At 33.8% G+C, this 115343-nt stretch carries 102 protein-coding genes (2 of these 102 cut by a window edge); 44 read left to right on the top strand and 58 right to left on the bottom strand.

Features of this window, described 5'->3' with window-relative positions; all coding sequences use genetic code 11:
• Window positions 1–33, bottom strand: the start of a protein-coding gene (pckA, locus tag VP395_RS06255) for a phosphoenolpyruvate carboxykinase (ATP) (protein WP_346240892.1). Its footprint begins 1584 nt before the window's first position; 33 of the gene's 1617 nt are visible here — the first part of the coding sequence; its start codon is at window positions 31–33; the stop codon falls past the left edge of the window.
• Window positions 34–94: 61 nt separating this feature from the next.
• Window positions 95–481 carry a DUF423 domain-containing protein gene (locus tag VP395_RS06260; protein ID WP_346240893.1) on the bottom strand — a complete coding sequence of 129 codons (387 nt, stop codon included), beginning with the start codon at window positions 479–481 and terminating at the stop codon, window positions 95–97.
• A gap of 77 nt (window positions 482–558) precedes the next feature.
• Between VP395_RS06260 and VP395_RS06265 the strand changes: the two genes are divergently transcribed.
• Window positions 559–1923 carry a saccharopine dehydrogenase family protein gene (locus VP395_RS06265; RefSeq protein ID WP_346240894.1) on the top strand — a complete coding sequence of 455 codons (1365 nt, stop codon included), beginning with the start codon at window positions 559–561 and terminating at the stop codon, window positions 1921–1923.
• A gap of 62 nt (window positions 1924–1985) precedes the next feature.
• Here the strand turns inward: VP395_RS06265 and VP395_RS06270 are convergent, their stop codons facing one another.
• Window positions 1986–3527 carry a glycine--tRNA ligase gene (locus VP395_RS06270; protein ID WP_346240895.1) on the bottom strand — a complete coding sequence of 514 codons (1542 nt, stop codon included), beginning with the start codon at window positions 3525–3527 and terminating at the stop codon, window positions 1986–1988.
• Window positions 3528–3718: 191 nt separating this feature from the next.
• On the opposite strand from VP395_RS06270, the gene VP395_RS06275 reads away from it, so the two are divergent.
• Together VP395_RS06275 and VP395_RS06280 are read left to right on the top strand one after the other, a co-directional pair.
• Window positions 3719–4396, top strand: a complete 678-nt coding sequence (locus VP395_RS06275) for a ComF family protein (protein ID WP_346240896.1) — start codon at window positions 3719–3721, stop codon at window positions 4394–4396.
• Between the two features lie 58 nt (window positions 4397–4454).
• Complete coding sequence (locus tag VP395_RS06280; RefSeq protein WP_346240897.1) at window positions 4455–6062, top strand: Ig-like domain-containing protein; 1608 nt, start codon at window positions 4455–4457, stop codon at window positions 6060–6062.
• Here the strand turns inward: VP395_RS06280 and VP395_RS06285 are convergent.
• The 9 genes from VP395_RS06285 to VP395_RS06325 all read right to left on the bottom strand — a co-directional run bounded on the left by VP395_RS06285 (window position 6049) and on the right by VP395_RS06325 (window position 16863).
• Window positions 6049–6828: an amidohydrolase gene (locus VP395_RS06285; protein WP_346240898.1), complete on the bottom strand. Its 780-nt coding sequence runs from the start codon at window positions 6826–6828 to the stop codon at window positions 6049–6051. The two genes, VP395_RS06280 and VP395_RS06285, sit on opposite strands and share 14 nt — an antisense overlap.
• 15 nt (window positions 6829–6843) lie before the next feature.
• Window positions 6844–7311 carry a hypothetical protein gene (locus tag VP395_RS06290; protein WP_346240899.1) on the bottom strand — a complete coding sequence of 156 codons (468 nt, stop codon included), beginning with the start codon at window positions 7309–7311 and terminating at the stop codon, window positions 6844–6846.
• A 57-nt stretch (window positions 7312–7368) separates the two neighbouring features.
• Window positions 7369–8514, bottom strand: coding sequence for a methionine aminotransferase (locus VP395_RS06295; RefSeq protein WP_346240900.1), 1146 nt, complete (start codon window positions 8512–8514; stop codon window positions 7369–7371).
• A gap of 59 nt (window positions 8515–8573) precedes the next feature.
• Window positions 8574–10343: a MutS-related protein gene (locus tag VP395_RS06300; protein ID WP_346240901.1), complete on the bottom strand. Its 1770-nt coding sequence runs from the start codon at window positions 10341–10343 to the stop codon at window positions 8574–8576.
• A gap of 80 nt (window positions 10344–10423) precedes the next feature.
• Window positions 10424–11128 (bottom strand): Bax inhibitor-1/YccA family protein, encoded by a 705-nt coding sequence (locus VP395_RS06305; RefSeq protein WP_346240902.1) that lies wholly within the window; start codon window positions 11126–11128, stop codon window positions 10424–10426.
• A 101-nt stretch (window positions 11129–11229) separates the two neighbouring features.
• Window positions 11230–11928: a zinc metallopeptidase gene (locus VP395_RS06310; protein WP_346240903.1), complete on the bottom strand. Its 699-nt coding sequence runs from the start codon at window positions 11926–11928 to the stop codon at window positions 11230–11232.
• A gap of 142 nt (window positions 11929–12070) precedes the next feature.
• Complete coding sequence (gene ald / locus VP395_RS06315; RefSeq protein ID WP_346240904.1) at window positions 12071–13171, bottom strand: alanine dehydrogenase; 1101 nt, start codon at window positions 13169–13171, stop codon at window positions 12071–12073.
• 200 nt (window positions 13172–13371) lie between these two features.
• On the bottom strand, window positions 13372–13632 hold the full coding sequence (locus VP395_RS06320; RefSeq protein ID WP_346240905.1) for a SemiSWEET family sugar transporter: 261 nt from the start codon (window positions 13630–13632) through the stop codon (window positions 13372–13374).
• A 141-nt stretch (window positions 13633–13773) separates the two neighbouring features.
• Entirely contained in the window at window positions 13774–16863 is a 3090-nt protein-coding gene (locus tag VP395_RS06325) for a leucine--tRNA ligase (protein WP_346240906.1), read from the bottom strand.
• A gap of 247 nt (window positions 16864–17110) precedes the next feature.
• Here VP395_RS06325 and VP395_RS06330 point away from each other — a divergent pair, with 247 nt between their 5' ends.
• The 3 genes from VP395_RS06330 (at window position 17111) to VP395_RS06340 (ending at window position 19393) form a co-directional block, all read left to right on the top strand.
• Window positions 17111–18058, top strand: a complete 948-nt coding sequence (locus VP395_RS06330; RefSeq protein WP_346240907.1) for a DMT family transporter — start codon at window positions 17111–17113, stop codon at window positions 18056–18058.
• A gap of 101 nt (window positions 18059–18159) precedes the next feature.
• Entirely contained in the window at window positions 18160–19038 is an 879-nt protein-coding gene (locus VP395_RS06335) for a cell division protein FtsX (RefSeq protein WP_346240908.1), read from the top strand.
• A 97-nt stretch (window positions 19039–19135) separates the two neighbouring features.
• Window positions 19136–19393, top strand: a complete 258-nt coding sequence (locus tag VP395_RS06340) for a DUF3098 domain-containing protein (protein WP_346240909.1) — start codon at window positions 19136–19138, stop codon at window positions 19391–19393.
• Here the strand turns inward: VP395_RS06340 and VP395_RS06345 are convergent.
• The 6 genes from VP395_RS06345 to VP395_RS06370 form a co-directional block, all read right to left on the bottom strand.
• Window positions 19390–20514, bottom strand: a complete 1125-nt coding sequence (locus tag VP395_RS06345; protein ID WP_346240910.1) for a glycerate kinase — start codon at window positions 20512–20514, stop codon at window positions 19390–19392. The genes VP395_RS06340 and VP395_RS06345 overlap by 4 nt on opposite strands.
• Before the next feature lie 9 nt (window positions 20515–20523).
• Window positions 20524–22218, bottom strand: a complete 1695-nt coding sequence (locus VP395_RS06350; RefSeq protein WP_346240911.1) for an alpha-amylase family glycosyl hydrolase — start codon at window positions 22216–22218, stop codon at window positions 20524–20526.
• A gap of 50 nt (window positions 22219–22268) precedes the next feature.
• Window positions 22269–23882 (bottom strand): sodium:solute symporter family transporter, encoded by a 1614-nt coding sequence (locus VP395_RS06355; RefSeq protein WP_346240912.1) that lies wholly within the window; start codon window positions 23880–23882, stop codon window positions 22269–22271.
• Window positions 23883–23902: 20 nt separating this feature from the next.
• Window positions 23903–25198, bottom strand: a complete 1296-nt coding sequence (locus VP395_RS06360; protein WP_346240913.1) for an MGH1-like glycoside hydrolase domain-containing protein — start codon at window positions 25196–25198, stop codon at window positions 23903–23905.
• Window positions 25188–26540: a glycosyltransferase gene (locus VP395_RS06365; protein WP_346240914.1), complete on the bottom strand. Its 1353-nt coding sequence runs from the start codon at window positions 26538–26540 to the stop codon at window positions 25188–25190. Before VP395_RS06365 ends, VP395_RS06360 begins: the two co-directional genes overlap by 11 nt.
• Before the next feature lie 194 nt (window positions 26541–26734).
• On the bottom strand, window positions 26735–29437 hold the full coding sequence (locus tag VP395_RS06370) for a TonB-dependent receptor domain-containing protein (RefSeq protein WP_346240915.1): 2703 nt from the start codon (window positions 29435–29437) through the stop codon (window positions 26735–26737).
• 140 nt (window positions 29438–29577) lie between these two features.
• On the opposite strand from VP395_RS06370, the gene VP395_RS06375 reads away from it, so the two are divergent.
• Genes VP395_RS06375 through VP395_RS06400 form a run of 6 tightly spaced genes read left to right on the top strand, consistent with a single transcriptional unit; the run spans window position 29578 to window position 33517 of the window.
• On the top strand, window positions 29578–30603 hold the full coding sequence (locus tag VP395_RS06375; RefSeq protein ID WP_346240916.1) for a LacI family DNA-binding transcriptional regulator: 1026 nt from the start codon (window positions 29578–29580) through the stop codon (window positions 30601–30603).
• A gap of 46 nt (window positions 30604–30649) precedes the next feature.
• A complete protein-coding gene (locus VP395_RS06380; protein ID WP_346240917.1) occupies window positions 30650–31435 on the top strand; it encodes an undecaprenyl-diphosphate phosphatase in 786 nt (261 codons plus the stop codon).
• Window positions 31435–32151, top strand: a complete 717-nt coding sequence (gene truB / locus VP395_RS06385) for a tRNA pseudouridine(55) synthase TruB (protein WP_346240918.1) — start codon at window positions 31435–31437, stop codon at window positions 32149–32151. Before VP395_RS06380 ends, truB begins: the two co-directional genes overlap by 1 nt.
• A 37-nt stretch (window positions 32152–32188) precedes the next feature.
• Complete coding sequence (locus VP395_RS06390) at window positions 32189–32581, top strand: hypothetical protein (protein WP_346240919.1); 393 nt, start codon at window positions 32189–32191, stop codon at window positions 32579–32581.
• Between the two features lie 6 nt (window positions 32582–32587).
• Window positions 32588–32737 carry a hypothetical protein gene (locus tag VP395_RS06395; RefSeq protein WP_346240920.1) on the top strand — a complete coding sequence of 50 codons (150 nt, stop codon included), beginning with the start codon at window positions 32588–32590 and terminating at the stop codon, window positions 32735–32737.
• 57 nt (window positions 32738–32794) lie between these two features.
• Window positions 32795–33517, top strand: a complete 723-nt coding sequence (locus tag VP395_RS06400) for an energy transducer TonB (RefSeq protein WP_346240921.1) — start codon at window positions 32795–32797, stop codon at window positions 33515–33517.
• Here the strand turns inward: VP395_RS06400 and VP395_RS06405 are convergent.
• A complete protein-coding gene (locus VP395_RS06405; protein WP_346240922.1) occupies window positions 33501–34118 on the bottom strand; it encodes a thioredoxin family protein in 618 nt (205 codons plus the stop codon). The genes VP395_RS06400 and VP395_RS06405 overlap by 17 nt on opposite strands.
• Before the next feature lie 194 nt (window positions 34119–34312).
• Between VP395_RS06405 and VP395_RS06410 the strand changes: the two genes are divergently transcribed.
• On the top strand, window positions 34313–34879 hold the full coding sequence (locus VP395_RS06410) for a DNA-3-methyladenine glycosylase I (protein ID WP_346241011.1): 567 nt from the start codon (window positions 34313–34315) through the stop codon (window positions 34877–34879).
• A gap of 55 nt (window positions 34880–34934) precedes the next feature.
• Here VP395_RS06410 and VP395_RS06415 read toward each other — a convergent pair whose 3' ends face one another.
• The 4 genes from VP395_RS06415 to VP395_RS06430 all read right to left on the bottom strand — a co-directional run bounded on the left by VP395_RS06415 (window position 34935) and on the right by VP395_RS06430 (window position 37841).
• Window positions 34935–35723: a polysaccharide deacetylase family protein gene (locus VP395_RS06415; RefSeq protein ID WP_346240923.1), complete on the bottom strand. Its 789-nt coding sequence runs from the start codon at window positions 35721–35723 to the stop codon at window positions 34935–34937.
• Window positions 35724–35774: 51 nt separating this feature from the next.
• Complete coding sequence (gene aat / locus VP395_RS06420) at window positions 35775–36401, bottom strand: leucyl/phenylalanyl-tRNA--protein transferase (protein WP_346240924.1); 627 nt, start codon at window positions 36399–36401, stop codon at window positions 35775–35777.
• Window positions 36402–36542: 141 nt separating this feature from the next.
• Complete coding sequence (locus VP395_RS06425) at window positions 36543–36920, bottom strand: DUF3127 domain-containing protein (protein ID WP_346240925.1); 378 nt, start codon at window positions 36918–36920, stop codon at window positions 36543–36545.
• A 51-nt stretch (window positions 36921–36971) separates the two neighbouring features.
• On the bottom strand, window positions 36972–37841 hold the full coding sequence (locus tag VP395_RS06430; RefSeq protein WP_346240926.1) for a flavin reductase family protein: 870 nt from the start codon (window positions 37839–37841) through the stop codon (window positions 36972–36974).
• A gap of 210 nt (window positions 37842–38051) precedes the next feature.
• Here VP395_RS06430 and VP395_RS06435 point away from each other — a divergent pair, with 210 nt between their 5' ends.
• Both VP395_RS06435 and VP395_RS06440 read left to right on the top strand, forming a co-directional pair.
• On the top strand, window positions 38052–39200 hold the full coding sequence (locus VP395_RS06435; RefSeq protein ID WP_346240927.1) for a sensor histidine kinase: 1149 nt from the start codon (window positions 38052–38054) through the stop codon (window positions 39198–39200).
• A gap of 10 nt (window positions 39201–39210) precedes the next feature.
• Window positions 39211–39561 carry a hypothetical protein gene (locus VP395_RS06440; protein WP_346240928.1) on the top strand — a complete coding sequence of 117 codons (351 nt, stop codon included), beginning with the start codon at window positions 39211–39213 and terminating at the stop codon, window positions 39559–39561.
• Here VP395_RS06440 and VP395_RS06445 read toward each other — a convergent pair.
• Together VP395_RS06445 and greA are read right to left on the bottom strand one after the other, a co-directional pair.
• Complete coding sequence (locus VP395_RS06445) at window positions 39556–39945, bottom strand: HIT family protein (protein WP_346240929.1); 390 nt, start codon at window positions 39943–39945, stop codon at window positions 39556–39558. The genes VP395_RS06440 and VP395_RS06445 overlap by 6 nt on opposite strands.
• A gap of 88 nt (window positions 39946–40033) precedes the next feature.
• Entirely contained in the window at window positions 40034–40507 is a 474-nt protein-coding gene (gene greA, locus VP395_RS06450) for a transcription elongation factor GreA (RefSeq protein ID WP_346240930.1), read from the bottom strand.
• Window positions 40508–40651: 144 nt separating this feature from the next.
• Here greA and VP395_RS06455 point away from each other — a divergent pair, with 144 nt between their 5' ends.
• Window positions 40652–41092, top strand: coding sequence for a hypothetical protein (locus VP395_RS06455; protein WP_346240931.1), 441 nt, complete (start codon window positions 40652–40654; stop codon window positions 41090–41092).
• A 52-nt stretch (window positions 41093–41144) separates the two neighbouring features.
• Here the strand turns inward: VP395_RS06455 and VP395_RS06460 are convergent, their stop codons facing one another.
• The 5 genes from VP395_RS06460 to pnuC form a co-directional block, all read right to left on the bottom strand.
• Window positions 41145–43373, bottom strand: coding sequence for a TonB-dependent receptor (locus VP395_RS06460; RefSeq protein ID WP_346240932.1), 2229 nt, complete (start codon window positions 43371–43373; stop codon window positions 41145–41147).
• Between the two features lie 333 nt (window positions 43374–43706).
• Window positions 43707–44114: an alternative ribosome rescue aminoacyl-tRNA hydrolase ArfB gene (arfB, locus tag VP395_RS06465; RefSeq protein WP_346240933.1), complete on the bottom strand. Its 408-nt coding sequence runs from the start codon at window positions 44112–44114 to the stop codon at window positions 43707–43709.
• A gap of 2 nt (window positions 44115–44116) precedes the next feature.
• Window positions 44117–45664: a DUF4301 family protein gene (locus VP395_RS06470; protein WP_346240934.1), complete on the bottom strand. Its 1548-nt coding sequence runs from the start codon at window positions 45662–45664 to the stop codon at window positions 44117–44119.
• Window positions 45664–46233, bottom strand: coding sequence for an AAA family ATPase (locus VP395_RS06475; protein WP_346240935.1), 570 nt, complete (start codon window positions 46231–46233; stop codon window positions 45664–45666). Before VP395_RS06475 ends, VP395_RS06470 begins: the two co-directional genes overlap by 1 nt.
• Window positions 46194–46826, bottom strand: a complete 633-nt coding sequence (pnuC, locus tag VP395_RS06480; RefSeq protein WP_346240937.1) for a nicotinamide riboside transporter PnuC — start codon at window positions 46824–46826, stop codon at window positions 46194–46196. Before pnuC ends, VP395_RS06475 begins: the two co-directional genes overlap by 40 nt.
• Before the next feature lie 298 nt (window positions 46827–47124).
• Here pnuC and VP395_RS06485 point away from each other — a divergent pair, with 298 nt between their 5' ends.
• The 4 genes from VP395_RS06485 to VP395_RS06500 all read left to right on the top strand — a co-directional run bounded on the left by VP395_RS06485 (window position 47125) and on the right by VP395_RS06500 (window position 56941).
• Window positions 47125–49272, top strand: a complete 2148-nt coding sequence (locus VP395_RS06485; RefSeq protein WP_346240938.1) for a rhamnogalacturonan lyase family protein — start codon at window positions 47125–47127, stop codon at window positions 49270–49272.
• A gap of 141 nt (window positions 49273–49413) precedes the next feature.
• Window positions 49414–51258 (top strand): rhamnogalacturonan lyase, encoded by a 1845-nt coding sequence (locus tag VP395_RS06490; protein WP_346240939.1) that lies wholly within the window; start codon window positions 49414–49416, stop codon window positions 51256–51258.
• Window positions 51259–51282: 24 nt separating this feature from the next.
• Window positions 51283–54123 carry a sugar-binding domain-containing protein gene (locus tag VP395_RS06495; protein WP_346240940.1) on the top strand — a complete coding sequence of 947 codons (2841 nt, stop codon included), beginning with the start codon at window positions 51283–51285 and terminating at the stop codon, window positions 54121–54123.
• Window positions 54124–54145: 22 nt separating this feature from the next.
• Window positions 54146–56941: a beta-galactosidase gene (locus tag VP395_RS06500; RefSeq protein WP_346240941.1), complete on the top strand. Its 2796-nt coding sequence runs from the start codon at window positions 54146–54148 to the stop codon at window positions 56939–56941.
• Between the two features lie 6 nt (window positions 56942–56947).
• Here the strand turns inward: VP395_RS06500 and VP395_RS06505 are convergent, their stop codons facing one another.
• Entirely contained in the window at window positions 56948–57670 is a 723-nt protein-coding gene (locus VP395_RS06505; protein WP_346241012.1) for a phosphoglycerol geranylgeranyltransferase, read from the bottom strand.
• Window positions 57671–57713: 43 nt separating this feature from the next.
• A complete protein-coding gene (locus VP395_RS06510; protein ID WP_346240942.1) occupies window positions 57714–58340 on the bottom strand; it encodes a 4'-phosphopantetheinyl transferase family protein in 627 nt (208 codons plus the stop codon).
• 137 nt (window positions 58341–58477) lie between these two features.
• On the opposite strand from VP395_RS06510, the gene ahcY reads away from it, so the two are divergent.
• Window positions 58478–59794, top strand: coding sequence for an adenosylhomocysteinase (gene ahcY, locus VP395_RS06515; RefSeq protein WP_346240943.1), 1317 nt, complete (start codon window positions 58478–58480; stop codon window positions 59792–59794).
• 246 nt (window positions 59795–60040) lie between these two features.
• Here ahcY and VP395_RS06520 read toward each other — a convergent pair whose 3' ends face one another.
• Complete coding sequence (locus tag VP395_RS06520; RefSeq protein ID WP_346240944.1) at window positions 60041–60532, bottom strand: DUF6646 family protein; 492 nt, start codon at window positions 60530–60532, stop codon at window positions 60041–60043.
• 62 nt (window positions 60533–60594) lie between these two features.
• Complete coding sequence (locus VP395_RS06525) at window positions 60595–61455, bottom strand: cupin-like domain-containing protein (protein ID WP_346240945.1); 861 nt, start codon at window positions 61453–61455, stop codon at window positions 60595–60597.
• Between the two features lie 271 nt (window positions 61456–61726).
• Here VP395_RS06525 and VP395_RS06530 point away from each other — a divergent pair, with 271 nt between their 5' ends.
• A complete protein-coding gene (locus VP395_RS06530; RefSeq protein WP_346240946.1) occupies window positions 61727–62833 on the top strand; it encodes a lipid II:glycine glycyltransferase FemX in 1107 nt (368 codons plus the stop codon).
• Between the two features lie 54 nt (window positions 62834–62887).
• Here VP395_RS06530 and VP395_RS06535 read toward each other — a convergent pair whose 3' ends face one another.
• From VP395_RS06535 to VP395_RS06545, 3 genes are all read right to left on the bottom strand, one after another.
• Entirely contained in the window at window positions 62888–63928 is a 1041-nt protein-coding gene (locus tag VP395_RS06535) for an NADP(H)-dependent aldo-keto reductase (RefSeq protein WP_346240947.1), read from the bottom strand.
• A gap of 201 nt (window positions 63929–64129) precedes the next feature.
• Complete coding sequence (locus VP395_RS06540) at window positions 64130–65089, bottom strand: OmpA family protein (protein ID WP_346240948.1); 960 nt, start codon at window positions 65087–65089, stop codon at window positions 64130–64132.
• Window positions 65090–65127: 38 nt separating this feature from the next.
• A complete protein-coding gene (locus VP395_RS06545; protein WP_346240949.1) occupies window positions 65128–65892 on the bottom strand; it encodes an exodeoxyribonuclease III in 765 nt (254 codons plus the stop codon).
• A gap of 120 nt (window positions 65893–66012) precedes the next feature.
• On the opposite strand from VP395_RS06545, the gene VP395_RS06550 reads away from it, so the two are divergent.
• Window positions 66013–69435, top strand: a complete 3423-nt coding sequence (locus VP395_RS06550; protein ID WP_346240950.1) for a hypothetical protein — start codon at window positions 66013–66015, stop codon at window positions 69433–69435.
• Window positions 69436–69483: 48 nt separating this feature from the next.
• Here VP395_RS06550 and VP395_RS06555 read toward each other — a convergent pair whose 3' ends face one another.
• From VP395_RS06555 to VP395_RS06580, 6 genes are all read right to left on the bottom strand, one after another.
• The gene (locus tag VP395_RS06555) at window positions 69484–70407 is read right to left on the bottom strand and encodes a M28 family peptidase (RefSeq protein ID WP_346240951.1); all 924 of its coding nucleotides are present in this window, start codon (window positions 70405–70407) and stop codon (window positions 69484–69486) included.
• Between the two features lie 82 nt (window positions 70408–70489).
• A complete protein-coding gene (locus tag VP395_RS06560; RefSeq protein ID WP_346240952.1) occupies window positions 70490–71233 on the bottom strand; it encodes a succinate dehydrogenase/fumarate reductase iron-sulfur subunit in 744 nt (247 codons plus the stop codon).
• Between the two features lie 42 nt (window positions 71234–71275).
• Window positions 71276–71638: a four helix bundle protein gene (locus VP395_RS06565; RefSeq protein ID WP_346240953.1), complete on the bottom strand. Its 363-nt coding sequence runs from the start codon at window positions 71636–71638 to the stop codon at window positions 71276–71278.
• A 26-nt stretch (window positions 71639–71664) separates the two neighbouring features.
• Window positions 71665–73677: a fumarate reductase/succinate dehydrogenase flavoprotein subunit gene (locus VP395_RS06570; protein ID WP_346240955.1), complete on the bottom strand. Its 2013-nt coding sequence runs from the start codon at window positions 73675–73677 to the stop codon at window positions 71665–71667.
• Between the two features lie 10 nt (window positions 73678–73687).
• Window positions 73688–74368: a succinate dehydrogenase cytochrome b subunit gene (locus VP395_RS06575; protein ID WP_346240956.1), complete on the bottom strand. Its 681-nt coding sequence runs from the start codon at window positions 74366–74368 to the stop codon at window positions 73688–73690.
• Window positions 74369–74638: 270 nt separating this feature from the next.
• Window positions 74639–76453, bottom strand: coding sequence for a T9SS type A sorting domain-containing protein (locus VP395_RS06580; protein ID WP_346240957.1), 1815 nt, complete (start codon window positions 76451–76453; stop codon window positions 74639–74641).
• Between the two features lie 179 nt (window positions 76454–76632).
• Between VP395_RS06580 and VP395_RS06585 the strand changes: the two genes are divergently transcribed.
• On the top strand, window positions 76633–77925 hold the full coding sequence (locus VP395_RS06585; protein ID WP_346240958.1) for an aminopeptidase P N-terminal domain-containing protein: 1293 nt from the start codon (window positions 76633–76635) through the stop codon (window positions 77923–77925).
• A 59-nt stretch (window positions 77926–77984) separates the two neighbouring features.
• On the opposite strand, the gene VP395_RS06590 is transcribed toward VP395_RS06585, so the two are convergent.
• Window positions 77985–79307, bottom strand: coding sequence for an aspartate kinase (locus tag VP395_RS06590; RefSeq protein ID WP_346240959.1), 1323 nt, complete (start codon window positions 79305–79307; stop codon window positions 77985–77987).
• Between the two features lie 139 nt (window positions 79308–79446).
• Here VP395_RS06590 and VP395_RS06595 point away from each other — a divergent pair, with 139 nt between their 5' ends.
• From VP395_RS06595 to VP395_RS06610, 4 genes are all read left to right on the top strand, one after another.
• Window positions 79447–80103, top strand: coding sequence for a hypothetical protein (locus VP395_RS06595; protein ID WP_346240960.1), 657 nt, complete (start codon window positions 79447–79449; stop codon window positions 80101–80103).
• A 23-nt stretch (window positions 80104–80126) separates the two neighbouring features.
• On the top strand, window positions 80127–80903 hold the full coding sequence (locus tag VP395_RS06600; protein ID WP_346240961.1) for an alpha/beta fold hydrolase: 777 nt from the start codon (window positions 80127–80129) through the stop codon (window positions 80901–80903).
• Between the two features lie 60 nt (window positions 80904–80963).
• Window positions 80964–81230 carry a hypothetical protein gene (locus tag VP395_RS06605; protein ID WP_346240962.1) on the top strand — a complete coding sequence of 89 codons (267 nt, stop codon included), beginning with the start codon at window positions 80964–80966 and terminating at the stop codon, window positions 81228–81230.
• Window positions 81231–81301: 71 nt separating this feature from the next.
• Window positions 81302–81559, top strand: a complete 258-nt coding sequence (locus tag VP395_RS06610; protein ID WP_346240963.1) for a hypothetical protein — start codon at window positions 81302–81304, stop codon at window positions 81557–81559.
• On the opposite strand, the gene thiL is transcribed toward VP395_RS06610, so the two are convergent.
• Window positions 81556–82596: a thiamine-phosphate kinase gene (thiL, locus tag VP395_RS06615; protein WP_346240964.1), complete on the bottom strand. Its 1041-nt coding sequence runs from the start codon at window positions 82594–82596 to the stop codon at window positions 81556–81558. The two genes, VP395_RS06610 and thiL, sit on opposite strands and share 4 nt — an antisense overlap.
• Before the next feature lie 256 nt (window positions 82597–82852).
• Between thiL and VP395_RS06620 the strand changes: the two genes are divergently transcribed.
• From VP395_RS06620 to VP395_RS06670, 11 genes are all read left to right on the top strand, one after another.
• The gene (locus tag VP395_RS06620) at window positions 82853–83182 is read left to right on the top strand and encodes a HesB/IscA family protein (RefSeq protein ID WP_346240965.1); all 330 of its coding nucleotides are present in this window, start codon (window positions 82853–82855) and stop codon (window positions 83180–83182) included.
• Between the two features lie 103 nt (window positions 83183–83285).
• Complete coding sequence (locus tag VP395_RS06625) at window positions 83286–83591, top strand: four helix bundle protein (protein WP_428833353.1); 306 nt, start codon at window positions 83286–83288, stop codon at window positions 83589–83591.
• A 29-nt stretch (window positions 83592–83620) separates the two neighbouring features.
• The gene (gene sufB, locus VP395_RS06630; RefSeq protein ID WP_346240966.1) at window positions 83621–85069 is read left to right on the top strand and encodes a Fe-S cluster assembly protein SufB; all 1449 of its coding nucleotides are present in this window, start codon (window positions 83621–83623) and stop codon (window positions 85067–85069) included.
• Window positions 85070–85107: 38 nt separating this feature from the next.
• On the top strand, window positions 85108–85860 hold the full coding sequence (gene sufC, locus VP395_RS06635; RefSeq protein WP_346240967.1) for a Fe-S cluster assembly ATPase SufC: 753 nt from the start codon (window positions 85108–85110) through the stop codon (window positions 85858–85860).
• A 93-nt stretch (window positions 85861–85953) separates the two neighbouring features.
• Window positions 85954–87267, top strand: a complete 1314-nt coding sequence (sufD, locus tag VP395_RS06640; protein ID WP_346240969.1) for a Fe-S cluster assembly protein SufD — start codon at window positions 85954–85956, stop codon at window positions 87265–87267.
• Between the two features lie 143 nt (window positions 87268–87410).
• Window positions 87411–88625, top strand: coding sequence for an aminotransferase class V-fold PLP-dependent enzyme (locus VP395_RS06645; protein WP_346240970.1), 1215 nt, complete (start codon window positions 87411–87413; stop codon window positions 88623–88625).
• A 53-nt stretch (window positions 88626–88678) separates the two neighbouring features.
• Window positions 88679–89107 carry a hypothetical protein gene (locus VP395_RS06650; RefSeq protein ID WP_346240972.1) on the top strand — a complete coding sequence of 143 codons (429 nt, stop codon included), beginning with the start codon at window positions 88679–88681 and terminating at the stop codon, window positions 89105–89107.
• 118 nt (window positions 89108–89225) lie between these two features.
• Entirely contained in the window at window positions 89226–89648 is a 423-nt protein-coding gene (locus VP395_RS06655) for a SufE family protein (RefSeq protein ID WP_346240973.1), read from the top strand.
• A 78-nt stretch (window positions 89649–89726) separates the two neighbouring features.
• Window positions 89727–90050, top strand: a complete 324-nt coding sequence (locus VP395_RS06660) for an SUF system Fe-S cluster assembly protein (protein ID WP_346240975.1) — start codon at window positions 89727–89729, stop codon at window positions 90048–90050.
• A gap of 82 nt (window positions 90051–90132) precedes the next feature.
• Window positions 90133–90639 carry a DUF2480 family protein gene (locus tag VP395_RS06665; protein ID WP_346240976.1) on the top strand — a complete coding sequence of 169 codons (507 nt, stop codon included), beginning with the start codon at window positions 90133–90135 and terminating at the stop codon, window positions 90637–90639.
• A gap of 116 nt (window positions 90640–90755) precedes the next feature.
• Window positions 90756–91682: a DUF3078 domain-containing protein gene (locus VP395_RS06670; protein ID WP_346240977.1), complete on the top strand. Its 927-nt coding sequence runs from the start codon at window positions 90756–90758 to the stop codon at window positions 91680–91682.
• 61 nt (window positions 91683–91743) lie between these two features.
• On the opposite strand, the gene VP395_RS06675 is transcribed toward VP395_RS06670, so the two are convergent.
• Entirely contained in the window at window positions 91744–93993 is a 2250-nt protein-coding gene (locus tag VP395_RS06675; protein WP_346240978.1) for a transglycosylase domain-containing protein, read from the bottom strand.
• Window positions 93994–94007: 14 nt separating this feature from the next.
• Window positions 94008–95222, bottom strand: coding sequence for a GTPase HflX (hflX, locus tag VP395_RS06680; RefSeq protein ID WP_346241014.1), 1215 nt, complete (start codon window positions 95220–95222; stop codon window positions 94008–94010).
• A 75-nt stretch (window positions 95223–95297) separates the two neighbouring features.
• Between hflX and VP395_RS06685 the strand changes: the two genes are divergently transcribed.
• Window positions 95298–96266, top strand: coding sequence for an endonuclease/exonuclease/phosphatase family protein (locus tag VP395_RS06685; RefSeq protein ID WP_346240979.1), 969 nt, complete (start codon window positions 95298–95300; stop codon window positions 96264–96266).
• Between the two features lie 122 nt (window positions 96267–96388).
• On the opposite strand, the gene VP395_RS06690 is transcribed toward VP395_RS06685, so the two are convergent.
• The 4 genes from VP395_RS06690 to VP395_RS06705 all read right to left on the bottom strand — a co-directional run bounded on the left by VP395_RS06690 (window position 96389) and on the right by VP395_RS06705 (window position 101830).
• The gene (locus tag VP395_RS06690; RefSeq protein ID WP_346240980.1) at window positions 96389–96766 is read right to left on the bottom strand and encodes a hypothetical protein; all 378 of its coding nucleotides are present in this window, start codon (window positions 96764–96766) and stop codon (window positions 96389–96391) included.
• A 42-nt stretch (window positions 96767–96808) separates the two neighbouring features.
• A complete protein-coding gene (locus VP395_RS06695) occupies window positions 96809–97465 on the bottom strand; it encodes a DUF6843 domain-containing protein (protein WP_346240981.1) in 657 nt (218 codons plus the stop codon).
• Between the two features lie 90 nt (window positions 97466–97555).
• A complete protein-coding gene (locus VP395_RS06700; protein WP_346240983.1) occupies window positions 97556–98992 on the bottom strand; it encodes a DUF5689 domain-containing protein in 1437 nt (478 codons plus the stop codon).
• A gap of 12 nt (window positions 98993–99004) precedes the next feature.
• Complete coding sequence (locus tag VP395_RS06705) at window positions 99005–101830, bottom strand: carboxypeptidase-like regulatory domain-containing protein (protein ID WP_346240984.1); 2826 nt, start codon at window positions 101828–101830, stop codon at window positions 99005–99007.
• 181 nt (window positions 101831–102011) lie between these two features.
• On the opposite strand from VP395_RS06705, the gene VP395_RS06710 reads away from it, so the two are divergent.
• Complete coding sequence (locus VP395_RS06710) at window positions 102012–103016, top strand: endonuclease/exonuclease/phosphatase family protein (RefSeq protein ID WP_346240985.1); 1005 nt, start codon at window positions 102012–102014, stop codon at window positions 103014–103016.
• A gap of 49 nt (window positions 103017–103065) precedes the next feature.
• On the opposite strand, the gene VP395_RS06715 is transcribed toward VP395_RS06710, so the two are convergent.
• The 7 genes from VP395_RS06715 to VP395_RS06745 all read right to left on the bottom strand — a co-directional run bounded on the left by VP395_RS06715 (window position 103066) and on the right by VP395_RS06745 (window position 113324).
• Window positions 103066–103503 (bottom strand): hypothetical protein, encoded by a 438-nt coding sequence (locus VP395_RS06715; RefSeq protein ID WP_346240986.1) that lies wholly within the window; start codon window positions 103501–103503, stop codon window positions 103066–103068.
• Window positions 103504–103609: 106 nt separating this feature from the next.
• The gene (locus VP395_RS06720) at window positions 103610–103897 is read right to left on the bottom strand and encodes a F0F1 ATP synthase subunit delta/epsilon (RefSeq protein WP_346240987.1); all 288 of its coding nucleotides are present in this window, start codon (window positions 103895–103897) and stop codon (window positions 103610–103612) included.
• A 51-nt stretch (window positions 103898–103948) separates the two neighbouring features.
• Window positions 103949–105457, bottom strand: coding sequence for a F0F1 ATP synthase subunit beta (atpD, locus tag VP395_RS06725; RefSeq protein ID WP_346240988.1), 1509 nt, complete (start codon window positions 105455–105457; stop codon window positions 103949–103951).
• A 298-nt stretch (window positions 105458–105755) separates the two neighbouring features.
• Entirely contained in the window at window positions 105756–108602 is a 2847-nt protein-coding gene (locus VP395_RS06730) for a TonB-dependent receptor (protein WP_346240989.1), read from the bottom strand.
• Window positions 108603–108819: 217 nt separating this feature from the next.
• Complete coding sequence (glmS, locus tag VP395_RS06735; protein WP_346240990.1) at window positions 108820–110667, bottom strand: glutamine--fructose-6-phosphate transaminase (isomerizing); 1848 nt, start codon at window positions 110665–110667, stop codon at window positions 108820–108822.
• A 148-nt stretch (window positions 110668–110815) separates the two neighbouring features.
• The gene (bamH, locus tag VP395_RS06740; protein ID WP_346240991.1) at window positions 110816–112489 is read right to left on the bottom strand and encodes a BamH family beta-barrel-assembly machinery protein; all 1674 of its coding nucleotides are present in this window, start codon (window positions 112487–112489) and stop codon (window positions 110816–110818) included.
• A gap of 25 nt (window positions 112490–112514) precedes the next feature.
• Entirely contained in the window at window positions 112515–113324 is an 810-nt protein-coding gene (locus tag VP395_RS06745) for a glycogen/starch synthase (protein WP_346240992.1), read from the bottom strand.
• Between the two features lie 285 nt (window positions 113325–113609).
• Here VP395_RS06745 and panC point away from each other — a divergent pair, with 285 nt between their 5' ends.
• The 3 genes in view from panC to VP395_RS06760 are tightly spaced (at most 13 nt apart) and all read left to right on the top strand, a layout consistent with a single transcriptional unit that may run on beyond the window.
• Window positions 113610–114461, top strand: coding sequence for a pantoate--beta-alanine ligase (panC, locus tag VP395_RS06750; RefSeq protein WP_346240993.1), 852 nt, complete (start codon window positions 113610–113612; stop codon window positions 114459–114461).
• 13 nt (window positions 114462–114474) lie between these two features.
• Entirely contained in the window at window positions 114475–114825 is a 351-nt protein-coding gene (gene panD, locus VP395_RS06755) for an aspartate 1-decarboxylase (protein WP_346240994.1), read from the top strand.
• A gap of 4 nt (window positions 114826–114829) precedes the next feature.
• Window positions 114830–115343, top strand: partial view of a lysylphosphatidylglycerol synthase transmembrane domain-containing protein gene (locus tag VP395_RS06760; RefSeq protein WP_346240995.1) — the 5' portion only. Its footprint extends 449 nt past the window's final position; 514 of the gene's 963 nt are visible here — the first part of the coding sequence; its start codon is at window positions 114830–114832; its stop codon lies off the right edge, out of view.

Here is a 115343-nt window from a genome sequence, read left to right on the forward strand (position 1 = left end):
AACCGTCTTCGGAATCTGGTCATAGTTCATCATAATAGTAGTGTAAATTATATATTACTCAAAATTAATATATTATTTTTATATTTTTCTTATTTTATTGTTTCATTTTCAAGAAATTAATAAATATAAATATCCAAGACAGTATTAAAAACAAACCTCCAATAGGCGTTATAAACCCAATTAATTTAAAATCGAAGGCAGTTAAAGCATTTGTGGCCAATCCATAAATAGAACCTGAAAACAACAAAACACCTATTAAAGTTAAATAATAGATTTTCTTTTTGTTTTTATATCTAACAAGCATTGTATTACCTAAAAACAACAATAAAATAGCATGATACATTTGGTAGCGTACGCCCGTTTCAAAAGTTTGTTGTGCTTCTACTGAAATCAACTGTTTTAAACCATGCGCACCAAACGCGCCCAAAATAATACCTGTTATTCCTAAAATAGAAGCTGTAATTAATATTGTCTTGTTCATATTAATATATGTTTTATAATAAATGCTTGGTGTATTTACTAAATTAGCTGCTACAAAATTACTTAACAAATATCACTATGCGAAAGATTTTGGTTATTGGTTCTGGAAAATCTACTTCCTATCTGTTAAAATATTTATTAGATAAATCGGTTTCCGAAAATCTGTTTATTACAATAGGTGATTTAAATATTGATGCCGTTAAAAAACTTATTGGCAATCATCAAAACGCCGAAACTATTTTATTGGATATTTTTAATGAAACTTTAAGAAAAAATGCCATAAAAAATGCCGACATAGTAATTTCCATGTTACCCGCAAGTTTACACATTGAAGTTGCTAAAGATTGTGTTTTATTCGGAAAGAACATGGTCACAGCATCATATATTAGTCCCGAAATACAAGTATTGGATGCCGATGTTAAAGCCAAAGGGCTTGTATTTATGAACGAAATTGGGGTAGACCCAGGTATAGACCACATGAGCGCTATGCAGGTTTTAGACCGTATTAGAGACGAAGGCGGGAACGTTGTTTTGTTTGAGTCGTTTACAGGCGGATTAATTTCCCCGGAAAGTGATAACAATCTTTGGAATTACAAATTCACATGGAACCCCAGAAATGTGGTTATTGCAGGGCAAGGTGGCGCTGCAAAATTTTTACAAGAAGGCACCTACAAATACATTCCATACCACCGCTTGTTTAGGCGTACCGAGTTTTTAGATATTGATAATTTTGGTCATTTTGAAGTTTATGCCAATAGAGATTCACTTAAATACCAAAGTGTTTATGGTCTAGATAGGGTAAAAACCTTATTTAGGGGCACCATTAGGCGGGTTGGATTTTGCAGAGCGTGGAATATTTTTGTAACCCTAGGAATGACCGACGACAGCTACACCTTAGACGATAGCGAAAACATGAGCTACCGCGATTTTGTAAACGCCTTTTTACCTTACAGTCCATCCGATTCGGTAGAACTAAAGCTAAGACATCAATTAAAAATTGACCAAGATGATATTGTTTGGGAAAAACTAGTAGAACTCGATATTTTTAATGCCAAAAAACCAATAGGCCTAAAAAGGGCAACCCCAGCACAAATACTTCAAAAAATATTAATGGATAGTTGGACACTTGGCCAAAACGATAAGGACATGATAGTAATGTACCATAAATTTGGCTACGAAAAAGATGGTAAAACATACCAAATTGATGCTAATATGGTTGTTCTTGGCGATGACCAAACCTATACTGCCATGGCAAAAACCGTTGGCTTGCCCGTTGCTATGGCTACACTTGCCATTTTAAATGGAAAAATAATAACCCCGGGCGTACAAATGCCCATTACCAAAGAAGTTTACAACCCTATTTTAAAAGAATTAGAAACTTTTGGGATTCAATTTAAAGAAAAACATGTCTCATACCTTGGCTACAACTCCTTAAATAGTTAATATTTTGTAGTTTGTAGTTACCATCCCGATAGCTATCGGGACAGCACGACAAACTACGTTTGTCACATTTTCATTAGCCAAGTACGCACATCAACTGCTTGCTTAATAATGTTTCTTAAATCTTCAATTTTAACACGCTCCTGTTCCATAGAATCTCTATGACGAATGGTAACAGTATTATTTTCTAAAGTATCATGGTCTACAGTAATACAAAATGGTGTTCCGTTGGCATCTTGCCTTCTATAACGACGCCCTACCGCATCTTTTTCATCGTAATCTACATTAAAATCCCATTTCAAATCATTTACAATTTGTTTTGCTATTTCTGGTAAACCGTCTCTTTTAATCAAAGGTAACACCGCTGCTTTTATGGGCGCTAAAACTGCTGGTAATTTTAAAACGGTACGTGTTGTATTGTTTTCTAATTCTTCTTCAACTAAAGAATTTGAGAAAACGGCTAAAAACATACGGTCTAAACCAATAGATGTTTCTAATACGTATGGTGTGTAACTCGTATTATCTTCATGGTCAAAATACTGTAATTTTTTACCTGAGAATTTTTCGTGCTGACTTAAATCGAAATCGGTGCGTGAGTGGATACCCTCTAATTCTTTAAACCCAAATGGGAATTTAAACTCAATATCGGTGGCAGCATCGGCGTAATGTGCTAATTTTTCATGGTCGTGAAAACGGTAATTATCCGTTCCCATGCCTAAACTTAAATGCCATTTCATTCTGGTTTCTTTCCAGTGTTCAAACCATTCTTTTTGGGTGCCTGGTTTAATAAAAAACTGCATTTCCATTTGTTCAAACTCACGCATTCTAAAAATAAATTGTCTCGCCACAATTTCATTTCTAAACGCCTTTCCCGTTTGTGCAATTCCGAAAGGAATTTTTAATCGGCTTGTTTTCTGAACATTTAAAAAATTTACAAAAATACCTTGAGCTGTTTCTGGACGCAGATATAAATCCATCGCATTTTCAGCAGAAGCACCTAATTTGGTTCCAAACATTAAGTTAAACTGTTTCACATCGGTCCAGTTTCTAGAACCTGTTAATGGGTCGGCAATTTCCAGTTCTTCAATCAACGCTTTTACATCAGCTAAATCTTCATTTTCTAAAGATTTTGCCATACGCGAAAGCGTAATATTTATTTTTTCTTGATATTCTACAACACGGGTATTGGTGGTAACAAATTCTTCTTTATCAAAAGATTCACCAAAACGTTTTGCAGCTTTTTCAACTTCTTTATCAATTTTTGCTTCAATTTTAGCGCAATAGTCTTCAATTAACACATCGGCTCTGTAGCGTTTTTTTGAATCTTTATTGTCAATTAACGGGTCGTTAAACGCATCAACATGTCCTGAAGCTTTCCAAGTGGTTGGGTGCATAAAAATGGCCGCATCAATACCTACAATATTATCGTTCATTTGCACCATGGCTTTCCACCAGTAGTCGCGAATGTTTTTCTTTAGTTCCGCCCCGTTTTGTGCGTAATCGTAAACTGCACTTAATCCATCGTAGATTTCACTACTTTGAAACACGTAACCGTACTCCTTTGCGTGAGAGATTACTTTTTTAAATTGATCTTCGTTATTTGCCATGGTGCAAAAATAAAAAACCGAACCAAACTAAATGCGTTCTTTGTTAAAAATTAAGTGTGAATTTGCTTATTTTTAAATGCGTTAGGGATTGAAGCATTTGTTTGAGCTCTTTTTGCGACGGTAGGAACAAAAAAGCGAGTGCGTAAAGCCCGACCCTTATGGTAACGCCCAAATAATTATGATTGTATTTTATGCTAAAACCCATAGTCAATTTATTCTTCCCAAAAGTATGCTATGCATGCCTAAACTTACTGAATGATAATGAGGACACTATTTGTGTAAATTGCAGGCATGATTTACCCGTGACTAATTTTCATTTTGATGATGATGATTCGGTTAAAAAAGTACTTTATGGACGCGCCAATATTGAAAATGGCACGGCACTTTTTAGATTTGAAAAAAAAGGATTGGTACAGCAACTTATTCATGGTTTGAAGTATAAAGGTTATGAAACTGTTGGATATTCTTTAGGAAACTGGCTTGGTGGTGAATTAAAAACTTTGGATGACTATAAGACGGTTGATGTGGTTATTCCAGTACCATTGCATGAAAAAAAGCTTAAAAAGCGGGGTTATAATCAGGTTACGAAATTCGGACAACAAATTGCCAAAGCTTTGGAAGCCGATTATATAGATGATGTACTTATAAAAGTAACCAATACCCAATCGCAAACCATTAAAAACAGGCTCTCACGTTGGAACAGTACCGATGAATTATTCGCCGTAAAAAATCCTGAACCACTAGAAAATAAACACATTTTGTTGGTAGATGATATTATTACTACCGGAGCTACTTTAGAAGCCTGTATTACCGTTTTGAATCATGCAAAAAACATTAAAATTAGCATTGCTACCATAGCAATAGCATAAAGAGTTAATCGTTATATCTTTAAAATTATGTAGGTTTGTACAAAATTTAAAATTGGCGATGAACAAAACCCTTTCAAGTTTTATTTTATTGATTTTTTTAGGCCTTGTTTTTGTAAACTGTGCCAACAGAGGAACGCCCGACGGTGGCCCAAAAGACGAAACGCCTCCTAAAATCGTGGACGAACTTCCAAAAAATTACAGCACTAGTTTTAAGGGTAAGGTTATTAAAATATATTTTGATGAGTATGTAAAAATTAAAGACATTCAAAAGCAACTTATTATTTCACCGCCAATGAATACCCCGCCCGAAATAACACCACTTGGTGGCGCTAGTAAATACATAACCATTAAAATTTTCGATACGCTACAACCTAATACCACTTATGCGTTTAACTTTGGGAACAGTATCACCGATAACAACGAAGGTAATCCGTATCCATACTACAGATATGTGTTTTCTACAGGAAGTTACATCGATTCGCTTAGTGTTAAAGGAAACATTATTGATGCTTTAAAAAGACAACCTGAAACGTTTGTAAATGTGGCACTTTACGAAGTAGATTCTACGTTTACCGATTCTATTATTTATAAAAAAGCACCTAAATACATTACCAATACGCTAGATAGCTTAACAACTTTTTCTATTGAAAATATTAAAGCCGGAAAGTATATGCTCATAGCTTTAAAAGATGGCAATAGCGATAATAAGTTTCAACAAAAAACCGACCAAATAGCTTTTTATAAAAGTTTTATTACGGTACCAAACGATTCACTTTATACACTTAAATTGTTTAATGAAGAACTCGATTTTAAAGCTAACCGACCACAAATAGCGGCTACACAAAAAATAGCTATTGGGTATGAGGGCGATTACAGCAAAATGAAAGTTAATTTAAAGTCTAAAACTACTGCCGACTTTAAATCCCGCATTACAAAAGACGAGAAAACAGACACCATTTATTATTGGTACAAACCCAAACTTGAAGTAGACTCTCTTATTTTAAATGTATCTCACACTGATTTTGATAAAGATTACACAGTAAAAATTAGAAAACAGGAAAAAGATTCGCTAATCATTAAAACCATTCCTTCTGGAGTTATTGGAGTAGATCAGCCTTTTAGAATTACTGGGAATATCCCATTCGTTCATTTTGATGCTTCTAAAATCAATCTTATTGATAAAGATTCAATAAAAATTAATTTTACATCAGAATTTGATTCCATTAACAATACCTATGCTTTCAACTTTAAAAAGACAGATGAAAACAGTTATAAAATGCTGGTTTTACCTGAAGCTTTTACTGATTTTTTTGACACTAAAAATGATACCTTAAACTTTAATTTAACCACCAGAAAAGCATCCGATTTTGGTTTTGTACGTTTTACGTTGGTAAATGCAAAATACCCCCTTATTGTTCAACTAACAACTGATAAAGGTGAAGTTAAAGCTGAAAAACACACTACCAAACCTGAAACTATCGATTTTTTAAATTTACAACCAAGCACCTATTATATTAGGGTAATCCATGATGCAAATGGCAATGGCAAATATGACACGGGTAGTTATCTTAAAAAAATACAACCAGAACGGGTAAGTCACTTTAAAGAAATAGAAGTGCGTGCCGATTGGGGTTACCCCGAAACTTTGGAATTTACTTCAGAATAAATTCGTCTTTATCATCTAAAAACTTGAGTTTATTACGGTAAAAATTGATATGGTTGCGTTCTAGAGCAACTACTTCAATCTGTTCTTTATTTGGTTTTATAGCTGTTATGGCATTACCCAACACATCATACACGGCCGAGTTTCCAGAGTATTCATTCTGCGCTTCATCTAAACCTACCCGGTTAACGCCCACAACATAACTCATATTTTCAATAGCTCTTGCTTTTAGCAAGGTATCCCAAGCTAAAATTCTAGGCTTTGGCCAATTTGCAACATACAGCAATACGTCATAATTCTCTACATTTCTTGCCCAAACAGGAAAACGTAAATCATAACAAACCAAAGGGCAAAATTTCCACCCTTTATAAGTTATTATTACTTTTTCCTTGCCTGCTGAATATACTTTATCTTCCCCAGCTAAAGTAAAGGTATGCCTTTTATCGTAAGTTGTAATAACTCCTGATGGTTCTACAAAAAGCAGGCGATTATAATAGTTTCCATCTTCAGAAATAATAAGACTCCCAACGATGGCTGCTCCTGTTTTTTCAGCTTGTTTCTTCATCCAAGCAACCGTTTTCCCGTCCATGGTTTCTGCAACAGTTTCGGTTTTCATAGTAAAACCAGTTGCAAACATTTCGGGCAGTACAATAACAGCTACTTCGTTTAAAATACTTTCAATTTTCTCAGAAAAATTTTTCCGATTTTGCTTTGGGTTTTCCCAAACCAAATCAGATTGTATTAAGGCTACTTTAAGTTGGTCTTGCATATATTGGGTTAAGAGCTAAAGCTTTCTTTTTGCTTTATCAATATCTTCTTTTAAATCATTTATTTTTTCTAGCCACTTTGCTTCGTCATTAGGCGATAATTTACCTTTCCTTTTTAGCTTTTCATATTTTTTTATAGCATCGTTGTAATCCTCACTAGCGTCTTCAAATTTAGACTGAGCCTTTTCTCTAGCTTTCAATTCTTTTTCGGCTCTTTTCTGTTTCTTTTCCGCCTTTTTTTGCTCTTTTTCAGCTTTTTTAATAGCCTTTTCAGCTGCTTCGAGTTCTTTGTCTAAAGCATTTTGTTTATTAAATGCTTCCCAAACACCTGTTTGTTCTTCCACAGAAAGCGTTGTTGTTACATCTGCTTCATCTAATAAAATAGTTTTTCCTTTTATTTCATAGGTCGTTCCATTAAAACTAACTTCCTGCGCTTGAACACTAATGGTCAAGCCTAAAAATACTAATACTGCAAATAATTTCATAATCTATAATTTAAAGTGTTCTTTACTTTTTAGACTTCTAAATACTAAAAAAGTCACCTAAATACTGTTCAAAATAGCGGCTGCTTGTTTTAATGTATCATCCGTTTTGGCAAAACAAAATCGAAGCACCTTGTTATCTACATTATTACTATTAAATACGGACAATGGAATTGAGGCAATTCCAGATTCTATGGTTAGTCGTTTCGCAAACTCAACATCGTATTCCTGTGTTATTTCCGAATAATCTAACACTTGAAAATAGGTGCCTTTTGATGGTGTAAATTTAAACTTAGAATCTTTGATTAAATTTAAAAATAAATTCCGTTTTTTCTGATAAAATTCTGATAATTCTAAATAATGTTTTGGTTCTTGCATATAATCAGCAATACCTTTTTGAGTGGGATGATGAATGCAAAACACATTAAACTGATGCAATTTTAAAAATTCCTGCATGAGCTCTTTAGGTGCGCAACAATACCCGATGCGCCAACCTGTATTATGAAAGGTTTTACAAAAGGAAGCCACAACAAAACTTCTGGTTTTCAAATAGGGATACAAACAAGCGCTTTGGTGAGTTTCGCCATCGTAAATCATGTGCTCATAAACCTCATCACTTAACACGATAATGTTTGTGTTTCTTGTTATACTTTCCAATTGAAGCATATCATCTTTTGAAAAAACAGACCCAGTTGGGTTGTGTGGCGAATTAATAATAATCATTTTGGTTTGATTATTAATGCTTTCCTTCACTTCCGTCCAATTCACTTTGAAATTATCAGAAGCTTGAAGTTGAATGGGTATTACCTTTCCGCCATTTAACTCGACATTTGGTTCGTAACTATCATAAGCTGGTTTAAAAACAATAACCTCATCGTTGGGTTTAATAAAAGTTGCAATAATAGTAAAAATGGCCTGAGTTGCCCCAGCAGTTACCGTAATTTCATTTTCTGGATGATAACTTGAATTATAAAGCAACTCCATTTTTTTAGCAATAGCTTCACGTAGTTCTGAATTCCCTTTCATAGGCGCGTAATGGTTATAACCTGAATTCATAGCTTTACTTACCAAATCGATTAATTTTTGGTCGCTTTTAAAATTTGGAAAACCCTGCGATAAATTGATAGCGCCATGCTTAGTTGCCAAAGCACTCATTACCGAAAAAATGGTTGTACCTACATTTGGAAGTTTAGATTGGTGATGCATTTGTGTTGGGTGTTAGATTTAAGTGTTGGGTGTTGGCACGCTCGTCTTCTGCTTCTAAATTATACAATATTCATCTTTTTCAATAAAAAAGAGGCGTTCATATTTTTACAAACTCCTTCTTTTAAGGTGTAATCAAAATAAAGTTCATCGTTAATAATTTCAGCATCAAAATAATAGTTTTTAACATCTTCTAATTCCTTATCAATCTCGCACAAACTTAAATCGTGCGTAGCAATTATACCCGTTGCTTTTGAAGCTACCAATTTTTCAACAAATTTTCTTGAACCGATGGCTTTATCGGTGCTGTTGGTTCCTTTTAAAATTTCATCCAAAACAATAAAATAAGGTTCTTTTACTATCGCTTCAACAATAAATTTTAAACGGGTTAATTCAGAAAAGAAGTACGAACTATCATCGGTCAACGAATCTGTAGTTCGCATGCTTGTAATCAGTTTTACTGGCGAATAGCTACTGGATTTTGCACAAACCGGCAAGCCTACATTTGCCATTACAATATGTAAAGATACCGTTCTTAAAAAAGTACTTTTTCCAGCCATATTCGCGCCCGTTACTATAAAAAATTGCTCGTTTTCTATAGTTAAATCGCTATCTACTCGTTTGTTTTTATTTAATAGGGGATGCCCTAAACTTTCTGCTTTTACAACCACTTTATTTTTTTCAATAGTTGGAAACACAAAATCAGGATGATTAAACACAAAGTTCCCTAAAGAGTTATACGCATCGAAAAACGATACCACTTCAAACCAGTCACTTACTTTGTTGGCATGACGCGCTATCCACTGCTCGATATGATAGCTGTTTTTTATATCCGAAAGAAAAAATCCGTTTCCAAAAATAGCTCCTATCAGGTTGTTTCTGTTGTCTAGAGCATCTAATGTTTTGGAAAGATCATTAAAAATTACAGAGGCTTTTTTTTCCTCCTGTTGAATTTGCTGTTGTTTTTGTTTTAATAATTCCGAAGAAAAAGTCTCGTTTTCAATCAAATCCAAAAGTGATGCGTATTGACGGAAGGTTTCTTTAACTTTATCGCTATTTGAAGATAGCACATTTACCTTTTTCACATACATACCCGAGACACCCAAACCAATAAGCAGCAAATAGCCAATAAAAATTGGAGCTATTACTCCAAAAAATCCCAATCCTATAATTAGCACCGAAATGATTGTAAAGATTAAAGGAAGCCATTTTGCCGTTTTTGGCAAGAATAACTGATAGTTTTGTAACCAATTAATAATTTGTTTTACAGGTGTTTCTACTTTCACCAAACTGGATGTTGCAGAATAATACTGGCGCCATTCTGGTTTTTTGTTTAACTCGTTTATAGCATCTTGTCTTAAAACAATAGTATCAATATTATTAGCTTTTAAGGCATCTGCAAGCTCTTTTTCCCCTTCTTTGGTTGTAGTTCTATTTATAAATTGAAAAAAAGACCCACGACCGAATAAATCGATATCTAAACTATAAAAATGATTCGCATCTTGAAATGGCAAGCCTGTATCCCTATTATGGAAATCGCCCAAAGCTATTTTTATTTCATCTTCATTAATAACAACCAAAGCTTCATTAAACTGCCTTTCAGCTTTAACATCGTTATACTTTGACAGTAAATATAAGAAAGTAGCAATCCCTGCAACCCCTACAAAAATGGCTAATTGCCAGTGTTCAAAAAAGATGTGAATACCTAAACCTGTAAATACAAAAACCAACAAGCGGCTAACACTTAAAGCAGTCATTTTATTATACAACTTATGCGCTTCTGTTTTGTAGCTTCCTAAGTGCTTTTCGTAATATGCTAGCGGATTATTCATTATAAATTAATATTGAAAAAGTAAAGAAACAAAAAAAGCCCTGAAATAGGTCAGAGCTTTAAAGTTATAATTTTTTTGTTTTAGTCTCTAGACATAAAAATACTAAGTATGTACCAAAACAGAAGCATCAATGAGGCAAATAAGCCCAATGCTGCTGGAATATACTGATCATCTGAATAATTGTTCACCAAGTTCGAGGTTTGATACAGGATAGATCCTGCTGCCAATATACACATCCCTACCGAGAACCAAAGTCCTAAATTAAAACCAAATAAAGATCCTGCTAATATTAGTCCAATGGCGATAAAAAAACCAACGGTTAAACCTGCTTTTAAAAATGAAAAGTCCTTTTTAGTTACAAAAACGATGGCCGACAAACCAGTGAATAATGCCAAAGTTACGATTGCTGCTTGATTTAATATTTCCGGACCTGAATCCATATAAAAAGCAGCAATATAAATAAGTGGTACAAAAATGAAGGCTTCTGCCAGAATATAAAGCCCGAAGGCCAAATATTGCTTGTTCCTATCAGGTGTTTTCAAAGTCATTTTTTCAGCGTAGTTGGTTACAAACATAAAACCACCCAGCATAATTAACCAACGCCACCCTTGCGCCATTGATAAAGCAAAATTTACAATAGTTTCGCTTTGCAGCAACAAATATTCAAAAAGAATAAATACTAAAACACCACCCGCAACATGCGAATAGGTTTTTTTATAAAAAGCAACTTTATCAACTTCTGAAAGTTGGCTTACCATTAATTTGTTTTCAACTAAGTTTTCCATAAATTCTTATTTAGTTAAGGTTTCTAAATTAAAGATATAAAAAAGAACCGAATTCTTACATAAAAATTGAGAATTCGGTTCTTTTTTATATTTTTTTAATATTAATCTCTAGAGCCTCCAAATACTTGAAGCGCCCAATATACTAACGATGCCAAAGCACCAATAGCCGCTACCAAATAAGTTCTTGCTGCCCATTTAAGAGCTTCTTCAGAACCTGCATACTCTTGTTGAGACACCATGTTTTTGTTTTTTAACCAAGCCAAAGCACGGTTACTCGCATCATATTCGACAGGCAAAGTTATAAAACTAAATAATGTTGCAAAGCCCATCATCACTAAACCAGCAACGGCCACATAATAACCAATACCTAAACCTGCAGCAGCTCCTAACATTAATCCGCCAATTACCACCCATTGTGACATACCAGAAGTCACACTAACAACAGGCACTAAAGCTGAACGCATTTTTAACCATTCGTAAGCTTGAGCATGTTGTACCGCATGCCCACATTCGTGAGCAGCAACAGCTGCCGCAGCTGCGTTACGTTGGTTGTAAACTGACTCACTTAAATTAACCGTTTTGTTTTTCGGGTTATAATGGTCTGTTAATTGTCCTGGGGTTGAAATCACCTCAACGTCGGTAATACCGTGATCTGCCAACATTTTTTCGGCAATTTCTGCTCCACTCATTCCATTACGCAATTGTACTTTCGAGTACTTTTCAAACTTTTTCTTCAAAGTACTACTTACTAACCAACTAACAAGCGCAATGGCTCCTAATAATATATAATATCCAATCATTGTTTTAAATTTTAAATCACTACTTAAATATAACAAAAATAACGCCAAATTTATGAAAATGATATTCTGTCAGTTAAATTCTGAAACTAAAAAACCCCAAGACAATTTCTTAGGGTTTAATTTATGTATTTTTAATCTATTATTACGCTTCAGCAAACTCTAAATCGAAAGCTTCCGCTATTTCTTTATAAACAATATCGCCTTTTACAATATTTAATCCTTTTGCTAAAGACGCACTGTTTTCACACGCTTTTTCCCAACCTTGATTTGCCAAGTTTATAACATACGGCAAAGTTACATTGGTTAATGCCATAGTAGATGTATAAGGAACAGCTCCAGGCATATTCGCAACACTGTAATGCACTACATCATCAATTATATAGGTAGGGTCTTGGTGCGTTGTTGGTCTTGTGGTTTCAAAACAACCACCTTGATCTACAGCTACATCAACCATAACCGTACCAGGACGCATCTCTTTTAGCATGTCTTTAGTGATTAACTTTGGCGCTTTGGCTCCTTTTATAAGTACGCCGCCTATAATTAAATCGGAATCTTTTATATGTTTTCTAATGTTGTATTCACTTGAAAATTCACTAACCACATTATTTGGCATCGAATCGCTCACATAGCGTAATGCTTTCATATTAATATCCAAAATATGCACGCTTGCACCTAAACCTGCTGCCATTTTTGCGGCCTGATAACCTACAACACCTGCACCTAAAATAAGTACTTTTGCAGGAGGCACTCCCGGAACACCTCCAAGTAAAATACCACGTCCCATAATAGGCTTTTCAAGATATTTAGCCCCTTGTTGAACCGACATTCTACCTGCAACTTCAGACATAGGAATTAATAACGGTAACGTACCATCGGCATCTTCAACCGTTTCATAAGCAATACAAATAGATTTACTTTTAACCATGGCATTGGTAAGCATTTGGCTTGATGCAAAATGAAAATAAGTAAAAACCACTTGGTTTGGTTTTATTAAAGGATACTCTTCTTCAATAGGTTCTTTCACCTTCACAATCATTTCAGCAATACCGTAAACTTCCTCGATAGTATCAAGAATAGTAGCACCAGCACCCAAATAATCTTCATCTAAAAAACCACTGTTGTAGCCTGCATTTTTTTGCACATAAACTTCATGATTTCTTTTAGTAAGCTCAAACACCCCTGACGGGGTCATACCTACTCTATTTTCGTTATTTTTAATTTCTATTGGAACACCTATTTTCATAGTATTATATTTTAAGTTAGTCTAAAACCTATGCAATATTAAAACAATGAATTGAAAAAAATATCAAAAAAGCTATTTTAGATGAATAATTATCATCAAATTTAACTTTTTGTTAGCAATTACATAAATACATAGGTTTAATAGGAAATACAAATCGTGACCAGGAAACAAAAAAGGTTATAAAAGAAGAGAGATTCTAACTATTTTTTACTGTATTTAATTTTGAAGTATAGTAAGAAAAAAGCAGATACAACGGTTATAGCATTTGCCGAAACCATGGATGGACTTTCTTTATAAAAACCATAAACCAGCCATAAAAAAACGCCTATAAAAAACATGAGTAACATAGGCAAAGACAAACCCGAAACATCTTTGGTTTTCCATGTTTTATAAACTTGAGGTAAGAACGCTGCTGTTGTTAAAATAGCTGCTGAAAAACCAATAATTTCTGTAAAATCCATATACAATTTAGGACTATTCTTAAATTAAATAAACGTACTGTCATTTCTAACTTCGTTCGAAATGACATAATAAAAACACCAAGATTTATAATTATGTGATGTCTCAATCGTACCTCATTTCGACATGACAAAGTAATGACGTTAACCTACAATATTTACAATTTTACCAGGAACGATGATGACTTTTTTAGGTGTTCTACCTTGTAACTGTTCTTGGGTTTTTTCGTTTGCCATAACCGCTTCTTCAATTTGTTGCGCGTTAAAATCCATGGGCAGTTCTAGGGTGAAACGCATTTTTCCGTTGAAAGAAATCGGGTAATTTTTACTGCTTTCCACTAAATGTCTTTCATCAAAAGTTGGAAATGGCACTGTTGAAATGGATGCTTTATGCCCTAACTGGCTCCATAATTCTTCAGCAATATGTGGTGCATATGGCGACAATAAAACCAATAAAGGCTCTAAAATTTCTTTAGACGTACATTTTTGAGCAGTCAATTCATTTACAGCAATCATAAACGTAGAAACCGAGGTGTTGAACGAGAAATTCTCGATATCTTCCTGTACTTTTTTAATGGTTTTATGAAGGGTTTTTAAACTGTCTTTTGAAGGTTCTGTATCATTTACAAGCAGTCCGTTTTCACCAACATACAATTTCCAAAGTTTTTTAAGGAAACCATGCACACCTGTAATGCCAGCGGTATTCCAAGGTTTGTATTGTTCTAAGGGGCCTAAAAACATTTCGTAAAGACGTAAACTATCGGCACCATAATCAACACAAATTTGGTCTGGATTAACGACGTTGTATTTGGATTTTGACATTTTTTCGACTTCGCGCTTTACTTTAAACGTACCATCTGATTCTTTTATAACATTGTCCACCTTTGTAAAGTTTAATGCAGACTCCATTTTCTCAAGACGAATCTCATTCTTTGCTTCATCAATCAAACTTATATCAAGTAGAACTGGTCTAATTCTATACGGCAAGCCATAAGAAGGTTCTTTACAGCCAAATTTTTCTGCAAATTCATCAAAACACTTTATTAAATAGGTAAAATTCTCTTTTTCCTCATCAGTTAACGATTTTATTATTGCTTCTTTCTTACTTTCATCATTAAAGTAATTTTGAATTTTTTTACAATTTTTATTGTAAAAATCCGATATTCGTTTACTAATTAAAGTGTCAAATTTATTGCTTGAAAAATAAGCTCCTTCGTTGTCTATAAATTCTAAAGAAATAACATCAACATAAGCACTAGTCCCCAAAATCATGCCTTGGTTAATCAGCTTTTTAGCATATTCATCCACAGGCACCAAGCCTTTATCGAACAAGAATTTTTGCCAAAAACGAGAATACAATAAATGCCCTGTGGCATGCTCGCTTCCACCAATGTATAAATCGACGTCTTTCCAATAGTTCAAAGCTTCTTTGCTTGCGAATGCTTCGGTATTATCGGGATCCATATAGCGGTTAAAATACCACGAACTTCCTGCCCACCCTGGCATGGTGTTAAGTTCTAAAGGATATATGCCGTTATGAGACCCTTCGACTGCGCTCAGGGTGACAAATTCATTTGAAACGACTTTGTTATTTACAGAATCCCACGCCCAAACTGTGGCGTTTCCTAATGGTGGCTCGCCCGTTTCGGTTGGTAAATATTTTTCAACTTCGGGCAAACGTATTGGTAAATGTTTGGCATCAACCATTTGCGGCATGCCGTTTACATAATATACTGGAAATGGTTCGCCCCAATAACGTTGGCGACTAAAAACCGCATCGCGCAAACGGTAATTGGTTTTTCCTTCGCCTTGACCTAATTTTTCTAATTCTTGAATGGCTTTTTTAGTCGCCTCTTTATAGTTTAATCCGTTTAAGAAATCGCTATTCGCAATCACCACATTGTCTTTTGAAGCATAGGCTTCTTTTGAAATATCAACCCCTTCAAAAATATTAGGAATTGGTATATTGAAATGTTTTGCAAAATCGTAATCGCGCTGGTCACCAGATGGCACGGACATCACCGCACCTGTTCCGTAACCTGCCAAAACATAATCGCCAACCCAAACCGGAATGGGTTGTTTGGTTAACGGATGTTCTGCATACGCACCTGTAAAAGCACCTGTAATTGTTTTTACATCGGCCATTCTATCGCGTTCGCTACGTTTTGCGGTTGCTAAAACATAGGCTTCTACCTCGGCTTTTTGTGCTGGAGTCGTAATCTTTGATACTAGTTCGTGTTCTGGAGCTAAGGTCATAAAACTTACTCCGAAAATAGTGTCAGGTCTTGTAGTAAACACATCAATAACATGAGATGCTTCGACATGCTCAGCATGACTTTCGTTTTCATTATTGGCTAAAACCTTGAATGATACAGCTGCACCAACCGATTTTCCTATCCAGTTACGTTGGCTTTCTTTAAGTGAATCTGTCCAATCTATTTTATCCAACCCTTGTAGTAAACGTTCAGCATAAGCCGAAATTCGCATACTCCATTGGGTCATTTTTTTTCTAATAACAGGGTGTCCGCCACGTTCGGAAACACCGTTTACTATTTCATCATTTGCCAAAACGGTTCCCAAAGCAGGACACCAGTTTACTTCGGTTTCAGCTAAATAAGTTAATCTGTATTGTAATAATATTTGTTGTTTCTTTTTGGAATCAAACGCATTCCAATCTTCCGCAGAAAATGAAATTATATCGGCATCACAAACTGCATTTACATTTGAATTTCCTTCTGAAATAAATATTTTTTCTAATGTTGAAATATCTTCCGCTTTATCAGCATCTTTATTATACCAAGAATTGAACAGTTGAATAAAAATCCATTGTGTCCATTTGTAATAACTAGGGTCTGAAGTGCGCACTTCGCGAGACCAATCGAATGAAAACCCAATTTGGTCTAATTGGCGACGGTATGTTTTTATGTTTTCAGCAGTTGTTATAGCAGGATGTTGTCCCGTTTGAATAGCATACTGCTCAGCAGGTAAACCAAAACTATCATAACCTTGTGGATGCAATACATTGAACCCTTTGTGGCGTTTGTAACGTGCATAAATATCAGAAGCAATGTAGCCTAACGGATGCCCAACGTGTAAGCCCGCACCGCTTGGATACGGGAACATATCCAACACATAAAATTTAGGTTTTACTGAATTGTTTTCAGCTTTAAACGTTTGGTTTTTTGCCCAATATTTTTGCCATTTGGCTTCTATTTCGTTGAAATTGTATGTCATCCTTTTAATTGTAAATATTAACGTCATTGCGAAGGTTATTGAGATTAAAATATACTTTAATCGAAAATACCTAAGCGGAGCTTGCGACTGTGGCAATCTTTTAATATGAAACTATAATTAAACAGATTCCCACGCTTCGCTCGGAATGACGAATTTGAAAGCGCAAATTTACGCTTTCTACAGAAAACTGAAAGCGTTTCCCTTTTTATATCGCTAAATATAACAGCCATTTAAGGTTTTGTTTAAAATGCAATTTGTAATTTCGCCGCTTAAACATCATTTGGATTTGATAAAAGATACTACCAAAGCCCATTTGGCTCTGTTAGGCGCCAACGTAATTTATGGTGCCAACTACATCATTGCAAAAGGCATTATGCCTAATAAAATTAACCCAACTGCCTTTGTTTTTATTAGACTTTCTTGTTGCATGCTACTTTTTTGGGCCATCAAACTACTATTTGTTAAAGAAAAAGTTGAAAAGAAAGATTTTTTAATGTTGGCACTTTGTGGTTTGTTTGGAGGTGCCGCAAACCAACTCTTGTTTTTTCACGGTATTAATTTAACATCACCAATTGATGCATCCATCATTCAAACGGCAACACCTGTTTTGGTTTTAATTTTTAGCTTCATTATTTTAAAAGAACGTGTTACCAAAAACAAAGTAATCGGAATTATTTTGGCTGGTATTGGCGCCATATTTTTAATTTTATATGGTAATAAAACCATTGGAACAAGTTCATTTTTAGGCAATTTGTTTGTTTTATTAAATGCTTGCAGCTACGGGTTGTATCTTGTATTGGCAAAAACTTTAATGAAAAAATATCATGCCATTACTGTGGCCAGTTGGATATTTTTATTTGGGTTTCTTTACGTATTTCCTTTTGGAATTTCAGAGTTTTTAAACACCGATTTTGAAGCTTTTACCGCTAGTACGTATTTAACTATTGGCTATGTAGTTTTGTTTACCACCTTTTTTGCTTACTTATTTAATATTTATTCTCTAAACCACGTTTCCCCTTCTGTAACAAGTAGTTATGTGTATTTGCAACCCGTGGTTAGTTTTATTTTGGTTAGTGTACTGGCTTATGTTTTTATGCAAAGCCAATACGGGCAAGATATTAACTTAATTAAAATACTATGCTGCATATTAGTAGCTGCTGGTGTTTATATAATAAGTAAACCACAAAAAAATTAAGTATTATAAACTTAAATAAAACAATCTTGAAACTTTAAACGTTGTAATACTTAGCATAATAGAATACTTTACTATTTTTACACCGTTAATCCTATACTTCTATGAGTTCATCTTTTGAAAAAGACCAAAAACGCCGACTTATCTCCTCATACTTTTCAGTAGTACTGAGCATTGCATTGGTGTTATTTTTATTGGGTTTATTGGGCATGCTGGTTTTAAATGCTAAAAAAGTATCCGACCATTTTAAAGAACAAGTGGTGGTTACTATCTACCTAAAAGAAACAGCCAAAGAAGTTGAAATTAAACAACTTGAAAAAAGTTTAGCAATGGCCGATTATGTAAAAAGCATTGAATACGTTTCAAAAGAACAAGCTGCCGAATTTTTAAAAGCTGAAAACGGTGAAGATTTTATGGATTTTGTAGGCTACAACCCATTACAAAACTCGATAGATGTACACTTAAAAGCCGATTTTGTAACTTCAGAGCACCTAGAAAAAATATCAGAAGAAGCCACCTCAAAAAACTTTGTAGACGAGGTAACCTACGATAACGATTTGGTAAACTTGATGAACGAAAACGTTAAAAAAATAAGTTTTTGGGTATTGGTTATAAGCGGTATTTTCACTCTAATTGCCGTTTTACTAATAAACAGTTCTATCCGATTAGCCGTTTACTCAAAACGCTTCACAATAAAAACCATGCAAATGGTAGGTGCCACTAAACAATTTATTCGTCGCCCGTTTGTTTGGAAAAGCATTCGTTTAGGCATTGTTGGTGCCATAATAGCCCTAATAGGTATGGCAATTGTGTTGTATTACATCAACAAAACATTCCCAGAACTTGGGCTGCTTAACACACCAATTTTAATTGTGCTGCTTTTCGCCATTGTATTTGCATTGGGCATTATAATTACATGGATAAGCACACACATTGCCACACAACGCTTTTTAAATTTAAAAACCGATGCATTGTATTATTAGGTATTGGGTTTTTGAAATTATAAATTACAGTTTCATTAACTCTATTGTTTTAAATAAAACTGTTATTTTGCATAAAACTAATCTACGAAAGAAAATCATGGGAGAACAAAAACAAAAAGAAGCTTCGAAATCAGTTTTTATATTCGGAAAGAAAAACTATAAATTCATGTTTATTGGTTTAGCGTGTATTGCATTAGGCTTTATTTTAATGTCTGGCGGTGGTAGTGACGACCCGAATGTTTTCAACCCTGAAATATTTAGTTGGAGACGCATCAGGTTAGCTCCTATGCTTGTGCTTGTAGGTTTTGGCATTCAAGTGTACGCTATTTTATTAAATCCGGATAAGAAATCTTAAGCTATTGTTTTAGCAAATTTTTCAGCCATTATTTTCACATAGTTATAGCTGTTTTTCATGGCGTCATTTAAGTCTTTGGAATAATTTAAAACAGCATCTGCGTAATTAATTCCAAAGTTGTTAATGTCACTTTCCTCTAAATCTATCATACCACAAAAAGCTGCTACTTTTATTTGTTTCGTTTTCGCAGAAGTCATCACACCCTTAATGGTTTTACCAGAAAACGTTTGAACATCCAACTTACCTTCGCCAGTAATAATCCAGTCTGCATTATCAAGTTTAGAATCAAACTGTGCTAAATTTTTAACGAGTTGGATACCCTGTTCTAATTTGCCATTTAGAAATACCTTTGAGGCAATTCCCATACCGCCTGCTGCACCAGCACCTTGTACGGATTGCGCATCTACATTAAAAACAACATTCAAGATTTTAGAAAAATCCTGAAGACCTTTGTCAAGTAATTTTACATCGGCTTCTGTTGCTCCTTTTTGTGGTCCATAAACATATGCTGCTCCTTCTTTGCCATATAACGGATTGGTAACATCGCAAGCTATTTCAAAAGACACTTCAGCAAGTTTAGGATTTACATTTGTTACATCAATCTCCGAAATGTTAGATAAATTGGCGCCAATGGGTTTTACCTCCTTACCGTTTTTATCTAAAAACCTATATCCTAATGCTGTTGCCATTCCTATACCACAATCGTTGGTGGCACTACCACCAATTCCTAAAATAATTTTTGAAGCACCCTTATTAATCGCGTCAACAATCATTTCTCCAGTCCCTAATGTTGTGGCGTTTTTACAATCAAACTGCTCCAAATTAAGCAATTTTACTCCAGACGCTTCAGCCATTTCAATAAATGCTGTTTTTGAATCTTCTGAATATAAATAGGAAGCTTTTACAGGTAGAAAGAAAGGATTGTTCACTTCAACATATATTGTTTTTCCTTTCAGATAAAAATCTACTACTTCAATAGTACCATCACCACCATCTGCCAACGGTAATTTTACAATTTCAACATTAAAGATAACAGACTTAATGCCTTCTTCAACAGCATTACAAAACGCCATGCCTGTTAACGAGTTTTTAAATTTATCGGGTGATAATACAATTTTCATGTGTCTATCTTATTTAACTTTAAGCCAATAAAAACTTAATGGTTTAAGCTTCCATGTATCTTCCTTAATATCTTTGTTAGCAAACAAATCGAACACGGTATTTGAAAGTGACTTTATGTTTTGAGAAGCAGAGCTAAAGTTATAAATTGCATAAATGGTATCGTTTTCATATACACGTTTTATCACAAACACTTTATCATTAGCTAGTTTCGCATAAGTTGCTTCTCCAAATGGATTAAACGCCTTTTGATTGGAACGAACACTTAATATTTTTTTATAAGATGAATAAATACGATTTCTTAAAGAATCTTTTTCATTTAGTTCCTTTTCTAAACTATTGAAATTAAGTTTTTCTCTATTAATTCTTCGTTTAATACCCGATTCTTCAACACCTTTATAATAATTTCTAGAGCCTACTAACGAATGAAAATAGATTCCGGGAACACCAGGAAAGGCAACCATTAAAGATTGTGTTATCATCATTTTTGCCACACGGTTGTCGTCACTTTCATTGGAATCACTTAATAAATCCAAGTAGTTACAATTTAATTCGTACGGCGATTGCGAACCATCTTCATTGTTTTTATAACCTACTTGTCCGCCATGTTTTTCTGCACGTTTAGCCAAATCCAGAATTTCACTATCTGGAATAATGCCCTGTAAAGGTCGCATTCCTAAACCATCGTGACTTGCGGTGAAATTAAAAAAACAAACCTTGTTGCTTGGCATTTGTAAAGACGATGCCCAATTGGTTAAAATGGCTACATCTTCTTTCATTACAGAATACACCAACAACGGGGCCAGTGTAAAGTTGTAAACTAAATCTGCTTCATCTTCCCCATTTCCAAAATACGATATATTCTCTTTATGAGGTACGTTGGTTTCTGTAATTAAATATAAGTTTGAAGTAAGCGTTTGAATCACTTCTTTATACAATTTTATTATAGTATGCGTTTGTTCTAAATGGATACAATTGGTGCCAATTTCCTTCCATAAAAAAGCGATGGCATCTAATCGAATAAACTTAGCGCCTTTTGCGGTATAATGCAGCAATACGTCAAGAATGGCCAAAAACACCTTAGGTGATTCAAAATTCAAATCTACTTGGTCTTCACTAAACGTGGTCCAAATATGTTTTTCTTCACCATTTTTTAATTTGAAAGGTGATAAAAGTGGCAATGCACGAGGCCTAACAACTTTTGATAAATCTATTTCGGGATTAACAGCAATAAAATAATCTTTATAATCTTCTTCTTGTGCTAAATACGACTGAAACCATTGTGATGATTTCGACATATGATTAACCACAGCATCAAACATTAAACTGCTGGTTTCTGCCAGTTCTCCAATTTCTTTCCAAGTCCCTAAATCCGGGTCTATTTCATAATAATCAGTCACCGAAAATCCATCATCACTGGTATATGGAAAACAAGGTAATATATGTGTAGAATTAATTTCGGGTAAACAATAGGTGTCTACAAATTTCTTCAAAGTTTTTAAGTGAGGAACACCTTCTTGTTGCACATTGTCACCATACGTTATTAAGATGGCGTCTTTTTCATTTAATGGCTGAACCTCATTTTTAATTTTTGATTGATATTTTTCAATTAGATTCTCTATACCCAAGTAAATTCCGTTAGCTTCATCTCCATACAGACCTTTTAATGTGTCTATTGTTTTGTTTTTATCTAATTTTTTATTCATAATTATTGGATTTCGAAATTAATAATGACTTTCTACGCAAACATTTAAATTTAAGATAACATACCAGGAAGCGCTAAACTGAACAACACAATGGCCACGAAAAACCCTGCCAATATGTACACTTCTTTTGAGAAAATATCTTTTCGTTGCACATTAAATTCTAAGTTAAAAGTTTCTCTTGGTTTGGTTTTGATAAACTCACTTACCACAAGTGCAATTACTAAGGTTAAAATGAAGCCTGTAAGGTTAAACCAAATCCAAAATATATTATCAAAATTTATTTTAATTAATATGTTGATGATGACACCTCCAATAAGTCCCGCATTCATTCCTATATGGTTAACACGTTTAATTAAAATAGCAATTACAAAAGTTGCCAAAATAGGACCATTAAATTGCGATGAAATGATATTGATTAATTCGATTACAGTGCCTTCGCTATTCCCAAATAAATAAGCCGCTCCTATACAAACTACTCCCCAAAAAATAATTGACAGTTTTGAGTATTTCATGTAAGTCTGGTCGTCTAATTTTTTAGTGCCTCTATTAAAAATATCTTCAACGGTTACGGCTCCTAACGAATTAATTGTAGAACTTAATGATGACATGGCTGCCGATAATATACCAACAATTAAAATCCCTATTAATCCATGAGGTAAATATTTGATGATAAATACCGGAATCATTAAATCTGGTTTAACACCACTTGCAGCATAAAACTCTGGGTAATGTGTTTGTGTCATGGCAGCAATTTCTGTTGAAAACTCTGGAACAACTGCTACCAACCCTCCAATAATTAGTCCCATTATACAATACACTAAAACTACTGGAAAACGCAATAATCCATTTGCCATTAATAATTTTTTAATAGTACTTTCATTTTTAGCAGAAAGTAAACGTTGCGCTTGTGTTTGATCTGTGCCGTAATATGATAAATACAAAAACAAACCACCTAAAACCATTGGCCAAAAGCCGTACTCATCTCCAGAAACACCAAGATTAGGAAAATCAATAATCTGCAATCTACCCGCATCAAAGCCAGTAAATTCCGGATGGCTCCCTAATGCTTGCCACCCATATATAAGACATATTAAAAGGCCTAAAAATAAAATTATCATTTGTATGGCATCACCCCATACAACCGCTTTCATACCACCCATATAAGAATACGCAATGGTTATCACAATTATTAAAGCAATGGTATAATGAAAACTAATATTTAAAATCGCCTGTAAAATCATGGCGATGGCAAAAACAGCGACTCCGGTAGATAACGAACGTGCTATTTGAAAAACGATGCTTAAAATTATACGTGTTGACACTGAAAATCGTCGCTCTGCAAATTCATAAACACTCACAATATTAGCTCTATACAGCGGTGGAATTATTAATACCATAATCCCAATCATCGCTAAAGGCACTGCTAACTCGAAGGTTAACCATTTCATACCACCATTTTGGGCTAACCCTACAAACGCTGGAGCTGAAATAAAACTAATGGCCGATAATTGCGTTGCCATTGTAGATAAACTTAATGGAAACCAACCCATACTTTGTCCACCTAGAAAATAATCCTTAGCATTTTTGTTTTCTTTAAAAAAGTAGCCTAAGCCTAAAAAGCCAACTAAGTATACTATAACAATTGTAAAATCTAACCAGTTCATATTGTGTTTTTAAAAGATTATTAATTATTTATCAAATCGAGGTATAAAGCGGCACTCCAAGAAAAATCGCCACCACCATAGCCTTTACTGTCTTTTTTGTATTCAGATTTTCTTGCGTCGAAATATTCGTAGAACCCTACTTTATCTAATATTTCAATGCTGTCTGATTTTATCTGTTGTGCTAAATCATTATAGCCATAATCCTGTAAGCCATAATAAAGTATCCAGTTTAAATTTATCCAAACAGGACCTCTCCAATATTTTTTAGGATTGAATTTTTCGCTGGTTGGGTCGAACGATGCCAATAAATACATAGAATCGCCTCCAAATTTTGAAGTCATGGTTTCAATTAACTCTGCAGCTTGTTCTTTCGTTGGAATTCCTGCGTATAATGGTGAAAATGAAGACGAACTTACCAATTTAATTGGCCTTTCATTTCTTAAATCGTAATGTACATAGGCTTTTAATTTCTTGTTGTACAATTTAGAATTAAAGGATGCGATACTTTTTGCATTCCAACTTTTTAATTGCTCTATTTTAGATTCATTACCACCTATTAATTGGTACAAATTAATTAATGCTTTGTTCGATTTTATTAACATCGCATTAAATAACGGGTCTTGAACTAAAAAAGGTGAATGTTCAGCAATTTTAGCGTCATCATAATTATAACTTTTCGCTATATCTATAATGTGCAAATAGTGATCGTATTCTCTTTGCGTTGGGCGTTCTTCTGGGTTTACATGCGAAGTATCTCTTCTTTCAAAAGTGTAAACCGGCGGATTCATGGTTTCAAAAATACTATCCCATAAAGGCGAATTGTCTGTGCCAGATTCCCAATTATGATAAATATAAACCAGTCCTTCATTTTTAGGGTCTCTGTTATAATAGAAATACTCGTGGTTTTTGAAAACTTTATCTATAGTTCGTTTAATGAAATTTAGAGACGCTTTTTTGTCTTTTGAAATTTCATAAATTTTTTCAATTGTAAAACCCGTTACAGGAGGTTGTGTCATCCCCGTTGATGGATATTTTTTATTTGATAATGGGTGTAAATCTGCCCTATGAAAATTTGGTCCGGGAAAATAACTATCGCTAATTTTATGGAATACAATGTGCGGAATAAATCCGTTTTCCCATTGTGCGTCTAAGAGCGTTTCTATCTCCTTTTCGGCTTTATCCATGTCATAATAAGCAAACCCGATGGCAATAAAACCCGAATCCCAAAGCCATTGATATGGATATAAATTTTTGCTAGGAACCGAATAACCGTCTCTCCAGTTATCATTTAGTATTTGTATTGCCTTACTTTTCATTTTTCAATATTGATTTTAATAAAACCTCAAGGGCATCTAAGGATAAATTTTGTTTCCCAATCGTATAATTTTCATTTACTACTTGAGCGTATTTTGATTGGTCGGTTATTAAATCGATGGTCTTATTTGATGCATTGGCTATGATTTCTGGTGAAACAGCTGCTAATCCATCCTTTTTTAATGTATGAGTATCTCCTAAATCGACTGTGTTAAATTTAAGTTGCAAAATATCTTGCACAAAAACAGGGTATTGATAGCTAATCACTATTTTTTTGGCTACCAGAGCTTCAATAAACTGGTTACCCCAACCTTCTAAAAGACTGGTGTATGTAACAATGTCGCAATTGGCATAACAATCCCATAAGGAGTATATTTTCTTAGCATTGGTTTGATGCCTTTCGTGATCCACAAATTGATTCACCCATTTAATATTAATTTGTTTTGATTGGGCATATTTCATGATTTTTTCGAAATACGGGTCGTCTTCATTTAAGCCAACCATTAAAAAAACGATGCTGCTATCGGCTTCAAAAACTTGATTGTTGTATAACTTCTTTCCAATTAATTTTTGTTTATTGGCATTTAATTCTGCAACAAAATCCAGCGCTAATTCTATACCTTTTCTTGCTACAATTCTGGTTGCCTGTAAAATGATTAAATCGTTCTTTTTAATACCGAATGACGCTCTAAAATCCTGATTATAATCGTCTACAACCCAGTTGTTATCGAACTCAAAAACGTTAGGAACAACCGTACTTTCAATCCCTCTGCGTTTAAATAATTCGTTTTTAGCAATGTTATTAATTACAACATGTTTAATTCTTGGATGAACCGGAGGAAATATAGTATTCAAATGATCTTGAACAAAAGAACAGGTTGGGTGGCTGTATTTTTCTCTTTCCCAATGAAAATCGTGATGATGACATAAACATTTCACATCAGAATTTTTTATGGCGTTTGAAAAACCTAAACCAGCAGACAAGTTCCAGCCTAAAGAAAACATATTATTAACCATTAACAGGTCAATTTTTTTGTCTTTAATGATTTCAATTAGTTTTGTTTCAATTGATTTTGCTTCCCTTTCTATTTCCTTTTTAAATTCCTCTTCGTTTTTATACGAATGAAATTTAACATAGGCATTTTCTACCACCTTATTATTAGTGGCATCATTATAATGTAATTCTTTAATAATTTCAACATTCTTTAAAACACCTGTAGATCCTGCAATGTAAAAAACGGTATGACCAAGTTTTTCAAGTACCAGTTTCCATTTATCCATTTCTAAAGAAACACCATCGGTTTCTCCTACTCTAAAGTGACAAAGTGCTATAGTAAGTTTCATGTTGTTTTGTTTTTTAATGTATTGTTTTCAATTTAAAATAAACTCACCACTTACACTTAACAGTAAGTGATGAGCTGCTATTAATCAATTTCTTGATTATATATTAGAGTATAATTAGGTTTAAAAAACCCATCACCTACACTTAGCGGTAAGTGATGAGCTCTCAAACTAAACTAAACTAAACTTATTAATGCTTAAAAAGTAAATGTTGCATTAAAAAATGCACGTCTTGGTAATATAGGACGACCAACAAAATAATCTGTAGTTGTTGATTGCGTAAAAGCTCTTGGATCTCCTTCTGACAAACCTTGACTGTCACCTAAATTGTAAATAGAGAATCCTAGTCTTAAATTTTTACTATCCTCAAAACCTATTGTATAACCAGCTCCTATTCTTAGAACTGTAAATCCATCAAGCTCCACTAAATTTGCATCATCATTAAATTGAGCTCCTCTAATATTTGCTGATGCAAAAGCATCAAACTTTTTATTATCGTAATCTAAACGCAACGTTGATAAAGTTGTAGGCTGTCTTCTTAATTGTTTTCCTACATTAGCTCCGTTAGTTACGGTACCTTCCACTAATACATTACCATCAACAGTACCTGATTGCAGTACAGTTCTTTCGTCAGATGTAAGCTCATGACCTTGATAAGTGAAATTTCCGTTGAAAGATAAATTATCAGCAAATTCCCAATCCCATGAAGCTTCCATACCAATAGTACGTGTGTTTTGAACCGTTTTAATTCCGTCAACAGTTCCTATACTTCCTCCATAATTTAACCTTTGAATAGCAACTCTATCAACAAGCGTTGTATAGTAACCAGCAAAAGTTCCAGAGAATTTACTATTTGCATATTTTAAACCAGTTTCAACTTGATAGATGTTTTCTGGTTTATAATCTCCAGCAATTACACCATTACTAATAACATTAATACTTCTAGCTAAAGGAAAGAAATACCCTTTAGATGCATTGGCGTAAGCATTCAATTTATCGTTAATTTTATAAAGCGCAGCTAATGACGCAGCAAAACCGGTAGTACTAACTTCTGCTCTTCTATAAGCACCAGTTGCATATCCAACATTTTGTAAGGCAGGAGTTAAGCCTGCGTCTGTATATACTTGTTTAGTTGCAGTAGATCCAATTTCTCTACTAGCTTTTTGATTTTCAATTCTAAAACCAACATCAATACGCCATTTATCCAGAATCATCTCATCTGTAAAATAAAATGCTGTTCTATCTTGGGTAAGAAAAGTAGCAGCTGTTTGCCCAATTCTTCTGGTCAATCCGTTTTGTGATAAAATCACGTTATTACCTCCTGCATCAGTAAACGAAAGATTTACCAATTGTGGCGCATTATTAAATGCTGATAATGTTGAAAATTGCCAGTTATTATCTTCTCCTTCAGAAGACGTTAAATAGGTTCCTGCAGTAATGTTATGTTCTACTTTATCTCCAGCTAATTTTTTAGTAACACTAAACTCTCCGGTTAAATCTGTAATAGGTCTGTTTCTATCTACATTTAAATTGTCGATAATTCTATCATTTGCTCCAAGGGCAGTACCGCCCATATAAGAAGCATTTATATTAGTAGCACCTGCATAACCATACTTAGCTAAATAATCGCTTAACGAAGCCGGCGCATTCACTGTACCATTAGCTGCTACATACAATCCAAAATCATTTACATAATCAGAAACCTTAACTTTCGATTTAATTTTCCAGTCATTTCCTAAATCATAATTAAAATCCCCCTGAACATAGAAACCTTTTGTATGTACTCCATCCCCAATTGGGCTTCGGTATTCTCCAGCAGGTGTTAAAAAACTAATATTTCTTACATGTGAAGAGTTTAATTGATAAACTGTTTTACCATCATTTCCTGTAATACGCTCTCTTGAATCTCCATCTAATGGAAGACCTAAAAGGAATTGCGCTTTATCATCAATAAATTGAGTATATAATGTAAATGACCCGTTATCAAATTTCTTTTTCAAGTTACCTCTAAATTGAAATCCTTTAGAAGGAAGTCCAAAATCTAAAGGCCCATCATCTTTACGAACCCAACCTGACAAAGCATAATACGTATTAGAATCGTCGCTTCCAACTTTACCTCCAGTATAAAACTCTGTTTTTACTCTTCCTTTATCGGCTACTTCCAGGTTTATGATATTTTCATCATTAGTATCACCCGTTTTTGAAATGTAGTTCATTACACCCGCAGTAGAACCTGCACCATATAAAATTGATGAACCACCACGCACAAACTCCACGCCTTTTACACCTTGGTCAACCTTTGCATAAACATCTCCAGCTGTAGAACTTAATCCGTAACCAGCTAAAGTTAATCCATCATATTGAATAGGCGAAAAGTCGTTTTGACCACCAGAAGGCAATCCCCTAACAAAAATGTTAGTCGCGGCTTCTCCACCACCACCATCGGCAACAATACCTGGAATGGAAGCAACAATATCTGCTTGACTATTCGCATTCAAACGTGTTAATTCTTGTGCTTTTAAAGACGAAATCGAATTTGGTGATTCCTTTTGCGATCTAAACGTAGATGTTGCAGTAAGCACCACCTCATCTAAAGCATTTCCACCTTCTTGTAAAACAATCTGTACTTTAATTGCAGATCCACTTACGTTTACAGCTTGCACTTTGGTTTCGTACCCTAAATAGGAGATTTGCAATTTTTGCGCTCCAGAAAGATTCGCTGTAAAACTAAAATTTCCATCAAAATCTGATGTAGCTCCAGAAGTACTTCCTATTAATAGGACGTTGGCTCCTGTAATCGGGACACCTGAATTGTCTTTAACGGTTCCTGATATTTCCGTTTGCGAAAATATTGCAGTAAAGCTAAACAGGCATAAAAATGTTAAAATAGTTTTTTTCATTTTATTTAGAATTAGTTAATTATTTGTCAAATTTATTCCAATATACATAAAATATATGACTTTTTTTTGTGATATTTGCATGCAAACGTTTGCGAAAACGTTTGCGATGTTATTTATTTTAACATAAAATCTAAAAACCGATGAAAAAAGGGGTTACTACATTAAAAAAATTAGCCAAAATTCTAAATGTTTCTGTATCAACCGTTTCCAGAGCTCTAAATGATCATCCTGATATAAGTACTGAAACTAAGGATAGCGTAAAAAAATTAGCGCAGTCTATGAACTACGTTCCTAATATTTTCGCAAAAGGGTTTAGAAAAAGCAAATCAAATATTTTAGGGGTCCTTGTACCCAACATCACCCACTATTTTCATAGCACTATTTTAAAGGGTATTTTAGAAGAAGCCTCACTTAGAGGCTACAGAGTTATTATTTCAGAATCTAATAACGATGTTTTAAAACAAACCGAAATGTTAAATACCCTGACTCAATTTGGTGTTGACGGCATTTTAGCCTCGCTTACAAAAATGACAAAAAATGTTGATAGTATTTTACCTGTTTTTAACAAACTACCCATAATTCTTTTTGATAAAGTCTCCAATAAAGTTCCATGTACTCAAATAATTACTAATGATGAAGAAGCTGCATTTAATGTTGTAGAGCACCTTATTAATATTGGTAAAAAAAGAATTGCGATTATAAAAGAACGGGAGTTCTCTTATAATTCTGAAAAAAGATACACGGGTTATTTAAAAGCACTAAAAGAGCACAATATAGAAGTAGACGAAAAAATTATTATTAGTGTTGATGATATTTCGCAACAGCAAGGTAAACGTATGACCAATTTATTATTAAGTCTTAAAAACAGACCAGATGCCATATTTGCCATTACTGATTATGCCGCTATTGGAGTGATTCAAACATTAAAAAAATTTAACATTAAAATACCTGAAGAAATTGCTGTTGTTGGTTTTAGTAACAATTTAAATTCAACTATTATTGAGCCTTCATTAACAACCGTAGACCAACCTGGAGAAACGCTAGGCAAAACTGCTGTTAAGTATTTAATAGAAGAAATAGAAAGTGACACAGACATCGTCATGCATAAAACCATAGAAATAAAAGGGTCACTTATAATTAGAGAATCAACATTTAAAGTAAAATAAACGCAGGTTTTGTAAATTAAAATATCGTTTTTAATACATTTGCCCCATGAATTTATTTGAAGCCATTATTTTAGCCATTATTGAAGGTATTACCGAGTTCTTGCCGGTATCTTCAACAGGACACATGATTGTGGCCTCGTCTTTTTTCGGAATTGCACACGAAGACTTTACAAAACTGTTTACCATAGTAATTCAACTTGGAACTATTATGTCGGTTATTGTATTGTATTTCAAGCGCTTTTTTCAAAGTTTAGATTTCTATTTCAAACTATTTGTTGCTTTTATTCCTGCCGTAATTTTAGGCTTGTTATTTAGCGACTCCATTGATTCTTTATTGGAAAACCCTATCACAGTGGCAGTTTCCTTAATTATCGGTGGCTTTTTACTTTTAAAAGTTGATGATTGGTTTGGTGATGAAGACGGCACAGAGATTTCATACCTCACCGCTTTAAAAATTGGATTTTTCCAATGTTTGGCTATGATTCCTGGTGTTTCAAGAAGTGGCGCAAGTATCGTTGGTGGTATGACACAAAAATTATCCCGTACGGTAGCTGCCGAGTTTTCATTTTTTTTAGCCATTCCAACCATGTTGGGCGCAACAGTTAAAAAAAGTTACGATTATTATAAAGCAGGTTTTGAGTTAACATCAGACCAAGTGAACCTTTTAATTATTGGAAATGTGGTTGGTTTTATAGTGGCTTTAATAGCTATAAAATCGTTTATAACCTATTTAAGCAAACATGGTTTTAAAATTTTCGGCTATTACAGAATTGTTGCCGGAGCTCTTATATTGTTTATTCACTTCTTCATTCAAAAATTAACTATAATTTAATGACTGTTGAAGACTATCAATCCGGTCAAGTATTATTAATTGACAAACCACTGCATTGGACCTCCTTTCAGGTAGTAAACAAACTTCGCTGGGAGATTAGGCAGGCATTCCATATTAAAAAAATAAAGGTTGGCCACGCTGGTACTTTAGACCCATTGGCTACAGGCTTATTGGTGCTTTGTACTGGGAAAATGACCAAGCAGATAGACACATTTCAAGCACAAATAAAGGAATATACCGGCACCATTGTTTTAGGAAGCACCACGCCATCTTTTGATTTGGAAACAGAAATTAATGAAACCTTCCCAACGGCCCATTTTACCAACGAATTAATACACGAAACAACGAAAGGCTTTATTGGAGAGATTCAACAGTTTCCTCCAGTGTTTTCTGCCATAAAAAAAGACGGGAAACGATTATACGAATTTGCCAGAGCTGGTGAAGAGGTAGAAATTAAACCTAGAACCGTAAACATTTCAGAATTTGAAATCACCAATATTAATACTTCGACCGCGCTCAGTACAAGTTCATTAAATGTTGATTTTAGAGTGGTTTGTAGTAAAGGCACTTACATACGCTCTTTGGCTAACGATTTTGGAAAAGCGCTACATTCTGGCGGACATTTATCGGCTTTGAGAAGGACTAAAATTGGCGACTTTCATGTAGATAACGGTGTTTCAATAAAAACTTTTATAAAAAACCTTCCTTTGGAATAATATTTCATACTATATTTATCTCACTAACTACAACATTATGAGGCAAATAAAATTTCTTCCATGTTTATTTTTGCTTTCATATTATGTTGCTATTTCTCAAGAACAAACAGATAAAAATAATGGTATATTTTATAAAATATCGTTAGCGACAACATTAACCGTTAATGAAGATTATGTTGCTTTTGATGATTCTGATGATAGCACGCTTTTTGAGCCAAGTGCACTTTTTGTAAACAACTCCATTGGTTATCAATTTGACAAGCGATCTTTAGTTGGCTTAAACCTTGAATACGATTGGCATTCTAAACAAGGGTTACATTTTTTTCCTGCTTATTTAAGCTTACAATACAATATAATCGCAGATGATGACAACTTGTTTATTCGTGGTGGTTATGGAACGCTATTAGGCATGGGAAAATCATTTGAATAGGGTAATATGTATAAACTAGGTTTAGGCTATCAAGGTATTCTAGAAAACTATAATTCATTATTAATAGGATTAGATTTTACCAGAAAACGCTTCGGCTATAGAACCCTGGAAGGTTTATCAAGTCTATCCATTTTCTTAGAATTTATGCTTTTTTAATCTTTTTACCTTACTTTGTCGTATATATTATTACCATTATAATTTTTAAAATCGTATTTGAACCTCTCAAACAAACATAAATCTCTATTAATCACGATCTTATTATCAGGAACGGTGATTCTTTCTGTTTTTAATTTAAGCATAAAAACGCAGGATGAATTGGTTACCGAAAGCTATTATGAAATGGAGCCTGAAAAAGAATTAACCCCTGAGGAAGCAAAAATACTTGAAGCTTTAGAAAAAATAAACGCCAATAAAGCAGAAACAAACAACGCATTTAACGAAGCCGATAAAACCAAACATTTTGCACAGGCATATCAGCAAATTGCACCACCTGAAGATTATGTGCCTTCATCGAGTGAAGAAAGTGATGGCGAAGGTGACGAATCAAATAGTTTAGGTGAAAACAAGCCTATAAAACCTGCGGTAAACAAAGAAGAATTATCTTCTTACAGCAAGGTAAACGATTTATTGAAACAACAACAAAATACAGGTGTTAATACTAAAAGTACGGTTAGTTTTTCGTTGGTAGATAGAAAAAAAGTATTCATACCTATACCAGTTTATTTGTGCGAAGTTGATGGGAAAATTGTTATTAATATTACGGTTAATGCCAATGGTAGTGTAATAGATGCGTACGTAAACAACTCTTCAAACTCTAAAAACGAATGTTTAATTGAACATGCTTTAGAGTATGCGAAAAGTTCTAAATTTAGTGCAGATGCTTCTAAAAAAACACAATTAGGCTCTATTACATTTAGCTTTATAGGCAAACATTAGGTTGTAATTCGCAAAGCATATTTGTTATATCATCAATAACATTTTGTCCTTTATCACCATTGTACCAATGTTGCAAATCCTCTTTAAATTCTGGTGTTAAAAACCCATACTTCATTTTGTAACGACTTACAAGACTTGTTGCTTCACTTGGTCTGGGTCCGTAGGTGTTTAAAACATCGCCGGTTTCTGCATCAATCATAATTAATTTAGGTATCGAGCGCCTTTTATTGGTTAAAAACAAATCCATAAGTTCTGGGTTTTCATCACGAAGTACAATTTTTAAATTAATATGATTATTTAATTCCGCAATTTTATTTAATACTGGCAGTACATGAGCCCCATCTCCACACCAACTTTCAATAACAACCAACCAAGTAACATTCTGTTCAAATTCACTAATTTTTTTTTGAGATTCATGTGAAATTTTCAACGTTTTATCCCATCGGTTCATACGTCTATCATTAAGCTTTGTGTAATTTGCCAAAGCTTCCGTTTCTTCATTTCCTGTTGTAGAATTTTGTTCAGATAATTGCTTTACAAGTTCTCTATAAGCTTGATAGGTAATCCCTAGTTTCAAACTATTGGATATAATTGATTTCATTTGTTTATTAATATTTATTCTTTATTGGTCAGGCGCAATTCACCATTAAGTATCTTATATGACATAAGATAATAACTATGGGTCATTGCATACTGATTTTGCATTTATTGGATTAGCACAAAATTAGTATCTGGTTATTTTAAATTAGATGATAATTGTCATACTTTTACTTTAATACTTACAAATAAAACATGATGGCTGAAAAACACAGATGTGGTTGGTGTGTTGGCGATGCTTTATACGAAGCATACCATGACCAAGAATGGGGCGTCCCGGTTTATGACGATGCCACTATTTTTGAATTTTTAATTTTAGAAACTTTTCAAGCAGGTTTAAGTTGGATTACTATTTTGCGTAAACGCGAAAATTTTAGAGCAGCTTTTGATAATTTTGATTATAAAAAAATAGCAAACTATCAGCAAGTTAAAATTGATACTTTATTGCAAGATGCTGGTATTATACGAAATAAGTTAAAAGTAAACGCTACTGTTACAAACGCTCAATTATTTATGAAAATACAAGAAGAATTTGGCAGTTTCAGTAACTATATTTGGGGTTTTGTTGATGGTAAACCTATAAAAAACAAAGTGAAAACCTATAAAGAAATTCCTCCTACTACCGCCATTAGCGATGCTTTAAGTAAAGACTTAAAAAAGCGCGGTTTTAAGTTTGTTGGCAGCACTGTAATGTATGCCCATATGCAAGCAACTGGCATGGTAAACGACCATGAAACTGACTGTTTTAGGTATGATAAAGTTTAGTAAATATTTTAATAATACTTGTAAAAATTAAATTCACTTAAAAACACTTTCTAATTTAACCTTTAAGTTTCTTATTCAAATCCGGAACAATAGTTTTTAGAGCAATATCCGTATTAATATAGTTGTCTAAATCTTTTATTGAAATGACATTAAAATCATTATCATTCAAATACTGTAGATATGCTTCAAATAATTCGGGCGGCGTATTAACCCAAGGATGCTCAATATCTGGCACACCATGAATGGTAATTACCACAATGTTTCCGTTTTTAGCTTCGTTAAAGGCTTCTATAATTTGATTTTTATTATCCGATTTCATCGCCCAACTAGGCAATAGAAAAGGATGGTCTTCTAAAGGATTGTAAGCCCTACTACCACCTGCACGAGCAAATTTATAATCTGTTTCCATTAGGATTTGGAGCGCAGACGCATTTAAATCGTAAGCAGGATATGCGAAAGACGTTGGTTTTGAAATACCGATAGAATCGCATTTAATTTCAATAGCTTGTACTTGTTCTTTATATTCTTGATTTGTGATTTTATTTATTTTAGCATGAGAAAGTGTATGGTTTCCCACTTCAAACCCCATATCTGAGAGTCCTTTAACCTGACTCCAAGTCATATATTTTGTGCTGTCCTTATAATTTGGAGGGAATTCACACATAAAAAAAGTAGCATTGAAATTATATTTTTTCAGCAATGGCGCTACAAAAGTATAATGGCTAACACAGCCATCATCAAAAGTAAGCACAACCAATTTATCTGGTATTGCTTTTTTTAAAATTTGAGAATACCCAAAAAAGGAAACAAAAATTAATTGTATAAGGATGAAACGTTTTCTCATAATTTTCAAAATAATCTTTAAACTATTTCAAGATAATCATTTTTAAAACCACTACATTAAATATTTCAAAAAGACTTCTCTAGATATCTCCTCAGCGCCTAAACTTTCTAAATGATTGGTATAAACTTGGCAATCTATAAGTTTGTAGTTATTATTTTGAATAAAGGTGATAAATGCAATTTTACTGGCATTGCTTTTTTTACTAAACATACTTTCGCCACAAAACACACCATTTTCTAAATCTACACCATACAAACCACCAACTAATTCATCATGCTCCCAAACCTCAACAGATTTTGCATAACCTAAATCATGAAGTTTTATGTAAGCCTCAATCATGTCGTTAGTAATCCAAGTTCCGGGTTGTCCGGCTCGTTTCATTTTAGAACATTGTGTAATTACTGCTCTAAAATCTTTATTTACAGTAACAACATAGTCTTTATTCTTTAATACTTGTTTCATACTTTTTGAAACTTTCAGTTTTTTTGGGAAGAGTACGAAACGAGGATTTGGAGACCACCATAAAATAGGTTCTCCCTCACTAAACCATGGAAAAACACCCTGTTTATAAGCATGCAATAAACGTGCTACCGATAAATCGCCACCAATAGCCAACAAACCATCTTCAGTGGTCTTGGCAACATCTGGAAATTTTATGTCTTGGGTTAATAGTTCCATAAACAATTTAAAATACCGTAAAAATAAAAAACCTCAACATTTTTATAGAATATTGAGGCTGTATTAATTTGACCCTACCGTCTTTTGATTCTATGGAATCAAAATCCACCTTCCCTTAAAAATGGAAGGAATCAATGGGTTTTAAAACGGTAAATCGTCGTGATCATCTTCATTTAAATCACCTGCTGGCTCAAAAGCATCCATAGGTGGTACTGGTGGCAAATTACCATCAGAACTTGCTGCTTGTAAAGCCTCAATTCTCCAACCTTGAATTGAGTTGAAATATTTGGTTTCCCCTTGTGGGTTTACCCATTCGCGTCCACGTAAATTAATGCTGATTTTTACTTGCTGACCTTCTTTATAGTTATTAAGTAAATCGCATTTATCTTGAACAAACTCCACCATAATGTGTTGTGGATACTGTTCTTCCGTAGTTACTACAATTTCTCTTTTTCTAAAACCATTACCTCCAAAAGATTGGGTTTCGCCTACCATTTTAATTCTTCCTTGAACTTCCATTTAATCTGTATTTATTCTTATTATTTATTCTCTATCTATACTGCCTAAAAATTAAGACAACAATATTTTCCAAGCACTTTCAACATCTCCAAAACTTAAATAATTACGTGCTAGCTTATGTTTTTGCCTGTGGGTTGATGTTTTAATTTTCGGATACCTTTCACTTATATCTTTAATAAAAGCATCAACATCGGTTTGGGTTGGTAAGACCTCTACGTTGCCCAACATACCTAAATCGTTTCCCGTTAGCACCATACTATTCTTAACGTCTTCAGGAAAATTATCAACCCCAATACCTAATGTGGTTAAAGGTTTTGGTATTTCAAAAAAACCTTTTTTGGCACGACTGTAATAACTTCCTCCTGCTCTGGCAACCAAATCTAATTTTACTTGGTTTATAGAGCCGTCTTTATCAAGAACATCTTCGTCTATATGAAGCTTTACTACTTCACAAATAATTAAATTTCCTGCACCACCCTCAGTTCCTAATTCTATAATATCATTCACCTTACACTCTATTTGGACAGGCGACTCAGCCACACGAAATGGTTTCACTAAATCAGATTTCAACATAGTAAACCCTGACTTTTCAAACTCATTGACTCCCTCGGGATATTCGGTACTACTTAACGATGTTTGATGAACCATATCAAAACTCACCACATTTATAACCACTTCTCTTGTCTCCAACACATTTTTAAGTGTATGTTTAACAGTATTATCTTTTACACGACGTGAAGGCGAAAAAATTAATATGGGTGGATTCGCACTAAATACATTAAAAAAACTAAATGGCGATAAATTAGCATGCCCATTAACATCAACAGTACTTGCAAAAGCTATAGGTCTTGGTGCCACAGCACTTAACAAGTAACTATGTAATTTACTGGTTGATAGTGTTTTTGGATCTATTGAAAGCATTAAACTTTTTTAATTTCAACAAAACTAACAATTTATTTTCATTAATAACTTAACAAAATATTTATGTTAGTTTCGCTTAGTCATTAATATTGAATTTTAACTATCTAAGCAAATGTAACTAATCTAATGTATAACAAAAAACCATTTTACTAACAACTTGGACAATAATATTAACAGATTTACATTATATTACCAGTTATTTAATAGAGAATGATTTTTACAAAATATAGCAACACATTACGTTGGGTAATAATAGTAGCATCGTTTGCTATTGTATCACTTATTTTATGGAAAACCTATGAGTTTTTTCAGCATTTCAAAGAAGAAGAGCGTACCAAGATGGAAAATTGGTCGTTTGCTCAAACCGATTTTATAAACTTTGAAACCAATGCCAATTTAGATTTAACCCTTAAAATACTTAACAGTAATAAAACTACACCCATGTTGGTTATTAATGAGGATGGTAGCTTAGGCAGTTACAACAATATAAACGACTCCAAAATATCTGACACTTTATACCTTAAAAAACTAATAGTACGGTTCGAAGAAGAGAACAAACCCATTCCCGTAAAATTAGGAGATAGCATTGTCGGCACTATTTACTACGGAAATTCCGAATTATTAAACAAACTAAAATACTATCCGCTGGCTTTATTGCTTATTGTGTTTCTTTTTGGCGCGGTTATTTTCTTTTTTTACAGAAGCAATAAGAATGCCACCCAAAACAAACTATGGTCTGGGATGGCCAAAGAAACGGCACACCAGATAGGCACGCCTTTATCGTCTTTAATTGGTTGGACCGAAATTTTAAAATCTGAAAATACTAACCCCGATTATATTGTTGAAATTGAAAAAGATATAGACAGGCTACAAACCATTACCGAGCGCTTTAGTAAAATAGGATCTGTACCTACTTTAGAGGTTGCCGACATTGTTAAAGAAACTATTGATTCTTACGATTATTTAAAAGCCCGATCTTCAAACCTTATTGAATTTGATATCAAGATCCCAGATGGTGAAATTCAAGTAAATCTAAACAAACAACTATACAGTTGGTGTATAGAAAACCTAGTTAAAAACGCCATTGATGCTATGAAAGGTCGCGGCAAAATTTCTTTAGAAATTTCTCAATTAGAAAACACCATCATGGTAACCGTTACCGATACAGGCAAAGGCCTATCTAAAAAAGATTTTAATAAAATATTCGAGCCTGGATTTACTACTAAAAAACGTGGCTGGGGGTTGGGTCTATCACTAACAAGGCGCATTATTGAAGATTTTCATGATGGCAAAATAAAGGTTTTGCAATCTGAAAAAGATAAAGGAACCACGTTTAAAATAACACTTAAACGTGCATAAACTATAAATTATGGTCGAAAAATTTATTTTTATAAAGGAAGTTGATTTAAATAATAACTGCCCCATTTGTTACAATAACGATGGTTTATATTTAACAATTAAACAAAAAACCATAGAAACCAGTTTTTATAAAGCCATTACTCCTGAAATTAAATATGATATGGCTTGTAAAACGTGCAAGAGCACTATTTATCCTGTAAATTGGACCGATGATATTGAGCTTGTTTTTGAATATCACAAAAAGGCTGCTATCCCCAGAAAGCCTTCAACACACCTAAAAAAAGCATCATGGTTGGCTATTTTTTCGGGCATAATCATAACCATTTGTGTCGTGGCTATTCTTGTTTATACCAACCTATAATTGCGCTTTAATACTATTTGCAACTTCTTGAAATTCTTCTGGAGATAATTTGGTTTTTTGAATAAAACGTGCATCTTCCATAGTATGTAACGGAATTAAATGTACATGGGCATGAGGCACTTCCAGCCCAATAACGGTAACACCTACGCGTTTGCATGGTATGGCTTTTTCAATGGCTTTAGCAACCCGTCTTGAAAACTGCATTAATCCTGTATATGAAGCTTCGTCTAAATCGAAAATTTTATCGACTTCCTTTTTAGGAATGCACAACGTATGCCCTTTTGCATTGGGGTTTACATCTAAAAACGCTAAAAAGTCATCAGTTTCTGCTATTTTATAACAAGGAATTTCTCCGTTAACTATTTTGGTGAAAATTGAAGCCATATTGTTGAAAATTAATGTAAACAGTTGTAAATATAAAAAGATTCCTAATTTAATTAACTAGGAATCTTTTATAAATGTTTTTTTGGAATTATCTGGAAATTTCGATAATATCAAATTTCATTATGCCATTAGGCACTTGTATTTCGGCAACATCTCCAACCGATTTTCCTAACAAGCCTTTACCTATTGGTGAATTTACCGATATTTTACCCGAAGCTAAATCCGCTTCACCATCGGCAACCAATGTATAGTTCATTTCCATACCGTTGGTTTGGTTCTTTATTTTCACTTTAGATAATACCAATATTTTAGAATTATCTAATTGCGACTCATCAATAATACGTGCTCCTGCCAACGCATCTTCTAATTTAGAAATACGCATTTCCAACATGCCTTGTGCTTCTTTGGCGGCATCATACTCAGCATTTTCACTTAAATCGCCTTTATCTCTAGCTTCAGCAATGGCTCTAGATGCCTTTACACGTTCCACATCTTTTAATTGCTTTAGCTCGTCTCTTAATTTTTTTAACCCTTCTGGTGTATAGTATGATACTTTACTCATAACTTCATCGTTTTATTAATAATAAAATGCTGAACGAGTTCAGCATAAAAAAAATCTCGTTCAAACGAGATTATACACAAATATACAAAATATTTAGCTCATTTTGCTTAATGTTGTAAACTGAAAATTATATTATACTTAAATATGAAGCCCTTTTTATATGTAACCTGTTTTGTTTTATTGGCCACTTGTAGTGCCGATAACATGATTACTAAAAATCCTTATTTACCAAACTACCAATTTAATACTGGCAGTTTAATCAATACCAATTTACCAGAATTTAGCCAATTAAAATTTCCAGGAAATTTTGTGATTCTAAACAGTCCTTATGGCATAAACGGAGTTGTGCTATATTATGCAGGTGGTACTAATTATAATGCTTTTGAGATAACAGACCCAAACCACCAAATAAGCACCTGTTCAAAACTAAGTGTTGCAGGCATTATTGCGACGTGCAATTGCGATGATGGTAATTCGTATGATATTTTAAATGGCATTAAAAGAGAAGGCACCACAGGTTCTTACACCTTAATTCGGTACAGGGTTGAAGTTTCAGGTTCCATTATTAGAGTTTATAACAACTAAAAAAGCGACCCTTAAAGAGCCGCTTTTTCCAAATCAAATTTTGAGGCAAAAATTAAAATTTTAAAGTAACACCTACTAAAAAGTTTGTGGTTGCTTGCGGATAATAACCAGCACCTTCAATAGTTATTGTTGCATTTGGATCTGACCACGTATCATCATACGTGTAATAATATCCATTAGATATATATTTCTCTCCAAAAATATTATTTACCAATCCTGAAAATAAAATGGATTTGAATATTGAATTAGGTTTCAACTCGTAAGTAATATTGAAATCATTCACAAAATAACTTTCTAATTTTGAAGCGTCAGAATCTGAATTCCCCATAAACTGTTCCCCTACATATTTACTTAAAAAAGACATCTGGAAATTATTTGCTGGCTGAAACACTAAAGCATTTGCAGCAACAAGTTCGGGTGAAAACGAAATATTGGTTTTTCCCAAATTCACCAAATCTCCATCTTTTGAAATAACAGTTTCTTTATTTTTATTCGAACTTATAGTAACATTTGGCTGAACGGCAAACTGCTTAGATACTTGAATAGCCGCATCAACTTCTAAACCTAAACGGTAACTTGCACCACTATTTTCTCGAATAGGCGCTCCCACATCATCAATAGCTCCTGTTAAAGTTAACTGCTCATTATACAGCATATAGTATGTATTGGCACTCACTCTAAAAGATTTATTAGTATGTCTCCAACCCAACTCGAAGTCGTTTAATTGCTCTGGTTTAATCTCTGGGTTGTTTTCAAAATCATTACGACTTGGTTCGCGATTTGCTCTGGCATACGAAAAATACACATTGTTATTTGTATTAAATTCGTAAGTTACTCCTGCTTTTGGGTTGAAAAAATTAAAAGTCTCGTCTACTAACAAACTCACTCTATCGGAGGTTAAACCCGATGTTTTATAATCTACAACACGCGTTTGTAAATCACCATACAAACTCACCTTATCATTTAACCTATAAGTCGCTTTAATAAATGAGCTGAAGTCTTTCTTATCTCCTTTACCATCATAATAATGGTCGCCAAATTCAGAATTACTAGCGTAACGCGCCCAAATAATTTCACCAAAATGTTTTCCAACATAACTACTATAAGACATACCAAAAGACATATCTAAATCTTCGTTTTTGTAATTAGCACTTCCATTAACCACATAAAAATCGTTATCTAACCAACGTCTACGAATTAAATCGGTGCTATTAATGGTTTCTCCGCCCATGGTAATTTCTTCTAAATCATAATCGGCAAAGTCTTCATCTACTTTGTATTGCTCAAAATACCCACGACCATATGTATAATTTAATCCTAAATTAGTTGACCAATTACTATTAAAGCGCTCGTTCCAATGCAATTGGTAATGGTCTTGTTTATAGTTATCAACCTCATTTTCATAAGTATAATAATTATACCTTCTGTCTGAATTTCTAAGATTTTCAGCTTCAGCATCTGATAGATAATTTTCTAAAATATAAGCTTCAATACCTGCTGCATCGCCATTAATTCTAGCCAAAGGTGTTCCGTACCAAGCTTGATATGTTAGTTCGTGCCCACCAAACACTAAAGCTTTTATTAAGGTATTATCATCTTTATAAACACCTTGAAGGAAATAGGATTTTAAATCGGAAGACGCTCTATCAATATAGCCATCAGAATTAATTTGCGATAAGCGCCCTGACAATTCAAAATGATTATTGATTAATCCTGTACTGAATTTAACATTATGCTTTCTCGTATTATAACTACCAAAAGCATTTGAAATTTCAGCATTCGGTTCATACGAAACAGCATCGGTTAAGATGTTGATACTTGCTCCAAAAGCACTCGAACCGTTGGTAGATGTACCAACACCACGTTGCAGTTGTAAACTTTCAACCGAAGATGAAAAATCGGGTAAATCTACCCAATACGAACCCAACGACTCACTATCGTTATACGGAATACCGTTGATAGTCACATTGGTTGATTGCCCACTAACACCACGAACACGAATACTTGTGTAGCCCACACCTGCACCAGCATCGGAGGTTGTTACAACGGATGGTAAATAATTTAACAAAATTGGTAAATCTTGACCTAAATTACGTTTTTCTAAATCTTTTTTGGTAATGTTTGAATGTGTAATAGGTGATGTAGCATTTACACGAACGGCATTCACCAAAACTTCATCTAGCTTTTGGGTTTTAGTTGAATCTTGTTGAACTTGATTGTTTTGTGCGTTTGCACTGACTGATAACACCAATAGTGTTAAAAAAAGAAATAAATTTTTCATATCGATTAAATAATAATCGAATAAAAAGAGGTAATTATTCTTTATGGTTTATAATTATTGTTTTATTGAATTTGCAAAGCATTACCACGTTCGTAATACATTGAAGTTTCAATTTAAATCCCTAAACAGCATTACCTGTTCTAGGTTCATTGGGTATGATCTCAGCCAAATGGATTTCCGATTTTTGATTTACGCTTTTTGATTTTTTGAATGTTTCATTCATCAATCGTTAATCGTTAATCTTCAATCATCAATCAATCGAGCACCCCTTTATGAGAACGCTGCAAAGATAGTAACAATTGATAATTGACAATTGACAATTGATAATTATTTTTAATCAATGTCTGGTTTTTGTCTATTTGCTTTTTTATCAGATAGTTTGCGCTTGCTCTTTAACCGTTTTTTAATAACAGCTCTTGGTATTTTTGTTGGGATTCGTTTTTTGGGAATGGTTAATCCGCTTTCAATGATTTCAAAAAAACGCTTTATTACGAGTTCTTTGTTTTTATGCTGACTTCTACTTTCATCGCATTGAAGCACTAAAACACCTTCTGTGGTTAATCTGTTTTGAAGTTTATTAATTAGTCGCTCTTTTAGCACATCACTAAAAACCAAAGATTCCAATAAATTAAAAATAAGTTCAACCTTAGAAGATACTTTATTTACATGTTGCCCACCAGCACCCGAACTTCTAACAGCTTTAAAAGTCAATTCTCGATACAGGGCATCTTTATCAAACATTATTAAACTTGATGTGCAGGTTTCAATAAATCGTTAACTATTTTTACAGGGTTGAAGGTTAATAGTGGAATTTCAACAAAAATAGAATTCCAATGTGCCATACTGCCGTTCCATAATCCGGGTCGCTCTAATGCTTTGATATCGGTACCGTTTTGCGATTTAATAGTTATAAAAGCAGCGTTTGTGTCAATATATTTTGTTAAATCGAATTTATTTCCTTTATAATCTTTTACTGCACAAACCAAATCGGTTGGGTTGAAATGGGTTGCATTATCCACAATATTTCTTTGCGATTGGTTTTCAATATCAATTTGAGCAAACTCGACAATTTGTAGTGAAATAACGCCATTTTCATCCTTTACCCAAAATGGACCGCCACCAGGTTCTCCTTCATTTTTAACCATACCACAAACTCTAATTGGTCTGTTTAGTTTGTTGTGTAAATAGGCTCTTTTTTCTTTTAAAGTGAAGTTTTGGTAAGCGTCTTCAATTTCTACGTTGATACGATTAATCACAAATAACTCGATATTATTTACCTCATCTTCCGATATTTCGTTATCATCTAAATTATTCAAATATTTAAAAGCTTGTTTTTGTATTTGTAACAAGATTCCAGCCAACATTTTTTTATAGTTTGAAATCTCAATATTTTGTTCTAACACAACAATATTATCGATATTTTTTATAAAAATAAGATCGAAATCGAGTGCATTAAGATTTTCTATTAAAGCGCCGTGACCCGATGGTCGGAACAGTAATTCATTATCTTCTGTTCTATAAAGTTCATCTTTTGATGTGATAGCAATAGTATCTGTAGATTTACTTTGGCATGAAAAAGACACATCAAACTGCGTGTTATTTTCTTTTTCAAGTTTATCTTTTATAAGATTCAATTCATCCTGAAACATGGTTTTGTGCGCATCAGAAATGGTAAAGTGTAAAGAGGTGACATTTCCTGAAGTCACGTACATGGTTGCTTCCAATAAATGCTCTTGAAATGCAGTTGAAACGTGATTTTCGTATTTATGAAACGGCAACAACCCTTTTGGAAAAAAACTATAGTTTAACCGATTGGCATGTAACATGGTTTGAACAAACAAAATATATTGTTCGCCTAATGGCAAACTATCAACATTAGGGTTTGTTTGCTCCATTTTCTTCTTAACTATTTCATAATAAGGAAAGTTTTCTAAGCCTTTTATAAATGTCGAAATGTCTTTGTTTTTTTCTTGTTCTTGATAAGATTCAAAACTTTCTTCGTTTGGTTTAAATTCATTTAAAAACTGAAACAAAAATTTAAACATACGCGTTGCTGCACCCGAAGCTGGCACAAATTTCACCATAGATAATTCGCTGCGTTTGCTTTCAAAAAAATCGATAGAACTCTGTTGTTGCTCATCATTTTTTCTTAAAACACCGTTACCAATTGTTGCAGCATCTACAAGATTTGAATAACTCATTCCAGATTTAATACGTTCTATTTGAGCATTCACTTTTTCAACCGTTAACCCGTGATTTTTTATTTGCTGAATATCTTGTTCTGTAAACATTACTCGCTTTTCTTTAATAATTCATCAATATATTTAACTGCTGTTTCTAGCCGTTCTTTTTTATCGCCTTTTAGTATTACGTATGGTCTTTTATTTAGAATTAACGCATTTTCAAACGCTTTAAACATGGCTTCTCTTTCTTCTGGCTTATCCCTTAAATCGTCAACTTCCCAAGGGGTGTCAATATAAGTCAAAAAATACAAATCGTATGTGTTTTCTAAAGCATATTTTTCAAGAATTGGGTCGCAATAGCCTAAATAATACGCCTCGGAATATACTTTGGTTTCAAGTAAATCGGTATCGCAAATTAGAACAGTATCAGTTTTTTGGGCTAATTTGTTTTCTAATTTAATTTGTCCTTTAGCAATAGGTAATAAATCATCAGGTTCACAGGTTTTACGTTCGTTATTCCATTTATTTTGAAGATACTCACGCGCATATTCTGGCACCCAAACCGAATTGTAATATCTTGCCAATTGTCCTGAAAGAGTGGTTTTTCCGGTAGATTCTGGTCCGAATAACACTACTTTTATGCAGTTTGAAGGTTGTTGTTTATACTTTTCTTCCATAAAAAATAAGCCTGTACAGCCAAAATTGTAAATATAAGGTATTGAAACGACAGCATCCCCAAACCTCTATAGGCATAAAGCGGAATGGTTACGATATCAGCTATAATCCAAAGTGTCCAATTTTCGATTTTCTTTTTAGCCATGTACCACATAGCCGTAAAAAACATACCTGAAGTAAACATATCAACATAATTTGACATCGTTATTTCATCTCCAAAAATCCTATAAACGATATATGTGAATGCTATTGTTAAAAGAAATAAGCCAAAGCCAATTATTTTTTCATTAGTGTTTGTTCTAGAAATTTTAACCACTTTTTGATTGTTTTTGGTTCTAGACCAATTCCACCAACCGTAAATACTCATTATCGAAAAATAAAAATTTATCATCATATCACCATATAGCTTGTCATTTAACAAAAGATAAACTGAAATGATTGTCGCTATTAATCCCGTAGGATACACTAAAATGTTTTCTTTTTTAGCATACCAAACACTTGCAATGCCGGTTACTAAAACAATCGCTTCTAAAATAACTACAAAAGTATCTTTATCTTTATAAGTGTTTAAGAAAAAATCAAAAAACTGATCCATTATTGTATCTATCCGATTTTACTATTTTCATGTTATTACGACCCTAAATATACTGTCTTTTCTCTCAAGATATAAATATACGTTTCTTCCCGAACAACTAATCAATGTTGCTGCAACTATAGCTTTCAAAGTCACACCTATTAAAACCTTTGTTTTCAACATATTACACTATACTAACAGACTATAACAGGATAGTGCAGGATAGCCTCTTTAAATGTAAATTCTAAATTTGTTTATAAGCAATCAACTAAAACAACCAAACTAAACCATTTTTATGACAAAAAAACTACTTAATATTATGAAAACAAAAAGAAGCTTAAAGGCATATTTAAAAAATAGCCTACTTGTTCTAGCTTTTATACTGGCAGTAACGCCTGTTATAGCCCAAAAGCAAATGGAAAACTTAGATCGTGGCGTATTGGCCGTACGTACTGGTTCCAATCAAGTATTGGTAAGTTGGCGTATTTTTGGCACAGAATTTACAAATGCATCTTATAACGTTTACAGAGGCACAACACTATTAAATACAACACCTATAACCGGAGCAAGTAATTACGTAGATAATACATCTACTAATGCCACTTATAGTGTATCTGCCATAATTGATGGCATTGAGCAAGAAGTTTCTCAACCCATAAATGTTTGGAATAAAATATACAAAAAAATACCTATAACTGCTCCTGCTGGAGGAACAACCCCAGACAATGTAAGCTACACCTATGAAGCCAATGATGCTTCTGTTGGCGATTTAGATGGCGATGGCGAATATGAAATAATTTTAAAATGGTACCCTACAAATTCTAAAGACAATGCACAAAGTGGCTATACAGGGAATACTATTTTACAAGCATTAAAAATGGATGGTACCGTTTTTTGGACTATTGATTTAGGAAAAAACATCCGTTCTGGCGCACATTACACACAATTTATGGTGTACGACTTAGATGGTGATGGAAAAGCTGAAATAGCATGTAAAACGGCCGATGGAACCGTTGATGGTGTTGGAACCGTTTTAGGCGATGCCAATGCAGATTACCGAACTTCAAACGGCTATATTTTAACTGGTCCAGAATATCTGAGTCTTTTTAATGGTGAAACAGGAGCTTTTATTACCACACAAAACTACATTCCTGCTAGAGGTTCCGTTTCTAGTTGGGGTGATAATTATGGTAATAGAGTCGACCGGTTTTTAGCATGTGTAGCTTATCTTGATGGCGCTAGACCTAGCTTAGTTTTCTGTAGAGGCTATTACACACGTACGGTATTAGCAGCTTATGATTATAGAGATGGACAATTAACAAATCGTTGGGTATTTGACTCTAATAATAGCGGCAACGGTGCCTATGCAGGACAAGGCAATCACAATCTTTCGGTAGGTGATTTAGATGGCGATGGAAAAGATGAAATTCAATATGGGTCTTGTGCAATAGATGATAATGGCACTGGATTATATACTACTGGCTTTGGGCATGGTGATGCTGCTCATTTAGGTGATTTTGACCCTAATAAAGAAGGTTTAGAATATTTTATGGTGCACGAAGAAGCTAATAGGCCCGAAGTGCCACAAATAGATTTTAGAAACCCTAAAACAGGTCAAGTATTTTGGAGTGTGCCAGGAAGTGGAGATATTGGTAGAGGTGTTACTGCCGACATTGACCCTAACCATCTTGGAGCAGAAAGTTGGGCCTCAAATGGATCGGGAATACATAATGTTAACGGAGATGTGATTTCAACAACATACCCAACAACTGCAGGTAATGGAACTACTTATAATATGCTTGCCTGGTACGATGGCGACTTATTAAGGGAGCTAGTAGACAGAACGGTTATTACCAAATGGAATGCAGCTAAGGGAGGCACAGACAGAATTTTAACAGCTTATAATTATGATAATGTTTCCATTTCAGACAACAATGGGTCAAAATCAAGTCCATGTTTAATTGCAGATATATTAGGTGATTGGAGAGAAGAAATTATTTGGAGAAAATTTGACAATACAGAACTTGTTATTTTTTCAACACCTAACCCCACAACCGAACGTATTTTTACCTTAATGCACGACCCTGTTTATCGCACCAGTATTGCATGGCAAAATGTGGCATACAACCAACCAGCACATACTGGTTTTTATTTAGGCGTTGGCATGCAAACACCTGCTTCTCCTAATATTTATTTAGCTAATGGAGGCACCCTTTCTGTTAAAGATAGTGGTATAAAAAACAGTTCGTCAATAAAAATATATCCAAATCCAACCACTGATGAATTATATATTTCTGGAGTCCATAGTGGCACTATTGAAGTGTATGATACCATGGGTAAATTTTTAGTCAAAAAAAATGCCAATGCTACTAAAAGGTTAGACTTAAGTAATTATCCTAAAGGATTGTATTTAATAAAAATAACACAGGAAACTGAAGTTAATGTATTTAAAGCTATTTTAAAATAATTTTTTAACTAAACCACAAACGTCATTATTTTGAATGAAAAACAGTTAGTAGTTAAATTTCCAAATATTAAAACCTCAAAAAGAGATTGTTTTTCCTATTTGAAAATAATCCTTTTTGGCTTGGTCTTTACATTAGCATTTATGCCTGTATCAGCCCAAAAACAAATGGAAGATTTAGATAGAAGTGTATTGGCTGTTAGGAAAAACAGTAACGAGGTTTTAGTAAGTTGGCGAATTTTTGCTTCTGAGTTTGAAAATGCTTCATACAATGTATATCGAGGTAAAATCTTATTGAATAAAACACCAATCACAGGTGCTAGTAACTATACAGATTCCATAGTCTCAAACGAAACATATAGTGTATCGGCAATTATAAATGGAAAAGAACAAAAACCGTCAAAACCAACAGACGTTTGGAATAATATCTATAAAACAATTCCTGTTTCAGCTCCTGAAGGCGGAACAACTCCTGATGGCAGAGATTTTATTTATGAAGCCAATGATGCTTCTGTTGGCGATTTAGATGGTGATGGCGAATATGAATTGATTTTGAAATGGATGCCTTCAAATTCACACGATAATTCACATAGAGGTTATACAGGTAACACCATCCTGCAAGGGATAAAATTGGATGGCACTGTGCTATGGACTATAGATTTAGGTAGAAACATTCGTTCGGGGGCACACTATACACAGTTCTTAGTTTATGATTTAGATGGTGATGGGAAAGCAGAAATAGCATGCAAAACTGCCGATGGCACTGTTGATGGAGCAGGAACTATTTTAGGTGATGTTACAGCAGACTACAGAGCTCCGAATGGTTATATTTTATCAGGCCCCGAATATTTGAGTCTTTTTAATGGTAAAACTGGCGCTTTTATAGATACACAAAATTACATTCCAGCCAGAGGAAATGTGTCTGATTGGGGTGATAGTTATGGAAATAGAGTGGATCGATTTTTAGCTTGTGTGGCTTATCTTGATGGCAAACACCCTAGTTTAGTATTTGCCAGAGGTTATTACACACGTGCCGTACTGGCTGCTTTTGATTATAGAAATGGAAAATTAACAAATCGATGGATATTTGACACAAACGATGGAGGTGGCAAAGAAGCGGTTTATGGACAAGGTAACCATAGTATAACTGTAGGTGATGTAGATGGTGATGGAAAAGACGAAATTCAATACGGTTCTGCGGCCATAGATGATGATGGCACTGTTTTATACTCCACAGGTTTTGGTCATGGAGATGCTAGCCATTTAGGTGATTTTGATCCTAATAGAGAAGGTTTGGAATATTTTATGGTACATGAAGTGGCTAATGGAACTACTATTCCAGCTATAGATTTTAGAGATCCAAAAACAGGTAATGTTATTTGGAGTGTTACTGGAAGTGGAGATATAGGCAGAGGTGTTACAGCCGATGTAGACCCTAACCATATTGGCACTGAAAGTTGGGCATCTAACGGCTCTGGAGTACATAACGTTAAAGGCGAAGTTATCTCTACAACATACCCTTCAACGGGTACAAGAGGCGCCAGTTTTAATATGTTTGGATGGTGGGATGGCGATTTACTACGAGAAATAGTAGATAAAACAGTGATTGCAAAATGGAATCCCGAAACTAAAAGTTCTGATATTCTTCTAAAAGCTTATGATTACGATGGCATGAGCTTAAAAAGTAATAATGGCACAAAATCAAACCCCTGTTTAATTGCCGATATTTTGGGAGATTGGAGAGAAGAAATTATCTGGCGAAATTCAGAAAACACCGAATTGGTAATATTTTCAACGCCACATAGTACCTCAGAGCGCATATTTACCTTAATGCACGATCCTTTATACCGCACCAGTATCGCTTGGCAAAATGTAGCATATAACCAACCCGCTCATACTGGTTTTTATTTAGGACATGGTATGAAAAAACCTAAAACTCCCAATATTTATTTAGCAAAAAAGACAACAAGCTTTAAGCCAAAAAAGTAGTGTCATTACAAATAGCATTAGAGTATGTCAATAAAATTCTGGTTTGCCTTATTTTCAATGGTTGTGCTCTTTCAATGTGCCAATCAACCTGAAAAAATAAATCTTAAAGGAAATTGGGCCTATAAATTAGACCCAACCAATATAGGCGTAAAAGAAAATTGGCAAGCTCTTAAGTTTGAAGATAGTATTCAATTACCATCTTCTTTAAGAGACCAAGGTATTGGCAACAACCCTACATTAATTACAGAATGGACGGGAAGTATTTACGATAGTACATGGTATTTCAATCCTGCCATGGAAAAATACAGAAAAAAAGATAGTTTAAAATTTCCGTTTTGGTTAACCCCAAACAAACATTATGTGGGGGCTGCATGGTATCAAAAAGAAATTATTATACCTGAAAACTGGACAAATAAAACCATCTCTTTAGAACTGGAAAGACCTCATTGGCAAACTCAAGTTTGGATAGATACTATGTATGCTGGGACACAAAACAGTCTATCCGTTCCGCACAGTTTTACAATTCAGAAGAATATAAAACCAGGAAAACATACTTTAACCATTCGTGTAGACAATGCTATTAGAGATTTAGATGTTGGCATAAATTCGCATAGTATTTCAGACCATACACAAGGCAACTGGAATGGTATTATTGGTGAAATAATGTTATTTCAAAAAAAAGAATATAATATTAATCAAGTTAAAATAACGCCAAATATTTCGGCTAAAAATATTGAAATCAAAATAATTCTGAATAAAAAAGCAACGCAAAAGCTAGAAGTTGACATTAAAATAAATGGACTAAACCATGAGCACCATTTAAACCCTTTATCGTTTAAATTCAATAATGACTCTAGCGAATTAGTTGCAGAAATTCCAATGGGTGACAATTTTAAAACATGGAATGAATTTACACCAAACATATACCAAATAGAAACTGTTTTAAAAACCAATGAAGATATTCTAGACGCTAAAAAAGAAGTTTTTGGAATGCGGGAATTCACCATTGAAGACAAACATTTTAAAATAAACAACATCCCCATTTCTTTAAGAGGAACTACAGAATGCAGTGTTTTTCCATTAACTGGATATCCCCCAACAGACGAAGCTTCTTGGGAGCGCATTTATAAAATATGTAAATCTTTTGGATTAAACCACGTTCGTTTTCATTCATATTGTCCACCGGAAGCCGCTTTTATTGCAGCTGACAAAGCTGGCATTTATTTACAGATTGAAGGCCCTAGTTGGGCAAAATATTCTGTGAGTTTGGGTAATGGAAAACCAATTGATGCGTATTTAATGGACGAAACCAAAAGGATTATTGACACCTACGGAAATCACCCATCGTTTTGTATGATGGCTTATGGGAATGAACCTTCAGGAAATTATGTGCCATATTTAGAGAATTGGGTCGCTCGTTTTAAAGCATACGATTCGCAACGTGTTTTTACAGGCGCATCAACAGGAAGAAGCTGGTCTATTATTGAAAATAGCGATTTTATTGTACGATCGCCTCCTAGAGGATTGGAATGGAACGACAAACAACCAGAAAGCGTATTTGATTACCGAGATAAAACCGAAAACCAAGATAAACCCTATGTAACTTTCGAAATGGGACAATGGTGTGCCTATCCCAATTTTGATGAAATTAAAAAATACACAGGTGTCCTAAAAGCCAAAAATTTTGAGTTGTTTCAGGAAGATTTAAAGGATCACCATATGGTAGATCAAGCTCATGATTTTTTAATGGCTTCAGGAAAATCACAAGCATCCTGCTACAAACAAGAAATTGAAGCAACTTTACGAACCCCAAATTTGGCTGGATTTCAACTATTAAGCTTAAATGATTTTTCTGGTCAAGGCACAGCATTGGTTGGTGTTCTAGATGCTTTTTGGGATGAGAAAGGCTATATTTCGGCATCTGAATTTAAATCATTTTGTAACGATGTTGTGCCATTAGCTCGGTTACCAAAATATACATTTTACAATGATGAAACTTTAATTTCTAGTATAGAAGTTGCTAATTTTATTGGAAAAGCTTTAGAAAACACATATCCTAAATGGGAGCTGTTTGATGAAAACAATACCATTGTTAAATCAGGTGATTTCGAAAATAAAATCATTCCGTTAGGCAAAGGAAATAAGTTAGGAAACATTCAAGTCCCACTCAGTTTTGTAACTAAAGCTTCAAAATGTACGTTAAAAATTCATGTAGGTAGTTACACAAACCAATGGGATATTTGGGTATACCCAAAAACTACTGGAGAGATTAAAACTAATAAAATTTATGTTACCAAAATTTTAGATATTAAAGCAAGTCAAGTATTAAAACAAGGTGGCAATGTTTTATTGTTAGCTGCAGGCACTGTTGAAAATGGTAAAGATGTTGTACAATATCAAACGCCCGTTTTTTGGAATACCTCTTGGTTTAAAATGCGACCTCCACACACTACAGGTATTCTAATAAAAGATAAACATCCTGTTTTTAATGATTTCCCAACGGATTATTATGCTGATTTACAATGGTGGGATATTGCCAACAAACAACAGATTATGAATTTGGAAAATTTTCCACCACATTTTAGACCCATCATTCAGCCTGTAGACACGTGGTTTTTAAACCGCCGATTAGGAATGCTTTTTGAAGCAAACGTAAATAGTGGAAAATTAATGGTTTGCAGTATTAATATTAACAAAAATGATGGTAATAGCCCTGTAGCCAATCAGCTTTATAGAAGTATTATAACATATATGCAGTCTGATAAATTTATGCCAAAAGAAAAAATTTCATTGGATATTATCTCTGAATTATTTGAAAAGAAAGAGCGAACAGTATGGAATTCTTACGTAAAAGAAAATCCATGATATCAATTTAAAAATCAAACTAATGGCATTATATTTTAGATTAATTATAACTGCTTTACTTCTCACATCAACATCTTCGTATTGTCAAAAAATAAAGATTGATGCCCGTATTAATGTTCCAAAACCCATTGAAGGCACTTTAAAAATGGGGCATTCGGGGTCAAAAGGAAAAGAAATTACTATTAATAATAAATTTTTATCGTTAGCAGGCAAACCGATTTTACCAGTTATGGGCGAAATCCATTTTTCACGTTGCAACCCAGATAAATGGGAAGATTTAATTTTGAAAATGAAAGCCAATGGCATTACAATTATTTCTACTTATGTCTTTTGGATTCACCATGAAGAGGAACAAGGTGTTTTCGACTGGAGCGGCAATAAAAACTTAAGAAGGTTTATAGAACTTTGCAAAAAACATGATGTATGGGCGTATCCACGTATTGGACCTTGGTGCCATGGAGAAGTTAGAAATGGTGGCTTACCCGATTGGATTGTAAACCAAAACGATTTTAAAATACGAACCAATGACATCAAATATTTAGAATATGTTGATAAATTATATCGTGAAATTGCAGAGCAGTTAAACGGTCTATATTATAAAAACAACGGTCCTGTTATTGGCATTCAGCTAGAAAATGAATATTGGCGAGGGAAAAGTGGAGAACAGCACATCATGGAACTAAAAAACACAGCCCTTAAATATGGCATTGATGTCCCTATGTATACCATTACAGGGTGGCGAAACGCATCGACTCCAGAAAACGAGGTTATTCCGCTTTGGGGCGGTTATCCTGCAGCACCTTGGAATACCGATATCAAGAAAATTACAACTAACGAAAGTTATCTTTTCAATAAACCCATAAACGACCAAAGTATTGGACATAAAGAATTGTCAGACAAATACCAACCCGACTATGTGTTGTACCCCTATTTTACCTGCGAATTAGGTATTGGAAACCAAATATCAGAACATCGACGCCCGATTTTAGACCCTATAGACGGTGTTACCATTGCCACCTCAAGCGTAGCTTCGGGCAGTAATTTACCAGGCTATTATGTGTTTGCAGGCGGTTTAAATCCTGTTGGAAAATACACAACACTTGAAGAAGATCGATATGAATCTGGTTATTGGAATGAATATCCCAACATTTCATACGATTTTCAAGCTGCCTTACGCGAAACAGGTGAAATTTCAGAAGCCTATCAAAAGTTAAAACCCCTGCATTATTTCTTAGCAGAATTTGGTGAAGATTTAGCTCCAATGGCACCTATTATTCCTGAAAACAATACCAATACAGACCTATTACAATATGCTTTTAGGGTAAAAAACGATAGTGGGTTTTTATTTGCTTCAAATTATTATCGAGGATATACAAAATCAACCAAAAAAGAGGTGCAGTTCAATATTCAGTTAAATAATGAAACTATAAAAATTCCTTCTATCCCCATAAATATTGAAGACAAAACAGTTTTTATATGGCCTGTAAATATGGCTATAGGACAAAATATTCTCAAATATGCAACGGTTCAACCTATATGCAATGTAAAATCCGAAAACACCAAAGACTGGTATTTTAAGGAAACTAATGCTATTGATGCTGAATTTCTCTTTGCTTCAAAAAAAATTAAAAGCATACATGTTAATGGTAAAAACATAAGTAAAAGTGGTGATGAGTTTCTATTGAAAAACATCGAATTAGGACTAAAAAATCCAATAATAATTAAAAACACGGACGCTACTATTCAACGTATTTTTGTGCTTTCAGAAAACCAAGTTGATAATTTTTGGCACTTCAAAAGCAAAAATCAAACACATGCGTTTTTATCTAGTGCCAATTTAATTATGGATGAGAACAACCAGTTACATGCTTTTTCAATTCATAAAACGGATACTGTTGTTTCGTTAAATAATAGCCAATTAAATACAACAAAAAAAACGAAAGAGAAAACTATAAACGGCTTTAAACATTATAGCCTTCAAAATATTGAAAAAAAAATGGTTTATACTGTTGAAAAAGCGGATTTAATTAATGAAGCCAAGTGGTTGCAAATTTCAGCAGACAACTATCAAGAAAAAAATGAACTGTACCACAAACAGTTTTTTAAGACTTTTAATCTTGAAAATACAGCCGATATAAAAAAGGCCGTTTTTCATTTTCTAACTGATGAAACCTGTATTATTAGAATTAATGGAAAGTGGTTGAATCAAAACATAATAGCTGAAAAAACAAACACTTTAGATTTTACGGGTTATGTTCAAAAGGGTAAAAACACAATAATACTGGATTTCCCTTATTTAAGAAACAAAAAAGCCTGTATTGGAATTTTAGAAGTTGAATTTTACAACGCCGATAAAGTTTATATCCCAACCGATATAAGTTGGGAAACGGTAGAGCAATATAAAATTCCAGCTCCTTGGGATGTTGTTGGCAATACAACCGAGCCTATTATTTTGCCACAAAAACCAAAACAGTATGAGAAGGTACTTTTTTCGCCAAATAGATATGCACTTAAGTTTGATAAAAATCAGATTAAAGTATCTAAAAATGTTTATTTACGCATAGATTATTCTGGAGATAAGTTACAATGCTATTCTGGCAAAAACTTAGTTGCCGACAATTTTAATAATGACACCACTTGGTCTATAAACCTTACCGACATAAAATTGGAAAAAGAAGTACCTTTAATTTTTGAAATTGAACCTTTTAAAAAAGACTTTAAAATTTATTTTGATAAGCAACCCAATTTAGATAAAACTGCCATTAACTCCATTAAAATAGAACCAGAATATTTACAAGTGTTTGAAATAAAAAAATAAGTTGTTTTACTTCAATGTTTCAAAAAAACTCTCATTATTTTCAAAAGCAGTACCAATAACTACTAAATCGGCACCTGCATTATAGGCATCAAATAATTGCTGCTGGCTTTTAATACCACCACCAACAATTAATGGAATTTGTAATTCCTGTTTAACCGCATTAATAATAGCTGTAGTTACGGGATGTTTTGCACCACTTCCAGCTTCTAAATATATCCATTTCATTCCCAGCAACTCACCTGCTTTGGCGGTATCAATTATATTTTGAATAGCAGCTCTATTCATTGGCTGTGTATGTGTAACCCGTTGCACAGCGGTTTTTTTTCCGTTTTCAACAAGGATGTAACCTGTTGATATAATCTCTAATTTTGTCTTTCTAAGAATGGAAATCGACTCAACATGTTTCCCAATTAAATAATCAGGATTTCTACCTGAAATTAAACTTAAAAATAACAAACCGTCGGCATGATTTGTAATTTGAGTAACATCTCCCGGAAATAGTATGACCGGAAGCTTGGTTTGCTTTTTTATTTTGGCTACTAAAATATTGGTAACGCCCGTTTCAACAGTGCTACCTCCAACAAAAATATGGGTTATTATAGAAGCGTTAACTCTTGCTATAAAATTCTTGGTGTTTTTAATAGAAAACTTATCAGGATCTATTAAAACAGCTAAAAGCCTTTCTTTAGCAGAAATAGATTTTAATATGTTTTGGTATATGTTTTTAATTTCTGCCACGAATACACAAATATTTTTTTTTAAAATTGTTAATCTATTTTATGGCATATGCACATGTAAAACCTTCAAACTCTAAAAATTGAACTTGATAACGGTATTTTTTATCTTCATAATCTATCCAAGCGATGGTTTCATGTTCATTATCAGAAATAGGAATTACTAAACAATGTTGTTTAAAGCTTAACCCTGGAGTTGCAAATAATTTATATAGTGATTCTTTTACACACCAAATAACGGTAAGTTTATTAACATAATCTATTGTGTTTTCGTTAAGATAGCTAAACTCGTAATCGATAAATTTATGAGCAATCACTCCAATTTTATCGCGTTGTTTTTCTATGTCAATTCCAGTAATAGCATCGCTAATTATTACTGCCGAAAAATTAAAGGAATGGGTAATGGAAATGTATTTGCCATCTTTTAAATACGGCTTTCCGTTTTCATCATAAGATAAATCGACATCTTCATAGCCATATGCTTTTAATAAACAGCGTACACTTAAAAACCCACGCTGGTGCATTTCACTTTTCATACCCAGAACACGCTCTAAACTTTTTGGTTTTAAGTTTACTGATTGCATTAAATCATCAAAAGATTCTGAAATCTTCCAGATTTTAACAACAGTTTGTGAATCAGGAGTAATAGTTTTATAAAGAGGCATTTAATTTTCTAAAAGTTATTAGTTATCTTTGCACTGCCTAAGGCAGAAAAAACATTTTTGTTGAGCAATTTAACTATTTTAAATACGATTCCAAAAATGTTTTCCTTTTATAAAACAAAGAAAAACAAAAAGTTGATATGAGTACAAAAACAATTCCTTACGTAGCCAATAAAGTAAAAGATATTTCACTTGCCGCTTGGGGACGAAAAGAAATAGAATTAGCCGAGGCCGAAATGCCAGGACTTATGAGTTTGCGTGAAGAATACGGAAATTCGCAACCACTTAAAGGAGCGCGTATTGCAGGATGTTTACACATGACCATCCAAACAGCGGTGTTAATTGAAACCTTACAGGCTTTAGGCGCCGAGGTTACTTGGAGTTCTTGTAACATTTTCTCAACACAAGATCAAGCTGCTGCTGCTATTGCTGCTGTAGGAACATCAGTGTATGCTTGGAAAGACATGACCGAAGAAGAATTTGATTGGTGTATTGAGCAAACGCTTTTCTTTGGAGAAGACCGTAAACCACTTAACATGATTCTTGATGATGGTGGTGATTTAACCAATATGGTTTTAGACCGTTACCCAGAATTAGTTGCCGATATTAAAGGCTTAAGTGAAGAAACCACTACAGGTGTTCACAGACTATACGAGCGTGTTAAAAAAGGGACACTCCCAATGCCTGCTATTAATGTAAACGATTCGGTTACAAAATCGAAATTCGATAACAAATATGGTTGTAAAGAATCTGCCGTAGATGCTATTCGTCGTGCTACCGATATCATGCTTGCTGGAAAACGCGTAGTTGTTTGTGGGTATGGTGATGTTGGCAAAGGTACTGCCGCCTCTTTTAAAGGTGCAGGAAGTATTGTAACAGTTACCGAAATCGACCCAATTTGCGCATTACAAGCTGCTATGGACGGTTTTGAAGTTAAAAAACTAGAAACCATTGCTCCAAATGCAGACATAATTATCACAACAACAGGGAATAAAGATATTGTACGTGGCGAACATTTTGAAGCTGTAAAAGACAAAACTATCATCTGTAACATTGGGCATTTTGATAATGAAATTGATATGGCTTGGTTAAAGAAAAACCACGGTCACACAAAAAACACTATCAAACCACAAGTAGATAAATACACCGTAAACGGTAAAGATATCATCATACTTGCAGAAGGACGTTTGGTAAACTTAGGTTGCGCTACTGGTCACCCAAGTTTTGTAATGAGTAATTCGTTTACAAACCAAACGTTAGCTCAAATTGAGCTTTGGACTAATAGCGAAGCTTATGGAAACGATGTGTACATGTTACCTAAACATCTTGATGAAAAAGTAGCAAAATTACACTTGGCAAAAATTGGCGTTGAACTTACCGAGTTAAAACCAGACCAAGCAGATTATATTGGTGTAGCTGTAGAAGGGCCATTTAAGCCAGAATATTACAGATATTAAGAATTTCTGCGAAAGCAGGAATCTCAAATTCCAAAAACAAAATCCCAAGCATCTCTGTTTGGGATTTTTTTGTCCATTAAATCCCCTTCAATTTATAAATAAAAAATTCTCAATATTGAGTATTAAAACGAAACCAAATGTTACTTAATTCAATCTTAAAAGTCAATTACTTTTATTAAAATAACTATAAAAAAAAAAAGCGAAAAACTAAATTTTTCACTTTTTTAAATATTTGTAAAAGTGCTTTTATAAATTAAAAGAAGCTCCTAAGTTAAGAGTAAATTGGTTGTGTAATTTTTCACCAGCATCTAAAATATCGGTATTGTATTTTGCTAAAGGCACATTAAACTCTGTATAAACACCAAAACCGTTGGTAAAAAAGTAACGCATCCCTAAATGCCCACCAAAGTTTTTAAGGCTAAGGTTTAAACCTGGGTAGATGTCAAAATTATCGTCTATATTAACTACGTTTCCTAAGTTAGCATTAAAACGTCCCTTAACATCAAAACGGTCGCCAAAACTAGCAGAAATGTTATCATTAAGACTCAAAGAGTATGATGACGACACACCAACCGATATATTTTCGCCTAACCCATAATCATAACTTATGTTAACACCGGTTGCATTGTTTTGTAAATTGGTTCCTAACTGAAGTTTGTTATCGTTAGTGCCAATAAAAGCTTGTGAATTACTAAGAGTTACGGTAAAAATGGCTACTAAAAAGATTATTTTTCGCATGATATAAGTTTAAATTTTAAGTGAAACAAATATATTATAAGTTATTGTAAAAACCGCTTTATTTATAAGTTCTTATGGGTTTTGGCAATAGCCCGTTGGTTTTTCCAATCAATCCATTTTTGCCCCTTTATACGGCGCATGGCGTTATCAAAATTCCGCATGATAACAATGTTGTAAACCGCTTTACTAAAATTTATAGGGTTATGGGCAATGGCACGTAAACTCATAGAAAACCCAGGCGTTATGTATCGCATATAGTGCCAATAGCCTTCTGGCATATACAATACTTCACCATGAGCTAGTGTGGTTTGGTAACCTTTTGCTTCTTTTAGCAAGGGCCATTTTTCAAAATCAGGGTTGGAAAAATCGATGTCTTCTCTAGTAATTAGTGCATGTGGTACTTTGTACAAATATTTGTTCTGGTTTTGGTCGAACAAAACAACTTGTTTTATACCTTCAAAATGAAAATGGAAAATATTAGCTAAATCTATGTCGTAATGCATAAAGGTGTATGAATCGCGTCCGCCAAAAAACAGCATTGGGATACCTTTCATGAGGCGCAAACCAAAATCGGGAAACGAAAAATCGTTTTGCAATAGTGGTATTTCCTTAATGGCATTCCATAAAAAAATACGGTATTTAGTAGGTTCGCTTTTTAACAAATCTATATAATCGGCTAATTTCATTTTGGTATGTGGTTCGTTAAAACCATCTTTATAATCAACCGGTCTATCGTCGTATAACGGAACAATAATCTCGCCCCCAACAGTTTTCATGTAATCTAAATTCCACTTGCTGAAAGCAGGCCAATGGTCTATAAAACGCTCAATAACCACAGGCTTTTGTGGTTTAAAATAGTGTTTTAAAAATTCCTCTTTCGTAATAGTCTTTACACGAGGAATATCTTGTAAGTTCAACGACAAGGCTTATTTAATTTAGTGTGCCAAAGTTAAGAAAACGTAACGAAACAAGAAATAGTATTTTGGGCGTTATTAAACCCTTATATTAAGTTAATGGCAATTGCTAAAAACACTGTGCTACTATCCATGGTTTAATATTTTAAAATATAAACTCACGAATTAAACATTTCTCAGTATAATTTTTTACATTTTAAGACCACTCTTATAAAGATGAAATCAAATTACAAATGATTTTAAATTAAGTATATGATTTCTTAATTTTGCTGCCAAAAAAATGATTTGTGAGTTAGAGCAAAAAGATATTGAAGAATTTAAAACAACAAACATATTACCTCAAACACCTTTTTGGGGTCGAGTAAAAAGTAACCAAGGATTTATAGCACAAGGATTTGAATTAACTATTTCTAAAAATTTATTAATCAGCAATGCTAGTTCTTTAGAAAAAGTAGTTGAAGATTTATTAATTCTAATTAAGTACATAAATAATGACACTTGTATTGCTTACGTTCCATACGGACCGAAATTAGAACCAACATTTGAAAACCAAGGTTTATTTTTAGAACAGCTATCCGAATCCATAAAGTCACACTTACCTCCCAATTGCATCTTTATCCGCTACGATTTAATTTGGGAAAATCAATGGGCGAGTGAAAAAGAATATTTCGACAATTCAGGAAATTGGATTGGTCCGCCACCTCACCAAACGCAAGAATTTAGAGTAAATTTTGGTACCACCAATTGGAATTTAAAAAAAAGCGTGCAAGACAACCTTCCCAAAAATACTTTTTTCCTTGATTTAAGTTTAGAAGAACAAGACTTGCTTTATAACATGAGATATAATACAAGATACAATGTAAGAAAAGCGAATAAAAAAGGTATTAGAGTTCGTGAATACGGCATTGAACATATAGATTCTTGGTACAAATTATATCTTGACACAGCTATTCGACATGGCATGCCTTTACAAAATCAAGAGTTTTTTTCTACCATTTTAAAAAACCAAGATAATAACAAAAATGGCGTTACAGTTAAGATGCTTATGGCGGATATAGATGACAAGTTCCTATCTTCCATGTTTTTAGTTTTATCAAAAAAAAGAGGCACGTATTTATATGGCGCATCTAAATCTTCTAAAAACAACTCCATGGCAAGTTATGCGCTGCAATGGGAATCTATACGCATGGCAAAAGCATGGGGTTGTACAGAATATGATATGTTCGGGTCCGCACCAAATTTAAATAGAGCCCATCCACTACATGGCATACATATTTACAAAAAAGGATTTGGTGGAAACCTTTATCATAGAATGGGATGCTGGGATTACCCATACAATAAAAAACTGTACGATTTTTATAAGTTACAAGAAGTACAAAAAAACTAAAGGTTAATACAAAAAGTTTAGTATGTCTAAACTTTTTGTATTATAAGCATGAAATCAAGTCGCTGGATTAGGAATTACGTTATGCACTTCATTAATTAGCTTTAAAATATCATCATTCAACTTAACATTTACAGAATCGATATTTTCTTTAAGTTGCTCTAAACTGGTAGCACCAATAATATTGCTGGTCACAAAAGGTTGTTGAGTTACAAAAGCTAAACTCATTTGCGCTAAGGTCATGCCATTATCTTCGGCTATTTTCAGGTAACATTTGGTGGCTTCTGTACTTTGTTCACTACTATAGCGTGCAAATCTTGGAAACAATTTAAGTCTAGCATTATCCGCTGCTGTTCCTTTTATGTATTTACCAGAAAGCACTCCAAATGCCATAGGTGAATAAGCTAACAGCCCTAAATTTTCCCGCATGGAAATTTCAGCCATATCGCCTTCAAAACCTCTGTTTATTAATGAGTATGCGTTTTGAACGGTTTTCATTCGAGGTAAACTATGGTTTTTAGATTCTTCTAAATAACGCATCGCTCCCCAAGCTTTTTCGTTAGACATTCCAACATGCCTGATTTTACCTGCTTTAATTTGCTCATTTAGTGCTTGAAGTACTTCATTAAAATTATCGGTCCAACTATCGTTTGGGTTGTGCTTATAGTCGCGTGTGCTAAACGTATTAGTTTCACGCTCCGGCCAATGTATTTGATATAAATCGATATAATCGGTTTGCAGGCGTTTCAACTCATTATCTATAGCTTCTTGTATAGAATTAGCGTTTAATCCAGTTGTTCTAATGTGTGCTGTATAATCGCTTGGGCGGCCTACAATTTTACTTGCCAAAACAACTTTATCTCGGTTGCCTGTTTTTGCTAACCATGTACCAATAATTTTACTGGTTTTTCCTTGTGTTTCTGTACTTGCAGGCACAGGGTACATTTCGGCAGTGTCTATAAAATTAACGCCATTTTCTAATGCGTAATCTAGTTGTTTATGTCCTTCGGATTCAGTATTTTGGTTACCCCAGGTCATGGTGCCAAGGCAAATTTTACTAACTTTTATATCGGTTTTTGGTATGGTGGTATATTTCATTTTTGATTACTGGACTGTTTTGTCCCTTCGATTTTTATATAAGGTGTTAAAGATAAAAAACCTTTCAGTTACAAATGAACTGAAAGGTTTAAAACTATGTTAAGGTTTTTATTGCGTTAGGGGTTGAAACGACATCCTTTTTTGCAAGTAAAAGCAAAAAAGGTATAGTGAAAAACCCAACCCTTGGGTAACGCTCAACTTTTAATTATCGTTTAACAATTTCGAAAGCTCGTCTAACTTAGGTGTTAAAATAACTTCGATGCGTCTGTTTTTTGCTTTTCCTTCCGGTGTGTCGTTGGTGGCGATAGGTGCAAACTCACCACGACCTGCAGCGGTTAAATTTTCGGCATTTATAGAGACGTTTTCGCGTAAAATGTTAACGATGGCGGTGGCGCGTTTGGTTGACAAATCCCAGTTACCCACTATTTGCCCACCACCTTGATATGGTACGTTATCGGTATGACCTTCAATTAAAATAGCGATGTCTGGGTTGTTTGCTAAAACGGAACCTAATTGTTGTACGGCTCTGCGTCCTTCAACACCAACTGCCCAACTTCCCGAACTGAATAACAATTTGTTTTCCATAGACACATATACTTTGCCGTCGCGTTGTACTACGGTTAAACCTTTGCCTTCAAAATCGGTTAAGGCTCTAGAAATAGCATCTTTTAAAGCAGTCATTGCAGCATCTTTATCTGAAATTACTTTTTCCAATTCTGCTACACGGTTTGAGCGATCTTGTAGTTGTTTTTTTAGGTTTTCCAAACGTTGGTTTTCGTCTGCCAAAGCTTGTTCCTTTGCTTCCAATTGCGCTAATAATTCTCTGTTCTTTTCTGAATTTGCGGCTATAGAGGCTGAACTGTTTTTTTCTAAAGCATCGTAAGAAGATTTTAGCGCATCTAGATTTGCTTTGGTAGCGTCGTAATCACTTTGTAATTTATTACGCTGTGCAAGAACTTCTGAATAATCTGACCGAAGTTGTTTCAACTCATTTTCAGCCTTTGTTTTATCGAAAAGCAAATCTTCATTTTCATCGGAAAGCTTTCTGTTTGCTTGTTTTAAATTTGCGTATTTGGCTTCTAAATCTTTGTAAATTTTGGGTGATACACACGAAGATATAAAAACTAGTGTTAAGGCAACTAAGAAAATTTTTCTAATCATTTTAATTTCTTTATGGGTTTGGTTATAATAAATTGGGTTTAATTATCAATTTCTAATAATATAGGACAATGGTCGCTATGCACCGCATCCGATAGTATAACGGCTCTTTTTATCTTTTCTTGTATGGCATTTGAAACCATGGCATAATCTAATCGCCAACCTTTGTTATTGGCACGTGAATTGGCGCGGTAACTCCACCATGTATAATTGTTTGGTTCTTTATTTAAATGACGGAAAGAATCGGTAAATCCATTATTTATAAATGCGCCTATCCATTTGCGTTCGGCTGGTAAAAACCCTGAAGTATTACTCAAACCTTTTGGATTGTGAATGTCAATTTCTTCGTGGCATATGTTATAATCGCCACAAATAATTAAATTCGGAATGTCAGTTTTTAATTTGTTGATATAGTCTTGAAACATATCCATGTACTCAAATTTGTGGTCTAACCTCGCGTCGTTGGTTCCCGAAGGCAAATACAAACTCATTACCGAAACACCATCAAAATCAGCCCTAAGATTTCTACCTTCAAAATCCATGGAAGCAATTCCTGTGCCATATTCTATATGGTTTGGTTTTATTTTACTTAAAATGGCAACACCACTATAACCTTTCTTTTGGGCACTGAACCAATAGTTGTATTTGTAACCAGCTTCAACAAAAACATCTAAATCCAGTTGTTCTTTTAAGGCTTTAATTTCTTGTAAACAAATAACATCGGGGTTGGCACTTTTTAACCAATCTATAAAACCTTTATTTAATGCTGCGCGAATACCGTTTACGTTGTATGAGATAATTTTCATGAAATAAATAAGAATTTCAGCTAAAATAAATAATGCGTTACTTTTACACTATTATTTTATAGCACTTTTAACGAAATCTATTAACAAAATATTTTAAACGATTTGAAGTTTAAATATCTAATGAAGTTTATAACCTGCCTTTTTATTTTTTTTATTTGGTTTTGTGGTGTTTCGCAGAATCCGGTTTCAAACTATAGAACTAAAAAAGTTGCTGTAAGCGGTTCTATTGTTATTGATAGTGTAAGTATTAATTCAAACTACTTTTCAATAAAAACGAAAAATAATACGGTTATTGATACTTCGTTCTATTTGGTTGATTTTGGAAAAGCCATTTTAAAGTTTTTAAAACCTGTTGAAACCGACTCCATCATCATCAATTATTTGAAATACCCAGAATTTTTAACGAAAACCTACCAGCAATTAGACGATTCTATTATAGTTGAAAACACCGAAAATCTTCAAAAACTATATCAACTTTCACAACCTAACGATTCTAAAAATTACATTCCTTTTGATGGTTTAACAACATCGGGGAGTATTTCTCGTGGTGTTACTGTTGGGAATAATCAAAATTCGGTTTTAAATAGCGAATTGGATTTACAGATTTCAGGAAAACTGAGTGAAAAGGTATCGCTTCGAGCTTCCATTCAAGACGCCAATATTCCGTTACAGGAAAGTGGTTATAGCCAACGACTGGATGAATTCGACCAAGTTTTTATAGAGTTATATAGTGATAAATGGAATATTCGAGCGGGCGATATCGACTTGCAAAATACCTATTCTTATTTCGCTAATTTTTCAAAACGGGTTCAAGGACTGTCTATAAACACAAAATTAGGCGATGAAGATGCTCAAACCAATGTGTTTTCTGCCGGTGCTTTGGTACGTGGACAATTTACCAGAAGCACGTTTAAAGCCCAAGAGGGCAATCAAGGCGCTTATAAATTGCAAGGACAAAATGGTGAATTGTATGTACTTATCGTTTCAGGAAGTGAAATCGTATATGTGAATGGTATTGTAGCCCAACGTGGTGAAGACAAAGATTATATCATCGATTATAATGCTGGTGAAATTATTTTCAATTCCACTTTTCCCATTACGTCCGAAATGCGAATTACGGTCGATTACCAATACAGTGAACGCAACTATTCGCGGTTGGTGGCTTATGGAGGAGGCCAATTTGAAAGTCAAAAATTGAATATTGGCGTTTCGGTATATTCTGAAAATGATGCTAAAAATCAACCGTTGCAACAAAATTTATCGGAAGCGCAGGTTCAAATACTTTCAGGCGCTGGCGATGATAAAACACAAATGGTAGCACCATCAGATGTTTTAGAATCGTATAGCGATAATAGAATTCAGTATAAAAAAGAATTGATTGACGGCGTTGAAGCTTTTGTGTTTTCCAACAATCCAGATGATACGTTGTATCGTGTTACGTTTTCGCAAGTGGGCGTCAACCAAGGCGACTACGTTTTACAAAGCACCAATGCTATTAATAATATTTACGAATATGCTGGCAATTTACAAGGAAACTATGCACCCATCGTTCAATTAATTGCACCAACTAAACTTCAAATAGCAGTAATAAACGGAAACTATACCCCAACTGAAAAAACCGATATAGGTTTTGAAATAGCCGCCAGTAAAAACGACTTAAACCTATTTTCAAGTTTAGACGACAGTAACAATAATGGATTTGCGGGGAAACTTAAAATATCTCAAAATATTATAAAAAATGATAGTTTATGGAATTTAAAAGTGTTTGCCGATGGAGATTTTATAAATGAAAATTTTAAAACCATTGAACGTTTATATAATGCCGAATTTAATAGGGATTGGAATTTAGGTGATCCATCAACAACCAATTCAACTATAAATTTTGGAAATCAAACCTTATTGACTTCTGGATTACATTTGACTCACGTTGAAAAAGGATTTGCCTCCTATCGATTTGAACATTTGGGATATGCTGAAAATTTTAATGGAAACCGACATGTTTTCAATACCCACTTGATGCTTAATAAATTTAGAATTGCATCGTATTCCAGTTTTTTAAATGCTACTTCAAACACAAATACCTCTACGTTTTTAAGATCTTCAAATACTGTTGTGTATAGCATGAATAAAAGTTGGTTAGGCACAAAATTAGCTATTGAAGATAATCAACAAAAAACTATTTCAACCCAAGAATTAACCGATTTAAGTCAGAAATTCAAATCCTATGAAATATTTTTTGGAGTTGGAGACAGCACGAAAATTTTCACTGAAATTGGTTATAAAAATCGTATAAACGATAGCATTAGAAACAACCAATTACAAAAAGTAAATACCTCAAACACCTTTTATTTAGACACACGCCTTATTCAAAATATCAATACCAATTTAGCACTTTTCGCAAATTACAGAACGTTAAAGAATGAAGAAAATGGTTTTGATGACGAACAATCCATCAATTCCAGATTACAATTCAATCAAAAACTATTCAAACAAATAGTGCAATGGAACACGCTTTTTGAAACCAATTCGGGCAGCTTGCCACAACAAGATTTTACTTATGTAGAAGTGGAGCCTGGACAGGGCACTTACACGTGGATAGATTACAATGAAAACGGCATACAAGAATTGGAAGAATTTGAAATAGCCCAATTTCAAGACCAAGGGAAATACATTCGGGTGCTTTTGCCCAATCAGGTTTATATAAAAACACATCAAAATAGATTGAGCCAAACGTTAACTATCAATCCGTCGCAATGGTCGGTAAGCGAAAATAAAACTCAAAAATTCTGGTCGCATTTTTACAATCAAACCAGTTATTTGGTTGATAGAAAACTAAAACGTGACGGTGGTAGTTTTAATTTGAATCCCTTTGAAAGTAGTGAAGAAAACCAATTAGGACTTCAACTTAATTTTCGAAATGTACTGTTTTTTAATCGAGGAAAGCAGCATTACACCACATCGTACACATTTCTTTCAAATAGAAGTCGGAATATATTATCCATTGGATTTATTGAAAACGGACTGCGTAGCCATCAATTTAATTTCAACCATAAATTTGCCGAAAGTTGGTTGCTAACGCTACAATCTGATTTTGAAAACAATGAAAGTTTAAGTCAAAATTTTATTAGCAAAAATTACAATTTTGATGAAACGCGCTTCAACCCTAAACTATCTTATTTGTTTAATGACAATTCACGTTTCGATATCTTCTACCAACATGCCAGTAAAGCGAATACTATTGGGAGTTTAGAAACGCTAAAACAGCAAAAATACGGCACGTCGTTTACGTTTGCAGGCAGTCCAAAAAACTCTATTATAGGTGAGTTTAACTATTTCTCCAATAAATTTGAAGGCAGTGCCAATACGCCTGTTTCCTACCAAATGTTGGAAGGCTTACAACCTGGAAAAAACTTTACTTGGAGTTTGTTGGCACAGAAAAAACTAACCGATTTTTTAGACTTAAACCTAAGCTATTTTGGTAGAAAAACTGAAACCAGCAGAACCATACACACTGGAACGGTTCAATTGAAGGCTTATTTTTAAAATTAGATATATCTAAGGTTTTGAAAACCTTGCAGGATTTTAAAACTTTTAAAAGTTTAATAAATCTATTTTTTCAAAAACGGATATGATAACCTTTACTGCTTCTATATAAAATTCAGGTTGGATATTTTCGTAATCATCGGTTGGTTTGTGGTAATCTTCATGATCGTCAACTCCAAAATATAAAAATGGAATTCCTTTTTTATGAAAGTTTGCATGATCGGAAGCATAGGTCCAATTATCTTTCCAGTTACCTTCATCATGACCTGCTAAAAAGTTTATTTTTTTGGAATAGGTATGATTTGTAACGACTTGTTTCAAAGTTTCATTATGAATAGTACCAACTGCAAACAATTCGTTCTTATCGCTTCGGCTAATCATATCCATATTGAGGTTTACCATGATTTGCTTCAAAGGAACAATCGAATGATTTACAAAGTATTTAGACCCTTGAAGCCCCAATTCCTCCGCATCAAAAGCCGCCAAAATAACCGAATGTTTTGGGGGATGGATTCTAAAATATTCAGCAAAACTAAGCAGGGCACTGGTACCAGAAGCATTATCATCTGTTCCATTATAAACGTTTCCATTTTTAACACCTTCATGGTCGTAATGTGCACTAATTACAATATATTTTTCAGGGTATGTTGTCCCTTTTATATACCCTAAAACATTTTTACTTTCATAACGCCTGCCTGCTTCCGTAAACAAAAATGGCTGTAAATAGTCATTTCCTAAAGGTAAAACCTCAAACAACATAAACTGGTTGACGATGTACTTTTCAGCCTTTAAAGCACCTTTTGTTCCTGTTCTTCTGCCTTCAAAAACATCAGATGATAATGTTTTTATATGTTGAAGCAACATGGTTTCGGAAAAGAATGATCTGTTTGAAATATCATGAGTTATTGTTTGCGCATCACACAGCATGCTCATAAAACACATCAACCCTAAAAGGCAAACATTTTTTTTCATTTTAACAAATTAAGAAGCCAAATCTAAATAAAAAACCCAAGCAAAAGCCTGGGTTCTATTTATTATCGATAAAAGGTAGTCTTTAAGACAAACTCGCTTTCATTAACTCTCTATTCATTCTTGCAATATTGTCTAATGAAATGCCTTTAGGACATTCAATTTCGCAAGCACCGGTGTTGGTACAGTTTCCAAAACCTTCTAAATCCATTTGTGCTACCATGTTACGTACACGGTCTGCTGCTTCAACTTGACCTTGAGGTAACAAAGCATATTGCGACACTTTTGCGCCCACAAATAACATAGCAGATGAATTTTTACACGTTGCTACACAGGCTCCACAACCAATACAAGTGGCGGCGTCCATAGCTTCATCGGCAGCATGTTTAGAAATTGGAATAGAGTTAGCATCTTGCGTATTTCCAGACGTATTTACTGAAATGTAACCTCCAGCTTGTTGAATACGCTCAAAAGATGTTCTATCAACCACTAAATCTTTAATTACTGGAAAAGCAGCTGCTCTAAATGGTTCAATGGTAATAGTGTCGCCATCTTTAAACATACGCATGTGTAATTGGCAAGTGGTTACACCTCTATCTGGTCCGTGGGCTTCACCATTAATGTACATAGAACACATTCCGCAAATACCTTCACGACAATCGTGATCAAAAGCCACAGGTTCTTCACCAGTATTTACTAATTGTTCGTTCAAAACATCCATCATTTCTAAAAAAGACATATGTTCTGAAATATCAGTTACTTTATAATCGACCATTTGACCCTTTGATTTTGAGTCTTTCTGTCTCCAAATTTTAAGTGTTAGATTCATTTTATAGTTTATTAGCCAAAAGTCAAAAGTAATTAGTAAAAACTACTTATCAATTGATTTTATAAAGGCATTTAACATTTTACTTTCTTCGCTTATTAAATCTTGAATTTTATTAAAACTTTCTGTTGAAATAAAATTTAATTCTTTTGCTATTATAATTTGAGTTTCTAATTCTAATAAAGACCCTCTTGAATATTTTAAAAATTGCAAATAATTCTTAGTGTAATTCCTTCCCCAACCTTCTGCAATATTAGATGGAATCGAAATGGAAGATCGTTTGATTTGACTTTGCAATCCAAATAATTCATCATTTGGAATTTCCTTGCATAACAAATAGGTTTCTTTTACTATTTCAATTCCTTTTTGCCAAATCAATAAATCTTTATATGTCTTGATTTCACTCATCTATTTCCTGATGGCTAGTGACTAAATTACTTATAAGAACGTTGTTTTAGTTCAATATCTTTAAACTCTAATATTTCTTTATGTAAAACCGCATCGGCTGGTTCACCTTTGTACTCCCAAGCAGCTACGTAAGCATAATCTTTATCATTACGTTTTGCTTCGCCTTTTTGTTCGCCATCTAATTCAACCGATTCTTCTCTAAAGTGACCACCACAAGATTCGTTTCTATTAAGTGCATCTTTAGCGAATAATTCACCTAACTCAAGAAAATCTGCTACACGACCTGCTTTTTCCAGTTCAGGATTCATTTCGCTTGCAGAACCAGGCACTTTTACGTTTTTCCAGAAATCTTCGCGTAATGCTTTAATTTCAACCATGGCTTCTTTTAAACCTTGCTCGTTACGAGACATGCCGCATTTATCCCACATAATTTTTCCTAATTTTTTGTGGTAATAATCTACTGAATGCTCTCCTTTATTATTAATGAAGAAATTGATTCTATCAGTTACTTCTTTTTCAGCTTCGTCAAACTCTGGCGTGTTGGTTGGAATTTTACCGGTTCTAATTTCATTAGACAAGTAATCGCCAATAGTATAAGGCAATACAAAATAACCATCGGCCAAACCTTGCATTAATGCTGAAGCACCTAATCGGTTAGCTCCATGTTCAGAGAAATTAGCTTCACCAATACAATATAACCCATCAACGGTAGTCATTAAATTATAATCTACCCAAACACCTCCCATAGTATAATGGGTTGCAGGGTAAATCATCATCGGTGTTTCGTATGGATTCTCGTCAACGATTTTCTCATACATTTGAAATAAGTTTCCGTATTTCTCTTCAACAATGGCTTGACCTAATTCGTATATTTTAGCATCGGAAGGATTTTCTATATTCTGAATTTTAGCTTGTGTTTTTCCGTAGCGTGTAATTGCAGAAGCAAAATCTAAAAATACCGCTTCGCCAGTTGCATTTACACCAAAACCAGCATCACAACGTTCTTTAGCAGCACGAGATGCCACATCACGAGGTACTAAGTTACCAAATGCAGGGTAACGACGCTCTAAGAAATAATCTCTGTTTTCTTCAGCAATATCTGTTGGCTTTATTTTACGTTGTTGTAATGCTTTAGAATCTTCAATATTTTTTGGCACCCAAATACGTCCGTCGTTACGTAACGATTCAGACATCAATGTTAATTTGGACTGATAATCGCCCGAACGTGGAATACATGTTGGGTGTATTTGTGTATAACAAGGATTTGCAAAATACGCCCCTTTTTTATGAATTTTCCAAGCAGCGGTTGCATTAGAACCCATCGCGTTTGTTGATAAGAAATATACATTTCCGTATCCCCCCGAAGCAATAACAACTGCATGAGCCGAATGACGTTCTATTTCACCAGTAATTAAATTACGGGCAATAATACCTCTCGCTTTACCATCAACTTTAACAACATCTAGCATTTCGTGGCGGTTGAACATTTCAATTTTACCACGTGCAATTTGACGGTTCATTGCTGAATAGGCGCCTAATAATAATTGCTGCCCTGTTTGTCCTTTAGCATAAAAAGTTCTTGAAACCAATACACCACCAAACGAACGGTTGTCTAACAATCCACCATAATCACGAGCAAAAGGAACACCTTGAGCCACACATTGGTCGATAATATTAGCTGAAACCTCAGCCAAACGATACACGTTTGCTTCACGAGAACGGTAATCGCCCCCTTTTACGGTATCATAAAATAATCTATATGTTGAATCACCATCACCTTGATAGTTTTTTGCAGCATTAATACCTCCCTGAGCAGCAATTGAGTGTGCACGACGAGGTGAATCTTGATAAGCAAATGCTTTTACATTATAACCTAATTCCGCCAAAGTAGCTGCGGCAGAACCACCAGCTAAACCTGTTCCTACAACAATAACATCAATATGACGCTTATTTGCAGGATTTACTAGGTTGATATGATTTTTATAATCTGTCCATTTATCTTTTAAAGGACCGTGTGGTATTTTTGAATCTAATGCCATATATCTGAGATTAATGGTGATTTAAATGATGAAATAGCGCAATAACTATAAATCCTAAAGGAATTATAATTGAATAGGCCTTTCCTATGTTTTGTAACGTTTTCTTTCTGCTTGCAGTAGCTCCCATAGATTGGAAAGCAGAGGTGAAACCATGCAATAAATGCAATGCCAAAAACACAAAAGCCAAAACATAAGCCCCTACTCTAATAGGGCTTACAAACTTTTCCTGTAACTCATGGAAATAGCGGTAACCATCAACACCTTCGTGTATTCCAGACCAATCGCCTTGTATAAATTTTGTGTTAATTTCTGGAAACCAAAAATCGATAAAATGTAAAATGATAAATGCTAAAATAGCAACACCACTGTAAATCATGTTTCTACTCATCCACGTTGAATTTGCAGCACCATTGTTTTTTACATAAGCAATATTTCTTGCTTTTTTGTTCTTTATCTCTAGGATAAAACCCATAACAAAGTGAAAAACAACACCAAAAATTAATATGGGTTGCATTACAAATTGAATTAACCAATTGGTTCCCATAAAGTGAGATACCTCGTTAAAAAGGTCGCCACTAAAAACAGATAAAAGGTTAATTGCAAAATGTTGAAGTAAGAAAAACATGAGGAAGAAAGCTGAAAGCGCCATGGCTACTTTTCTTCCAATTGAAGATTTTAAAAATCCGCTCATTAGTTAATTTATTAAGTATAGTTTGCAAAGGTAATTTACAATAAATTCATAGACAAAAAGTTGGGCAGTAAAATTATAATTTAGAACAATTATAAGTAATAATACTTAGTTTTTAAAATATGTAAATTATTCTTGGTTTTTAACATAAAATATGATTAATACGCACAAAAATCAACGATTAATTTAAACTATTATCAAACAAATTGGGTTGCAAAATAAAAAAGACACTTAAAAAAGTGCCTTTTTATTAAAATTTTAATCACAATTGATTTACTCTATAAGTATTTTTTTTGTGATTTCTGCTCTTTCAGATAGAATCTTAACAAAATATAAGCCTTTTGAAACCCCCATTAAATTAATTGTTTTTGTTCGTGATGCATTAGATGCATCAAGTTGAGAAATTAGTCTTCCTCGAACATCGTAAACAACAATTTTATCTAAATTAATAAGTGAGTTGTTTTTTATATAAAACTGACCACTTGTTGGATTCGGGTAAATGCCAATTGCTGCATCTAACTCTTCTTCTTCAACACTTAAATAACAAGGATGATTAGTCATTAAAGGTTGCGCACACACCATAGAACCTGTGCTTCTTCCTTGAATAGCACTCGCAGCTGTAATATTTCTAGCCCCTAAAACTCTTTGCTCTTCAGAATTTGAAAGTGCATAATGCATAACATCATTAGTATCGTTAACATGAGCTAGTTGGTGCCCATGTCCTAATTCATGAAGTGCAACACTTTCAAAATCATATTGAGAAATCCCTGTTGAGTTGATAGCAGAACTATAATTCCAGTTAGTCGCATCATCAAAGAGCATATCTAATTCATAAACAAACCAGTTAAATGTTGAACCCGCAGAACAGCCATTATAATACGATATGCATTGACCTAAAACATCAGTTTCCAACTCATCTCCATTATCAAACCGAATAACATTTACATTATCCTGTGAAGCAACATCAACCGTAGTAACGGCTCCAGCTACTATCCAATTAATACCTGTTGTACATCTCCAAGTCTCAAACGCCCTTAAAAACGCAGCTTTAGCATTTGCATTGGCATTAAAGTCTGTAAACATTTCCCATGTATAACCTCCAGAAGAATTATCCTTAATATGCTGTGCCCTGTAAGCATAAAGGGGAAGTGGCCCATTACTCCCACCTGTACTTGTCATATCATCTGCATCATAATAAACATTCGATTCAGAATAGGTTATTATTAAATCACTAGTTGAAGTTGCCGAAGCTCCTCCACTATCCGTTATCCTAATTCGTCCTGTTCCAGCTTCTGAAGGAATTTGAACTGTAATTTGAGTATCAGACCAAGCTAGCACTTGTGTCCCTAATGCTTCAATAAAAGTGGATCCACCATCATCTGCATTACTAAACAGCACTTTACCTTTGGCTGTACCAAAACCAGTACCATTAACTGTAAGCTCTGTTTTAGTCCCCGCAGTTGTTGTAGTTGGCGTAAAAGTTATTGAACCCGGAGCAGCCAATGTACTTTTACTCAAATTAGTTTGTTTACTAGCTCTGTGAAAGCTATTAACTTCAACATAGCTAATATTGGTATACCCCATAATTTCTTTATAAAAAGAAGTTACCCCTTTCTTTTTATTGAATGGGTTTATAGCCTCGTCATTATATAAATTATATTTATAAAAACCCTGCAGTGAGCCATAGGGTTTGAATTGCTTTTTTGAAGATTTACTAAGAGCACTAAGCCTAATATTATTATCATACAACATAAACACTCCTATGTCTTCCGTGTTTAATTTTAAACTAGGCGTAACAACTTCTGCTGATAAACCAATCGTACCTCCCCTTGTAATGACTTCTATGGTTTCAACAAGATCACCTTTAAAAACCTTATAAACCTTAACCGTATTGGATGTATAAATATTTTTATTATCGGCATCCCAAAAGGACTGTTTCGAAATAACCTCACCTTCCACAACCAAACTTGAGTTTTCAATCTGCTTTTTTAATGAAGCTTCTTTAAGTAGGATTTGTGCATGTAAATTTGATGAACTTATTAGGCTTCCTAATAAGATAAATACTATTTGTAAAATAATTCTTTTCATAATATTCAATATTTTTACAATAATTAGAATTGAGGCAGTATCAAATATAGCAAATTATTACATATGATTTGTTTAGTTTTGCTACTTTTAGCATACTTTACACTTACATAACACAAATTTAAATACGTTAAAAACCGCAGATTACATTATTGATTTATAGCGGATTTAAAAACAAACACATGAAATATCTACCAATAAATTCCTCTCTTTTTATTAGCAACAGAAAAAACTTTACTGCTAAGATGAAACCTTGCAGTTTGGCTGTTTTTAACTCAAATGATATCTATCCAATAAGCGCAGATAGCACAATGCCTTTTCAACAACATCGCGATATTTTTTATCTAAGTGGTGTAGACCAAGAAGAAAGCATTTTGGTATTGTTTCCCGACTGCCCAAAAGAAAAACATCGTGAAATTTTATTTTTAAAAGAAACCAATGCACACATTGCTGTTTGGGAAGGCGAAAAACTTAACAAAGAAAAAGCCTTTGAAACCAGTGGTATTAAAACGGTATATTGGCTTCAAGACATGGAAAAAATAATGTTTGAATTAATGACACAATGTGACACCGTTTATATAAACACCAACGAACATTACAGAGCGAATGTTGAAACCGAAACCCGCGAAGACCGTTACACCAAATGGTTAAAAGAAAAATACCCCGCACACAGGGTTGCAAAAAGCGCACCAATATTACAACGCCTTCGCTCGGTTAAAGACCCTATTGAAATTGACTTAATTCAACAAGCCTGTAACATTACCGAAAAAGGATTTCGTAGAATATTAAATTTTGTAAAACCTGAGGTTTGGGAATATGAAATTGAAGCGGAATTAATGCACGAATTTTTACGCAACCGCTCTAAAGGGTTTGCATACACACCCATCATCGCTTCAGGAAACAATGCCAACGTTTTGCATTATATTGAAAACAACAAACAATGTAAAGCGGGCGATTTAATATTATTTGATACGGCTGCCGAATATGCTAATTATTCTAGCGACTTAAGTAGAACCATTCCAGTTTCCGGAACATATTCCAATCGACAAAAAGCAGTTTACAATGCGGTTTTAAGAGTAAAAAATGAAGCCACAAAACTACTAGTTCCAGGAACTATTTGGACTGATTACCATGTAGAAGTTGGGAAACTAATGACATCAGAATTATTAGGGTTAGGGTTATTAGACAAAGCCGATGTTCAAAACGAAAACCCCGATTGGCCTGCTTACAAAAAATACTTTATGCACGGAACCAGTCACCACATGGGCTTAGACACACATGATTATGGCATTTTAACTGAGCCTATGCAAGCTAATATGGTTTTTACCGTAGAACCTGGAATTTATATGCCTGAAGAAGGTTTTGGCATTCGATTGGAAGATGATGTAGTGATTCAAAAAACTGGAGAACCATTTAACTTAATGCGAAACATCCCAATTGAAGCTGAAGAAATTGAGGATTTAATGAATTCATAAAATAATAAAAGGGTCGTTTTTCAACGACCCTTTTTGCTAACATTACTAAATATTGTAATTTATAGAGTGACTAATTCAAATAAATAATCGTTTAGTTTTTGCAGCGTATTAATTTTATTTTTAGTGTCCACTAAAAGTGAAATATTGTTGTTACTTCCTCCATAGGAAATCATTCTAATTTTCACATCTTGTAATATTTGGAATAACTTATATGTTTCTGAATGATTCACCACAGAATGACCCACCAAGCAAATAATACTTTGGTTTTTATCTACTTCAATAATTGCGAATTTTTCTAGTTCAGCTAAAATTTTATTTAAGTTTCTATCGTCATCAATAGTTAAAGAAACAGCTACTTCCGAAGTTGTTATCATATCAATTGAAGTTTCGTAAACTTCAAAAATCTCAAATACTTTTCTTAAAAACCCGTGTGCTTGAAGCATTCTGCCAGATTTAATCTTAATAGCAGTAATACCATCTTTAGCAGCCATAGCTTTCACGCCATTTTCAGAATGGTCGTTATTTATTAAAGTACCATAAGCTTCTGGGTTCATGGTATTTTTTAATCGCACTGGAATATTAAGTGACCTAACAGGTGTTACTGTTTGAGGGTGTAATATTTTTGCTCCAAAGTATGCCAATTCAGCTGCCTCATCAAATGATAAATTTGAAATTGGCCTGGTATTCTCAACATATCTTGGGTCGTTGTTATGCATACCGTCAATGTCTGTCCAAATTTGAACCTCCTCTGCATTAATAGCGGCCCCAATAATAGTTGCCGTATAATCACTTCCACCACGTTGAAGATTCGAAATCTTCCCTTTATCATCTAAACAGATGAACCCTTGTGTGATGTAAATTTGAGCGTCTTCAGCTTTATCAAAAGCTGTTTTAAAATGTGCTTTTATATAATTGACATCCGGATCTTTATCCGAATCAATCTTCATGAAAGTTAAAGCTGGCAATAAACTTGAACTTACTCCTTCTTGCTTTAAATAACTATTCACCATATATGTTGAAAGCAACTCACCTTGAGCAACAATTTCATTTTCCAAATCAATTGAAAAAGGCTTAGCAGTACATTCAACCAACAAATTAAAAATACTAGAAACGTATGTTTTAACTTCTTTATTCAATGAGGCATTCGCAAGAAGATTGTCTATTACCGTAATATATGTTTGGTGAAGTTTATTGATTTTATCAACACTTTCATTACTTTCATTATCAGCAATGTGTTTTGCAATAGCAACTAACTGATTTGTTGTACCAGACATAGCCGACAAAACAACAACCTTTTTTTCGCCGTCGTTTATAATATTCTTAACATTACATATATTTTCAACCGATCCAACCGAAGTTCCACCAAATTTTAATACTCTCATACGTTATGCTTGTTTCTTTAATTCCTTTAAAATCAATTTGATTTCATTAATTTAGACGGCGAAAGTATAACTCCTTAGCTTAAAAAAGATATTTATTAAAAAATATGTTTATTTTTACACATATTGTTAAATAATTAACATGAAGACTGTATCAAACTGTGTTGAAGACATATTAATCACACAACCTTACCTAGAAGAAGCGCTTTCAAGAAACATAATAAACTTTAGCGCTTTGGCCATAGAACTTACCGAACCAATAAGCAAGATGCTAAAAAAAGACGTGAAGCCTGGTGCTATTATGATGGCTTTACGACGATACAATCCACCACCAGCTTTGTCAAATTCTTTAAAAATGAAAAAATTCATGCAGAATTTGGGCGATATAACGGTGCGTTCAAACCTAACCGATTTCACTATAAAGAATTCTGAAACCATAATTGATAACCACGCTAAAATTTTAGAACGTATCAACCAAGAGTCTAAATTATTTTACACCTTTACAAGAGGCATTCACGAAAGCAATATTATTATTTCGAGCAGTTTAAACGATTTTATAAAAGAGAATTTAAAAAGCGAAAGTTTTATTGCCATTCAAGACGGGCTTTCTGCCATTAGTGTTAACCTGCCACAAGACAACTCTAAAATTGCAGGATTATATTATCAGTTTTTTAAGCGTTTAGCTTGGGAAGGCATTGTACTTTATGAAGTTATTTCTACTACCAACGAGTTTACCATTTTAGTTGAGGATGAATTTGTTGATAAAGCTTTTACAGCTATTAAGAAAGTAAAACCTTAAACTACTTAATTCATTTAATCAAAATGAAACTACCTTACAAAGGCATAAATGTTTTTTACACCGACCAAGGCGAAGGAAACCCTGTAGTTTTGCTTCACGGATTTTTAGAAAACGCTACCATGTGGAATGCTTTCATTCCAGAACTGAGAAAAAAAAACCGCGTTATTTGTATTGATTTATTGGGTCATGGGAAAACCGAATGCTTAGGTTACCTGCACACTATGGAACTTATGGCAGAAACTGTTGAAGCGGTTTTAAACCATTTAAAAATAAACAAACCAACACTTATTGGGCATTCTATGGGTGGGTATGTAGCACTCGCTTTCGCGGAACAAAACCCAAACAATTTAAAAGGTTTATGTTTAATGAATTCTACAGCTTTCCCTGATACAGAAGAAAAAAAGCAAAACAGAGACCGCGCTATTCTTGCTGTTAAACAAAATCACAAAACCTTTGTTAGAATTGCGATAAACAATTTATTTAGACCAAAAAACAGAATTATTTTCGCCGATAAAATTAAAGAAGTTATTAATAGTGCTTTAGAAACTCCATTACAAGGTATTGTTGCTGCGTTGGAAGGTATGAAAATTAGAAAAAACAGAACACACATACTTCAATTATCTAATTTCAAAAAAATGATGATTATAAGCAAAAAAGATCCTGTTTTAGACTATGAAACACTCATTAATCAAACCAAGAACAACACCATTAAAGTAGTTGAATTTCCAGACGGACACATGAGTCATATTGAAAATGAAAGTGATTTCTTAATAAATATCATGCATTTCATCGAAAAATAATATAGTTTTGTCGTTTATTTCTGTTTTTTTATTATGTTTACTCCTCAAACAAAGCAACTTATGAAAAAACCAACCACAAAGCCTGCTTTAATGCCAAAAATGTATTGCAATTTTTTTGGGCATGATTATCAAGTATCTAAAAAAGTGACCTACCATGTTAAAGAGTACACATGTTCACACTGCAAAAAACAGTTAACTACAAACAGCAATGGAAGTTTAATAGAATTAACTCCAAAATTTAAAGAGATTAATGCCATCTTAGAGCGCATTCACAATTCAAGAATGGAACGTTTAAAGGAAAAAGCAATCCTTTCGTCGATTTATTAACAGATTATTAACCACTTATAAATGTTTTTTATAGTTTAATGGTCTCTAATTAAACTAATTAAGGCAATTAAATGAAAAACATTCATTGCATGGTCTTTGGGCATGATTTCAAAGTAACTAGAAATGTTACCTATCATGTTAAAGAATACGCTTGCAAAACCTGTAAAAAACAACTTACTACCAGCGGTAACGGCAACCTTATTGAACTAACACCAAAGTTTAAAGAAATAAATGATGTTTTAGAACGTATACATCACAAACGTATTTTGCGCATTAAAAAACTTAAAGAAAATCAAATTGAACAAAAAGCTAAATTACAAATAGCTTAATCACCAAAGTTTTTCCACCCTTGTGCCTTTATTGGTATTCTTGATTCACCTCTAGTTACTAAATGCATCCCTTCGCTTACTTCTTTCATATAACCAATCACGCTAAAGTTAGGGTTTGCTTTTATTTTTGGAAAATCTGTTTGAGATATTGTAAACAACAATTCATAATCTTCACCACCATTCAAAGCAACTGTTGTACTATCCAAATTAAATTCTTCACAAGTAGAAATAACTTGTGGGTCTAACGGAATTTTATCCTCATATAAATCACAACCTGCATTACTTTGTTTACATAAATGTATAATTTCAGAAGATAAACCATCACTTATATCTATCATCGAAGTTGGCTTCACATCCAAATCTTTCAACAATTTTACAATATCTTTTCTAGCCTCTGGTTTTAATTGACGCTCAATTATATAAGAATACGGCGTTAAATCTGGTTGACTATTTGGGTTCACTTTATATACTTCCTTTTCACGCTCCAACACTTGCAGCCCCATATATGCACCTCCTAAATCGCCAGAAACAACCAACAAATCACTTGGCTTTGCACCAGACCTATAAACCTCTTGATCTACCTCGCCAATGGCTGTAACCGAAATTAACAATCCCGTATTAGACGATGTGGTATCGCCACCAACAACATCAATATTATAAATTTTAGCAGCCGTTTCAACACCTGCATACAAATCTTCAAGTGCCTCTAAAGGAAACCTATTGGATACAGCTATAGATATAGTAATTTGGGTTGGATTGGCATTCATTGCATACACATCCGATAAATTAACCATAACCGCTTTATAACCCAAATGTTTTAAGGGCATATAGCTTAAATCGAAATGCACACCTTCAACCAACAAATCGGTAGTCAATACAATCTTCTTATTGTTAAACTCTAAAACGGCTGCATCATCCCCCACACCTTTTATGGTTGATTTGTGATTGATTTTAAAGTTTTTAGTTAAGTGGTCTATAAGTCCGAATTCACCTAACTCACTTAATGATGTACGTTGTTGATTTTTATCTTCTATCATGCTGCAAAAATAAGAAGCTTATTTATATAAACGTATAAGCTATCGCTAATAAAAATTCAAATTTTTCAACTTAAACCCATAAATCTATAACAAAGTTGCTGCTTTTTTAATCAATAGGGAAAACCTATAAAACTATATGCTAATATAATGTTAGGTTACATGGTAATACGTGACTTATATTGTATATTTGTACCCTATTTAGAAATCGTCTTAATAAAAAATGATTTAAGACTTATCTAAATCTAATTAAAAACATATGATAAAAGTTTCTGAAACAGCTAAGAAAAAAGTTATCGAACTTATGCAAGAAGATGGCTTTAACCCTACTACCGACTTTGTACGAGTAGGCGTTAAAAGCGGTGGTTGTTCTGGGCTATCTTACGATTTAAAGTTTGATAAAGAAAATGCAGAAGATGATAAAGTGTTTGTGGATAATGATGTGAAAATTATTGTAGACAAAAAAAGTTTCTTGTACCTAGTAGGAACTACTTTAGAATACTCTGGAGGATTAAACGGCACCGGATTTGTGTTTAACAACCCAAATGCAAATCGCACATGTGGTTGCGGTGAATCGTTTTCACTGTAAGTTTATAAAGTAGAAAGTTAAAAAGTTTTAAGGTAAACGGCGAAATTTAATTCTTTTTGAAGAAATTATTTCAAGGCAGAAAGCCCGAGAATTAAACAAGGACATTTACAATTTAACTAAAGAAAATAAATACTTTAATGTTGATTTTGGTTTAAGAGACCAAATAAGACGTTCAAGTATTTCAATTTCTTCAAACATAGCTGAAGGATTTGAAAGAGAAACAACAAAGGAGTTCATTCGCTTTTTATACATTGCCAAAGCATTATCAGGGGAGTTTCGCTCGCAATTATATTTAGCTTATGATATAAATTATTTAAGTTCAGAAGAATTTGAAAAATTAAAGTTAAAAGTAAACGAAGTTTCGAAGTTAATTAGTGGTTTAATAAAATACTTAAACTCAACTTTATAACTTTTTACTTTACAACATTAATACTAATTATGAATAAATATACTGAAGACGATTTAAGGGAAGAACTTAAAACCAAGGAATACGAATACGGATTTTATACCGATATAGAATCTGACACGTTTCCTGTGGGTTTAAACGAAGATATTGTTCGTGCAATTTCTCTTAAAAAAGAAGAACCAGAATGGATGACCGAATGGCGCTTAGAAGCGTTTCGTGCTTGGGAAAAAATGGTTGAACCAGAATGGGCAAATGTGCATTACACCAAACCAGATTTTCAAGCTATTTCATACTATTCAGCACCAAATAGCAAACCTAAATACAATAGTTTAGATGAAGTAGATCCTGAGTTATTAGCAACATTTGCTAAACTTGGTATTTCATTGGATGAACAAAAAAAACTATCTGGTGTAGCCATGGATGTTGTGGTAGATTCCGTTTCGGTAGCAACAACATTTAAAAAGACTTTAGGAGAGAAAGGGATTATATTTTGCTCAATTTCTGAAGCTTTACGCGAACATCCAGACTTAGTTAAAAAATATATCGGTACGGTTGTTCCTCAAAAAGATAATTTCTATGCTGCTTTAAACTCTGCTGTTTTTAGTGATGGAAGTTTCTGCTACATTCCAAAAGGCGTAAAATGTCCTATGGAATTGTCTACCTATTTTAGAATCAATCAAGCAGGAACGGGTCAGTTTGAAAGAACTTTGGTTATTGCAGATGAAGGCAGTTACGTTTCTTATTTAGAAGGTTGTACCGCACCAAGTCGTGATGAAAATCAATTACACGCAGCTGTTGTTGAGCTTATTGCTTTAGATGACGCTGAAATAAAATATTCAACTGTACAAAACTGGTACCCTGGAAATGCCGAAGGCAAAGGGGGTGTTTTCAATTTTGTAACCAAACGTGGTTTATGCGAAAAGAACGCTAAAATTTCTTGGACGCAAGTGGAAACCGGTAGTGCCGTAACTTGGAAATACCCATCATGTGTTTTAAAAGGAGATAATTCGGTTGGAGAGTTTTACTCCATCGCCGTTACCAACAATTTCCAACAAGCTGATACGGGTACGAAAATGGTTCATTTAGGAAAAAACACTAAATCGACTATCATTTCGAAAGGTATCTCAGCAGGAAAATCACAAAATAGTTACCGCGGATTGGTAAAAATAAGTCCGAATGCCGATAACGCCCGTAACTTTTCACAATGCGATAGTTTACTTATGGGTAACGAATGCGGTGCACACACGTTTCCATATATAGAAGCTAAAAACAAGTCAGCAAAAATAGAACACGAAGCAACCACTAGTAAAATTGGTGAAGACCAAATTTTCTATTGCAACCAACGTGGAATAGATACTGAAAAAGCCATTGCACTTATTGTAAACGGATTTAGTAAAGAGGTATTAAATAAGCTTCCTATGGAGTTTGCTGTGGAAGCTCAAAAACTATTGGAAATTAGTTTAGAAGGCTCTGTAGGATAAATTATTATAAAGTATAAAAATAGAATCAAATTAACAACATGTTAAAAATTGAAAATTTACACGCAAGTGTTGAAGATAAAGCCATTTTAAGAGGCATAAATTTAGAAGTTAAAGCTGGAGAGGTTCACGCGATTATGGGACCAAACGGTTCAGGAAAAAGCACACTAGCTTCTGTTATTGCAGGAAAAGAAGAATATGAAGTTACCGAAGGGGATATCATATTCAATAATGAAGACATCAATGAATTAGCTGCTGAAGAACGCGCTCATAAAGGGGTGTTTTTGTCATTTCAATATCCTGTTGAAATTCCGGGAGTTTCGGTAACAAACTTCATGAAAACTGCTATTAACGAAACACGTAAAGCGCAAGGTTTAGAAGAAATGCCTGCTAAAGACATGTTGAAATTAATCCGTGAGAAATCGGAGTTATTAGAAATCGATAGAAAATTTTTATCCCGTTCATTAAATGAAGGTTTTTCAGGTGGCGAGAAGAAACGTAACGAAATTTTCCAAATGGCAATGCTTGAACCTAAATTGGCCATTCTTGATGAAACCGATTCTGGCTTAGACATTGACGCCCTTCGTATTGTTGCAAACGGCGTTAACAAACTAAAAAGCAAAGACAATGCGGTTATAGTTATTACACATTATCAACGTTTGTTAGACCATATCGTTCCAGATTTTGTACACGTACTTTATAACGGTCGTATTGTAAAATCGGGCGGAAAAGAATTAGCCCATGAACTTGAAGAAAAAGGATACGACTGGATTAAAGAAGAAGTGAACGCTTAAAAATCAGTTAAAAGTAAAAAGTTTTTAAAGTTTAAAAGTTACATGTAGTCCAACTTTTTACTTTCAAACTTTTAAACATTTCAACTCAACAAAATGGATTTAAAAGAAAAATTAATATCATCCTTTTTAGCATTCGAAGAACGCGTAGATGTAGATGCATACGTACACGATGTTAGAAGCGAAGCTATCAAAATATTTGAAGAAAAAGGCTTCCCTACCAAAAAGGAAGAAGCATGGAAATACACTTCTTTAAACAGTATTCTAAAAGAAGATTACAGTGTTTTCCCTAAAAATGAAAATGCTATAGAATATAACGATGTAAAAAAATATTTTATTCATGATATAGACACTTTTAATGTAGTGTTTATTGATGGAAAGTATTCTTCACACCTATCGCAAACCACACACGACGGATTGGATGTTTGCTTAATGTCTTCTGCATTAACAAAACCAAAATACCGTTTAATCATTGAAAACTATTTTAATAAAGCAGCTACAAAAGATAGCCTTACTTCATTAAACACTGCATTTTCAAGTGAAGGAGCCTATATTCACATTCCGAAAAATAAATTGGTTCAAAAGCCAATTCAAATCATCTATTTTTCAACAGGAAATGAATCGGCAACCATGTTGCAGCCTCGTAATTTGATTGTGGTTGATGAGAATTCACATGTACAAATTATAGAACGCCATCAAAGCTTAACGGATAATGCTGTTTTAACAAATAGCGTAACCGAAATTTTTGCCAACAAACGCGCCATTGTTGATTATTACAAAATTCAAAACGACAACCAAAACGCAACGCTTATAGACAACACATTTATTAAGCAAAAGCAAGAAAGTGTTGCATCGGTACATACGTTTGCTTTTGGCGGGAAATTGGTGCGCAACAATTTGAATTTCTACCAAACGGGAGAACGCATCGAATCTACCCTAAAGGGCGTGACCATTATTGGCGACAAACAACATGTAGACCACAACACCTTGGTGCATCATATCGAACCAAATTGTGAGAGTCATCAAGATTACAAAGGTATTTTCGGCGAAAACTCAACAGGCGTTTTTAATGGGAAAATTGTAGTTGAAAAAGAGGCTCAAAAAACTAATGCGTTTCAAGCCAACAACAACATTTTAATAAGCGATAAAGCAACCATAAACACCAAACCTCAGCTGGAAATCTTTGCTGATGATGTAAAATGCTCACACGGTTGTACCATCGGACAACTAGACGAAAGTGCCATGTTTTACATGCGTTCGCGCGGAATTCCAGAAAAAGAAGCCAAGGCACTTTTAATGTACGCCTTTAGTAATAACGTGTTAAGTTCTGTTAAAATTCCAGAAATCAAACAGCGCATTACTAAAATTATCGCCAACAAATTAGGTGTAAATCTTGGGTTTGATTTATAAAATTATTTGAAGCTATTCCCGCTATCCGCTATATCTTTTTTTAGGTCACCCTGAGCTCAATCGAAGGGTCTTTCACAAAAGGAGGATTTCAAGTTTATCTTGAGCGGAGTCGAAAGACTACTATCGGGGCTAAACATAAAGCCATGTTCAACGTAGAAACCATCCGAAAAGACTTCCCCATTCTTTCTCGCAAAGTAAATGGCAAACCATTGATGTATTTTGATAATGCTGCAACATCACAAACCCCAAAACAAGTTATCGATGTTATTGTGGATTATTACTCAAATTACAACGCCAACATTCATCGTGGTGTACATAGCTTAAGTCAGGAAGCTACCGATAAATACGAACAAGCAAGGCACAAAATTCAAAAACATTTCAACGCCAAATTTGCACACGAAATTATATTCACATCGGGCACTACGCACGGTATAAATTTAGTTGCAAACGGCTTTTCTTCCATCTTAAAAAAAGGAGATGAGATTATTGTTTCAGCTTTAGAACACCATAGTAACATTGTGCCTTGGCAAATGTTGTGCGAACGTACTGGAGCTCTTTTAAAAGTCATTCCTATGAACCAAGAAGGTGAATTGGTAATGACCGAATACAATAAATTACTTTCAAAAAACACGAAACTAGTTTTTGTAAATCATATTTCAAACGCTTTAGGAACTATCAACCCTATTGAATATATTATTGAAAAAGCCCACCAAGTTGGTGCTGCAGTTTTAATTGATGGTGCACAATCGTGCCCTCACATAAAGCCCGATGTTCAGGCTTTAGATGTCGATTTTTATGTTGCTTCAGCTCACAAAATGTGTGGGCCAACGGGCGAAGGCATGCTTTACGGAAAAGAAAGTTGGTTGAAAAAATTACCCCCTTACCAAGGTGGTGGTGAAATGATAGCCGAAGTTACTTTTGAAAAAACAACTTACGCCGATTTACCACATAAATTCGAAGCAGGAACCCCAAACATTTGTGGTGGCATCGCTTTTGGAGCAGCCATCGATTATATGAACAGTATTGGTTTTGATGTTATTTCTAAATACGAACACGAACTTCTAGAATACGCCACATCACAATTATCGCAGATTGATGGTTTAAAATTCTACGGAACTTCAAAAAATAAAGCTTCAGTTGTTTCATTTAACCTAGAAGGAATTCATCCCTATGATGTTGGTACCATTTTAGACAAATTAGGAATCGCTGTTCGAACTGGTCACCATTGTGCACAACCTATAATGGATTATTTTAAAATTCCAGGAACGGTGCGAGCTTCTTTCGCATTTTATAACACCAAAGAAGAAATAGACGCTTTAGTTACTGGTGTTAAAAAAGCAAAAATGATGTTGTCTTAATTTTTGGCTTCTTTTTTGTTATATTATAAAAAGAAACTAAACCTTACATCATCATGAAATTTCTAATAGTTCTTTTATCACTATTGTTTGTAGACAATGGTTGTTCACAAGCCAATATAAAACAAGACACTATTTCTATTGACTATTCTACACATTCCAGAAGAACTTTCAAACACATTTCCATCAGTAAAAAAAGTATTTCCGTACTAAACAAAAGAGGTGAAACGCGCTTAATAAAACCCTGTTCCAAACCTAATTGGAAAAGTATTTTAAAAGCCCTAAAGCCCATTGATATTGAGAATATCCCAAACCTAAAAGCACCTTCAGAAAATCGCTTTTTTGATGGTGCTGCCATAGCCAACTTAAAAATAACTTATGATGGCAAAACCTATGAAAGCCAAAGCTTCGATCATGGGAATCCGCCCAAAGAAATAGCAGAACTTGTTAAAGAAATGCTATCTATTTCAGAAAACATTGAATAGCAACATTTCTTATTGTATTTTTGCGTAGAATTATACTGTTAGGTCGAGTGCAGTCGAGACCTATAAATATGTTAACCTCTCGACTGCGCTCGAGGTGACAAAAATTAAATTTACAATTGTGAGTATTCAAGACATACAAAATGAAATAATAGACGAATTCTCAATGTTTGAAGATTGGGAAGAGCGTTACCAATATATGATTGATTTGGGTAAAGATTTACCTCTAATTGACGACCAATATAAAACTAACAGCAACATCATAAAAGGTTGCCAAAGTAAAGTTTGGGTTCATGCCGAAATGAAAAACGATAAAATAGAATTTACCGCCGATAGTGACGCTATTATTACTAAAGGTATTATTGCAATTTTAATACGCGTATTTTCAAATCAGCATCCAAAAGACATTATTAATGCCGATACCGATTTTATTGATAAAATTGGATTAAAAGAACATTTATCACCAACCAGAGCGAACGGTTTGGTGAGTATGATAAAACAACTTAAAATGTATGCCATTGCATACCAAACACAGTTAAAATAAGTTTATTCGTTGAATCGTTTATCTGTTGATTTATTTCGAATAAACGTCTCAACAAATAAACACATAAACATTAAAAAAATGAGCGAAGCAATAGATACCACTGAATTAGGTGAAAAAATAGTAAACGTACTAAAAACCATTTACGATCCAGAAATACCTGTAGATATTTATGAATTAGGTTTGATTTATGATGTTTTTGTAAATGAAGATTACGATGTTAAAATATTAATGACCTTAACAACACCAAACTGCCCAGTAGCAGAAACATTGCCATTGGAGGTTGAAGAAAAAGTAAAATCATTAAACGATGTGAAATCTGCTGAAGTAGAAATTACGTTCGACCCTCCTTGGACACAAGATTTAATGAGTGAGGAAGCTAAGTTGGAATTGGGAATGCTGTAAAATAGTTTACAGTTACAGTATACAGTAAAGTTAATTTAAAACCTAAATATCACCTTGAGCTCAGTCAAAAGGTCTCAATAATATGTCAGACGAAATAATAAATCGCGTAGCGAATAGCAAATTAGCAACTATTAACCTTGAGGATTATTATCCAAAAGGCCAGAGAGTTCTTTTTGATATAAAAGATTGGCTTTGGGAAGGCTTGGTTTTACGTGAAAAAGATTTTAGAAATCAAGTATCTGAATTTGACTGGTCGGAATATCAAGATAGCTATATAGCTTTAACTTGCAGTACAGATGCTATTGTTCCAGGTTGGGCATTTATGCTTATTAGTATTCATTTAGAGCCTTATGCTAAAAAGGTTATTATTGGGAATCTGGAAGCTTTAGAAACATCCATTTATCAAGATGTAATTGGAAATCTTGATGTTTCGGAATATAAAAACACCCCAACTATCATCAAAGGCTGTTCAAAAAAACCTGTTCCTCAAAATGCTTACATCATGTTAGCAAATAAGCTAAAACCTATTGCCAAATCTATCATGTATGGGGAAGCATGTTCTTCTGTTCCTCTTTTCAAAAACAAATAATATTTTTGTGACATTTCAACACAACCTATGCCTTAACATGTGTTGATTTTATGATATTTCTTGTGAATTACTAAATTAAAAATTATATTTAAACCTACCTCACAAACACTTCATAAATGAAAAAAACACTTTTATTTTTAGCATTGTGCATCGGTATTGCAACCGTAAACGCACAAACAAAAGAAGAACTTGAAGCTCAAAAATCCGAAAAACAAGCTGCTGCAAATGCTTTACAAGGCGAAGCAAATGCTTTACAAGCCAAAATAGATGCTTTATCAGGTTGGAGAGTTGGGGCTTTTGGTACTATTGGTGGTAGTTTATCAAACTTTAGTAAATGGTATGCCCAAGGTGCACCAAACAACTCGTCTGGTAACATTGGATTCACTCTTAATGGTCACGCTAACTTGATTCAAGAAAAATTCTTTTGGAGAAATGCCTTAACTACCAATTTAAATTGGGTTAAATTGAATAATAAAGACAATCCTGCGGATGATGATAGCTTCAAACCAACCACAGATGTTTTTAATATGTCATCGTTATACGGAAGAAACATTACAAAAACATTAGCTGCTTCGGGATTGATGGAATACAGAACGACGCTTTTAGACAACTTTAACGACCCAGGTTATTTAGATTTAGGTGTTGGTGCTACTTGGACACCTATTGATAATTTAATTGTTGTAATTCACCCATTAAACTACAACTTTGTATTTAGCGATGGTGATACTGTTTTTGAATCATCTCTTGGTTCTAAAATTGTAACTGATTATACAAGACAAATTGGTGCTATAAACTTTAAAACAAACTTATCTATGTTCCAAAGTTACAAAAGTGGCGACTACTCTAACTGGACTTGGAGTAATTCGTTTAGCTACACACTTTGGAAGATGATTGGTGTTGGTTTTGATTTTGGCTTAAGAAGCAATAAACAAGAAGCACTTAATTATGCATTAGCCCAAACACCCCCTAGTGCGACAGGTTTTGATGATGTAAATAACGATTTACAATCGTATTACACCATAGGTTTGAGTTATAAATTTTAAAAAACCAATCTTTATATAATAAAAATGCACATCAAGAGATGTGCATTTTTATTAATTATTTTTAACTGCCTTTAAATTTCCGTTGCTTCTTCTTCCTAGTAAAAAGCCTTTTAAAAAAGCCATCTCGTTTGGATTCTTCGCAGTTTAAATCAGAAACAACTTCATCTGAAGGCATTTCAAAATGACTTTTTGTAATGTTGTTATATCTATCATCAGCATTTAATTTCTTATAAAATTTTGCGAAAATTGGCAATGCAGAATTGGCACCCTGACCAATTCCTGTGGTCTTAAAACCTATGCTGTGATTATCATTGCCTACCCAAGTAAGCATTACTAAATTCGGAGTAATGCCTACAAACCAACCGTCTTTGTTATTTTGCGTTGTTCCTGTTTTTCCTGCAATATCGTTAGTTAAATTGTATGTGGTTCTTAATCTTGCTGCAGTTCCTTGGTTAACCGTCGATTTCATCATTTCAAGCATCACTTGCCTTGTATAATCATTAAAAGCAGGCTCTGATTCCTTTGGTTTAAACGACGCTATAACCTTACCATTCCTATCGGTTATTTTCGTAATGCAAAAAGGTTTAACAGACTTACTTTTATTTACATAACTGGCATAAGCACCTGTGAGTTCTTTTAAATTAATCTCTGTAACCCCTAAAGCTATAGAAGGCAATTTTGGTAATTCTTTTTTTATTCCCATTTTATTTGCCTGCTCTAAAACCTTATCAATTCCCACTTCATTTAACACTTTCACAGCAATGGTGTTTACTGAATTGCTCAAAGCCATTTCAAGATTATAATTGATATACGGGTCTTCACTCTCTGTGCCAGAATTAGTCGGTGTCCAATCATCATAATTACTATAAGTTACTTCTGCTAAGGAAAAATACGTGCAAGGTTTCATGCCATTTTCAATAGCTGCGGTATAAACAAAAGGTTTAAATGTTGACCCAACTTGTCTTTCACTTTGTGATACGTGGTCGTACTTAAAATAACGATAATCAATTCCTCCAATATAAGTTCTTATGGCACCCGTTTTAGGGTCGATGCCTAACATACCTGTATTTAAAAACTTTAGATAATGTTGCAAACTATCCAAAACACTCATGTTTTTAATGGTATCTCCTTTCCATTCAAACAATTCTATCTTATGCTTAACAGAAAGGGAATCTTGTATTTGAGCGTTGGTTAAACCTGCTTTTTTATATGACTTATACTTCGGAAGTACTTTAAAAGATGTTTCAATAACTTTTTTATTGGTTTTCCACGGCGCATATTTACCGTAAGAAATCTCAAAGTCTTTTTGCAAAACCGTTAAATGTTCTTTCACTGCATCTTCTGCCAATTGTTGCATCCCAACATCTAGCGTAGTATGTACTATGAGTCCATCACGGTACAAATCATAAGGTTCTCCATTTGGATTTTTAATAGTATCCAATATAGCTGCCAACTCTTTTTTAACTTGTTCTCTAAAATAAGGTGCTATGCCTACATCATGATTGAATGATTTATAATCTAATCCCAATGCTTGATTAACATAAAAATTAGCAGAATCTTGAGGTATGTTGCCATATTTGACCATTTGATTGAGCACTACATTACGCCTTTCTAAACTTCTTTCAGGATACAATCTAGGATTATAATAATTGTTTGCTTTTAACGTACCTATTAAAGTTGCAGCTTCTACTTCAGTAAGCTGAATGGCAGGTTTATTAAAAAATTTACGCGCAGCACTTTCAACCCCGTAAGTGTTATCAGAAAATGGGACCGTATTAAAATACATAGTAAGAATGTCTTCCTTTGAATAAATTGACTCAATTCGTTTCGCAATAATTGATTCTCGGAATTTATTTATCACCATGCTAAAGAACCTATAATTACTTCTGCCATATAAATTCTTTGCTAGTTGAAGCGTTATGGTGCTTCCTCCACCAGCAGATTTATCACGTAGAAGAATACTTTTTACAAACACACGCATCAAACTAACATTGTCGATACCATCATGTTCAAAAAAACGAATATCTTCAGTTGCTACTAAAGCATCAATGAGGTGTTTAGGAAAATCTTCAAACTGCAAAGGCTGTCTATCATAAATATAATATTTGCCTATTAATTGCCCATCTTTGTCTAGAACCTGAGTCGCTTCTTCTTGTTTTATGGAACTTAGCTCTGCGGCAGTTGGTACTTTACCAAAAAAACCTAAATAAATACTAATATAAAGTGCTAAAAAGAATAAAATAATTGAAGCAAAAACGATTAGCAACCACTTTATCAATTTCTTTTTAAGTATGCTTTTAATCAGCTTCATATTATCAGCACTTGCTATTTCATGTCCTCGTAGTCGGGGTACAAAAATTTATTATAAGGAAAACGGGTGATATGAATTTCACGAACCTCATCGTAAACCCGCTTTTTAAAATCTTCTAAATTCTCTTTATTTATTGCTGAAATAAACAACGCATTATTTCGTCCAACTTTACTCATCCAAGTGCTTTTCCATTCACTTAGCGTGTTGTGTTTTGAAGTTCTTTCAGTTTCTAAATCATCGGCATCTAATGGTTCTGGCTTATAGGCATCAATTTTATTAAACACCATAATAATAGGCTTATCGGCACTTTTAATTTCACCTAAAATCTTATTTACAGACTCGATGTGTTCTTCAAAATTAGGGTGCGAAATATCAACTACATGCAATAATAAATCGGCTTCTCTAACCTCATCAAGCGTCCCCTTAAAACTTTCAACTAATTGGGTTGGTAATTTTCTAATGAATCCAACCGTATCACTTAATAAAAATGGTAAATTTTGAATCACCACTTTTCTAACGGTCGTATCTAAAGTTGCAAACAATTTATTTTCGGCAAACACATCGCTTTTACTTATTACATTCATTAACGTCGATTTCCCAACATTAGTATAACCAACCAAAGCCACACGAACCATAGCACCACGATTACCACGTTGTACAGACATTTGCCTATCGATGGTTTTTAACTTCTCTTTAAGTAACGAAATTTTATCGCGAACAATACGTCTATCAGTTTCAATCTCTGTTTCACCAGGACCACGCATACCAATACCACCTTTTTGACGCTCAAGATGCGTCCACATACCTCTTAATCGAGGCAATAAATATTCGCATTGTGCCAACTCCACTTGCGTTCTAGCATAACTGGTTTGGGCACGTTGCGCAAAAATATCGAGTATTAAATTGGTTCTATCTAATACTTTACAATTTAAAATTTTGCTGATGTTGCGTTCTTGGGCAGATGATAATTCATCATCAAAAATAGCTGTACCCACTTCATGTTCTTCAATATACTTACGTACATCTTCTATTTTACCAGTTCCAATAAATGTTCTAGGGTCTGGTCTTTCCATTTTTTGGGTAAAACGTTTCACTACCTCGCCACCTGCTGTGTAGGTTAAAAACTCTAACTCATCTAAATATTCACGAGATTTAACTTCGTCTTGTTCCTTTGTAATAACCCCTATTAAAACGGCTTTTTCTAAAGTAATATCTTTCTTTTCTAACATAAAATAATCGTAATATGCAAAGTTACATAAATGCATCCACTTTAATTTTTATATTTTTAGTGTTTATTTTGACTTATGACCGACTTTCTTGAAGATATCCCTATTAGACACGATTTACAAACCGTCGCTTTTTATAATCTTGAAAACTTATTCGATATTTATGATGATTCGCGAACAAATGATAATGATTTTTTACCCATTAATGTTAAAAAATGGACGCCTAAACGCTATGACAATAAGCTTCGTAAATTAAGCTTTGCCATTTCTAACATTGGTAAAAAAGAAACGGGCAAACACCCTGCCATTGTAGGATTAGCAGAAGTTGAAAATGCCAAAGCAATTCAAGATTTAATAAACTATAAGCATTTAGAAACCTGCCATTACAACTATGTGCATTATGATTCTTTAGATGAACGTGGCATTGATGTGGCTTTAATTTATGACACCGCTGCTTTTGATGTTACACATTCGGAGGTTTTTAGAATACATTTAATTGATGAACAAGGCATGCCTGATTATACCAGAGATATTTTATTGGTTTCTGGCTTATTAGATGGTGAAACTATTCATGTAATTGTAAACCATTGGTCTTCTAGACGCGAAGGCGAAAAAGAAACCGAGCCCAAACGTATGGCTTCATCAAATAAAGTGGCTGAAATTATTAGCAATTTACGTTTGGAAAATGCTGAGGCTAAAATTATTGTTATGGGTGATTTTAACGACGACCCTTCTAGCAAGAGTATTAAAAATTTAGTTGAAGTAGCAAACCTTTTCAACCCTATGAATACGTTGCGTTCTTTTAGCAGAGGCACCACCATGCACAACCGCCAGTGGAATTTATTTGACCAAATTATAGTCTCCACTAACTTTTTTGAAAGTACGCCAAATAAGTTTGAATTTGACACTGCCAATATTTTTGACGAAGACTTTTTAAAACTTTTTAAAGGCAAGTTTAAAGGGACTCCATTTAGAACCTATATTGGTAAAAAATACCAGGGAGGTTATAGCGACCACTTTCCGGTATATGCTATTTTTAAGAAGTGATGGTTACGTCATTGCGAGGCACGAAGCCATCTGTTGTTCTGTAAAGAAATGAAATAATTTCAATTAATAAGATTACTTCAGTCGTACCTCCTTCGTAATGACGAATAGGTACATGGAACAGTTTATACTGCTTGAAAAAGTATAAAAGTTAACCCTAAAGCAACAACTGGCAACAATAAAAGCAACCAAATATTATACATTGGTTTTGTTTTTTTATTCATTTTAGTATTTATCATCATACGCCTTTTGCCAGTGTACTGCATCCAGTTTTTAAAAAACAGAAACCCTGTAACCAAAATAAAAAGCGTCCATGCTTTTTCCTTACTCATGGTAGTCATGTTCATCTGATTAAAAAATTTTGCAAAGAAAACGCCTAAAAGCAATAATAACGCACATTGCAACACAGACACATAAGCTATGGCAATGCTGATAGATTTTTGTTTGTATTTGGGCTTGAAATAGGTAAAAATATTGTAGAATAGGATGTCGAAGGTGTTCATTTTTTGAAGTGGTTACAACTCAGTTTTTATTGAGTACAGTTTTTATTTACATTTTTCAATTCTACTGCGAACAATTGAGTCGAATTTCAAAATCGTATCTCGCAAAACTTGAAATTCCGAAAAATGAACTGTTAAAGGTGATTCAGATGAAAAACCACCGTTTGGCATTTCACCAGGGAAATTACCAGAAGCACTAAATCCAATTCCGGGAACATTTTTAGTTCCGTTTTTATAGTTTTCGAATTGTTCAAATTTTATTCTTTTGCCATTTCTGTCAACTGAATAGTATTCGTGATCAATTATACCGCTTTCAAATTTGTATTTTACAAAGAGAATTCCATCATTAGGAATTTCCAAAATCTTTCTTCCATTTTCAATTTTCGGTTCTATCCCACAATCCAGTCCATAAATTATTTTAACTTTTCCAGTGTAATTTTCTGAAATTAAATAGGTTTCTGGTTCTATCGTATTAATTTTTGTCCAAATTGGCCAAAATATTATTATTGATACTATAGTTCCTAAAATCCAAAAAAGTTTGATTTTGAGTCTTCTCTTAACAACCAATATTAAAATAATTCCTATTATATAAACCGGCAATCCAATAATTACAAAGAATGCCATAAAGGTCAATCCGAATGCTCCAATTAGTAAAAGTGCAATTCCAATGTAGAAAAGTATATAGTTAGTTCTTTGGTTCATTAAAATGGCACACAACTTCTAGTATGTGGATAAATATACTCATTATCACCTAAATATTCCGATATAATAAAAATGATGATTCCCTAAATCTTACGGCCCATAATCCACACTAACCTCATCCAATTCATAAACCCCATCAAAGGCTTCTTGCCCACTTCCTGTGTATTTAAACGCAATGTGCATGGTTCCGGTAGCGCAGGATAAATCTACATTACCTGAATTAAACCATGGCACAAACGAATCGGAATCTTTTACTACGTACGCCGCAGATAATATGCCCCAAGTGGCCGATTTAATATTTGCCAGTGTACCATCCCAATTTAAAGAATACAATACTTCCATAAAACTACTATCGGCTAAACTGTTGGATGTTTTAAACCTTAGCGTTACGCCATTTTTCCCATTTAAATTAATGGTTGGTGTAATTAACCAAGCAATATTGCTTACATCTCCAGAGCTGGCAGTTTGTACCCTTGCCGAACGCCCTAAAGACGCATTGGATGATGTAGAAGAAAATGCTTCCCAACCTTCGGTTCCTGCTTCAATATAATTGGTCCATCCGTTGCCGGTTATTAGTCTATTATTCACTTGAGTTTCAAAATTTTCATAAAACAGATTGGTGGTTCCAAAGTTGGCTGCTAGTCCACAATTCAGTTCTAACGGGTCGCAACGTTGCGGGTTGTCAAAATTAATATCTATGGTACTATTAATCATCAGCACATTAAAATCATCACCAAAATCTCTACCAAAAATGCCCTGGATTGTGCCTTTCCCTTGCGGAACGGGCAGCGATTTAAAATCGGAAAACGTACTGGTTTGCATCAAAATAGACACTCTGTTATCGCAACTTTCTAAAATGCGAAATCCATCAAACTCATCGGTACTTTCGCCTGCATAGGTGGAAGCCAAATCAAACCGATTCACTTGCATATTATTTAATTGAATCAGGGTATTTTCGTCTTTATCAGTCAAATCCTGAATATTGGCAATTTTAGGAGTTAGTGTTACTACTTCGGTGCCTCTTTTAATAATATTACGATATTCGGATGCCTGAATTTGTTTCACCCTATTAGAATCTCCTTTACCAACAGCTATCACACCGTTAGATAAGCCTATAGTTAAGCCATTCATTTTTACATACACCTTTCTACCAACTTCAAATGTGTTATACAAACTACTTGCGTTTATTTCTATTTTAAGTCCTAATCGTGGGTCGTTATCGGGATTACTGTCATCCATTTTGTTTTGAATGATTAATTCTTCAAAAAAATTACCGCCTTTGTCACTAGAAACAACATAGCCTTCAATGTATAAATTTTGTTCATCTCTAATTAAAACCGTGGCATTTCCACCATTAACGGCTTGTTCATAGCGCTCTACAATAGCTTTAAAAGTGGTGATGCTACTTGCTGGAATATTAGGCTCTTTGATAGTTGTATCTGGAACCGAATAGTCATCATCTTGTACACAAGCCGTAAAGCTGATGGCTATTGAAACACCTATTAGAAATTTACTTATGTTATTCATACTACCGTTATTTTAAAATCTATAATTCACATTTACAAAATAGGTAGCGCCTCTGCCATACCAGTATTTTGAACCAAAAACAGGTTTGTTCAATGCTTTATCGTCTCTTAACTCTCTAAAATTGGCGTTTCTGGATTGCTCAAATCCGCCCGTTTTATACACTTCATCCAATAGATTATTTACGCTTACAAACGACCCTATATACTTATCTTTTATACGCCACGATTTACCACCCGTAAGGTTTATAACCATATAATCATCAAAACGTTCTTGTTTTAATAATGCTTTAGCAAGTGTTTGATCATAATCATTAAAAGACTGCCCATCAACATCCGTATTAAAATTTGAACTTCTGGTTAACGGACTGATATCTATATAGGTATTACTAAAAAAGTTGGCCGTGGCACCAAACCACCAATAATCGGGATCGCGGTATTCAAAACCCAAAGAATACGCTGTATGCGGACCAGCAGCCAATTTGTAATTTTTTAAATTAGATTTTCCTAAATATACATTGGTAAAATCCTCGGACGACAAATACAAATTAGGGTTGTTATCATAGGTAAATTGTCCCATAGCCAAAGCGCCTTTTAATTTAATGGTAGTTGTAACTTGTGCCTCAATACCCAATTCTGCACCAAAATGTTTCTTTTCAACACCTTGTAGAATCTCTTGTACAAAATTTGCATCTTCTTTAAACTCGTTTTCAGCAAACGCATTGATGGCACCTATACCATCGGCAAAGAAAAATGAGATTTCGTTTGCATCTTTTATTTTGGTGTAATATCCTGTAAGTTTAGCATTTACAATTGATGACCTAAAAATATAACTGGCGTCTATACTTGTAATTTTTTCTTCGGAAATATTCGGGACTATATTGTGATTCTCTCTGGAATTGGAATAGGTATTTTGAATAGATGGCGCTTTTGAAATATATCCCACATTAACATCAAACACATGTTTACCCGAAATTTTATAAGTAGTGCCTGCTTTAGCTCCAGAACCTAGAAAGTTTATTTTTTTACCTTTTCCGAATGATTGATTTCCCGGAAACGAGCCATTTTCATAAATACCTTCACGTTGAGAACTCGTGCTCGTTATACTTCCTGCCACATAAAAATCAATCTTATTGTATTTGAATTGCAATTGAGCATACCCGATAATAACTTCTGCATTAAAATTGTAATTGTATTTAAAGGTATCGCCTACACCAACAATTCTGTTTGGGTTTAATAAATCGTTTTGAATCGCTTCGGGATTATTCTCGAAATCATTAGCATATCCATCAACATCTAAATATCCTGTGGCTCCGAGTAAATCAAGTACCTTTGCATAATTTTCAGACTTTAACGATTTATAATTTATAGAGCCATTAAATAAAACATGTTCATTAATTTGGGAATTCATTGTAGAATTAAACGTTACTTGTTTATCATCCACTCTATCTTCATACAACGCATAAACAGCATTGCCACCGTTTACTGTATTGCTAATATTGGCACTATACAAATCGTTCCAATTAATCTGCCCTTTATTTAAAAACTCTTGTTGTGCTATATAAGCAAAACCCAAATCGTTTGGAAAATTGCGCTCAAAATAACTGGGCAATTTTTGATAATAGGTGGCGCTTGGATTAGAGCCTCCACCTTCAGGAAATCCATTTACTAAATCGGTGCCATTATAATCGAGTCGACTATTTCCTTGTTTTCCGAATTGGTAAGCTACTGTATTATTTAGTGATGTTTTTTTTGTAACATCCCAAAAATGACTCAAAATAAGAATAGGTTCATCAACGTCTTTTATTCTAGAATTACGTTTTTTACCTTCTTGCCAACCCCAATATTCATTGTACTTAATCCCTTTTAAATCGTAAACTTCTTGGGTATTTGGTGATGACTTTCCACGTCTGTTTGGTGCATAAATCCCAGTAAAATTGAAACTGTGTTTATCGTTTAATTTTTTTTCTACGGAAGTAAAAAAAGAATTGGATTCATAAATTGTGGCATCCTGATAGCCTTCGTTACCCCAGCGTCTGCCCAAAGAAATAGCGAATGCCCAATCGTTTTTCAATAGCCCAGACGCATAACTTGCCATCAATCTGTTTGTATAACTTCGATTGGACGATGAATAGGTAATACGACCGCCGCTTCTATAATCAGAAGCTCTAGTATTTATATTTGTTGAACCTAAAACACCACCAAAATTATAATTTGAAGGTGTTAACCCTGAAGTGAGCTCTTGGTTTCGAAACACATCGTTTAGTCCGCCCCAATTACTCCATTGTGGTCGCCCATTAAACAGTTTGTTCATCTCAATACCATTTATTAAAACAGAACCGTTATCGGAATCTAACCCGCGCATTCTAAAAAAAGACGAACTAAACTCGAAAGCTGCGGTGCGTTGAAACACATCGAGCGACGATTGCAGTATCCCAGAAATATTATCGATACCCCCAATATCATCATCCAATTCATCATCCGAGAGCATAATGGTAAATAAGTCATGAGATTCTGAAAGGTCTTCTTCCAAAGTCATATCCGAAATATCGACTATCTTAAACTCATTTACTACAATTGGAAATCTTTTGGTAATAAAGCCTTCTTTTGAAATTCTTAAAATTTGTTCACCCAATGGAACATCTTCTTTAAATATAAACGCCCCATCTGTATTTGTTTGAGTAGATTGATTGGTTTCTTCAATAGTTATAATAACATTAGCAATAGGCTGAAAATTAACCCCATCATTTACACTTCCTTTAATAATGGTTTGTTGCGCCGATGCAATTAAAACAGTGCATATACCGAAGATAAAAAACAACAACTTTTTAATTCGCTTCATTTAAATATGTTACTTTATTGATGCTTAATATATTATTCGATAAACTAATTTACATTTTTTTCCAATTAATATTTATTTTTGGACTAACTTTTGTAAGAAAATAATTTACACCTTAATTTATTTATAAATGAACCCCTTAAAGTTTTTAATCTTAATGCTATTTTCATGTTCCTGGTTGAACATGAATGCACAAGAAAAAAAATTGTATAAAATACATACTATTGCTTTTTACAACTTAGAAAACTTGTTTGACACCATTAACGACCCAACTAAATTTGATGAGTCGAGCCCTATAATGGAATTGAAAACAAACAGAGCTGAAGTTTATAAAAGAAAGGTAAAAAACATGGCACGTGTTATGGCAGATATTGGATTGGAAGTAACAAACAATTCGCCTGCCATACTTGGCATCTGTGAAGTTGAAAACCGCGAAGTAATTGAAGATGTAATAAATGATTCTCTATTGCGAGATAAAAACTATGGTATTATTCACTACCCGTCACCCGACATCAGAGGGATTGATGTTGCTTTATTATATCAAAAAAAATTATTTAAACCCATTAGTACTAGTAGCCATGAATTAAAAATTTATGATGTAAATTCCAGAAACCGAATTTACACCAGAGATCAATTGCTAGTGAGTGGAGAGTTGGAAGGAGATTTAATCCACATTATTGTCAATCACTGGCCTTCAAGAAGCGGTGGCGATGAGAAAAGTGCACCCAACCGAAAAGCGGCTGCCAAATTAAGTAAACGCTTGGTAGATTCTCTACAAGTGATAAATCCCTACGCCAAAATTTTTATAATGGGTGATTTGAATGATAACCCAACAGACCCAAGTATTAAAGATGGTTTAAAAACTGAAAAGAATAAAAACAAAGTAGGCTTAAAAGGTATTTACAATCCTTATGAGAATTACTTTAAAGATGGTTTGGGCACAACAGCCTATAGAGATGCTTGGAGTTTATTTGATCAAATAATGATAACAAAACCATTACTTGAAAAAGATTTTACGTCGTTTCGATATTATAAGGCTAATATTTACAACAAAAATTATTTAATAGATAAATCTAGCACCTATAAAGGGTATCCGAAACGCAGCTTTTCGTATAGCGGATTTACGGATGGTTTTAGCGACCATTTTCCGGTTTATATATATGTAATTAAAGAAGTAAATACAGAATAAAAATTTTATCGTAAATAAAAAATGCGACTTTAAAAGTCGCATTTTTTATTTACGATAACCAGATACTCCAAGGAATTCTTGATAAAAACAATACTAAAGCAATGGTATAAAAAATAGCTATTGGTTTTAATTTTGCTTTTGAAGTCAACTTCTTTTTATGTTTAGAATAACCAATAGTAATTAAAGCAACAGCTATAATATTTACTAACGGATGTTCCACCAAATACAATCGTGTAAGTGAATTTTTCATAACCTCAGCACCTAACTGGCTCCATAATTCAAATTTAGGAGACACAAAATACAATATCAATCCAATTAATAATTGAATATGTGATACTATTAAAGTAAATAACGATATTCTAAAATCTTTAGCTTGGTATTCTTTATCACCAAATACTTTTATTAAGGCATTTACAACAGCAATAATTAAAATTAAAAGTACAATATAAGCCCAATAAGAATGGAGTGTTAATACAACATCAGACATGAATTAAATAATTTAAAATTTATAATAACAAATGTAGCAATTTAAAATATAAAAAAACCGCCTCAATTGAAGCGGTTTAATATTATATAAATAATTAAGATAGTGTTTAGTCTACTAAAACAATTACTTTATTATCTTTCATTTCAATAGTTCCAGAATTGATTTTTAGGGTCAATACTTTGGCATCACCTTTACTTGGTAATATTTCTGGGTGAAGGCCATTTAAAACTAAATCGTTTTGTGTATGAATTTTAATGATTCCATCTTTTAAAAGCGACACAATAGAAGCGTGGTCTTTTAAAATTTGAAATTCACCATTTACGCCAGGAAGTACAACAGATTCAATTTCTGAACTAAATAAAGTAGCTTCTGGTGATACAATTTCTAAATACATAATTTTTATAATTGATAATTGATAATTGTCAATTGATAATTATCAATTGAATTATGCTTCCGCTAACATTTTTTCTCCAGCTTCCATAGCTTCTTCAATGGTACCTTTAAGGTTGAACGCTGCTTCTGGTAAGTGATCTAATTCACCATCCATAATCATGTTAAATCCTTTAATAGTTTCTTTAATGTCAACTAAAACACCAGGGATACCAGTAAATTGCTCAGCTACGTGGAATGGTTGAGATAAGAAACGTTGAACACGTCTTGCTCTACCTACAGCCATTTTATCTTCTTCAGACAACTCTTCCATACCAAGAATGGCAATAATATCTTGTAATTCTTTATAACGTTGTAATAACTCTTTTACTCTTTGAGCACAAGCATAATGATCTTTACCTAAAATATCGGCAGTTAAAATTCTAGAAGTAGAATCTAACGGATCTACCGCAGGATAAATACCTAACTCAGCAATTTTACGAGATAATACCGTAGTTGCATCTAAGTGGGCAAACGTTGTTGCAGGCGCAGGATCTGTTAAATCATCCGCAGGTACGTAAACCGCTTGTACCGATGTAATAGAACCTCTTTTTGTTGATGTGATACGCTCTTGCATCGCACCCATCTCAGTTGCTAAAGTTGGTTGGTAACCTACCGCAGAAGGCATACGACCTAAAAGTGCAGATACCTCAGAACCAGCTTGTGTAAAACGGAAAATGTTATCTACGAAGAAAAGTACATCTTTTCCTTGTCCCTCACCAGCACCATCACGAAAATATTCAGCAATAGTTAAACCAGATAAAGCAACACGTGCACGTGCTCCTGGTGGCTCGTTCATTTGTCCGAATACGAAAGTAGCTTTAGATTCTTTCATCTTAGCTTTATCAACTTTAGATAAATCCCATCCGCCATCTTCCATAGAATGCATGAAATCATCACCATAACGGATAATTCCAGACTCTAACATCTCTCTTAAAAGGTCATTTCCTTCACGAGTTCTTTCTCCTACACCAGCAAATACTGATAATCCACCGTGACCTTTTGCTATATTGTTAATCAACTCTTGGATTAATACTGTTTTACCTACACCAGCACCACCAAATAAACCAATTTTACCACCTTTTGCATAAGGCTCAATCAAATCGATTACTTTAATACCTGTAAATAAAACTTCAGTAGAAGTTGATAAATCTTCAAATTTAGGAGCTTGACGGTGAATTGGTAACCCAGCTTCTCCAGCTTTAGGCAAATCTCCAAGACCATCAATAGCATCACCAATTACATTAAACAAACGTCCGTAAACAGCATCACCAATAGGCATTTGTATAGGCGCTCCAGTTGCAACAACCTCAGTACCTCTGCTTAAACCATCTGAGGAGTCCATAGCAATAGTACGCACGGTATCTTCACCAATGTGAGACTGTACTTCTAGTACTAATAAAGAACCATCTGGTCTTTTAATTTCTAATGAATCATAAATTTTTGGAAGTTCAGAACCAGCACCGAATTCAACATCGATAACCGGACCTACTATTTGTGCAACCTTACCTGTAACTTTAGCCATTACTTATGTGTTTAATATTATGCGTTTTAATTGAATGAAAACACTTTTAGTTTCCGCGTGCAAAGATAATTTTTTTAATTTAAAATGAAAGTTGTTTTTTAAGCTTTTTTATAATAATAAAACGCCTTGAATTTCAAGGCGTTTATACTGTTCTTTAAATTAATTTAATGATGGACAATAATTTATTTGGCAACCTCCTGCTTTTGAAACATTTCCAGAAGCTGTAAATTAAAACCAAATGCTTCGATAGCTTCAAATGTGGTAGTTGCAAATAAGCCGGTATTCATTAAATATTATTTTATAAGTTATTAATTGTCCATGACAAATAGTACATAGAACCGATAAGTCCAGTACCAAAGGCTGTGGCGTAGTCATCTCCTAAAAGATTGGTTGCACCTACTTTAAAAGATGATTTTAAACTTGGTATCCTATAATTCATTTGAGCATCAATAACGTGGTATGCAGGAATTTGTCCGTCGCCAAAGCTTGATTCCCATAAATATGTATCACTCCATCTCCAAGCTATATTAAATCCAAAATTTTTGAATAATTCGGTATGTCCAAAAGTAGCTTTTACCTTATGCTCTGCGGTATTAAAGCTTGGTCTAAAATTAGGATTTGCTATTTTATCAAATTCAAAGTTTGAATAAGTATAATTTGTTCCTAAATCAAAATTACCAAGTACTTTTGTGTTAATGGCAATAGCCCCTCCATAAGAGTTAACATTTGTTTCTGAATTTGTATAGGTTTGATATCTGGCAAAATCATTGTTTCTAAGTGCCGCAAGTATTAATTGTGTATCTTGGTTTAGTCCCGCAACCGAAGCTGGGTTTTGAGGGTTGAATCCTGTTAAATCAAAATTGGCATTGTTACCATAATGCGTTGCAACTACCGATTCATTCGCAATAAAATCTTTATAGGTATTATAGTAAGCACTAAAGTCCAAAATGACCTTATTTAGTTTTCCCCTGTAGCCGACCTCGAAAGAAGTTACCTGTTCAGGTTTTACGTAATTAGGGTTTCCAATAAATTCACTTCCATTATTACTAGGATTGTGAGTGGCAAGACCTGTTGCAATAGAAGCTGCCATAGAATTAGTATAGGCGGCAGATCCTGCTTGATTAAGTGTAGCTGGTTGACCTAAAAAGTTTTGAGCAAATTGGCTATTTGAATAAGGTCTAACAAATCGATCACCAATATCATTGGCACCTCCAATTAAAGTACCTAACCCTGTTACTAAACCTATATATAAATCCTGTGTATTGGGGTTTCTAAATCCTGTTTGGTATGACGCTCTAATATTATGGTTTTCTTTTTCACCTAGCGTGTAGCCTGCAGAAATTCTTGGAGAAAAGAATCCGTCAAATAATTCAGATTTATCATAGCGTATAGAGCCTGTCAATTTTAGATGCTCCATTATTGTTTTTTGTACCTGAGTATAAACACCAATTTCAGAATATGGTATAGCGCCATCGGCGTCTGCGTAAATAGTCCCAAAAGAATTTAATTTATATGTTCTATAAGAACCACCAATTTGAATATCGGCAACATCAGTTAAATGACTAAAATTGTAATTGGCATCAGCATGATATATTTTAGAATTATCTTTTATTTTAGATCCAGTTAAAAAACTTGTGTCATTAGTCACAGTGTCGAATGCGTTTTGGAATTCCGGAGTTCCTGGTTCTAATCTCCCAGTTTCTGCAAACTGTCTGCTTATAGCATGTGCCTGTGCATCGGTGGCTCCAACAGATTTAGATTGCACATAAGCGCCTGCATATTCTCCAAACCAAGTTTGATGAGGTTTCCATGCTGCAAGTAAATTTGGCCCAGCAACATCCATAACATAGGTATCTCCTGCTTTGTCTGATGTAATGTAACCTCGCAAAAAGAAATTCTTGTTCTTAATTTCTAATTTGTGCTGTTGCATAGAAAAATTGTCTATTCTGTAACGTTGGGCCCCTTGATAAATTGTTGACCCTGTACCTACTTTACCTACATAAGCAATTTCAAAATTGTCTGCCCATGGTCTAAAATATAATCCCCAATCCGCTTTTACGCTTTCTGCATTATAATCGGTTAAATCGCGTTCAGCATATCCTGTTCTACTAACAAAAGTAGATGGAACTAAAGCACTAGCTCCCAAAGGTATTCTACCTAAAGCCTCCAATCCCAAAGCCGCATCTTTTATATTAAATCTAACATTATCGCCATATATGTTAACACCATCATAATCAACATTAGAAGCTCTAGTAGCACCTGGCATATTTTTGTCACTATAATCGGTTGCATACCAATCGGTTCCTTTTAAGTAACCAAAATTAACTTTTGCAGCAAAGGTATTGCTGAATTTATGGGCGGCCCTAATACCAAAATCGGTGTAAGCATTATTTCCAGCCGCTTCTTGTGAAGTAATTCCTCGTTTCACATATCCACTTAAACCAGGAAAGTCAAATGGATTTTTACTCTGCATGAATAAAATGCCATTAAAGGCATTTGCGCCATATAAAGCAGATGCTGCTCCTGGCAATAATTCAATATTTTGCACATCAGTTTCAGTCATACCAAGTAAATTTCCTAATGGGAAATTAAGCGCTGGAGCAGAATTATCCATACCGTCAACCAATTGCATAAATCGATTGTTTCCAAAAGCAGCAAAACCTCTTGTATTAATAGATTTAAAGGTTAAACTGTTTGTATTTACATCTACGCCTTTCATGGTTTCTAATCCGCCATAAAAATCGGCAGAAGCCGTGTTTTTGATTTCTTTTAATCCGAAACGCTCTACAGTTACCGGCGACTCAAAAATGCGTTCGGGGGTTCTTGAAGCAGAAATAACCACTTCATCTAATGAGGTCCCTTCTTTGAGGATAAAATTTAATTTTTGATAATTGGAGGTCACTTGTATGATCATTGTTTCAAAACCAACACTACTTGCCTGGACATTAAATGGTGGTTTTTGACTATAATTCAACAGGAAGTTTCCGTCAAAATCTGTAACGGTACCTGTAGAGGTTCCTGAGACAATAATATTTGCACCAGGAACGGGCTGGTTATTATCATCTACAACAGAACCTGAAATTGTTGTTTGTGAATGTGCAAAGCCATAAAAAAACAACAGAAAAAATGGGAGAATTGTTTTCATTTAGTATTAATTAGTTTTAAGGTTTAGTTCATAAATACATAAATATTCTATAATATTTAGGAATAAATGTACAAAAAAATTATGCACGCATAGTAAAATTTAACAAAAAAAAGTGCAATACACTGATTTATCCGTAAAAAAATACCCTATAAACGAAAAAAGTCATGATTAAGGCTTAATCATGACTTTTTTTATCGTAATTTAAAAGTTGCTTTAATTATTCAACAGTAACAGACTTTGCCAAGTTACGAGGTTGATCTACATTTTTACCTAATAATACTGCTATGTGGTATGATAGTAGCTGAAGTGGAATAGTAGTTAATAAAGGAGATAAGGATTCCAACGTATCTGGAACTTCAATAACATGGTCTGCAAGATCTCTAACTTGGGTGTCACCTTCGGTAACAATTCCAATAATCTTACCCTTTCTAGATTTTATTTCCTGAATGTTGCTTACTACTTTTTCATAATGCCCCTTTTTAGTTGCGATAACAACAATTGGCATGTTTTCGTCAATTAATGCAATAGGGCCATGTTTCATCTCCGCAGCTGGATAACCTTCAGCGTGGATATATGAAATTTCCTTTAATTTTAAAGCACCTTCTAGTGCTACTGGAAAATTAAAACCTCTACCTAAATATAAACAGTTTCGCGAATTTTTGTAAATGTCTGCAATCATCTTAATATGCGCATCCGATTCAAGTGCCTCCTCAACTTTTTTCGGTATCAACTCCAACTCTAATAAATGTTGTCTGAAGTCCGAACTACTAATAGTCCCTTTGGCTCTTGCTAAACGCAATGCCATTAATGTTAAAACAGTAATTTGTGTCGTAAATGCTTTTGTTGAAGCTACACCAATTTCTGGTCCCGCATGTGTATAAGCTCCGGCATCAGCTTCTCTTGCAATAGATGAACCAACTACATTACAAACACCAAAAACAAAGGCTCCTTTAGATTTTGCCAACTTTATAGCTGCTAGGGTATCGGCGGTTTCTCCAGATTGTGAAATTGCAATTACAACATCATTTTCTCCTATTACTGGGTTTCTATACCTAAACTCTGAAGCATATTCTACTTCAACAGGTATTCTTGCTAAATCTTCAAAAATATACTCGGCTACTAAACCTGCGTGCCATGAGGTGCCACAAGCTACTATTATGATGCGATTGGCATTGAGGAATCTTTTCATATTATCTTCAACACCAGCCATTTTTATAATAGCTTCGTTTCTTAAAAGTCGCCCTCTGTAAGTATCGGTAATAGCTTTTGGCTGCTCATGTATTTCCTTTAGCATAAAATGTTCATAACCACCTTTTTCAATTTGCTCCAAATTCATTTGAAGTTCTTGAACATAAGCAGGTACTATAGAATCATCTTTAATTTTCCTAACTTTAATGCCTTTATGGAATCTTATAATTGCCATTTCTTCATCTTCTAAATAAATAGCATTTTTGGTATATTCTAAAAAAGGAGAGGCGTCACTTGCAATAAAAAATTCATCTTCACCAACACCAACTGCTAGCGGACTACCTAAGCGGGCAATAACAATTTCTTCTGGCTTTGTTTTATCAAAAACAGCAATAGCATAAGCTCCAACTACTTGATTTAATGCAATTTGAACCGCTTTCCCAAGCTTTACGTTTTCTTGGTTTTTTACATCTTCAATTAAATTTATTAAAACTTCGGTATCAGTATCTGATTTAAATGTAAACCCTCTTGAAATTAATTCTTGCTTTAAAGACTCATAATTTTCAATAATACCATTGTGAATAATAACTAAATCGCCAGAATTAGAAAGATGCGGGTGTGAATTAACATCATTTGGAACACCGTGGGTTGCCCATCGTGTATGACCAATTCCTATATTACCGTGTTTGGTTATTTCCTTTTGGGCACGTTCTTCTAAATCTGAAACTTTCCCTTTTGTTTTAGAAACTTTAAGGTCTGTACCATCAAAAAGGGCAATACCTGCACTATCGTAACCGCGATACTCTAATCGCTTAAGTCCTTCAATTATAATTGGATAAGCCTCTCTAGTTCCTATATATCCTACAATTCCACACATAATTTATTTTTTTTTGATTTTGGGGTTTTAATTCAAAGCAAATATGTAAAATAAATACTAATGAATGATAATTATTATATGAAGTCCTTATTTTATACGATGAAGTTCATTTTTCTTTAGTAAGAAACAACTTCATTATAAGGGTAAATTATTTAGGCTCCGTAAAAAATATCTTTAATTTCATTTTTCTATTATTAGGAACTGTTGAGCTAGTTCCATGCAAAATAGTCCCTCTTGGTGTTATTATAGATGTAGCAGGTATTGATGTTACCTCATCTACACTATTTAAAATTTTAGCACTATTGATTTGGTTAACATTACTAGATAACACCAAACCAATTTTTGTATTGGTAGAATCCCTAAGCAAAATATTATTTAAATGCTCGGTTAAATGAATTTTATATTTTGAAATACCTGCATCGTTTTTTTTACGTTGTCCTAAATGAAAAAATGCTGAATTATAAGGGTCGGTGCTACTTAATGTAGGATCATAGTCGTAATCAATAAGCTGTATATTGTTTTCTATGTCGTAGGCATAAAGTCTGTCGTATTTATGCAAATCAGCAATACCACCATCTTGAAGTGTTTCATCTTCAAAAACAATTAATTGAGCATCGTTTATTAGGCGTTTTAAAATATAGTTACCGTTACTGTCTTTCTTATAGTCGCCGTTCCCAAGAGGCGTTCTGTATGTATCTAAAAATTCTTTTAAAGCATTGTCTCCACTAAACAAATCTACAACAGCCATTGAGCCTTCGGCACCTTTTAAATACAGCTTTTCATCACCTGTAATTTGATTACCGTCTTGTAATGGTACAGAACTGTAATCATTAATAAAAGTATTTAGAATATTACCGGTAAATCTTAAAACATAGGAGGCTTGGGTTCTTTCATTAGCCACGGTGGAATCTTTTGAATAATAAATAGTAATATTAGCATTGGTAGACGCTAAATTTAACAAAACCATACTTCCATTACCGCTAACAGCTTCTGCTTTAAAGTATAAACCTCTAAAATAATTTTTAAAATTACTGGCACTACTTAATACAGCATCACCTTCTTTATCTAATATAGCTGCTTTCCAAAAAGCAATATCTAAATTTTTTCTTAAAGCAGGCACAGACAGTGTTGTAACGGCATCAGCTGTTCCTTTATTTGTAATAGTTTTAGTTGGGTTGCTACTAGGAGTAATAGTGTTTTCAAACATTATAGCTCCTTTTTGTTCATCAAAATTTATTACAGATGTACCATTTAAAGCAAAATTATCGGTTGCGTTGATACTGCGGTTTGCTTTTGAATAATAATTTTGTTTTTGGTCTAAACTTCCGCTTGGATCGAAATCTCTTAAGAAATAATTATTTTGATAAATAGTTAATTTAAAAGGCTTGATATCTTCATTCGGTTTTTTGCCGTATAAAGAGTCTAGAATGGTGTAAGTGGCATTGCCATCGTTATCCGCTCCTGTAATTCTATTAAAATACGGGATGGTTAAAATAACAGAATCAATAACAGGATTATCACCAAAATCTGGACTATTTGTAGTTGGTGTTATTTGTGTTATAATACTGGCTATAGTTTGTCCATACGCTGGGTCGTTATAAACACCCAATAGGTTTGAAGACAAACCGTTAATTTGCACGGAATCGAGTATTTTGTTGTAAGCTGCTATTTGAAAGCTTGTGGTGTCGGTTTCAAAATTTAAATTCTTATCTCCCAACACATCGCTTTCAAGAACCGAAAAATCTTTATCGCAAGCAATAAAAGATGAAAAAATAAATATAAAAACTACAGGTAATTTAAGGGCTTTAATGGTCTTCTTCATATATATTGAAATGAATGTAAATAGGTTAGCTTAAAACGCTGGTATTAAAAAATGTTTTGTAGGCTTCACCAAATTCATCTTTACTTTTGTATTCTAAAACGGGCTTATTTGACGCTTTTAAATAGGTTTCTAAATCTTTTGGAATATTTTCCGACCCTACTATTAAAGCATCAGAATAATCAATAGCAATTTTCATTAAGTTAACATACGACGGTTCTTCAAGAACTTTAATAGCATCTTCATTAAGATTGTCAAATTTAACTTTATTAAACATATCATTGTTTAACGTATTGTTAAAACTTTGATTGTATACTGAAGTAACTATTTTACTATCGGTAAACAAAGGCTCGTCTTTATAGTATTCTTTAAGGTAAATTGGTAATAAGGAGGCTAACCACCCATGAACGTGAATAATATCTGGCGACCAATTTAATTTCTTAACCGTTTCAATAACGCCTTTCGCAAAAAAAATAGCCCGCTCGTCGTTATCGCCAAATAAATTACCATCTTCATCTGTTAAGGTTGCTTTTCTTTTAAAGTATTCATCATTATCAATAAAATAAACCTGAATACGCTCTTTTGGAATAGATGCTACCTTAATAATAAGAGGCATATCCAAATCATTTATCACTAAATTTATCCCAGATAGCCTAATAACTTCATGTAATTGGTGCCTGCGTTCGTTTATATTGCCGTATCTAGGCATGAAAATTCTAATTTGGCCACCTTGTTGATTTACCAATCTTGGTGCTTCAAAAGACATTGAAGAAATTTCAGTTTCTGGTAAATAGGGTACTACTTCAGATGATACATATAATATCCTCTTATCTTTCATGTGTCTTTATTTATTGTTTTATTTCGGTCACATGTTGCTTCCATACAATCATTTCATCGAGTATCGAAATCTCGTTAAGGAAGTTTCATGTGTTAGTATTTATTGCTTTTTATAGTTTTTATACAACCAACCATTAATCATTTATTTTGTAAGAAATTTCAAAATACCCGTCGTATAAATGTGTTTCTTTCGGAAAATCGAAATAAAAAACACGCAAAAGTACAAAAATTTATGCAGATTGGTTGTAAAATCTTAAGTTTGCACCCGTTAATTTTATATTAAAAAGTGAAGGTTTACACAGAAAAACAACAATTTGTAGCTACAATTAATGCTTTTAAAGAAAAAAAGCAAACTTTAGGACTGGTCCCTACCATGGGTGCATTGCATAAAGGCCACTTAGCTTTGGTTAAAAAAGCACTTAAAAGCAATGATAAGGTTGTAGTTAGTATTTTTGTTAACCCAACGCAATTTGACAATAAAGAAGATTTAATAAAATACCCCAGAACCTTAGAGCGTGATGTTGAATTGCTTAAAACTGTTAGTAAAGAAAATATCTTGGTTTATGCCCCTTCTGTTAATGATATTTACGAAGGAAATATCATGTCTGAAACTTTTGATTTTGATGGTTTAGAGCTTCAAATGGAAGGCAAGTTTAGAACCGGCCATTTTGATGGTGTGGGCACCATTGTAAAGCGCTTATTCGACATTATAAAACCTAATAAAGCTTATTTTGGCGAAAAAGATTTTCAACAATTAGCTATTATAAAAAAGTTAGTCGAAAAACATCGCATCCCTGTCATTATTGTACCATGCCCTATATATAGAGAAGTATCTGGCTTAGCAATGAGTTCGCGCAATACCCGACTAAAACCAGACTATAAAGCAGCAGCCTCTTTTATTTATAAAATATTAACAACTGCCAAAGAGTATTTTGGCACAAAAAGTGCGCAAGAAGTATCAAAATGGGTTGAAAAACAGTTTTTAACACATGACTTATTAAAGCTAGAATACTTCATTATTGCTGATACTTCTACTTTAAAAACAGTAAAACGTAAAACAAAAAACAAAAAATACAGAGCTTTTATTGCCGTGTATGCTGATGATGTTAGACTCATTGACAATATCGCTCTAAATTAATTATCTTTGCCACATGCAAATACAAGTAGTAAAATCTAAAATTCACAGAGTAAAATGTACCGGTGCAGAACTAAACTACATAGGTAGTATTACTATTGATGAAGATTTAATGGAAGCAGCCAATATAATACAAGGTGAAAAAGTTCAAATTGTAAATAACGACAATGGCGAACGTTTAGAAACCTATTGTATTCCGGGACCTAGAAATACTGGTGAAATTACACTAAATGGTGCTGCCGCCAGAAAAGTTTCGGTGGGCGATACTTTAATATTAATTACTTATGCTTTTATGGGTATTGAAGAAGCTAAAGTTTTTAAACCATCTTTAGTCTTTCCAGATGAAGCTACTAACCTGTTAAAATAAAGGTTTGAACCAAAGTATAAAAAAAACACTAAAAATCATACTCCCACTATTACTGGGAGTTTTTTTAGTTTGGTATTCTTTACAAAACGTTCCTTTAGAAATAATTTTTGAATATTGGAATAAAGCAGATAAATTCTGGGTTTTTCTAGGCGTTTTTCTTGGTTTGTTGAGTCATTTATCTCGTGCGTATAGATGGCGTTTTCAGCTAGAACCATTGGGATACGATATTAAATTTGGAAATAGTGTGATGGCCGTATTTGCTACCTATTTAATAAATTACACCATTCCCAGAGCAGGTGAAGTAGCCAGGGCGTCTATACTTACAAATTACGAAGGGGTGCCTTTTGAAAAAGGTTTTGGAACTATTGTATCCGAGCGTATCGCAGATTTACTAGTAATGTTCAGTATCATACTTATTACACTATTTCTTCAATTCGACTTCATTTATGGATTTTTTATTGAAAAATTTAATCCTGTTAAAATAGTTTCAGCATTAGTAGCAGTAACTATCTTAATTA

Source organism: Mariniflexile soesokkakense (genome assembly GCF_039650365.1).
Taxonomy (GTDB): Bacteria; Bacteroidota; Bacteroidia; order Flavobacteriales; family Flavobacteriaceae; genus Mariniflexile; species Mariniflexile soesokkakense.

Excerpts from the sequence above, each read along its gene's own strand:
- VP395_RS06260 (WP_346240893.1), bottom strand. The coding sequence starts at position 481 with ATGAACAAGACAATATTAATTACAGCTTCTATTTTAGGAATAACAGGT.
- VP395_RS06265 (WP_346240894.1), top strand. The coding sequence starts at position 559 with ATGCGAAAGATTTTGGTTATTGGTTCTGGAAAATCTACTTCCTATCTG.
- VP395_RS06270 (WP_346240895.1), bottom strand. The coding sequence starts at position 3,527 with ATGGCAAATAACGAAGATCAATTTAAAAAAGTAATCTCTCACGCAAAG.
- VP395_RS06275 (WP_346240896.1), top strand. The coding sequence starts at position 3,719 with ATGCTAAAACCCATAGTCAATTTATTCTTCCCAAAAGTATGCTATGCA.
- VP395_RS06280 (WP_346240897.1), top strand. The coding sequence starts at position 4,455 with ATGAACAAAACCCTTTCAAGTTTTATTTTATTGATTTTTTTAGGCCTT.
- VP395_RS06285 (WP_346240898.1), bottom strand. The coding sequence starts at position 6,828 with ATGCAAGACCAACTTAAAGTAGCCTTAATACAATCTGATTTGGTTTGG.
- VP395_RS06290 (WP_346240899.1), bottom strand. The coding sequence starts at position 7,311 with ATGAAATTATTTGCAGTATTAGTATTTTTAGGCTTGACCATTAGTGTT.
- VP395_RS06295 (WP_346240900.1), bottom strand. The coding sequence starts at position 8,514 with ATGCATCACCAATCTAAACTTCCAAATGTAGGTACAACCATTTTTTCG.
- VP395_RS06300 (WP_346240901.1), bottom strand. The coding sequence starts at position 10,343 with ATGAATAATCCGCTAGCATATTACGAAAAGCACTTAGGAAGCTACAAA.
- VP395_RS06305 (WP_346240902.1), bottom strand. The coding sequence starts at position 11,128 with ATGGAAAACTTAGTTGAAAACAAATTAATGGTAAGCCAACTTTCAGAA.
- VP395_RS06310 (WP_346240903.1), bottom strand. The coding sequence starts at position 11,928 with ATGATTGGATATTATATATTATTAGGAGCCATTGCGCTTGTTAGTTGG.
- ald (WP_346240904.1), bottom strand. The coding sequence starts at position 13,171 with ATGAAAATAGGTGTTCCAATAGAAATTAAAAATAACGAAAATAGAGTA.
- VP395_RS06320 (WP_346240905.1), bottom strand. The coding sequence starts at position 13,632 with ATGGATTTTACAGAAATTATTGGTTTTTCAGCAGCTATTTTAACAACA.
- VP395_RS06325 (WP_346240906.1), bottom strand. The coding sequence starts at position 16,863 with ATGACATACAATTTCAACGAAATAGAAGCCAAATGGCAAAAATATTGG.
- VP395_RS06330 (WP_346240907.1), top strand. The coding sequence starts at position 17,111 with ATGCAATTTGTAATTTCGCCGCTTAAACATCATTTGGATTTGATAAAA.
- VP395_RS06335 (WP_346240908.1), top strand. The coding sequence starts at position 18,160 with ATGAGTTCATCTTTTGAAAAAGACCAAAAACGCCGACTTATCTCCTCA.
- VP395_RS06340 (WP_346240909.1), top strand. The coding sequence starts at position 19,136 with ATGGGAGAACAAAAACAAAAAGAAGCTTCGAAATCAGTTTTTATATTC.
- VP395_RS06345 (WP_346240910.1), bottom strand. The coding sequence starts at position 20,514 with ATGAAAATTGTATTATCACCCGATAAATTTAAAAACTCGTTAACAGGC.
- VP395_RS06350 (WP_346240911.1), bottom strand. The coding sequence starts at position 22,218 with ATGAATAAAAAATTAGATAAAAACAAAACAATAGACACATTAAAAGGT.
- VP395_RS06355 (WP_346240912.1), bottom strand. The coding sequence starts at position 23,882 with ATGAACTGGTTAGATTTTACAATTGTTATAGTATACTTAGTTGGCTTT.
- VP395_RS06360 (WP_346240913.1), bottom strand. The coding sequence starts at position 25,198 with ATGAAAAGTAAGGCAATACAAATACTAAATGATAACTGGAGAGACGGT.
- VP395_RS06365 (WP_346240914.1), bottom strand. The coding sequence starts at position 26,540 with ATGAAACTTACTATAGCACTTTGTCACTTTAGAGTAGGAGAAACCGAT.
- VP395_RS06370 (WP_346240915.1), bottom strand. The coding sequence starts at position 29,437 with ATGAAAAAAACTATTTTAACATTTTTATGCCTGTTTAGCTTTACTGCA.
- VP395_RS06375 (WP_346240916.1), top strand. The coding sequence starts at position 29,578 with ATGAAAAAAGGGGTTACTACATTAAAAAAATTAGCCAAAATTCTAAAT.
- VP395_RS06380 (WP_346240917.1), top strand. The coding sequence starts at position 30,650 with ATGAATTTATTTGAAGCCATTATTTTAGCCATTATTGAAGGTATTACC.
- truB (WP_346240918.1), top strand. The coding sequence starts at position 31,435 with ATGACTGTTGAAGACTATCAATCCGGTCAAGTATTATTAATTGACAAA.
- VP395_RS06390 (WP_346240919.1), top strand. The coding sequence starts at position 32,189 with ATGAGGCAAATAAAATTTCTTCCATGTTTATTTTTGCTTTCATATTAT.
- VP395_RS06395 (WP_346240920.1), top strand. The coding sequence starts at position 32,588 with ATGTATAAACTAGGTTTAGGCTATCAAGGTATTCTAGAAAACTATAAT.
- VP395_RS06405 (WP_346240922.1), bottom strand. The coding sequence starts at position 34,118 with ATGAAATCAATTATATCCAATAGTTTGAAACTAGGGATTACCTATCAA.
- VP395_RS06410 (WP_346241011.1), top strand. The coding sequence starts at position 34,313 with ATGGCTGAAAAACACAGATGTGGTTGGTGTGTTGGCGATGCTTTATAC.
- VP395_RS06415 (WP_346240923.1), bottom strand. The coding sequence starts at position 35,723 with ATGAGAAAACGTTTCATCCTTATACAATTAATTTTTGTTTCCTTTTTT.
- aat (WP_346240924.1), bottom strand. The coding sequence starts at position 36,401 with ATGGAACTATTAACCCAAGACATAAAATTTCCAGATGTTGCCAAGACC.
- VP395_RS06425 (WP_346240925.1), bottom strand. The coding sequence starts at position 36,920 with ATGGAAGTTCAAGGAAGAATTAAAATGGTAGGCGAAACCCAATCTTTT.
- VP395_RS06430 (WP_346240926.1), bottom strand. The coding sequence starts at position 37,841 with ATGCTTTCAATAGATCCAAAAACACTATCAACCAGTAAATTACATAGT.
- VP395_RS06435 (WP_346240927.1), top strand. The coding sequence starts at position 38,052 with ATGATTTTTACAAAATATAGCAACACATTACGTTGGGTAATAATAGTA.
- VP395_RS06440 (WP_346240928.1), top strand. The coding sequence starts at position 39,211 with ATGGTCGAAAAATTTATTTTTATAAAGGAAGTTGATTTAAATAATAAC.
- VP395_RS06445 (WP_346240929.1), bottom strand. The coding sequence starts at position 39,945 with ATGGCTTCAATTTTCACCAAAATAGTTAACGGAGAAATTCCTTGTTAT.
- greA (WP_346240930.1), bottom strand. The coding sequence starts at position 40,507 with ATGAGTAAAGTATCATACTATACACCAGAAGGGTTAAAAAAATTAAGA.
- VP395_RS06455 (WP_346240931.1), top strand. The coding sequence starts at position 40,652 with ATGAAGCCCTTTTTATATGTAACCTGTTTTGTTTTATTGGCCACTTGT.
- VP395_RS06460 (WP_346240932.1), bottom strand. The coding sequence starts at position 43,373 with ATGAAAAATTTATTTCTTTTTTTAACACTATTGGTGTTATCAGTCAGT.
- arfB (WP_346240933.1), bottom strand. The coding sequence starts at position 44,114 with ATGTTTGATAAAGATGCCCTGTATCGAGAATTGACTTTTAAAGCTGTT.
- VP395_RS06470 (WP_346240934.1), bottom strand. The coding sequence starts at position 45,664 with ATGTTTACAGAACAAGATATTCAGCAAATAAAAAATCACGGGTTAACG.
- VP395_RS06475 (WP_346240935.1), bottom strand. The coding sequence starts at position 46,233 with ATGGAAGAAAAGTATAAACAACAACCTTCAAACTGCATAAAAGTAGTG.
- pnuC (WP_346240937.1), bottom strand. The coding sequence starts at position 46,826 with ATGGATCAGTTTTTTGATTTTTTCTTAAACACTTATAAAGATAAAGAT.
- VP395_RS06485 (WP_346240938.1), top strand. The coding sequence starts at position 47,125 with ATGAAAACAAAAAGAAGCTTAAAGGCATATTTAAAAAATAGCCTACTT.
- VP395_RS06490 (WP_346240939.1), top strand. The coding sequence starts at position 49,414 with ATGCCTGTATCAGCCCAAAAACAAATGGAAGATTTAGATAGAAGTGTA.
- VP395_RS06495 (WP_346240940.1), top strand. The coding sequence starts at position 51,283 with ATGTCAATAAAATTCTGGTTTGCCTTATTTTCAATGGTTGTGCTCTTT.
- VP395_RS06500 (WP_346240941.1), top strand. The coding sequence starts at position 54,146 with ATGGCATTATATTTTAGATTAATTATAACTGCTTTACTTCTCACATCA.
- VP395_RS06510 (WP_346240942.1), bottom strand. The coding sequence starts at position 58,340 with ATGCCTCTTTATAAAACTATTACTCCTGATTCACAAACTGTTGTTAAA.
- ahcY (WP_346240943.1), top strand. The coding sequence starts at position 58,478 with ATGAGTACAAAAACAATTCCTTACGTAGCCAATAAAGTAAAAGATATT.
- VP395_RS06520 (WP_346240944.1), bottom strand. The coding sequence starts at position 60,532 with ATGCGAAAAATAATCTTTTTAGTAGCCATTTTTACCGTAACTCTTAGT.
- VP395_RS06530 (WP_346240946.1), top strand. The coding sequence starts at position 61,727 with ATGATTTGTGAGTTAGAGCAAAAAGATATTGAAGAATTTAAAACAACA.
- VP395_RS06535 (WP_346240947.1), bottom strand. The coding sequence starts at position 63,928 with ATGAAATATACCACCATACCAAAAACCGATATAAAAGTTAGTAAAATT.
- VP395_RS06540 (WP_346240948.1), bottom strand. The coding sequence starts at position 65,089 with ATGATTAGAAAAATTTTCTTAGTTGCCTTAACACTAGTTTTTATATCT.
- VP395_RS06545 (WP_346240949.1), bottom strand. The coding sequence starts at position 65,892 with ATGAAAATTATCTCATACAACGTAAACGGTATTCGCGCAGCATTAAAT.
- VP395_RS06550 (WP_346240950.1), top strand. The coding sequence starts at position 66,013 with ATGAAGTTTATAACCTGCCTTTTTATTTTTTTTATTTGGTTTTGTGGT.
- VP395_RS06555 (WP_346240951.1), bottom strand. The coding sequence starts at position 70,407 with ATGAAAAAAAATGTTTGCCTTTTAGGGTTGATGTGTTTTATGAGCATG.
- VP395_RS06560 (WP_346240952.1), bottom strand. The coding sequence starts at position 71,233 with ATGAATCTAACACTTAAAATTTGGAGACAGAAAGACTCAAAATCAAAG.
- VP395_RS06565 (WP_346240953.1), bottom strand. The coding sequence starts at position 71,638 with ATGAGTGAAATCAAGACATATAAAGATTTATTGATTTGGCAAAAAGGA.
- VP395_RS06570 (WP_346240955.1), bottom strand. The coding sequence starts at position 73,677 with ATGGCATTAGATTCAAAAATACCACACGGTCCTTTAAAAGATAAATGG.
- VP395_RS06575 (WP_346240956.1), bottom strand. The coding sequence starts at position 74,368 with ATGAGCGGATTTTTAAAATCTTCAATTGGAAGAAAAGTAGCCATGGCG.
- VP395_RS06580 (WP_346240957.1), bottom strand. The coding sequence starts at position 76,453 with ATGAAAAGAATTATTTTACAAATAGTATTTATCTTATTAGGAAGCCTA.
- VP395_RS06585 (WP_346240958.1), top strand. The coding sequence starts at position 76,633 with ATGAAATATCTACCAATAAATTCCTCTCTTTTTATTAGCAACAGAAAA.
- VP395_RS06590 (WP_346240959.1), bottom strand. The coding sequence starts at position 79,307 with ATGAGAGTATTAAAATTTGGTGGAACTTCGGTTGGATCGGTTGAAAAT.
- VP395_RS06595 (WP_346240960.1), top strand. The coding sequence starts at position 79,447 with ATGAAGACTGTATCAAACTGTGTTGAAGACATATTAATCACACAACCT.
- VP395_RS06600 (WP_346240961.1), top strand. The coding sequence starts at position 80,127 with ATGAAACTACCTTACAAAGGCATAAATGTTTTTTACACCGACCAAGGC.
- VP395_RS06605 (WP_346240962.1), top strand. The coding sequence starts at position 80,964 with ATGAAAAAACCAACCACAAAGCCTGCTTTAATGCCAAAAATGTATTGC.
- VP395_RS06610 (WP_346240963.1), top strand. The coding sequence starts at position 81,302 with ATGAAAAACATTCATTGCATGGTCTTTGGGCATGATTTCAAAGTAACT.
- thiL (WP_346240964.1), bottom strand. The coding sequence starts at position 82,596 with ATGATAGAAGATAAAAATCAACAACGTACATCATTAAGTGAGTTAGGT.
- VP395_RS06620 (WP_346240965.1), top strand. The coding sequence starts at position 82,853 with ATGATAAAAGTTTCTGAAACAGCTAAGAAAAAAGTTATCGAACTTATG.
- sufB (WP_346240966.1), top strand. The coding sequence starts at position 83,621 with ATGAATAAATATACTGAAGACGATTTAAGGGAAGAACTTAAAACCAAG.
- sufC (WP_346240967.1), top strand. The coding sequence starts at position 85,108 with ATGTTAAAAATTGAAAATTTACACGCAAGTGTTGAAGATAAAGCCATT.
- sufD (WP_346240969.1), top strand. The coding sequence starts at position 85,954 with ATGGATTTAAAAGAAAAATTAATATCATCCTTTTTAGCATTCGAAGAA.
- VP395_RS06645 (WP_346240970.1), top strand. The coding sequence starts at position 87,411 with ATGTTCAACGTAGAAACCATCCGAAAAGACTTCCCCATTCTTTCTCGC.
- VP395_RS06650 (WP_346240972.1), top strand. The coding sequence starts at position 88,679 with ATGAAATTTCTAATAGTTCTTTTATCACTATTGTTTGTAGACAATGGT.
- VP395_RS06660 (WP_346240975.1), top strand. The coding sequence starts at position 89,727 with ATGAGCGAAGCAATAGATACCACTGAATTAGGTGAAAAAATAGTAAAC.
- VP395_RS06665 (WP_346240976.1), top strand. The coding sequence starts at position 90,133 with ATGTCAGACGAAATAATAAATCGCGTAGCGAATAGCAAATTAGCAACT.
- VP395_RS06670 (WP_346240977.1), top strand. The coding sequence starts at position 90,756 with ATGAAAAAAACACTTTTATTTTTAGCATTGTGCATCGGTATTGCAACC.
- VP395_RS06675 (WP_346240978.1), bottom strand. The coding sequence starts at position 93,993 with ATGAAGCTGATTAAAAGCATACTTAAAAAGAAATTGATAAAGTGGTTG.
- hflX (WP_346241014.1), bottom strand. The coding sequence starts at position 95,222 with ATGTTAGAAAAGAAAGATATTACTTTAGAAAAAGCCGTTTTAATAGGG.
- VP395_RS06685 (WP_346240979.1), top strand. The coding sequence starts at position 95,298 with ATGACCGACTTTCTTGAAGATATCCCTATTAGACACGATTTACAAACC.
- VP395_RS06690 (WP_346240980.1), bottom strand. The coding sequence starts at position 96,766 with ATGAACACCTTCGACATCCTATTCTACAATATTTTTACCTATTTCAAG.
- VP395_RS06695 (WP_346240981.1), bottom strand. The coding sequence starts at position 97,465 with ATGAACCAAAGAACTAACTATATACTTTTCTACATTGGAATTGCACTT.
- VP395_RS06700 (WP_346240983.1), bottom strand. The coding sequence starts at position 98,992 with ATGAATAACATAAGTAAATTTCTAATAGGTGTTTCAATAGCCATCAGC.
- VP395_RS06705 (WP_346240984.1), bottom strand. The coding sequence starts at position 101,830 with ATGAAGCGAATTAAAAAGTTGTTGTTTTTTATCTTCGGTATATGCACT.
- VP395_RS06710 (WP_346240985.1), top strand. The coding sequence starts at position 102,012 with ATGAATGCACAAGAAAAAAAATTGTATAAAATACATACTATTGCTTTT.
- VP395_RS06715 (WP_346240986.1), bottom strand. The coding sequence starts at position 103,503 with ATGTCTGATGTTGTATTAACACTCCATTCTTATTGGGCTTATATTGTA.
- VP395_RS06720 (WP_346240987.1), bottom strand. The coding sequence starts at position 103,897 with ATGTATTTAGAAATTGTATCACCAGAAGCTACTTTATTTAGTTCAGAA.
- atpD (WP_346240988.1), bottom strand. The coding sequence starts at position 105,457 with ATGGCTAAAGTTACAGGTAAGGTTGCACAAATAGTAGGTCCGGTTATC.
- VP395_RS06730 (WP_346240989.1), bottom strand. The coding sequence starts at position 108,602 with ATGAAAACAATTCTCCCATTTTTTCTGTTGTTTTTTTATGGCTTTGCA.
- glmS (WP_346240990.1), bottom strand. The coding sequence starts at position 110,667 with ATGTGTGGAATTGTAGGATATATAGGAACTAGAGAGGCTTATCCAATT.
- bamH (WP_346240991.1), bottom strand. The coding sequence starts at position 112,489 with ATGAAGAAGACCATTAAAGCCCTTAAATTACCTGTAGTTTTTATATTT.
- VP395_RS06745 (WP_346240992.1), bottom strand. The coding sequence starts at position 113,324 with ATGAAAGATAAGAGGATATTATATGTATCATCTGAAGTAGTACCCTAT.
- panD (WP_346240994.1), top strand. The coding sequence starts at position 114,475 with ATGCAAATACAAGTAGTAAAATCTAAAATTCACAGAGTAAAATGTACC.